The organism is Streptomyces sp. NPDC045678, assembly GCF_056432085.1.
The window spans coordinates 287,346-400,794 of sequence record NZ_JBWKJS010000002.1 but is presented as its reverse complement, the minus strand read 5'-3'; the positions used below and the strand labels follow the sequence as shown (position 1 = coordinate 400,794).

Here is a 113,449-nt window from a genome sequence, read left to right as displayed (position 1 = left end):
GAGCTGCTGGGCGGCGCCGCGCATGACGTACGGACGTCGATGCCGGCGTCAGGTGGCTGACGGCTGCGGCGTCGGCAGCGTCGGCGCTACGCGTCCGATCGGCGCGGCTGTCCGCGATGCGGACACAGCTTTCGCGACGGGCGTGGCAGGCGTGTGCGCGCGTCTGTATCAAAGGTGCTGAACATTTTTCCCCCTTGGGACAGTGGTCCGGGAACTCATGGCCCGAATCCGTCGCCGACAGAAGTATGTGGCGTCCGCACAGGAGATTGTCAAGCGCGACCGGCGGTTTCCCACCCAGTGGAAAAGGGGGAAGTTCGAGGCTTTCCCGCCTGGTGAGAAATTGCTCTTCAGAGGTGGCGGAATGGCTGAATACTGTTTATCCGCTCGGAGTGAGGATGTACGTCGACGAGGTGGTCGGAGCAGGTGGGGGTGCCCGGTGCTCGTCCGTGTGCGAGGTGTCGACCGCACGAAAACGGACACGGCGCAGGAGTGCGCTCATGCTCGGCTCTAGCGGAATTTGATGAACCGGCCCCTGTTCGGCCGCGGTGACTCTGCTGCTTGTTCGAGCATTTGTTTGCGGGCGGCTATTGCTCCATGCGTCATGCGCCGCGCATTATCCGCCCTGCGGAAAAGAGGCCTTAGCCGCGTTCGGGGCCGCCGGGTGCCCCGGCGCGCAGTCCGTCCATGACGAGGTCCATCAGCCGGCCGGCCCGGGACTCCCAGTCGCTGTGCGGGTCGATGTGCCAGAGACCCGCGATGGCGAGCAGGAAGTCGTCGGGGGTCACCCCCGGCCGAATGGTTCCGGCCTCCTCGTTCGCCCGCAGCAGGTGGCCGACGGCCTCGGTCAGCGGGCCGGGGCCGACCCCGGCCAGGCTGCCGAGCGTGCTCGTGGCCTTGCGGATCGCCTCGGCGAGACCCGCCTTGGCCATCGCGTACCGGACGAGGCGGTCCATCCACTCCCGCAGGGCACGGTCGGGTGCCCGGGTCGCCAGCAACTGGCAGGCGGCGTCGGAGACCTGCTGCACCTCGTAGCGGTACACCTCGAGGACGAGGGACTCGCGGTTCGGGAAGTTGCGGTAGAACGTGCCCTGCCCGACGCCCGCCTTCTTGGCGATCACGCTGAGCGGCGCGTCACTCGCCAACGTCAGCTCCGCCAGGGCCACTTCGAGGATCCGCTCGCGGTTGCGCTGCGCGTCCGAGCGCAGGGGCGGGGTCTTGTGCTCACCCATTCGCTCTCCTTCGGCGCGTCATGGCCTGTTCCGTGCGGCACGGCTTGAGGATGCCTTGCTGAGCGGACAACTGTCCGCTAAGTTCGACGGTGAGCGGACAGCTGTCCACTTAGGCTCACCATACCGCAGCCACACCCACGGGCGACCCCTGCCGCCGAAGCGGCGACGTCTTCCTCCTCCTGTACAGCGCCATCTGCCCCCGATCTCCCCGAGCTCATCCCGATCTTCCGGCCGGGACCGCCTCGTTCGACGCGATTCGCGAAAGAAGGCTGCTCATGGCTCCATCGACGTCCAGTGCCGTCACCCTGAACATCAACGGTGAGAAGCACACACTGTCCGTCGACCACCGCACCACCCTGCTCGACGCACTGCGCGAGCGGCTCGATCTCACCGGCACCAAGAAGGGGTGCGACCAAGGCCAGTGCGGGGCCTGCACGGTACTGATCGACGGCCGCAGGGCCGTCTCCTGCCTCACCCTCGCGGTCGCCTCCGAAGGCCGTGAGATCACCACCATCGAGGGGGTCGCGGACGGCGACCGGCTGCACCCCGTCCAGCAGGCCTTCCTCGACCGCGACGGCTTCCAGTGCGGCTACTGCACGCCGGGACAGATCTGTTCCGCCCTCGGCGCGATCGAGGAGCACGCGGCGGGCTGGCCGAGCGCCGCCACCGCCGACGTGCGCCCCGAAGCGGGCGTGCCCGAGCTCACCGCCGAGGAGATCCGCGAGCGGATGAGCGGCAACCTGTGCCGCTGCGGCGCGTACGTGTCGATCGTGCAGGCCGTCGCCGAGGCCGCCCGCGCGGAAGAGGGAGCAGCATGAGGGACTTCGGCTACCAGCGGGTGTACGACGTGTCCGGCGCGGTCGCCGTGCTCGGCACCGACCCCGACGCCCGCTACCTCGGTGGCGGCACCAACCTCGTCGACCTGATGAAGACCGGCGTCGAGCGGCCCGCGCTCCTCGTCGACGTACGCGAACTGCCCCTGGACACGGTCGAGACCACCGAGGACGGCGGGCTGCGCGTCGGCGCGACCGTCACCAACAGCGACCTCGCCGCCCACCCCGACGTACGCCGCCGCTACCCCGCACTGGCACAGGCCGTCCTCGCCGGCGCCTCCGGACAGCTGCGCAACATGGCGACCGTCGGCGGGAACCTGCTCCAGCGCACCCGCTGCGGCTACTTCACGGACCTCTCCAAGCCCTGCAACAAGCGCGAGCCCGGCAGCGGCTGCTCGGCCGTCGGCGGCGAGCACCACAACCACGCGATCCTCGGCGCCACCGAGCACTGCGTGGCCGTCCACCCCTCCGACATGGGCGTGGCCCTCACCGCCTTCGACGCGGTCGTCCACTACGAAACCGCCGAAGGCCCCGGCGCGTTGCCGATCACCGAGTTCTACCTGCCCGTGGGCGACACCCCGCACCTGGAGACCGCGCTGCCGTCCGGCGCGCTGATCACCCACGTGACGCTGCCGCCCGCCCCCGTAGCCGCGCTCTCCCGCTACCGCAAGGTGCGCGAGCGCGCCTCCTACGCGTTCGCCATCGGCTCGATCGCCGCCGCCCTCGACGTGCAGGACGGTGTCGTACGGGACGTACGCATCGGCATCGGCGCGGTCGCGTCCCGACCGTGGCGCGCCCGGGCGGCCGAACAGGCGCTGACCGGCGGCCCGGCGACCGCCGAGGCCTTCGCCGCCGCGGCCGACGCCGAACTGGCCGCCGCCCGCCCGCTGCCCGACAACGGCTACAAGGTGACGCTGACGCGCAACCTCGTCGTGGCCGTGCTGTCCGAACTCACCGAGGAGGCCGCCCGATGACCACGACCACCGCAACCACCGCGGTGACGGGCGCCGTCGGCACCGCACACACCCGCGTCGAAGGCCACGACAAGGTCACCGGAGCGGCCCGCTACGCCGGAGAGATCCCGTTCACCGACCTCGCCCACGGCTGGCTGGTCCTGTCCACCATCGCCCGCGGCCGGATCCGTTCGGTCGACGACGCACCCGTCCTCGCGATGCCCGGCGTCCTCGCCGTGCTCCACCACGGCAACGCGCCGCGGGTCGACGCGGACTACGTCGGCATGCTCGGGAAGCCGGACCCGGTCGTCGGGGCCCTCCAGAACGACCGGGTGCCCTTCGTGGGCTGGCCGGTGGCGCTGGTCGTCGCCGAGACGTCCGAACAGGCGAGGGAGGCCGCCGAAGCCCTCGTGGTCCACTACGACCAGGAGCCGCACGACGTCGCCTTCTCCGCCGGACGCCCGGGGACGTACACACCGGACGGCGACGGGATGCGCACGGCGGTGGGCGACCTGGAGTCCCGGCTCGGCGCGTCCGCGCACGTCGTGGACGCCGAGTACACGACGCCCGAAGAGCACCACAGCGCGATGGAACCGCACGCCGCGACGGCACGCTGGGACGACGGGCGGCTGGAGGTCGTCGACTCCAACCAGGGCAGCACCTGGATCGCGGACGAGCTGGCGAGGCTCTTCTCCCTCGACCCGTCCTCGGTACGGGTGCGTTCGGAGCACGTCGGCGGCGCCTTCGGATCCAAGGGCCCCCGGGCCCACCAGGTGCTCGCCGCGATGGCGGCGACCGTGCTCGACCGGCCCGTCCGCGTCGTCATGACACGCCGTCAGATGTTCTCGCTGATCGGCTACCGCAGCCCCACCACGCAACGCGTACGGCTCGGCGCCGACCCGGACGGGCGGCTCCTCGCCTTCGACCACCAGGGGCAGAGCCTGTCGTCGACCGTCCACGAGTTCGTCGAGGAGAGCGCCGGATTCGGACGGGCCATGTACGCGGCCGACGCGCACCACACCGTCAACCGTCTCGTGCGCCTCGACGTGCCGACGCCGACGTGGGTGCGCGCGCCGGGCGAGGCGCCCGGCTCCTTCGCCGTGGAGTCCGCGCTCGACGAACTCGCCGAGAAGTGCGGTGTGGACCCGATCGCGCTGCGGGCCCGCAACGAACCGGCCGTGGGCCCCGTGTCCGGGCTGCCGTTCAGCAGCCGCAACCTGCTCGCCTGTTTCGAGGAGGGTGCCCGCAGGTTCGGCTGGGCGGACCGCGACCCGCGCCCGGGAGTGCGCCGCGAAGGACGCTGGCTCCTGGGAACCGGCACCGCCGCGTCCACCTTCCCCGTGCTCGTCGCCCCGAGCACGGCCGCGGTGACGGCGGAGGCCGACGGGACCTTCACCGTGCGCATCACCGCCGCGGACGTCGGCACCGGCGCGCGGACCGCCCTCACCCTGATCGCCGCGGACGCCCTCGAAGTGCCGACGGACCGGGTCCGCGTCCGCATTGCCGACAGCGACTTCGGCCCCGCGATGATCGCGGGCGGCTCCATGGGTACGCGGTCCTGGGGCTGGGCGGTCACGCTCGCCGCGCGCGAACTGCGGGAGAAGCTGGTGCCCGGCGGCGACATCCCGCCGGACGGCCTCACCGCGCGGTCGGACACCAGCGACGTCATCGGCGCCCTCGCGCAGCGGGAACGGCACGCGTTCGGCGCGCAGTTCGCCGAGGTCGCCGTGGACGTCACCACCGGCGAGGTGCGCGTACGGCGCATGCTCGGCATCTTCGCCGCGGGCCGCATCGTCAACCCGCTCACCGCACGCAGCCAGCTGATCGGCGGCATGACCTGGGGCCTGTCGATGGCGCTGCACGAAGAGGCCGTCAGGGACCCCGCGACGGGCGGCCTGGTCGGCCCCGACCTCGCCGGCTACCACATCGCCTCGCACGCCGACGTGCCGCCCATCGAGGCGGACTGGGTCGACGACCCGGACGCGGACGACCCCGTCGGCATCAAGGGCGTCGGCGAGATCGGCATCGTGGGCGCCGCGGCGGCCATCGCCAACGCGGTCCGGCACGCGACCGGCGTCCGCCACCGGTCCCTGCCGATCCGCCCCGACCGCGTCCTGCGGGCGGGAACCGTACCCGGGGAAGAGCATCGTGCTTGACATCGCCTCCGACCTGAACCGCTGGATCGAGGAGGGCCGGGACTTCGCGGTCGCCACCGTCGTGAGCGTCGGCGGCAGCGCACCGCGCGGTCCCGGCGCCGCGCTGGCCGTCGACGGCGAGGGAACCGTCATCGGCTCGGTCTCCGGCGGCTGCGTGGAGGGAGCGGTCTACGACCTGTGCCTCCAGGCCCTCGACCAGGGCGAAGCCGTCGTCGAACGGTTCGGGTACAGCGACGACGACGCCTTCGCGGTCGGACTCACCTGCGGTGGTGTCATCGAGGTCCTGGTCGCCCCGGTCGCCGTGGGCTCACCCGACAGGGCGGTGTTCGCCGCCGCCCTGTCGGCCGCCGCGCGCGGCGAGGCCACGGCCCTTGCCCGGGTCTTCCGGGGCCCTGCCGAACTCCTCGGCCGACCGCTCCTGGTGAGCCCGGCCGGGACCGATGCCGGGACGGATGAAGGAACCCTGGGCGGCCACCCGGACCTGGACCGCACCGCCGTGGGGGAGAGCCGCGCCCTCCTCGCGGCGGGCCGCACCGGGGAGTTCGTCGTCTCCGAGAGCGGCGCGCACTGCGGCACCGCCGTGACGGTCCTGGTCGAGTCGAGCCAGCCACCGCCCCGGATGATCGTCTTCGGTGCCGTCGACTTCGCGGCCGCTCTGGTCCGCGTGGGCAAGTTCCTCGGCTATCACGTGACGGTCTGCGACGCCCGCCCCGTCTTCGCCACCCGGGACCGCTTCCCGGACGCCGACGACATCGTGATCGAGTGGCCGCACCGCTACCTCCGCCGCACCGGGACGGACGCCCGCACCGTCCTGTGCGTCCTCACCCACGACGCCAAGTTCGACGTGCCGCTGCTCGCGGCGGCCCTGCGGCTGCCCGTCGCGTTCGTCGGCGCCATGGGCTCGCGCCGCACCCACGAGGACCGCAACCGCAGGCTGCGCGACGAGGGCGTCACCGAGGCCGAACTGGCCCGGCTCCGCTCGCCGATCGGCCTCGACCTCGGCGCCCGCACACCCGAGGAGACGGCCCTGTCCATCGCGGCGGAGATCGTCGCGGTACGCCAGGGCGGCACGGGCCGCCCGCTGACCGGGGCGCGGACACCGATCCACCACGACACGCCCGGTGCTCCGCCGCGGGCCGACGCCCTGGTCTGATTCGGGAGGATCAACCATGGAGATCAAAGCCTTCATCATCGACGCCACCGACCCCGAGCCGGTCGCCGCCTTCTGGTCCGAGCTGCTCGACTGGCCGATCGCGGGCCGCACGGGCCCCTACATCTGGCTGCGGCGCGAGAACGGCACGGTCCTGGGCATCCAGCGGGTCGACGAGCGCAAGACGGTGAAGAACCGCGTGCACCTCGACCTCGCCGCGTCCGACTTCGCCGCCGAGCAGCGGCGCGTCGAGGCGCTCGGCGGGCGCAGGCTGGAGGGGTACGACGACGGCGGCTTCCTCGTCATGGCCGACCCGGAGGGTAACGAGTTCTGCATCATCCCCGACGGGCCCATCGACCTCGACGACGAGGGACGCACGAACTACCGGGGCTAGAGAGGGGCGGTCACGTGACCGACACGATCACGGCCCGTACGGGAGTGCTCCGTACGGGACCGATCCGCTATGCCACCGCGGAACGCTTCGGGCGGCCCCGGCCCGTACCGGACGACGACCCGCGCCCCGCCTCCGGTGAGATCGGTCCGCAGCCGCCCTCCAGGCTCGACTTCGTCATGGGTCCGCCTTCGGACATCCACCCCCAGGGCGAGGACTGCCTGAACCTGTCCATCGCCACCCCGGCACGGGACGCGGGGGCCAGGCCTGTGCTCGTGTGGCTGCACGGCGGCGGCTTCAGCAGCGGCGCGGGCCTCATGGACTGGTACGACGGAGGGGTCCTCGCCGCCGAGGGCGACGTGGTGGTGGTCGGCGTCAACTACCGTCTGGGAGCGCTCGGTTACCTCCTCCTCGACGGAGTGAGTGAGGGCAACCTCGGTCTGTACGACCAGGTGGAGGCGTTGCGCTGGGTCCACGCGCACATCGCCGAGTACGGCGGCGACCCGGCGGACGTCACGGTGCTGGGACAGTCCGCCGGTGGTATCTCCGTACGCCTCCTGATGGAACTGCCCGAGGCGCGCGGCCTGTTCCGCCGGGCGATCCTCCAGAGCGCGCCGCTGGAGATCACCGCCCGGCCCGCGGAGGAGTCCCTCGCTCTGGGCCGGTACTTCGCCGACGCGCTCGGCGCCGACCCGCGCACGGCCGACATCCCCGCGATCCTCGCCGCGCAGGGCGAGACGGCCCGTTTCCACCTGCGCACCGCGGGCCGCCGCATGGAACCCGCCTTCGTTCCGGTCGAGGGCGTCGGCCGCGTCCCCGCTCCCGGCGGCCCGCTCGACGACGGCGTCCGAGGACTCGACGTCCTGTACGGCTGGAACGCCGACGACATGACCGTCTTCGCGGGCGAGGACGACGACCCGGCCGTGCGCACCCGCGAGGTGTACGAGGAGCCGCTCACGCGCTACGGCGAGCGGCTGGCCCGGGTCGGCGCCCGGGTCCACGCGTACCGCATCGACTGGCGTCCCGCCGGGTCCCCCTTAGGGGCGGCCCACTGCCTCGAACTGCCGCTGCTCTTCGGCACCCACGACGCCTGGCGGTCGGCGCCGATGCTGGGCACCGCACCGCTCGAGGAGATCGGGAGGCTCGGCAGGGCCCTGCGCTCCGCATGGCTCGCCTTCGCCAGGACCGGAACCTTCGACACCCTGCCCGCGCCCCTCACGGCCGGTCCTGTGCCCCGCCCCTCATGACTCCGGAAGTTCCCGCGGCTCCAGGGGACGGGTCGCGGGGCCCTGGAGCACCGAGCCGTCGGTGGCGAAACGCGAGCCGTGGCAGGGGCACTCCCACGTCGTCTCCGCCTCGTTGAACGCGACCAGACACCCCAGGTGGGTGCAGCGGGCGGAGACGGCGTGCAGGGTGCCGGACCCGTCACGGTGCACCGCGCAACGGCGCCCCTCGACGCGGACCACGGCCCCGGCGCCCACCGGGATGTCGTCGACGGAGTCGACGTGGGTCGTGCGGAGCCGGTCCCCGACGAAGTGCTTGGCGACCTCGGCCTGCTGGCTCAGCAGGGAGGGCATCTCCCGCACCGTGCTCCACAGCCGCCGCGGGTCGTACAGCTCGGCCCACGAGGACTTCTCCCCGGCGATGAGCCGGGCGAGCAGCTGCCCCGCCATGACGCCGCCGCTCATGCCCCAGCCGCCGAACCCCGTCGCCACGTAGGTGTGCCGGGAACCGGGGTGGAAGGGCCCGACCATCGGCACGCCGTCCGTCACGTCGTTGTCCTGCGCCGCCCACCGGTAGGCCGTCGCGCCGACGTCGAAGCGCTCCCGCATCCACGTGTCCAGGGCCACGAAACCGGCGGAGGGGTCGCCCGTGCCGGGGGTGAAACTGTCACCCGTGACGATGAGGAGACGCCCGCCGTCGCCGCCGTAGGGCGCGGTCCGCACCGACCGCTTGCCCTCCTCCTGCGTGATGTACATGCCGCCCGGGTCCTCCCCGGCGGCCAGCGGCGCCGCGACGACCAGTTCGCGCCGCGGAGAGAGCCGGGCGAACAGCAGGGCGCGGTCGAAGACCGGGTAGTGCGTGGCGATGACGACGGACCGCGCGGTGACGGTGTGCCCGCCCTCGGTCGTCACGGAGCAGGGAGAGCCGTCGCGCAGCTTGGTGACCCGGGTCCGCTCATGGATGACACCGCCCCGCGCCCGCAGATCCTCGGCGAGCGCCAGCAGATACGCCCGGGGATGGAACTGCGCCTGGTCCTCGACGCGCACCGCGCCCGCCACGGGGAACGGCAGCCCGGTCTCGTCCGTGTACGAGGCGGCGAGCCCGGCCTCCCGGGCCGCCGCGGCCTCGGCCCGCAGCTCCTCGGTGCGGTCGGCCCGCGTGGTGTACGTGTAGGCGGGCGCGCGCTCCAGCTCGCAGTCGATGCCGAGCTCGGCGCTGATCGCCGCCACGTGTTCCACCGCCTGCTGCTGCGACTCCGCGTAGAGGCGGGCGCCCTCCGGGCCGCGGGTGCGGCGCAGCCGGTCGTAGACCAGGGAGTGCAGAGCGGTCAGCTTGGCGGTGGTGTTGCCGGTGACGCCGGCGGCGATGCGGTCGGCCTCGAGGACGGCGACCGACCGCCCGTCACGCGCCAGCTCCCAGGCCGTGCTGAGACCCGCGACACCGCCGCCGACCACGGCGACGTCCACCTCGATGTCCTCGGCGAGCGACGGATGGGACGTCGACGCGCTGGTCTCCATCCAGTACGACTCGGGTCGCCCCGGCAGCGGGCCGGGCGTCTTCATGTTCATGCGGGCTCCGTGACGGCGTACACAGCGGCCTCCAGGATGTCGGCGTCCGTGGCCCGAGTCTCCTCCGGACCCGGTGCCAAACCCGGCCGCCGCGCCGCCGTCACGGCACTCCCGCCCGCGCGGATCAGAGCCAGTCGCGCGGCAGCGTCTCGTTCCAGGTGCGGGAGAAGACGCGGCGTTCGCCCTCGTAGCCGTCCAGGGTCGCGTCGACGAAGAAGTGGTCCTCGTCGCACCTGAGTGTCGTCCGGGTCCGCACGCTCACGTCCCACTCGTCCCGCCGGAACCGCATGGTCCAGTCGGACTCGCCGCCCACCGACGTGAAGTCGTCGCCGGTGGCCGTGTACCGCTCGAAGGCACGGCATCCGACGTCGAGCCCGATCTCGTCGTAGCGCACGGTGCCCCGGTCCTTGACGATCTCCAGGGAGGAGTCGTACCCGACCAGGTCACGCTTGACCTCCCAGCGCTGCTCAGGAGGGGACAGCTGGGTGGTGGCGAGCGGTTCGGTGCCCTCGGGCTCGCCGAACGGCCGCTGGGGCGCGTTGTCCGGTTCCGCCGTCGGGCGCACCGGCAGGCGCAGCGCGCTGGACCCCTCGTACACGCTGAGCAGCACGGGACGCGGCGGCGGCCAGGCCAGCGGCCAGTAGGACGTCGACAGCGAGAGCCGGATCCGGTGGCCGGGCGGGAACGACTGGGCGACGCCGTTGAGCTGGAGCGTCGCGCGGTAGCGGCGCCCCGGTTCGAGCGGTTCGGGTTCGCCCGTGCCGTCCCTGTGCGTCAGGTTGAGGACGCCGTACGTCACCCGGGTGGCACGGCCGTCGGGGGCGACGTCGGAGATCCGGGCGGCGACCGTGGCCACCGGCTCACTGACCGACAGATCGAGTTCGACGGCCGGCGAACCGAGGATCTCCACCGTCTCGGTCAGCTCGGGCGAGTCGAAGACGAGCGAGCCGCCGTCCTCCTCGCGCTGGTCGTAGGGCAGGTCCGGCGGCGCGTTGTAGGAGGCCCACTTTCCCGCGAACTGGCCCACGGAGAGCGGCGACTGCACGGTCATGGCCTCGCCCGTCTCCGCCTCGCCCGCCCTCAGGATGCGGTGCCGCGCCAACGGGTGGCTCACGTGCTCGATGTGCGGGGAAGGCCAGTCGGGCTCACCGACCCAGCGCCCGGGCCGCTCCTCGTAGGAGGTGGAGGGCGGCACGCTCTCCTGCATCCAGGCCCGCAGCATCGGGCCCTCCATCACACCGTTGTCCTCACCCTTGAGCCAGTGGTCCCACCACCGCACCACCTCTTGCAGGTAGCCGATGGCGGGGCCGGGCTCGCCCAGGTGCGGGTACTTGTGGGACCACGGTCCGATGAGGCCCTTGCGCGGCACGTCGAGGTGGGCCAGGAGCCGGGTCACGGCGTTGGAGTAGCCGTCCGCCCAGCCGCTGGAGGCGAGGACGGGGCACTGGACGCTCCGGTAGTCCTCGCAGACCGAGGCGTGCCGCCAGTACGCGTCGCGGCGCTGGTGGCGCAGCCACTCCAGGACCCACGGCTTGGCGTGGTCCAGCCGTTCCTGCCACATGTCCCGCCAGCGGTCGCCGACGACCGCCGGGTCCGGCGGGCAGGTCGCGTAGGCGAACATGGTGCCCGCCTCGGCGAGGTTGTCCGACAGCATCGCGCCGCCCATGTAGTGCATGTCGTCGGCGTAGCGGTCGTCGGTGAACGAGGAGAGGACGACGGCGCGCAGGCTCGGCGGCCGCCGGGCCGCGACCTGAAGGGCGGCGAAGGCACCCCAGGAGATGCCCATCATGCCCGTGGAGCCGTCGCACCAGGGCTGCTCCGCCAGCCAGGCGAGCACCTCCTCGGCGTCCGTCTGCTCCTGCTCCAGGTACTCGTCGGTGAGCACGCCCTCGGACTCGCCGGTGCCGCGCAGATCGACGCGCACGCACGCGTACCCGTGCCCCGCGATGTACGGGTGGTGGATCGAGTCGCGCTGCGAGCTCAGGTCGCGTTTGCGGTACGGGATGTACTCCAGGACCGCGGGCACCGGATCGTCGTCCGAGCAGGTGGGACGCCAGATGCGGGCCGACAGCCGGACGCCGTCGGACAGGGGGATGACGACGTGTTCTTCTTCTTTCGTCGCGTACGGGAGATTGCCCACGTAACGCATGGGGGAGGGCCGTCCTCTCGGTCGCTTTCCCGCCGGGGGAGGGCGGGTTCTGTTCTGGTTGCCGGTGCGGGCCGGTCTAGTCGTTCTTGAGGTCGCGGCCGCCGGGCTCGGTGTCGTCGAAGACCAGCCCCAGCGCGGCGACGCACTGGTCGTACTTGCGGCGCAGATCCTGCTCGCTGTCGCCGCCGGTGCTGATGTGGGCCAGCTCGAAGCTGTAGCTGTCCTGGTGGGTGACCTCGGAGAGCTTCCTGCCCTCCTCGGCGAGCACGTCGACGCTCACGCCCGGGATGTCGTGCTCGATCCGCTCGATCTCCTCGGGCGTCGGCACCTGGTGCGACACGCCGTCGGCGAACCACCGGTAGTACCACTTGGCCGCTGCCTTGTAGGGGCCCGCGCGGTGGGGGAGCGCGGGGTCCTCGTCGAAGGCGAGACTGACCATGCAGTGGTGGTTGGGGACCCCGTCGACGTACGCAAAGAGCTCCGCGTGAGCCTGTGAGTGCCTCGGGTTGATCTCCAGGAGGTTGATGGCGTCCGTGCTCGGGTCGTAGAAGTACTCGATGCTGAAGGTCGCCGCGTCCATGCCGATCTGCCGCATCACCCGCTCCGACACGTCGTGCAGGCGCTGTACCACGGGCCCCGGCAGGGCGGAGGGGTACTGATGGCGCAGGAAGCAGGAGGAGTCGGGGTAGTTGATGGAGTCGAGGACCCCGTAGATGGTCACCTCGCCCCGGTGGACGTATCCCTCCACGGCGACCTGGACGCCCGAGAGCGCCTCCTCCGCGAGGCACACCTCGGCACCGACGCCCTCCATCTCGGGGGGCAGGTCCACCTGCCGCAATATGTGTTCGAAGGGGCGGCCGACCCGGCTGATCCCGGCCTTGATCCGGGCGCAGGCCTCACGGAACTCGTCCTCGTCCCGCACGCTGTACGCCAGCTCCGAGGAATAGGACAGCGCGGGCTTCAGCCACATCGGGAACCGCACGCCCTCGGGCGGCCGCGGCTCGTCCGCGTCCAGGTCGACCCGGCCGAAGCGCGGGTGCTCGTCGATGACCTTCTGCTGCTCCAGCCTGCTCCAGTACTTGTGCTCACACTTGACGACCGACTCCAGGCTGGTGCTGCGCGTGCCGTAGCGGTCGCCGAGTATCGCCACGAGCGTGCTGACGGGGAAGTCCCAGTAGCCGACGATCGCGTCGATGCTGCCGTCGAACGAGTCGAGGATGCCCTGCGCCTTTTCGAGCAGTGCCGGTACGGAGACCTCGCCGCCCTGCAGCTCCTCGACGGTGAGCAGCGGGTGGAAGCGGTAGGACTCCGCGTCGGGGACGCTGCTCAGCGTGGGCAGGTTCGCGTCGTCGAGGCCGATCACGAAGACGTTCTTCGGCTGGGCCTGTGAGTGTGCGGTCACGAATTGTCCTCCTGTCGCAGTGGAAGCCGCCGAGTACCCAAGGGCGGTAAAGACACACGTCAGGGAGGTGATCGCCGCGATGGCGCGGTCGGAGCTCAGACCGGCAGCAGCCGCGCGATGAGCGCGCTGAGCTGCTGCGCGGTGCGGCACTCGTGCATCTCGACGAGTCCGGCGTACGCGTACGCCGCCGAGTCGCCGGTCGACCACTGTCGGCGCGCCTCGGGGTTGAGCCAGTACACCCGGCGGGCCCGTTCGGCGATGTGCCGCAGGGCGGGGAGGTTGGGGTCGCTCATGTTCGTGCGGGCGTCGCCGAGGACGAAGACCGTGGAGCGCGGGCCGACCGCGTCGGCGTACCGCTCGGCGAACTCGCCCAGGGACGTGCCGTAGTCGCTGCTGCCGTGCCACCCCGTCACCGTCGCCTCGCCCAGGATGCGGGCGCCGAGGCCCGCCGGGTCGGCGCTGCCGTGCCCGAGCAGTCCCGTCACCTCGTCGACCCGGTTGACGAACGCGAACACCCGCACCTTGCTGAACTGGTCGTGCAGGGCCTGGACCAGCAGCATGGTGAAGTTCGCGAAGCCGGCGACCGACCCGGAGACGTCGCAGAGCAGGATCAGCTCGGGGCGTGCGGGACGGCGGCGCCGCAGCACCGGACGCATCGGCACACCGCCCGTCGACAGCGAACCGCGCAGGGTGCGCCGCAGGTCGATGCTGCCGTGCGCGGCCCTGCGGCGCCGGGCGGCGAGCCGCGTCGCGAGCTTCCGGGCGAGCGGATGCACCGCCCGACGGAGTTCGTCCAGCTGTCCGCGGCCCGCGAGGAGGAAATCGACGCGGTCGGCGGTGGTGGCCACGGCGCGGCGGGCGATCTCCTCGGTGCCGCGCCGCTCGGCGACCCGGCGGCGCGCCTCGGTCCGTACGCGCTCGCGGAAGCCCTCGATGCGGCGCCGGACCTCGTCGGCCAGCAGGCGGTCGGTGAAGGCGGCCTGCGCCGTCTCCTGTCCGGCCGATTCCGCGCGGAGGGCGGCGAGCACGCGCGCGAGCAGCGTCTCCGGCCGCAGTCTGCTCAGCGTCTGGTACGAGGACCAGCCGTCCCCTCCCTGACCGGAGCTCCTACCGGCGGAGCCCCCTCCTGCGGAGTCCCCGCCCCGGGAGGACGAGCCGTACCCGCCGAAGCCGTCGACGGCCTCGCCCGCCAGCTGTGCGAGGAGGGCCTGGTCGTCCGCGGCGAGCGCGGCGACGAGCCGTTCGCGCAGCGCGTCCCGGTCTGCGTCACCGCGTACCGGCGCGCCGACACCCGCCGGAAAGTACAGATCGAAGACGGGGTCGAAGACCGCACGCTGGCTCTCCCGGTGCAGCAGCGCGGCGGCGAGCCCTTCCCTGACCCGCTCCCTGTCGGCGAGACCGAGCGCCTCCAGGGCGGCCGCGGCGTCGACGGTCTCGCCGGGTCCGATGCGCAGGCCGTGCGACCGGAGTGTCTTGACCAGCCCGGTGAGCCGCCCGGTGATCCCGTCGGAGGAGGCGGCGGAGGAAAGGGGCGGACCGTCGAGCGGCGCCGTCACACCGTGTCCAGATCCAGCTTGGCCGCGGCCTTCAGCACGTCGTCCTGATGCTTGAGCACGACACCGAGGCTGTCGCGCACGACGGCCTCTTCCAGAGTGTCCGCGCCGAGCGCGAGCAGCGTCCTCGCCCAGTCGATGGTCTCCGCGACCGACGGCACCTTCCGCAGGTCCATCGCGCGCAGCGCGCCGACCACCCGCACCACCGAGGCGGCGAGCGCCTCGTCGAGACCGGGCACCTTCATCCGGACGATGCGACGCTCCAACTCCTCCTCGGGAAAGCCGATGTGGAGGAAGAGGCAGCGGCGACGCAGCGCCTCGGACAGCTCGCGGCTCGCGTTGGAGGTGAGGACGACGAACGGACGGCACTCCGCACTGATCGTGCCCAGCTCCGGCACCGTGACCTGGAAGTCGCTCAGGACCTCAAGGAGGAGACCCTCGACCTCGACGTCGGCCTTGTCCGTCTCGTCGATCAGCAGGACCTTCGGCTCGGCGCCGCGGATCGCGGTCAGCAACGGCCGCGGGAGCAGGAACTCCTCGCTGAAGATGTCGGTGCGCGTCTCGTCCCACGACTCGTCGCGGCCCGCGGTGATGCGCAGCAACTGCTTGGCGTGGTTCCACTCGTACAGGGCGCGGGACTCGTCGACGCCCTCGTAGCACTGGAGCCGCACGAGCCGCGCGTCGGCGACCGCGGCGACGGCTTTCGCAAGCTCCGTCTTGCCGACCCCCGCGGGCCCCTCCACCAGGAGCGGCTTGCCGAGCCGGTCCGCGAGGAACACGGTGGTGGCGACGGCGGGCGAGGCCAGATAGCCGGTGGTGGCCAGGCGTGCGGCGACGTCGTCGACGGACGTGAAGTACCCGGTCGTCATGCGGAGTTCTCCTGTGCTCTACGGCTCCACCGGTGCCGTCCCCGGGTCCCGGTCCCTCGTAGCCGATCAGGTCGGGACGCCCCTCCACAACGGACGGACACCGTTTGCGTCGAACGTCACTCCCTGCCGTGCGGAGCTCCTCGCCGCCGGAGCTCCGCACGGCAGCCGGTTACCGGTCGGAACGCACTATGGGTTAGAAAGGCGGCAAATGTTTCATCACGGTGGCATCGGTTCACCAGGAAGCCGGGGGCGGACATGGCAGGGCACGGCATACCCGAGGCCTATCTCGACGGCTATGACCGGATCCTGGCCGCCGCGGCGGCGACCGGACGGCGGCTGACCCGGGACGAACTGGACTCGCGGCGCGCGCTGGGGGAGCGGGCCGCGGAAGCGGGGCTCGGGCTGCGGGCGCTGGTGGGCGCGCACCTCTCGGCGACCCGCGCCCACTGGCCCGCCGCCGGGGGCGCCCCCGCCGACCGTGTCCTTGCCGCCGTCGAACAGGCCGTGGACGCCCTCGCCGAAGGGTACGAACGGGCGCAGCGCCTGGCGGTGCGCCAACAGGAGGCCGCCCGGCGGGAGTTCGTCGACGACCTGCTCCACGGACGCAGCGACCTCGGCAGGCTCGCCGAACGTGCCGAACGCTTCGGGCTGCGTCTCTCCTACGAACACGCGGTCGCCGTCGCCCAGGGCCCGCGCGGCTACGAGGAGGGGGACGCCGTGCCGCGCGAGGTGGAGGCCGCCCTCGTCGGCCGGTTCGGTGACCGCAGCGTCCTGCTCACGACGAAGGAGGGCCGGCTGGTGTGCATCGCCCCCGGTGACCAGGGCGAGGTCCTCGCCTTCTTCGCCAAGCACGCGTACGCCGCCATCGACGGCGCCCGCGTCGTCATCGGCCGACCGCAGCCGGGCCCCGGCGGTGTCGTCCAGTCGTACGAGGAAGCGCTCAACGCCCTGGACCTGGCGGAGCGGCTCGAGCTCGACGAACCCGTGCTGCACGCCGCCGACCTGCTGGTCTACCCCGTGCTGACCCGCGACCGGCAGGCCATGGCCGATCTGGTGGTCCATACGCTCGGCCCGCTGCGGCAGGCCCGGGGCGGCGCGCAGCCCCTCATCGACACGCTCACCGCGTTCTTCGACTCGGGCTGTGTCGCGGCGGAGGCGGCCCGTCGTCTCTCGCTGAGCGTGCGCGCCCTGACGTACCGCCTCGAGCGCATTCACCGGCTCACCGGCGTCAATCCGGCCGACCCCGTGCACCGCTACACGCTCCAGACCGCGGTGATCGGTGCCCGCCTGCTCGACTGGCCCGACCAGCCGTTCTAGCCCAGCCGTTCAAGCCCGGCCGGTTTCAGCCCAGGCGCGGGATCTCGATGGCCGGGCAGCGGTCCATGACCATGTCCAGGCCCGCCGCGCGCGTCCTGTCGTACGCCGCCTCGTCGATCACGCCCAGCTGGAACCAGACCGCCCGCGCACCGGCGGCGACCGCGTCGTCGGCGACCGGGCCCGCCAGCGAGCTGTTGACGAACACGTCCACCACGTCGACCGGGAACGGCACGGCGGACAGGGACGTGTACCCCTGCTCGCCGTGGACCGTCTCGGCCTTGGGGTGGACGGGCACCACGCGCTTGCCGAAGTGCTGCAGGACCGACGCGACACGGAACGCCGCCCGGTCCCGGTTGTTCGACAGACCCACGACGGCCCAGGTGTCGCCGAGCTCCGTCAGGATCCTGCGCACCGTCTCGTCGTCGCCGTACATGGCCTGCCTCCTCGTGTGTCGCGGCGGGATGCCGTCAGGGCTGTGCCCGGGTCAGACGTTCACGCCGAAGTCCGACGCGATGCCGCGCAGCCCACTCGCATAACCCTGGCCGACCGCACGGAATTTCCACTCCGCACCGTGCCGGTAGAGCTCGCCGAAGACCATGGCGGTCTCCGTGGAGGCGTCCTCCGACAGGTCGTAGCGCGCGATCTCCACGTTGTCCGCCTGGTTCACCACGCGGATGAACGCGTTGCGGACCTGCCCGAAGCTCTGGCCGCGGTTCTCGGCGTCGTGGATCGACACCGGGAAGACGATCTTCGAGATGTCCGCGGGCACCTGCGCCAGGTTCACCTTCACGGCCTCGTCGTCGCCCTCGCCCTCACCGGTGAGGTTGTCTCCGGTGTGCTCGACCGAACCGTCGGGGCTCGTCAGGTTGTTGTAGAAGACGAAGTGCTGGTCGGAGACGACCTTGCCGGACTCGTCGCAGAGCAGGGCACTGGCGTCGAGGTCGTAGTCCGTGCCGGTCGTGGTGCGGACGTCCCAGCCCAGGCCGACCACGACGGCGGTGAGGCCCGGGGCCTCCTTGCTGAGCGAGACGTTGCCGCCCTTGGCCAGCGAAACTCCCACGATGTCCTCCTACGGTCCGAGTTCTGGATCGGGTTGTCGATCTGGATCTGACTCACTGAAATCTACAGGAGTGTAGAAGTGGGTGGTGCGGTGGCGCCCCGTTACCATAGGGCGCTCCCCGTCCGCCGAGGAGTACAGAGAGGCTGGAGGGATCGCGGGCATGACGCACCACGACGAGCACGATCCGCACGGCGAGCGCGACGCGCACGGCGAGCGGCAGCCGCGGCTGCGCCGACGCGCGCAGGGCGAGCTGGAGTCACAGGTGCTCGCCGCGCTGCACACCGCGCGCGGACCGGTCAGCGCGGCCTGGGTGCAGGAGCGGCTCGGCGGCGACCTCGCGTACACCACCGTCATGACGATCCTCACCCGTCTCCTCGCGAAGGACGTCGTCACCCGCGAGCGCGCGGGCCGCTCCTTCGCGTGGACGCCCGCGTCGGACGAGGCCGGGCTCGCCGCCTTCCGCATGCGCAAGGTGCTCGACGGCGAGAGCGACCGCGAGGCCGTGCTCGCCAGCTTCGTCACGACGCTCACCCCCGACGACGAGCAGCTCCTGCGCGACCTGCTCGGACAAGCCGGCGCCGAGGCCGACGACTGACGCCTGATGGGGGTTATCCGCTGATGGGCGTCTTCGTCTTCCTGCCGCTCGTGCTGCCGCTGACCGCGTGGCCGATCGCCCGCCTCGCCGAGCAGCACCTCCACCCGCGCACCGCGACGCGGCTCCTCACCGCCGTCGCCGGGGTGATGGCGCTGTGCAGCACGCTCTGCCTCGCCCTGCTGATGGTCGTCGGCACCGCCCAGCTGCCCGGCAACCCGCTGCCGGACGGGTGGTCCGACCCCGAGGTGCGCGCGGCCGTTCCCTACGACGAGGTGGCCGGGAAGGTCGCGATCCCCGCGCTGCTCGTCGTGTGCGCGGCCGGCCTGCGCACGCTCTGGCGGCACGTCACGGTGCGCCGCCGCGGGCGCCGTGCTCTCGAAGGGCTGCGCGGCGGCTCCGTCGCGGTCGTCGTCGACGAGGCGTCGTACGCCTACGCCCTGCCCTCGCGCCGCGGCGGCCGTGTCGTCGTGACCACCGGGATGCTGTCCCGGCTCGCCGCCCCGGAGCGCCGCGCGCTGTTCGCCCACGAGCGGGCGCACCTGTCGGCGCGGCACCACCGCCATCTGCTCGTCACACAGCTCGCCGCTCGCGCCAACCCCTTCCTGTGGCCGCTGCGCACCTCCGTCGCCTTCGCCGCGGAGCGCTGGGCCGACGAGGCGGCGGCCCGCGCGGTGCGGGACCGCCGGGTCGTCGCCCGGGCGATCGGCAAGGCCGCACTGGTCTCGCGGAGCGCGCCCGCGCCGACCCTGGCGGGGCTCGCGGCGCCGGGTCCCGTGCCGCGCCGCGTCGCCGCGCTCCTCGCCCCGGCCCCGTCCACCGCCACCCGGCCCTCCGTGTTCACGGGGGTGGGGCTCGCCCTGTGGTCCGCCGCGTTCGGCACCGCCGTGTCCGCGATGTCCTCGGCGAACGCCGCCGTCACGATGGTCCTCATCCTGCGGGCGGCGACACCGCTCTGACGACCGGCCGCGGTGGACCGCCCCGGTGCGGGCGGTCCACCGGCACGACTAGAGGTCGAACTCGTGCGGCGGCAGGTCCAGCGCGAAGCACGCCTCGCGCACGACGGCCTGCTCGTCCTTGTCGAAGTCGCCGTCGGCGCCGCCGATGACGATGCCGATCTGGATGACCGCGCGGGCCTCGGCCGGCTTCTTCTTCGCCTTGGCGACCTCCTGGAGCACGCTCACCTTGCCGAACGCGAAGTCGGCGGTCAGCTTGTCCACGTACTCGTCGAAGCGGCGGCGCAGGTCGTCCGCGGGGAAGTTCTGCAGCACTTCGTTCGTGCCGATCAGCTGCGCCACACGCTGGCGCTCGGACGGGTCGACGGTGCCGTCGGCCGCCGCCACCAGTGCGCACATCGCCATGCTCGCGTCGCGGAAGGCTCCGCTCTTGAGGTCGTTCTTCTTCGCCATCAGCTGGGTCTGCATCGTCGATGCGGATTCCTTGACGCGGTCCCACAGGGCCATGGGGGCACTCCATAAACGTATCGATGTATCAGGGGTGTTGGACAAGTCCCCGGTACGCTGCGCGCAGGTCCGGGTCCCCGCCAGTTTCTACAGCAGAGTAGAAACTAGCAGTCGGGCCGAGAAGTTCCCGCCCAGCGGAAGGTGCGCGTGATGACTCCGACGGCACAAGAACTCCTGCGGACCACGGCAGCCCGCCTCGCCCCCGACCCGGACAGGAACCCGGTCGTGCCGTGCATCGCCGACGGCCGGGCGGAGCTGCGGACGGTCGCGCTCCTCGCGCTGGAGCAGCGGCATCTGATCCCCGCGGACCGGCGTTCCTTCCAGCACCTGGCCCGGCGGGCCACCGAGTCGAAGGACCTGGAATCGGCCGCCTTCTTCGAAACCGTCGCCGACGGGGAGAGCCTCGCGAGGGAACGGCTCGACCCGCTGTTCGAGGCGTGCGGAGTGAGCAAGACCGAGGCGTCGACGTACGAACCGCACCCCGGGTGCCAGGCCTACCCGGCGTACGTCGCCTGGCTCGCCCTGAACGGCGAACCGGCCGACGTCGTCCTCGCCCTCACCGCCAACTTCGCCGCCTGGGGCCAGTCCTGTGCCACGGTCGCGCGTGGACTGCGCGACCATTACAACTTCGACGACGAGGCGTGCGGCTTCTTCGACCTGTTCGCGGAGCCGGCCCCGGACCTCGACCGGCAGGCCCTCGCCGCGGTACGGGCGGGCCTCGACCGGGACCGGGTCACGGCGGCTCATCTGCGATTCGGCCGTCTCCTCGCGCACTACGAGGACATGTTCTGGACGACTCTCGCGGAGCGGTCCGCTCTTCCCAGATGATCCCCCCGCACAGTACGGTCCTGGCAACCCGGGCCAAGGGGTTCAGCTTTGGGAGTACGCGCGTGACCGCACCCACCTCGTCCCAACCCGCCTCCGCCGCGCCCGCCGGTGCTGACGGCCTCAGCGGCGGTGCCATCGGCACCGGCGACCTAGTCTTCTTCGTCGTGGCGGCCGCCGCCCCGCTCACCGTGATGGCGGGTGTGGCCCCACTGGCCATCGGCATGGCGGGCGACGCGGCGCCGCTCGGCTATCTCCTCTCCGGACTGCTCCTCGTCGTCTTCGCCGCGGGGTTCACCGCCATGAGCCGGTTCGTGCGCAACGCCGGAGCGTTCTACGCGTACATCGGACGGGGGCTCGGGCGTCCCGCGGGAGCAGGTTCCGCGTACGTCGCCCTCGTCGCGTACAACTCCATCGAGGTCGGACTGCTCGCCGCCTTCGGGTGGTTCACCGAATCCGGCTTCGAGGACCTCACCGGTGTCCGCGTGGCCTGGTGGATCTGGGCGACCGCGGGCCTCGTCGCCATCGGCGTGCTCGGCTACCTGCGGGTCACGCTCAGCGCCAGGATCCTCGGTGTCGCGCTCGTCCTGGAAGTCCTCGTGCTCTTCGTCTTCGAAGCGGGTGTCCTCGCGGACGGGGGCGGCCCGCAGGGGCTCGACTTCGGCACGCTCTCGCCCGCCGGGCTCGGGGAGCCGGGCGTCGGCGGCATGTTCGTCCTGGCCATAGGAGCGTTCATCGGCTTCGAGGCGACGGCGATCTACGCGGAGGAGGCGCGGCAGCCCGAGCGGACCGTGCCCCGGGCCACCTATGCGGCGGTGACGTTCCTCGCCCTCTTCTACACCTTCACCATCTGGATGATCATCAACGCGTACGGGTCCGACCGCGCTCAAGCCGTCGCCTCCGGGGACGGCGGCGCCGACATGGTGTTCTCCGCCACCGAACGGTTCGCCGGCGCATGGGCCGCCGACTCCATGCACGTGCTGATCATCACCAGCGCCTTCGCCGCCACGCTGGCCTTCCACAACGGCGCCGCCCGCTACTTCTACGCCCTGGGCAGGGAAGGTCTGCTGCCCGCCCGGCTCGGCACGGTGTCGTCGAAGACGCGGGCGCCGGCCGTCGCGGTGCTCACGCAGTCGGCCGTCGCGCTCGCCGTGATCGTCGTGACGATGCTCGGCGGGGCCGATCCGTACACCGTCACCTTCCTGTGGAGCAGCGGCACCGGCATCCTCGGAGTGATGCTGCTGCAGGCACTCGCGGCGCTCGCCGTGTACGGGTTCTTCCGCCGCGACCGGCGAGGCGTGCCGTCCTGGCGCGTGGTCGCCGCACCCCTGCTGGCCTGCGCGGGGCTCATCGTCATGATCGTCCTGGTCTGCGCCGACCTCGACCTGCTCACCGGGGCGTCCAGGGGTGTCAACGTGGCCCTGATCGCTCCGTTGCCGCTGTTGTTCGTGGTGGGGGCGGGGGTGGCGTTGCGGATGAGGCGGCGCGCACCTGCGGCGTACGCGCGGCTGACGACGGTGGACGCCGAACGCGCGTGAACGTTTCCCGGTTCCTGGTTCCCGTTTCCAAGGAGGCAGCGACAGCATGACGGCAGCAGCGACTCTCGTCTTCCTCGGCGCGGTCCGCACCGGGAGCGTCACCACCGCCACGACGACCGGCACGACCACCGCCCTCGCCGTCCGCGGCGGCCGCGTCCTCGCGCTCGGCGACGAGGCCCGCGCCCTCGCCCCCACCGCCGACGAAGTCGTCGACATCGGCGACGGACTGCTGATGGCCGCCTTCGGAGACGGGCATGCCCACCCGCTCTTCGGCGGCCTGGAGAGTTTTGGGCCGCAGATCAAGGAGCTGGACTCCGTCGACGCGATCGTCGCCGAAGTCGGACGGTGGGCGCGGCGGCACCCTGAGGCGAAGTGGATCGTCGGCGCCTCCTACGACCCCGCGCTCGCGCCCGGCGGCGAGTTCGACGCGCGTCGGCTCGACGCCGCGGTGCCCGACCGGCCCGTCGTCCTGCGTGCCCACGATTACCACACCGTGTGGTGCAACACCGAGGCGCTGCGCAGGGCCGGAGTGACGGAGGCGACTCCGGAGCCGCGCCTCGGCCGGATCGTGCGCCGCGCGGACGGCAGCCCGCTCGGCACCCTGCGCGAATGGCACGCCTGCGACCTCGTGCTCGACCAGGTGCCCGCGCGGGACGAGGACGAGCTCGTGGAGGCGATCCGGCGCGCCGGCCACGCGTACGCGCGCGCGGGCATCACCTGGGCCCAGGACGCCTGGGTCGAACCGGAGGCGGCGGACGCCTACCTCGCCGCCGTCCGGCGCGGGGCCCTCGTCCTCCGTGTCGACCTGGCCCAGCGCGCCGATCCCGACCGCTGGCGCGAGCAGCGCGAACCGTTCGCGGCGACCCGCACGCGCGTGGCGGCCGAAGGCGGGGAACTGCTCACCGCGCGGACGGTGAAGTACTTCAGCGACGGCGTCGTCGAGGGCGGTACGGCCGCCATGCTGGCCCCCTACGTGGATGCCCCGCACAGCTGCGGCATGCCGGTGTGGGAGCCCAGCGCCCTCGCCGAAGCCGTGCGGGCCTTCGACGCCGACGGCTTCCAGACGCACATCCACGCCATCGGCGACGCCGGAGTCCGTGCGGCGCTCGACGCCGTCGAGTCCGCGATCGCCGCCAACCCTGCCTGGGACCGGCGGCCGGTGATCACCCACGTCCAGATCGTCGACCCCGCCGACCTGCCGCGCTTCGCCGAACTGGGCGTCATCGCCAACTTCGAGCCCCTGTGGGCGCAGCCGGACCCGCTCCAGACCGAGCTGTCCGTTCCGCGCATCGGCGCGGAGCGAGCCGCGTTGCAGTACCCGATGGGAGAGCTGGCGCGGAGCGGTGTACGGCTGTCCTTCGGCAGCGACTGGCCGGTCAGCTCACACGTACCGCTGGAGGGTATTCAAGTCGCCGTCACCAGGCGTACGTTCACGGGCGAGCCCGCAGAGGGCTGGCTCCCGCACCAGCGGCTCACCGTCGACCAGGCGCTGACGGCCGCCACGGCCGGCGTCGCCCACCAGGCGGGCGCCGACGACCGCCTCGCCCTCGTCCCGGGCGCCCCCGCCGACCTGGTCCTGCTCTCCACCGACCCCCGCACGGCCGACCCGATGGAAATCCGCCACACGCGCGTGCTCGGCACGTGGCTGAGCGGACGCCCCACGTACAGGGACCGGAGCGAGTGACCGGCTGTCCGGATGAGCGAGCGCCCCGGCGGATGGATGAGTAAATGACCCGGCCGCTGGATGAGCGAGTGGCCGGGTCGCCTGGGCGAGCGGGCGCTCCCGCCCGAGTGAGCGGGCGCCCCCGCCTTGGTAGGCGAGTGCCCCGGCCGCTGGGAAGGGCAAGTGACCCGGTCGCTCGGGTGAGCGAGTGGCCCGGTCGCCTGGGTGAGTGAGGGCCCCGCCCTGGTAGGCGAGCGCGCCGACCATCCGGATGAGCCAGTGACCCGGCCGCCCGGATGAGCGAGTGGCTTGGCCGCTCGGGTGAGTGAGGACCCCCGCTCTGGTAGGTGGGCGCTCCGGTCGCCGGGAAGGGCAAGGGACACGGGTCGCCCGGGAAGGGTGAGTGGCCGGGTCGTCTGGGTGAGCGGGCGCTCCCGCTCTGGTAGGCGAGCGCTGCGGCCGCCCGGATGAGCAAGTGACCCGGTCGCTCGGGTGAGCGAGTGGCCCGGTCGTCTGGGTGAGTGAGGGCCCCCGCTCTGGTAGGTGGGCGCTCCGATCGCCGGGAAGGGCAAGTGACCCGGCCGCCGGGAAGGGCAAGTGACCCGGCCGCCCGGATGAGCAAGGGACCCGGCCGCCCGGAAGAGCAAGCGGCCGGGGCGCCCCGAGTCAGCGCAGCACGATGGCCGTGGCGGCGATTCCGTTCCGCACGATCCACCGTCCGGAGAACCCCTTCAGTTCGACGCCCGCCACCACGGGCCCCTCGACCAGCAGCCGAGCGGTGAACGTTCCGTCCGCGGCGAGTTCCACCCGGGCGTCCTCGAAGCCGAGCCAGCGCCCGGTCAGCGGGAACCACGTCTTGTAGACGGACTCCTTCGCGCTGAACAGCAGCCGGTCCCAGGGCGTGGTCGGCTGCCGCGTGCCGAGCGAGGCCAGCACGGCACGCTCCGTCTCGTCGGCGACCAGGTTCAGGACGTCGGGGTCGCGCAGCGGCTCGCCCGGCTCGGCGTCGATGCCGACGGAGGTCACCTCGCCCGCGCGGGCGACGACCGCCGCGCGGTACCCGGCGCAGTGCGTCATGCTGCCGACGACGCCGTCCGGCCAGCCGGGGGCGCCCCGGTGTCCCGGCAGGATCGGCGCGGGCGGTACGCCGATGCGGGCCAGCGCGGTGCGGGCACAGTGCCGCACGGTCCTGAACTCGTTGCGCCGTTTGTCCACCGCGTTGGCGACCACCGCCTCCTCCTCCGGGAAGAGGACGGCGTCGGCCGGGTCGACGTGGGTCTCGACCACGGTGACGGGCACGCCGGCGAGCAGAGTGGCCAAGGGTCCCGCAGGATCCGGGACTTGGCGCGCGGGTATCGAAGGTGACGTCACGGGAGATCACGGTACCGGGTGACCCGCACACGAGTGCGGGCTGTGGCCCACGCCACCCGGCCGCCCTCCCGGGTGCGGACGACCTCCGGCGAGCGCCTACGCTGGCGTGATGCAGGACGAGTACCGCACAGTGGCCCGCGAGGGCGTGCACGAGACCGAGATCAACCGCTCGCGCTTCCTGTGCGCCCTGGCACCCGCGGCCACCGAGCGGGAGGCCCAGGAATTCGTCGCGCGCATCCGCAAGGAGCACCCGACCGCGAGCCACAACTGCTTCGCGTACGTGATCGGGGCCGACGCGGCCGTGCAGAAGGCGAGCGACGACGGCGAGCCCGGCGGCACCGCGGGCGCCCCGATGCTCCAGATGCTGATGCGCCGCGACATGCGCTACGTCGCCGCGGTCGTGACCCGCTACTACGGAGGGGTCAAGCTCGGCGCCGGGGGACTCATCCGCGCCTACGGAGGATCGGTCGGCGAGGCGCTCGACACACTCGGCACGGTCACCCGCCGCCGTTTCCGCCTCGCCACCGTCACGGTCGACCACCAGCGCGCGGGCAAGGTCCAGAACGATCTGCGGGCGGCGGGCCGCGAGGTGCGCGACGTCCGCTACGGCGACGCCGTCACGATCGAGATCGGCCTGCCCGACGCCGATGTGGAGGCCTTCCGCGGCTGGCTCGCGGACGCCACCGCCGGCAGTGCCGTGCTGGAGCTCGGGGGAGAGGCGTACGGGGATGCCTGAGTCGGGTGGAACCGGCGCGGGTGCGCGGGGAGACGGCGGCCCCGTACGAGGGCCGCGAGGGGTCTGGAGCGGCGGCGCCGCACGAGGGCCGCGGGGAGTTACGGGAGTGGCCGCCCGTGATGTCCGACCCGCCCGATAGTCTCGGGAATCATGAGGCTGCTGCACACGTCCGACTGGCACCTGGGCCGCTCGTTCCACCGCGTGAACATGCTCGACGCCCAGGCCGCGTTCATCGGCCACCTGTTGGCGACCGTGCGCGAGCGCGACGTGGACGCCGTCGTGGTGGCCGGGGACGTGTACGACAGAGCGGTGCCCCCGCTCGCGGCCGTCGAGCTCTTCGACGACGCCCTGCACCGGCTCGCCGACCTCGGCGTGCCGACGGTCATGATCTCCGGGAACCACGACTCGGCGCGCCGCCTCGGCGTGGGCGCGGGCCTCATCGACCGCGCGGGCATCCATCTGCGCACCGACCCGGCCGCGTGCGCGGAGCCGGTGATCCTCACCGACGCTCACGGAGACGTGGCGTTCTACGGCCTGCCCTACCTCGAACCGGCGCTGGTGAAGGACGAGTTCGCGGTGGACAGGGCAGGACACGAGGCGGTCATCGGTGCCGCCATGGACCGTGTCCGGGCCGACCTCGCCGGCCGCGCGCCCGGCACCCGCTCCGTCGTCCTCGCCCATGCCTTCGTCAGTGGCGGTCAGGTCAGCGACAGCGAGCGCGACATCACCGTCGGCGGGGTCGCGGCCGTGCCCGCCGGAGTCTTCGACGGCGTGGACTACGCGGCCCTGGGCCACCTGCACGGCAGCCAGACCCTCGGTGAGCGCGTGCGCTACTCGGGGTCGCCCCTGCCGTACTCGTTCTCCGAGGCCGACCACCGCAAGAGCATGTGGCTCGTCGACCTGGGACCCGACGGGCAGCTCGGGGCCGAGCGCGTCGACTGCCCGGTGCCGCGCGCGCTCGCCCGCATCAGGGGCACCCTCGACGAACTGCTCGACGACCCGGACCTCGCCCGCCATGAGGACGCGTGGGTCGAGGCCACCCTCACCGACGCGGTGCGCCCCGACGACCCGATGGCCAGGCTCTGCGAGCGCTTCCCGCACACGCTCAGCCTCGTCTTCGCGCCCGACCGGGCCCCGGACGACCCGGACGTCTCGTACGCCCAGCGGCTCCGGGACCGCAGCGACCAGCAGATCGCCGAGGACTTCGTGGCCCACGTGCGCGGTGCGGGACCCGACGAGCAGGAACAGGAAGTGCTGCGTTCGGCGTTCGACGCGGTCCGCACCGACGCCACGCTGCGCGAGGTCGCCCGATGAGACTCCACCGGCTCCGCATCACCGCCTTCGGGCCGTTCGGCACGACCCAGGACATCGACTTCGACGACCTCAGTGCCGCCGGTCTCTTCCTGCTGCACGGGCCGACCGGCGCGGGCAAGACGTCCGTCCTGGACGCGGTGTGCTACGCGCTCTACGGCTCGGTGCCGGGCGCCCGGCAGCAGGGCGGCGGACAGGGCATGACGCTGCGCAGCGACCACGCGCAGCAGGGCACGCGCACGGAGGTGTGCCTCGAGCTGACCGTCGCGGGACGCCGCCTGGAGGTCACCCGGCAGCCTCCGTGGGAGCGCCCCAAGAAGCGCGGCACGGGCACCACGACGGAGAAGGCGCAGAGCTGGCTGCGCGAGTACGACGCCGGGGAGGGCCCGGACGGCGGATGGAAGGCACTCAGCCGGTCCCACCAGGAGATCGGTGAGGAGATCAGCCAGCTCCTCGGCATGAGCAAGGAACAGTTCTGCCAGGTCGTGCTCCTGCCCCAGGGAGACTTCGCCCGGTTCCTGCGCGCGGACGCCGAGGCGCGCGGCAAACTGCTCGGGCGTCTCTTCGACACGCGCAGGTTCGCCGCCGTGGAACAGCGGCTCGCCGAGCAGCGGCGCACCACCGAGGCCGAGGTCAAGGAGGGCGACGCCGCCCTCCTCGCCGACGCGCACCGCATGCAGCAGGCCGCGAGCGAGGGGGGCCAGGAAGCCGAACTGCCCCTGCCCGACCTCGCGCCCGGCGACCCCGGCCTGGCGGACGCGGTCCTCACCTGGGCGGCCGTCGCCCGCACGGGCGCCAGAGAACGCCTCGCCACCACCCACTGCGCGCTCGCCGCCGCCGAATCCGCCCAGGCAGGCGCGGAACGCCGACTCGGTGACGTACGCGAACTCGACCGTCTGCAGCGCCGGTTCGCCGAAGCACGGACGCGGGCCGAACAGCTCCACGCGCGCGTGGACGAACAGCGCGACCTCGAAGAGCGCCTGGAACGGGCCCGGAAGGCCGAGAAGATCGCGCCCGCGCTCGGGCTGCGCGACACGGCCGACGCGGAGCACCGCCGCGCCGCGGAAGCCGAGGCCCGCGCGCGCGGCCGGCTGCCCGACACGTTCGCGTCGTCCGGAGCGGCGGGCCTCGCCGCCGCCGCGCGCACGGCCGCCGAGGAGCTGGGCGGCCTGGCATCGGCCCGGCGCGCCGAGGGACGTACCGCCGAGATCACCGCCGAACGCACCGCGCTGGACCGTCAGGAACGCGCGGACGACGAGCTGCTCCAGGAGGCCTCGGGCTGGCTCGACGGCTGGGAGACGACCCGGGCCACGCTCCAGGAGCGCATCGAGTCCGCCCAGGAGGCCGCGACCCGCGCCGAACGTCTGGGGGGCCTGCTCGCACCCGCCGAGGCCCGCCTGGACGCGGCCCGCCGCCGCGACCGGCTCGCCCGGGACGTGGCCGAGGCGCAGGAACACGCCCTCGCCGCCCGCGAGTCCGCCACCGAGGCCCACGAACACTGGCTCGCCCTCAAGGAGCAGCGCCTCACCGGCATCGCCGCCGAACTCGCGGCCCACCTGAGCGACGGCGAACCCTGCGCGGTGTGCGGAGCCACGGAACACCCCTCCCCCGCACGGAAGGTGGCCGGACACGTGGACCGGCAGGCCGAGGAGGCGGCGCTCGCCGCCCACCGCCGCGCGGACGAATCCCGGACGGCCGCCGAGCGCGCCCTCGGGGACGTGAGGGAGTCCCTGGCCGCGGCGAAGGCCGCGGCGCGGGGCGGCCCGGCGACGAACCCGCACGAGACCTCGCCTGATGGCCCACCGGACGAGGACCCGACCTCCGACGAACTCGCCGCGTCCGTGGACGCGTTGCGAGGCGAGTACACCGAGGCCAGGGACCGGGCCTCCGGGCTGCACGCCGCTCGCGAGGCCCTGGCGCGGGCCGAGCGCGAGTACGACCGCAGGCTCGCCCAGCAGCAGGAGGCCGCGCGGCGCGCCGCGTCCAGGGCGACGCTGCGTGACGCCCTGGAGCGCGAACAGCAGTCCCTCGACGCCGAGTTGACCCGCGCGCGGGGCGCCACCGGCAGCGTCGCCGACCGCGCCGCCCAGCTGGAGCGGCAGGCCGCGCTGCTCACCGAGGCCGCCGACGCCGTCCGCGCCGCCGACGACACCGCAGAGCGCCTCAAGGACGCCGACGCGCGACTCGCCGACGCGGCCTTCCGTGCCGGGTTCGACACGCCGACGGCCGCCGCGGCCGCCCTTCTCGACGACGTCAGGTACCGCGAGATCCAGCACCGCATCGACGCCTGGCGGAACGACGACGCCGCCGTGCGGTCCGTCCTCGCCGAACCGGACACGGCCGCCGCGGCACAGCAGCCGCCGGCCGACCTCCGGGCCGCCGGGGACGCCGCCGAGGCCGCTGCCCGACGCCTCCGGGACGCGGCCTCCGCGCGGGACGCCGCCGCACGGCGCTGCGCCGAACTCGACCGGCTCTCCGCCCGCACGGCCGCGGCGACACGCAGGCTTGCGCCGCTGCGCGCCGCGTACGACCGGGTGGCCCGCATGGCCGGACTCGCCGCGGGCACCTCGGCCGACAACGAACGCAGGATGCGCCTGGAGTCGTACGTGCTCGCGGCCCGCCTCGAGCAGGTGGCCGCGGCCGCGACCGCCCGGCTGCACCGCATGTCGGCGGGCCGCTACACCCTCGTCCACTCCGACGACCGCACCGGACGCGGCCGTTCGGGCCTCGGGCTCCACGTGGTCGACGCCTGGACGGGCCGCGAGCGCGACACCGCGACCCTCTCCGGCGGCGAGACGTTCTTCGCCTCCCTCGCCCTCGCGCTGGGCCTCGCGGACGTCGTCACCGACGAGGCGGGCGGCGTCCGGCTCGACACGCTCTTCATCGACGAGGGCTTCGGCAGCCTCGACGACCAGACACTCGACGAGGTCCTCGACGTCCTCGACTCCCTCCGCGAGCGGGACCGCAGCGTCGGCATCGTCAGCCACGTCGCGGACCTGCGCCGACGGGTGCACGCACAGCTGGAGGTGGTGAAGGGCAGGGCCGGATCGGCGGTACGCCGACGGACCGGGTCCTGAGGACGGCCGTCGGCCCGGAACCCCGTGCTGCGCAGGCGAGTTGATGTGACAAGCTGACGCAAGCCGTGTGCGGGACAGGGGCCGTGACGGTCGTCGAAAGGGGCGAAGTGTGAGACAGGACGGCAGCTTCCTCGCCGAGGAGATCGACACCAGCAGGCCGCACCCGGCCCGGATCTACGACTACTTGCTGGGCGGCAAGGACAACTACGAGGTGGACCGCCGCGCCGGGGACGATCTCGCCACCGCCGCGCCCGAGGTGCGGATCGGCGTGCGGGCCAACCGTGACTTCATGCGGCGCGCCGTCCGCCACGTCGTCGGCGACGGCGTCCGGCAGATCCTCGACATCGGCACCGGCCTTCCCACCTCTCCGAACGTGCACGAGACGGCCCACGAGCTGGCGCCGGACGTGCGCGTCGCCTACGTGGACAACGACCCGATCGTGAACACGCACGCCGGAGCGCTGCTCAGCGGCTCCGGCGCGACCGGCACCGTCCTCGCCGACCTGCGCGACCCGCGGGCGGTCATCGACCACCCCGACGTCCGCCGGATCATCGACTTCGACCGGCCGGTCGCCCTGCTCCTCGTGGCCATCGTCCACTTCCTCACCGAAGCGGACGAGCCCGAGCGGATCGTCGCCACCCTGCGCGACGCGCTGCCCGCCGGAAGTTATCTCGTCCTCTCGCATGCCACGAGCGACTTCGCCGACCGCCGCGACGCCGAGGCCGTCTACAACCAGGCCACCGCCACCCTGAACCTGCGTTCCAAGCCCGAGGTCATGCGGTTCTTCGACGGGTTCGACCTGGTCGAACCCGGTGTGACCCAGGTGCCGTTCTGGCGTCCGGACGCCCCGTCGCCCGCGGGGTCCGAGGCGATCGGGATCTACGGCGGGGTGGCGCGCAAGTCCGGTTGAGGGGACCGGAGGGTCAGCGTCCCAGTGGCCTTCGCGGCAGGGGGGACGAGTAGACGATGCTCGTCGTCACCGAACCCAGCGCGCCGATCCTGCCCGACACCTCTTCAAGGTGCTGCATCGAGCGCGCGGCGACCTTGATGACGAAGCAGTCGTCGCCCGTGACGTGGTGCGCCTCGAGGATCTCCGGGGTCGCGTCGAGCAGGTCGTGGAACGGTTTGTAGTTGCCGTTCGGATAGCGCAGGCGTACGAACGCGAGGATGGGCAGACCGAGCCGCTCCGGGTCGACCACGGCCGCGTACCCCTGTATGACACCGGCCTCCTCGAGGCGCCGCACCCGCTCCGTGACGGCGCTCGCGGACATCGAGACGGCGCGCGCGAGCTCCGCGTAGCTGGCGCGGCCCTCCCGTTGGAGGACATCGAGGATGCGCCAGTCGGTGGCGTCCGTGGAATAACCGGTCATGGCCGAGAGGTAACAGGGAAATCCCCGGCCGATCAAGAGGCGGCCGGGGATTTGTGTCACTCGTCCGCAATAACGGGTGAGGGCGAGTGGGGATGCGTGAGGACGAGCGGCGGGACTCAGACGCCCGCGACGCTCTGGATCCAGGAGCGGTACGCCGTCACGTTCGTGTACGCGGTCGTGGTCTGGCGGTCACTGGTGGAGGCGACGCCGACCTGTGCGCCGTTCGCCATCATCGGGCCGCCCGAGTCGCCGCCCGCGGTGATGCCGTCGCCGCGCCGGGCGCAGATGGCCTGGCCCTGGTAGGCGTCGCGGCAGCCGCCGGTCACGACGACGTTGGCGACCTTCAGGAGCCGTGACTGACAGTTGATCTCCTGGCCGCACTGGGACGTGGCGCCCCAGCCGTACACCTGGACGGTCTGGCCGACCGACACCGAGCCGGGGGAGCCGAGGCGTGCGTAGGTGCCCGGGACGGAGCGGTCCAGCCTGACCAGGGACAGGTCGGACGACGGGTGGCTGGTGACGCTGATGCCGTTGGCCGTGGTGCCGCCGGACGTCTGGTCGAGGCTGCCGATGCGGAACGAGAGGCCGCCGCCGCTGACGCAGTGCTTCGCGGTGAGGATCCAGGTGGGGGCGATGATCGTGGCGCTACAGGTCTGCCGGCCGTTGGAGAAGAGCCTGGCCGCCCACGGCGCGTTGCTGGCGTAGCCGCCGCCGATGATCGGCTGCGGGCCGTTGGTGGAAGCAACGGCGGGCGTTTCCGCGCGCGTCGCGCTCTGGGCCGCCGCGGTGGGGGCGAGCCCCAGGACGGCGAGGGCGGTGGCCGCGAGCGCGGGGACGAGTCTGGATATTCGCACGTTCGTCTCCATTGTGTGGGGATGAAGCGTCCTTGATGAGGACGAGGCCGCATAGGTATGCAGCCGCAATGCGCGCTGAGGAGGCGGGTATCTCCTGTCGCGTGCATGCCATCTCTGGCGGGAGAGAATCTGGCAGAGGAGTTGTGGGCGGCGCAAGAGGTCGGTGAAGCCTTCTGTGGCGACAGTGCGGCCATGGGTGAGCTTGCGGACCAGTGCATGATCAAACCGATTCCTGGTCCGGACCATTCTCGATGGACGTGACGTGCTCCTGGCAACGCGCTTTCGCGACAACCCTTGTTGGGCTCGGCTCGGCGGCCCACAGGGGAATGAGGTGGTGGAACTTCGAACTACCGGGGATGTGCCGGTGAGTCCCTGTGGACGCCGGGAATCATCGCTTCAGGGTTCCGTTCGCCGGCCGTAGATTTTTCGCCATGACCAACACGAACGCGCAGCTCAGCGCCCCTGCTTCCGCTCCCGCTCCGAACGCGGTCCTGCGGGTTCCGCCCGCGTCACCGGCGGCGGCCGCCGCGTACTTCGGCGCAGCCCTCGCCTTCCACGCCGATGTGTCCGACGTGGCCGCCGCGCTCGCCGGGGACGGCGCCCCGGGCTTCGTGGTGCTCGACACACGGTCCACCGCCTCTTGGGAGCAAGGGCACGTCCCCGGCGCCGTCCACCTGCCGACCGCCCTCATCCCCGAGCAGGCGGAGGCGCTCCTCGACAAGGAGGTGCCGGTCGTCACCTACTGCTGGGGCCCCGGCTGCAACGGCGCGACCCGCGCCGCTCTCGCCCTCGCCCAACTGGGCTTCCGCGTCAAGGAGATGCTCGGCGGATTCGAGTACTGGGCGCGTGAGGGGTTCGAGTTCGAGACCTGGGAGGGCCGTGAGCGGCGTGACGCCGACCCGCTCACGGCCCCGGTGGACGCCGGGGACTGCGGCTGCTGACCGCCCGGCGCCGTCACGGCGTCAGAGCCTGGACAGCTCCTCCACCAGGTCGTCAAGGCCCAGGGATCCCTGCGACAGGGCGGCCATGTGCCACGCCTTGGCGTCGAACGCGGCGCCGTGCCGGCTCCGCGCGTTCTCACGGCCGAGCAGCCAGGCACGCTCACCCAGCTTGTACCCGATGGCCTGACCGGGGATGGTCAGATAGCGGGTCATCTCGCTGGCCACGTACTCCGTGGGACGGCTGCAGTGCGCGTCGTAGAACTCCTGGGCGAGGTCCGGCGTCCAGCGCTCACCGGGACGGAAGGGGGAGTCCGCGGGGATCTCCAGTTCCAGATGCATGCCGATGTCGACGATGACCCGCAGCGCACGCATCATCTGCGCGTCGAGATAGCCGAGCCTGCGCTCGGGATCGGTCAGGAAGCCGAGCTCGTCCATCAGCCGCTCCGCGTACAGCGCCCAGCCCTCCGCGTTGGCGCTGACGATGCCGACGGTCGCCTGGTAGCGGGAGAGGTTCTCCGCCACGTGCGCCCACTGGGCGAGCTGGAGGTGGTGGCCAGGCACCCCCTCGTGGTACCAGGTCGAGACGAGGTCGTAGACGGGGAAGCGGGTCTCGCCCATCGTCGGCAGCCAGGTGCGGCCCGGCCGCGAGAAGTCCTCGGACGGACCCGTGTAGTAGGGGGCCGCGGCGCCGCCGGGCGGCGCGATGTGGGACTCCACCTTCCGTACCCGCTCGGCGAGTTCGAAGTGCGTGCCGTCCAGGGCGTCGATCGCCTCGTCCATCAGCTCCTGCAGCCAGACCCGGACCTCGTCCACGCCCTCGATGTGCGTCCCGTGCTCGTCGAGGTGGGCGAGCGCCACCCACGGCGTGGCCGCGCCGGGCAGGATCTTCTCCGCCTCGGTCCTCATCTCGGCGAGCAGCCGGTGGAACTCCGACCAGCCGTACGCGTACGCCTCGTCGAGGTCCAGGTCGGTGCCGTTGCACTCGCGGGACAGGCGGGCGTAGCGCTCGCGGCCCACGATGTCGGGGGAGCCCTCGATCGCGGGCGCGTAGACGTCGCGCATCCAGTCGCGCAACGCCACGACCGACGCGGTGGCGGCCCGGGCGGCTGCGTCCAGGTCGGCACGCAGGGCGTCCGGGCCCGCCGACGCGAAGTCGTCGAACCAGCCGCGCCCGCTCGGGTGGTCGCCGGTTTCCCCCGCCCACTCGGTGAGCTGCCCGATGAAGGTGGCGGTGGGGCGCGGCGGCCCGAACAGCTTGCGCTCCAGGCCGAGTTCGAGGGACGCCCGGTACCCTTCGAGCGCCGCCGGTACGGCACGCAGCCGCTCGGCGATCGCCGCCCAGTCGGCCTCCGTCTCCATCGGGGAGACGGTGAAGATCTCCCGTACCTGATGCGGCATCGTGTGCAGGTTGCCGACCGCGCGCAGCCCTTCGTCGGCCTCGTGCACGGCCAGCTGCGCGGTCAGCCGCTCCCGCAGGAGCCGCCCGCAGCGGCGCTCGGCCTCGCTGTCCGCACCGGGCCTGCGCTCCGCCTCGTCCAGCCGGGCCAGAGTCGTGCGCGCCAGCCGCGCCACGGCCTCCTGGCCCTCGGGAGAGGTGTCGGGAAGTCTGCTGTTGCTCTCCTCGACACCGAGGTAGGTGCCCGTGATGGGGTCGAGGGCGATCAGCTCGTCGACGTAGGCGTCGGCGACGGCGCGGGGCAGGGGGCCGGTGTTCACATGCGGGTTCTCGATGGCTGACATGCGGACATCGTCGTACAGAGAAGCGGTGCTCGTCACCATGATTCGCCCGGCGGATCCTGCGCGGTGTCGAGCGCGGTGTCGGGCGGCAGCAGCGGACCGCACGCCCACTGCTGGAAGATCAACCGGGTCTCGACGCGCGCCACTTCACGCCGTGCGGTGAACTCGTCGAGAACGAGCCGCTGCAGATCCGCGGGACCGGCCACCGCGACGTGCACGAGAAAGTCCTCGGGGCCCGTGAGGTGGAACAGGGACAACGACTCCGGCAGCGCCCTGACGCGCTCCACGAACGGCCCGACGAGATCCCGCCGGTGCGGCCGGACCTGCACGGAGAGGAGCGCTTCGACCCCGCGGCCGAGCTTCGCCGGGTCCAGGCGCAGCTGATGTCCGAGAATCACCCCCGAACGCCGCAGCCGCGTCACGCGGTCGAGACACGTCGACGGCGCGACACCGACCTGCGCCGCCAGGTCCCGATATGTGGTCCGGGCATCGTTCTGCAGCACGCGCAGTATGTGGAGATCCACCGGGTCCAGTGCGACGGAATCGGCCATCGGCCGAACGTAGCACGGGGTGTGCTCCCCGGACCCCGTGCGATGTTCAGCCTGTGCGGCATGGAAGCGAACACCGGGACAGCACCGCACACACACCCCGCGGACAGCGCCTCACCGTCACGCGCCCTGGCCACCGAAGCCGTGCACGCGGGACGGGACGATCTGGTCGAAATGGGCCTGCACGCCCCGCCGATCGACCTCTCGACGACCTACCCCTCCCGAGACAGCCGCGGCGAGGCCGCCCGCATCGACGCCTTCGCCGCCGAAGGCGTCGTCGATGACGGGCCACCGGTCTACGCACGCCTCGGCAATCCGACCGTCGCCCGCTTCGAGACGGCACTCGCCCGCCTCGAAGGCACCGAGAGCGCCGTCGCCTTCGCGAGCGGCATGGCGGCGCTGACCGCGGTGCTTCTCGTACGAGGGTCCGCACGCCTGCGCCACGTCGTGGCCGTCCGGCCGCTGTACGGCTGCAGCGACCACCTGCTCTCCGCGGGGCTCGTCGGAACCGAGGTGACGTGGGCGGACCCCGAGGGCATCGCCGACGCCATCCGGCCCGACACCGGCCTGGTCATGGTCGAGTCGCCCGCCAACCCCACGCTCGCCGAAATCGACCTGGCCGAGGTCGCCCGCGCCTGCGGCACGGTGCCGCTGCTCGCCGACAACACCTTCGCGACGCCCGTGCTGCAGCGGCCCGCGGAGAGCGGCGCGCGCTTGGTGCTGCACAGCGCCACCAAGTACCTGGGCGGGCACGGCGACGTCCTCGGTGGTGTGGTCGCGTGCGACGAGGAGCTCGCCCGGGGGCTGCGTCAGGTCCGCTTCGCCACGGGCGGGGTACTGCATCCCCTCGCCGGATACCTGCTGCTGCGCGGCCTGTCCACGCTCCCCGTCCGGGTGCGCGCGGCCTCGGCGAACGCGGCGGAACTGGCGCGCCGCCTCGCCGCCGACCCGCGCGTGGAGCGCGTCCACTATCCGCGGATGGGCGGCGCCATGGTCGCCTTCGAGGTACGGGGCGACCCGCACGGGGTGATCGCCGGCGTACGGCTGATCACCCCGGCGGTCAGCCTCGGCAGCGTGGACTCGCTCATCCAGCACCCGGCGTCCATCAGCCACCGCGTGGTGGACGTCGAGGACCGGCGCTCCGCCGGCGTCAGCGACCGGCTGCTGCGCATGTCGTGCGGTCTGGAGGACGTCGACGACCTCTGGCGCGACCTGGACCGGGCGCTCGGCCCCGTGCCGGTCACCATCCCCGCGCCGGTGGCCACCGGGACCGTGGGCGCCGTGGGCGCCGTGGCCTCCGAAGGGCTCAGGGGCGCTGCGCGGAGTCGTACGGCAGCCGCGAACTGACCGGCGTCGCGTCGAGGCGGGCCGTGATCACCAGCGTGCCCTCCTCGATCTGGTAGTCGAGCGGCAGGCCGAGCCCGCGCATCGCGGCCACCATGCCGGTGTTGGACGCCTGCGTCACCGCGTACACGCTCTCGCAGCCCGCCTCGACCGCCATCGTCACCAGACGGCCGAGCAGCTGGCTGCCGATGCCGCGGCGCTGCCACTCGTCCTCGACGAGCAGCGCGACCTCGGTCTCGTCGCCGTCCCACAGCAGATGGCCGATGCCGACGATCCGGCCGGACGCGGTGCGCACCGCGAGGGTGCGCCCGAACCGGGGGCTGAGGAGGTGGTTGAGGTAGCGGTCGGCGTCGTGCACCGGGCCGTGGTAGCGCTTGTCCAGCGTGCCCGGCGAGCACCGCTCGTGCATGGCCTTGGCGGCCTCGATGTCGGCGGTGTCGGCCCGTCGCACGGTGATGGAGTTGCCCTCGGGGAGCGTCAGGACGTCCTGGCTGCGCGGAATGCGCGGGCCGAGCCGCGTGTCGAGCTCCACGAGGGCCCGCGCGCGGGCGAACTCCGTGGGTGTGAACGGCAGGTAGGGGCGTTCGACGGTGATGACCTCGCCGTCGGGACCCCGCAGCCTGAGCACCGTGCCGTCGAGCACGCCGTCGACCGGCCTCGACTCCGCCGGGGCTGTGTCGTCCCGGCGGGTCCCCGTGCGTGCGGCGGCCGGCAGGGAGCGGATGGTGCAGCGGCCCAGGAGGTGCCGCAGGGCCAGCGGGAGTTCGGCCGCGTCGAGCGCGGTGCGGGTGGCGAGGCCGAGGATGCGGGTGGGGGCGTCGACCAGGTCGTGGGCGTCGGCGCGCTCGATCCAGGTGCCCGTGCCCCCCGCCCGCGCGATCGACCGGGTGATCTCGGCCCCGGCGAGATCCGCGGGCGCGCGCAGCAGGAACTCGTCGACGGTGCCTTCGGCCAGCGGGTGCGCCTGGAGGCTGAGGATGTCGACGCGGCGCTCGGCGAGCGTCACGCACAGTGCGGCCAGGGAGCCCGGCTCGTCCCGGACGGTCGTGCGCATCCGCCACAGGGTGGTCGTGCCGGGGAGCGTCGAGGACGGCTCGGCCTCGGGGGTGCTCGCAAGGGCGGCCCCGGGGGTGGCCGCGTGGGTGGTGGTCGTGGCGCGCCCGGCCTGCTCCGCGTCCGCGGGCGGCCGGGCGACGGTATCGTGCGCCGGCGGCGGGGCGTGGTCGTGGCGCCTTGCCCACCAGATGTGGAAGCCGGCCGTGGCGAGCAGCACCACGGCCGAGACGACCAGCAGGGCGGGCCCGTCGGGCCCGTGCCCCACCATGTTCGCGACGGCGTCGGCCACCGCCACGGCGGTGAACAGGGCCGCCAGTTCGACCACGTCGCGCCGCCAGTGATGGACGGGGCGTCCGTGCTTGGTCCGTGTCACGTCGGGCATGTCAGCTCTCATGCGTTCACTGTGCTCGACCGGTGTTTCGTGATCACGAACGCCCTGTGACTGATGGGTAAAGAGGTCATCTGCCCCTTTGGCGGCAATTGGCTCACTGCCCCGCCCGGCCCGGCTGCAGCACCTTGGTGAACAGCACGCCGCCGCCCTCCTGGCGCAGCCGCACCGTCAACTCGCCGCTGCCGCCGTCGATGTCGACCTCGCCGAAGTACTGCGGGGTCTCGGCCGGAGACGTGTTGGCGCGGCTCGGTGCCTTGATGAACTTCTGCTCGGGCCCGAACGTCCCGTCGAGCTTCGTCGCGGGGAAGCCGCCCGCGGCCAACGGTCCGGACACGAACTCCCAGAACGGCGCGAAGTCCTTGAACGCCGCGCGCGACGGATCGTAGTGCTGCGCGGAGGTGTAGTGCACGTCGGCCGTCAGCCACACCGTGCCGGTGATCCTACGGTGCTTGATGTGCCGCAGCAGCTCGGCGATCTGGAGCTCGCGGCCCAGCGGCGCGCCGGGGTCGCCCTGCGCCACGGCCTCGAAGTTCTCCCTGCCGTCCGATACGACGATGCCCAGTGGCATGTCGGAGGCGATGACCTTCCACACGGCCCGCGAACGGGACAGCTCGCGCTTGAGCCAGGCCAGCTGCCGGGCGCCGAGGATGCCGGTGGCGTCGTCGGGCTGTCTGTTGGGGGAGTTGGCGTTGCGGTAGGTGCGCATGTCGAGGACGAACACGTCCAGGAGCGGGCCGTGCCGCAGTACTCGGTAGACCCGGCCGTCCTCGTCGCCGGGCGGCAGCGTCGAGACGGGGAAGTACTCGCTGAACGCGCGCAGCGAGCGGCCCGCGAGGACGTCCACGTTCTTCTCCGTGTACCGCGGGTCGTCCAGGATCTGCCCCGGGTACCAGTTGTTGCGCACCTCGTGGTCGTCCCACTGGACGATCGAGGGAACCTGGGCGTTGAACCGCCGCAGGTTGTCGTCGAGCAGGTTGTACCGGAACGCGCCGCGGAACTCCTTCAGGGACTCGGCGACCTTGGACTTCTCCTCCGTCGTGATGTTCCGCCACACGGTGCCGTCGGGCAGCGTGACGCTCGGCAGGATGGGGCCGTCGGCGTAGATGTTGTCACCGCTGCACAGGAAGAAGTCCGGGTCGCGTCGGCGCATCTCCTCGAAGATGCGGTAGCCGCCCCGGTCGGGGTTGATGCCCCAGCCCTGGCCCGCGATGTCACCCGACCACAGGAAGCGCACGTCGTGCTTGCGGCCCTTCGGCGTCGTGCGGAACGTGCCGGTGACCGGTCTGCCCGTGCGGCGCGGATCGTCGGGGTCGGCGAGCAGCACCCGGTAGTGGATCTGCTCTCCCGCGGGCAGCCCGCGCAGCCGCGTCGTCCCCGTGAAGTCCGTGTCCGGGCCCAGCAGCGGGCCGCGCCACCGCTGCGGATTGCGGAACGACTCGGTGGCGGACGTCTCGACGATCATCCGGGCGGGCCGGTCGGAGCGGACCCAGACGAGCCCCGCGTGCGCCGTCACGTCTCCGGCCTGCACGCCCCACCCGGCCTTCGGACGACCCGACAGGGCGAGCGACGGAGCGGCCCCGGCCAGCGCCGGCACGGCGAGCGCCGCTGGTACGGCGAGCGATCCGCGCAGCACGCTGCGGCGGCGGGGGGACGGGCTCGGCTGACGTTGCGACATGAATGCGCCTCCAGTTGACGGGTGCGACCAGTCTGCGGGCGCCCGGCCGGTACCGCGCCACATCGCCCACACGAAGCCCAAGTGAACAACTCCCCACAGGCCGGGGGGAACCGCCGCGCGGAGACTGCATGGGCTCGGCACCGGAGGTCGACCGGATGGGGCTGAGCGTGCTGTACCGGGCCGAGGGCGGCCGCGCCCCACCGAGGAGGACCTGCTCGTCGTCTACCTCGACGAAGAGGTTCCCGAGGAGCTCGTGGCACGGCTGGAGGCGCACGGCGGCAAGCGGGTCCGGTCGCCGCTGGGCCGCCCGGCGCCCGGCACCGGTCAGCGGCAGGTGTCGAGGATGACGCGGGCGACGAGCGCGGGGTCGTCGTTCATCGGCACATGGCCGCAGCCGGGGAGCCGGACCAGCCGTGCGCCGGGGATGGTGTGCTTCGCGCGTATCCCCTGCCTGCGCAGGAGCAGCCGGTCGCGCGTGCCCCAGGCGACTGTGACAGGGAGGCCCGTCACGTCATCCTGGAAGAGGACGTCGCGCCCGGCCAGGAGCGTCGCTTCGAACCCCGCGGCGTCGCGCAGCGCGAACGTCTCGGCCACGACCGCCTCCGGGGAACGGCGCCAAGGACGGGCGTAGATGGTGCTCGTCAGGGCCGTGCGCCCGGCCGCGCTCGCGGACAGGCGCTCGATCGCGGGACGTGGCAGCAGACGCGCACCCCGCCGCATCGCGAGGAGCGTGCCGAACGCGTACCGGCGCTCCGCGGGCGTCCAGAATCCGGCGGGGGAGAGCGCGGTGACGGAGCGGACCAGTTTCTCGCGGCCCATCTCGAGGGCGAGCAGCCCGCCCAGGGAGTTGCCCGCCACGTGCGGTCGCTCGATCCGCAGCGTCTCGCAGAGCGCGCCCAGCGCGGGGACGACCGCGGGCAGCCCGTACGTCAGCTCCTCGGGCAGGGCGGGGGAACGCCCAAAGCCCGGCAGGTCGACCGCGATCACGTCGTGCTCGGCGGCCAGGATCTCGAACACCGGGTCCCAGGCCTGCCGGTGGTGGCCGATGCCGTGCAGCAGCAGCAACGGCTCGCCCGCGCCCGCCCGTTCGTAGGAGATCGTCACGGTGTGCGGGCCGCCGGGCGACGCGACGCTGAACGAGACCTCTGCGGCCATGACTGCTCCTGTCCCCGCCGCCGGACGGCGGATCCCCGATGTGGTGGACGCGCCGTGATGTGTTAGACGCACTGTCAGCAACAATTACCGTCCAGTAGGCCCCAGTTCAAGAGGGCGGCCCGAGCCGCTTCCGGCGAGTGGCCCCCGGCGACGCCGAGTGTGCCGCGTACCGCAGCCGAAGTGCCTGGACAGGCGCTGCTCCGTGGGCTGGGATAGGAGTGTGGCTACCGACACCATGACCGACGTCTTCGAAGAGCACAGACCCGTCCTGATGGGCGTCGCCTACCGCATGCTCGGCCGGGTGGCCGACGCGGAGGACGTCGTCCAGGAGGCCTGGTTGCGCTGGTCGGAGTCCGACCGCGACCAGGTGCGCGAACCCCGCGCCTTCTTGGTGCGCGTCACTACACGGCTCGCCATCGACCGCCTGCGCCATCTGCAGTCCCGGCGCGAGGCGTACATCGGGCCGTGGCTCCCCGAGCCCTACGTCACCGATCTCGGGTCGTCCGTGCCCGACACCGCGGAGCGGGCCGTGCTCGCCGACTCCGTCTCCCTCGCGGTCCTCGTGGTCCTGGAGTCCCTCTCGCCCCTGGAGCGGGCGGTGTTCGTGCTCCGCGAGGCGTTCGGGTTCCCGTTCGCCGAGATCGCGGTCACCCTCGACCGCAGCGAGGCCGCCGTGCGCCAGCTCGCGGGCAGGGCCCGCAAGCACGTCGACGAGGGCCGGCCCCGCTACAAGGTGGACCCCGCCCAGCGCCGCGACCTGACCGAACGCTTCCTCGCCGCGGCCACCGAGGGCGACCTGGAAGGGCTGATGTCCCTCCTCGCACCGGACGTCCGGCTGGTCGGGGACAGCGGCGGCAAGTCGAGGGCGCCCGTGCGCGTCCTGGAGACCGCCGACAAGGTGGGCCGCTTCCTGCACGGTGCCGTCGGCAAGTCGGTCCGGGAGGCGCAGGGCCGCCTGGAGGTCCGCTTCATCGAGGTGAACGGCGCGGAGTGCCTCTTCGTCCTCTACGAGGGCAAGCCCGACAGTGTTTTTCTGCTGGATGCCGTCGACGGGCTCATCCAGGACGTCTACATCGTCCGCAATCCGGACAAGCTCGTGTCGCTCGTCGCCTAGGTTCTCGTCTCCGCATCGCCATCGGCGATGTATCGCCCCAGCTCAGAGCCCCCGTCCCCGTGGACGGGGGCTCTGTCGTGCGCCTATTGCCGGCCGTTCATGAACGGCTGGCCGATTACGCCTGCTTGGCCCCCCGCGAACTCCGCATGAATGCTCTGTGGCATCGTCCCTGTGCAGGCTGTAACGGATCGAGGATTGGTCTTGACCAAGGGGGGGTGCGGGCCTATGGTCGCAGGGATAGTGCAGGAACCTTTAATAAACAAGGGCGCTAAAACGCCGCCGGTCACGGCGATTGCGGAGGACAGGGTGGGGACCACGCAGCTCGAAACGGTGCCGGAGCCGAAGTACTGGCATCTGAAGACCGTGCTCAGTGAGGCGCTCGACTCCGAATTCTCCGTCGGCGAGATCCTGCCGAACGAGCGCGACCTGGCCGCCCGCTTCGGTGTCGCCCGCGCCACTCTCCGGCAGGCTCTCGAACAGCTCGAACTCGAAGGCAGGCTGCAGCGCCGCCGCGGAGTGGGCACCACGGTCGCTCCGCCGCGGATGGGCGTGGCCGTCGGATCGGCGCAGGGCTCGTGGCCGGGCGCGGTCGGCGACGCCTGGCAGCCCGCGGACTGCGCCCCGGCGGTCCCGCCGGCGGACGTCGCCCGGATGCTTGCGACCTCCGTGGACGAACAGGTGCACGTGGTGCGCCGCACCCGCGTCTCGAACGGCCAGCCCGTGGCCGCCGAGCTGCTGTACGTGCCCACGTCCTCGGTCGCCGAACTGACGGGCATGGACGAGCCGTCCGGTGCGGCACGCGCGCGTGTCGTCCTGCGCGAGCTGTCCCGGCTCGGCCTCGAAGGACAGGACCGCGCCGTCGAGCTCGGCTCGGCCCGTGCGGACGACGCCAAGGCCCTCGACCGCCTGCCCGGCGCGCCGGTGCTCGTCGTGACGACCCGCTTCTTCACCGAGGGACGCACGGCAGCGGTCTCGGTGGCCACCTACCGCGCCGACACCTGCCGCCTCACGTTCGGGGACTCGGGCGGCGTGGAGATCCACCACGACACGGAGCGTCGCGCTTCCTGACGTCGCCCGGCCCGCACCGTCCGCTTCGTCGAGGGGGCCTTCACCGTCGCGCGGTGACGGTCCCCTCGACGGCGAACAGCTGCTCCTCGACATGGTCGAGCGCCAGCCGCAGCGCCCCGGTCGACACCACCGCCTCGCCCAGCATCGACAGTGCCACCCGAGGCGGCCGCAGGCAGTAGCGCTCCAGCTCCCGGTGCAGCGGCTCCAGCACACCGTCGAGCCCCGCCGCCCAGCCGCCCACGACGACCAGCTCCGGATCGAGGGCGAGGACCAGGGCCGCCACGTCGTGCACGAGCCGCTGGATGAACCGCTCCACGGCGGCCCGCGCCCGCTCGTCGCCCTCGCGCGCGTGCGCGAACACGTCGGCGACGGCCTGCTCGTCCAAGGGGTGCAACGGCTCGTCCGTCGTCGAGAGCAGCGTCTCCGGAGTGACCTCCCGGCCCAGCAGGTGCAGCGCGCCGATCTCGCCCGCCGCGCCGCCGTAACCCCGGTGCAGCCGCCCGCCGATCAGCGAACCGGCCCCCGGGCTCAGCCCCGCGAGGACGAACACCACGTCGTCCGTGTCGGTCGCCGCGCCCTTCCAGTGCTCGGCCACGGCCGCGGCGTTGGCGTCGTTCTCCACCAGGACCGGGCACTTGAACGACCGGCGCAGCCGCTCACCCAGCTGAAGCCCCGTCCACTCGGGCAGCGCCGTGCTCAGCCGCACCGTGCCGTCCGCGTCCAGAATGCCGGGGCTGCCCACCCCGACGGCCCGCAGCGAACTGCGGGCGATCCCGGCGCGGCGCAGCAGCTCGGCGACCGCCGTACGCAGACGTTCGAGCCGGTCGTCCGCGGAGGCCTCCGCGGAGACAGCCTTCGACGCCGCCCCGAGCACCTTGCCGTCCAGGTCCGAGAGCACGGCGGCCACCCGGTGCGGACCGATCTCCAGACCGAGCAGATGTCCCGCCTCCGCCCGGAACCGGAACTTCCGTGCGGGCCGGCCCTGGCGCCGCGCGCCGCCGTCCTCCGCCGCCGACTCCACCACGAGCCCGGCCTCGATGAGCCCTTCGACGACCCCCTCGACGGTGGGCCGGGAGAGCCCGGTCGCGCGGGTGATCTCCGTGAGCGTCGCCAAGTCCGCGGCGCGCAGTGCGTGCAGCACCACCGCGGAGTTGATACGCCGCAACAGAGAGGGGTCCCCGCCGCTCAGCTGCCCCAACGTCCGTCCTCCCAGCTCGTGCGCGTGATGGCCGGATCGTACTCGCAGGACGGTACGGCGGCGAGAGCCGGGCCCGCCCGCACCGCACACAGGGCCGTCACCCCGGTGCGACGAAACCGGATTCGTACGCGGCGATGACCGCCTGCGTCCGGTCCCGCGCCCCCAGCTTCGCGAGGACGGCACTCACATGCGACTTGACCGTCTCCGTGCCCACGACGAGGCGGGCGGCGATCTCGGCGTTCGACAGACCGCGCGCCATCAGCCGCAGCACCTCCGCCTCGCGTTCCGTCAGCGCGGCCTTCTCCAAAGTGTCCCTGGCCTGCGGATTGCCCCGCTCCGCGCCGTACTCGCCGGCCAGCTGGCGGACCGCGGCGGGGAACAGCAGCGACTCGCCCTCGGCGACGAGCCGCACCGCGTGCACGATCTCCGCGGGCCTGGCGCGCTTCAGCAGGAATCCGTCGGCGCCCGCGCGCAGCGCCTCGTACACGTACTCGTCGTTCTCGAAGGTCGTCACCACCAGGATCTTCGGCGGATCCGGCACGGTACGCAGCACCGCGCGGGTCGCCTCGATGCCGTCGAGCAGCGGCATGCGGACGTCCATCGCGACCACGTCGGGGCGCAGCTCGCGGACGAGGGGGATCACCGCCGCGCCGTCCGCCGCCTCGCCCACCACGCGGATGTCCGGCTGCGCCTCCAGGACGGCACGCAGGCCCGCGCGTACGAGGGGTTCGTCGTCGACGAGGAGCACGGTGACCGGCATCCGGCCAGCGTAGATCATTTCAGGGGTAGTTCGACGTGTACCTGCCACTCACCGTCGTCCGGTCCCGTGGTGGCCCGGCCGCCGAGCAGGGTGGCCCGCTCCCGGATGCCGCGGAGTCCGCTGCCGCCGCGCCCCGTCGACCCTGTGGCGCTCGGCAGCGCGTTGCGCACGTTCATCACCAGGCGGCCGTCGTCCACGGCGATGCGCAGGCGCACCGGCACGGGTCCGGAGTGGCGCAGGACGTTGGTCAGCGTCTCCTGGAGCATGCGGTAGCCCTCGCGGGAGACGGGACCCGGCAGCCGTTCCACCGGACCCGTCACCTCGACGTCGATCCTCGCGCCCGAGGCACGCGCCGACTGGAGCAGCCGGTCGGCGTCGGTGAGCGTCGGCCGTCCGCTCACCGGCTGCTCGTCCTCGCGCAGCACGCGCAGGACCCGCTCCAGGTCCTCCAGCGCGGCGCGCCCGGTCTCCTCCACCGCCTCCAGGGCGCGGGCGGTGAACTCCGGGTCGGAGGCCGCCCTCGCGGCGCCCGCCTGGACGACGGCGACGGTCAGGGCGTGCCCTATGGAGTCGTGCAGTTCGCGTGCGATGCGGTTGCGTTCGAGGAGCTGCTCGGTGCGTTCCTCCATGACGGCGAGGCGTTCGGCGGGGGAGGGGCCGAGCAGGCGCCGGGCCACCACGGCCGTCAGGTGGCCCGCCGCCAGCAGTACGCCGAGCTCCGCCAGGACGAGCAGGAGGCTCAGCGGCGGCTTGATCCAGGCCGTGTCGGGCGGGGTGAGCAGCAGACCGTCCGTCTCCGGGGACTGGTCGTTCGCACCCGTCAAGGCGAAGACCATCCCGATGAGCTGGCCCGTCACATGAACCAGGGCGATGCCCGTCTCCAGGCGGAACACCAGCCATACGGCGGTCCGTACCCGGTCGCGCCAGGAGGCCGAAGGGGCAACGGAGATGCCGGACTCCTCCACCTCGCCGCCCGCCACGGGCGCGTGGCGACCGGGAAACAGCATCATCCGGGCCTGCAACCCCTCGGCCCTGCGGATGACGGGCACCAGGGCGGCCGTCACCAGCAGGGGTACGGGGGTGACCCCGACGAGCACCCAGTCGACGGAGGAGGGTTCGGAGAGCCCCGGATAGATCGAGGCGATCACCCACGCAAGGGCCGAGCCCAGGAAGATGTGCAGCCAGCGCGTGTACGTGACCGCACGGGTCAGCGGTCTCAAGAAGCCGGGCATGGCGCCATCGTGCCAGGCCACCCGCACCGCACGACTCCCCCGTGAGGGGGAGACGGCCTCCCCGGGCGGGGGAAGACCCGGCGGGGCGGCAACGGCCAGGCTGATGCCCATGACCAGCATCGACGTCAAAGACCTGACCAAGGAGTACGGCACGACCCGCGCCGTGGACGCCCTCACGTTCAGCGTCCGCCCCGGCCGGGTCACCGGATTCCTCGGCCCCAACGGCGCCGGCAAGTCGACCACCATGCGCCTCGTCCTCGGCCTGGACCGCCCCACCTCGGGCACGGCCACGGTGGGCGGCCGCCGCTACACCGAACTCGCCGAACCGCTGCGCCACGTAGGGGCGCTCCTCGACGCCCAGGCGGCCCACGGCTCGCGCACCGCCCGCAACCACCTCCTCGCCCTCGCGGTCAGCAACCGCCTCCCCGCGCGGCGTGTGGACGAGGTCCTCGACGCATCGGGGCTCGGAACCGTCGCGGACAAGCGGATCAAGACGTTCTCGCTGGGCATGCGGCAACGCCTCGGCATCGCCGCCGCGCTCCTCGGCGATCCCGGGGTCGTGATGCTGGACGAGCCCTCGAACGGCCTCGACCCCGAAGGCATCATCTGGATCCGCGAGTTGTTGCGGCGCCTGGCCGAGGAGGGCCGCACGGTCCTCGTCTCCAGCCACCTCATGAACGAGACCGCGACCTTCGCCGACCACCTCGTCATCCTCGGACGCGGCAGGCTGCTCGCGGACGACCCCATGACCGAGTTCATCGCGTCGCACAGCCAGGCGCGGGTCCGCGTGCGCACGACCGACCCGGACCTGCTCCATGAACTGCTGTCCGGCCGGGGGTACGTCCTCGGGGCCTCGGCCGAGGGCCGCTGGACGGTCGAAGGGGCGAAGGCCGAGGAGGTCGGGGCGATCGCCGCGGGCGCCGGGATCCAGGTGCTCGAACTCGCCGACGAACAGACCTCCCTGGAACAGGCCTACCTCGCCCTGACGGCCGACGAGGCCGAGTTCACGGCTGGCGACACCACCGTCCCCGCATCCCGCCAGGAGGCCTGATCATGGCGAACTCCGCCGTACTGCCCGTCACCCACGCCGAGTGGATCAAGATCAAGTCGCTGCGGTCGAGCCTGGTCTCGCTGCTCGTCATCTTCGCCGCCACCCTCGCCATCACCGTGCTGGCCTCCGCGACCATCGGCCAGGCCGAGGCCGACAACCCCGACGCCGAGCCCCTCTTCGACGCCTTCTACGCCTTCAACTTCGGCCAGATCGCGGCGATCAGCTTCGGGACGACCGCGGTGTCCTCGGAGTACACGAGCGGCGCTCTGCGCGTCTCGCTCGCCGCCGTGCCGCGCCGCGGGCTCTTCTACGGCTCCAAGATGATGGTCATCGGCGGTCTCGCGCTGCTCGCGGGACTCGTCACCAGCTTCGCCACCTTCCTGACCAGCCAGGCCTTCATGGGGGAGTACGCGATCGGGCTCGGTCACCCCGGCGCCGTGCGGGCCTGCGTCGGCGGCGGCATCTACCTCGCGCTGATGGCGCTGCTCGCGGCGGGTCTGACAGCCGTTCTGCGCAGCGGTGTCGCCGTCCTCAGCATCCTCATTCCGTTCACGCTCATCGTGTCCTTCGTGGTCGGCGACGTGGCGGACGGTGCCGCCGGATACCTGCCGGACAAGGCGGGCCGGCAGGTGCTGCACGAGACCCCGACCGGGGGCCTCGGCCCGTGGGCCGGGCTCGCGGTGAGCGCGGCCTGGACGGCCGCCGTGCTGCTCGCCGGCTGGTGGGCGGTGCGCCGCCGCGACGCGTGACGCACGACGCATGACGCGTTGTCAGTGGCGCCCGCTTTACTGGACGTCATGAGCAGCGCACACCATCTCGCCGTGATCGACCTGCTGCGCTCCCGGGAGTTCCCCTCGGAGCACGGCAGGTCCGAGCACGGCTCCCAGGGCCCCGGGTTCCACATCGCGGAGTTACTCACGAGTGACACCTTCTGGGAGGACGACGGCACACGGTGGCACCTCGCGGAGGAGCAGTACGACGCCGAGCGCGACGCCCTGACAGTGCTCCTGGCGGACCGCTGGGGGCCGCCCCAGCAGTTCAGCCTCGCGAGTCTCTTCGAACGCACCACGGCGGCGGACTTCGGCGACGCGGACGAGGAGATACCGGAGCCGTGGGCCCACTTGAGCTCCTGCGTGCCCGACCTGCACCTGTGGCAGGTCGACGGCCGCTGGATAGCCCTCGGTGTCGCCCAGTGGGACAAGGAACTGCCGTTCCAGCTGCTGGCCGTGGTCACGGAGACGGACCCACCGTGAGACGGGGGAGGGCGAGACCGTCAGACGAGGGCGAGTGCGTCCGTCGGAGGAGGCCGAGCGCGCCGGTCAGACGAGGCCGAGCGAGCCCGTGCCCGTCGGCGCAAAGAAGCGGGCCACATCCGCCTCCGTCACCCGCGACAGCTCGGCGGGCGACCAGCGCGGCCTGCGGTCCTTGTCGACGACCTGGGCCCGGATGCCCTCGGGCAGGTCGGGTGAGGCCAGTGCGGCGCAGGACACGCGGTATTCCTGTTCGAGGACCGCTTCCAGGGTGGGCAGTTCACGCGCCCTGCGCAGCGCGGCCAGTGTGACCTTGAGGGAGGTCGGGGACTTGGACAGGATCGTCTCGGCCGCCTCCTTCGCGTGCCGATCGCCAGTGGCGTGCAGCCGGTCCACGATCTCCTCGACGGAGTCCGCGGCGTAACAGCGGTCGATCCACTCGCGGTGGGCCGCCAGTTCACCGGCCGGAGCCGTGGCCGCGAACGCGCGCACGACCTCCGACGCATCCGCGTCGGCGAGCGCCGCGGTGAACTCCGGCAGCCGCTCCGAGGCCACGTAGTGGTCCGCGAGCCCGCACAGCAGCGCGTCGGCCGCGCCCACCGGCGTTCCCGTCAGCGCCAGATGTGTGCCGAGCTCACCGGGCGTCCGCGTCAGCAGGTACGTCCCGCCCACGTCGGGCACGAAGCCGATGCCCGTCTCCGGCATCGCCACCCGCGACCGCTCGGTGACCACCCGGACGTCCCCGTGCGCGGAGACGCCGACGCCGCCACCCATCACGATGCCGTCCATCACGGCCACGTACGGCTTCGGGAAGCGGGCGATGCGCGCGTTGAGGAGGTACTCGTCGTGCCAGAACGCCGCCGACGCCGCCGCGCGGCCCGCGCGCACGTCGTCGTGGATCGAGCGGATGTCGCCGCCCGCGCACAGTCCGCGCTCCCCGGCGCCGGTGACCACGACCGTCGCCACCGACTCGTCCCGCTCCCACGTGTCCAGGGCCTCCGCCATGATCCGGACCATGTCGTGGTTCAGGGCGTTGATGGCCCGCGGCCGGTTCAGGACGAGGTGCCCGGCGCGGCCCTCGCGGCGTTGCAGGACAGGCGCATCGACTGGCGGGTCGGGCGTGGCGTTCATGGTGCGGGTGGCTCCGTTCACGTGAGGCGTACGCGGATTGCGGTCAGGGACGGTCGCGGTCGCCGCCCTGGAACGCGTCGAGGATCTGCTCGGCGGCGGACGTGGCCGTCAAGGTGCCCTCGCGGACGCGCTGTTCGAGGTCCGAGGCGAGCCGCTTGACCTCCGTGTGGCCGAGGAGCCTGCCGAGGAGCTCCTCGCGCACCATCGACCAGGTCCAGTCGACCTGCTGGTCGCGGCGCTTGGCGGCGAGGCGGCCCGTCGAGTCGAGCAGGGCGCGGTGCTGTTCGATCCGCTCCCACAGGGTGTCGAGACCGCTGGACTCGCGGGCGCTGCAGGTCAGCACCGGGGGAGTCCACGCCGCGTCGGCCGGGTGCATCAGCCGCAGCGCGCCCGCCAGTTCGCGTGCCGCCGAGCGCGCGTCCCGCTCGTGCGGGCCGTCCGCCTTGTTCACGGCGATGACGTCCGCGAGCTCCAGTACGCCCTTCTTGATGCCCTGCAGCTGGTCGCCGGTGCGGGCGAGGGTCAGCAGCAGGAACGTGTCGACCATGTTCGCGACCGCGGTCTCCGACTGCCCGACGCCCACGGTCTCCACGAGCACCACGTCGTACCCCGCCGCCTCCATCACCACGATGGACTCGCGCGTGGCCTTCGCGACCCCGCCGAGCGTCCCCGCCGAGGGAGACGGCCGTACGAAAGCCGCGGGATCCAGCGCGAGCCGTTCCATCCTGGTCTTGTCGCCCAGGATGGAACCGCCCGTGCGCGTCGAGGACGGGTCGACCGCGAGCACCGCGACCCGGTGCCCCAGCGAGGTCAGCATCGTGCCCAGCGCGTCGATGAACGTGGACTTGCCCACGCCCGGCACCCCGCTGATGCCGACCCGCCGCGCCCGCCCGCTGTGCGGGAGCAGCTCGGTCAGCAGCTGCTGCGCCAGCGCGCGGTGCTGCGGCCGCGTCGATTCGACGAGGGTGATGGCCCGCGCGACGTACGCGCGCTTCCCGTCGAGGACGCCCTTCACATACGTATCGATGTCGATCGTCACAGGCATGGCTTTTCCCGCCGCTCACCGACTCACAGTTCGTGGCCGAGATCGGCCGCCAGACGCCTCACCAGGTCGAACGCCGCGTCGGGGATCACCGTGCCGGGCGGGAACACCGCCGTGGCACCCGCCTCGTGCAGCGCCTCGACGTCCTGCGGCGGGATGACGCCGCCCACGACGATCATGATGTCCTCGCGGCCCTCGGCCGCCAGCTCCTCGCGCAGTGCCGGTACGAGGGTGAGGTGACCTGCGGCGAGGGAGGAGACGCCCACGATGTGCACGTCCGCCTCGACGGCCTGGCGCGCCACCTCCGCCGGGGTCTGGAAGAGAGGGCCGACGTCGACGTCGAAGCCCAGGTCGGCGAAGGCGGTGGCGATGACCTTCTGGCCGCGGTCGTGCCCGTCCTGGCCCATCTTCGCGACCAGGATGCGCGGCCTGCGCCCCTCGGCCTCGTCGAAGGAGTCCACGAGCGTGCGCGTGCGCTCGACGGACGGGGACTGGCCTGCTTCGGTGCGGTACACACCGGAGATCGTACGGATCTGGCCCGCGTGCCGCCCGTACACCTTCTCCAGTGCGTCGGAGATCTCACCGACCGTCGCCTTCGCGCGGGCCGCGTCGACCGCGAGCGCCAGCAGGTTGCCCTCCAGGCCCTGGCCGGGACCGCGCTCGGCCGCCGTGGTCAGGGCGCGCAGCGCGTCCTGGCAGGCCGCCTCGTCGCGCTCCTCGCGCAGCCGCTTCAGCTTGGCGATCTGCTGGGAGCGCACCGAGGAGTTGTCGACCTTCAGGACGTCGATCTGCTCGTCGCTGTCCACCCGGTACTTGTTGACGCCGATGACCGGCTGGCGTCCCGAGTCGATGCGGGCCTGCGTGCGCGCCGCGGCCTCCTCGACGCGGAGCTTCGGGATGCCCGCGTCGATGGCCTGCGCCATGCCGCCCGCCGCCTCGACCTCCTCGATGTGCTGCCAGGCACGCCGGGCCAGGTCGTACGTGAGCTTCTCGACGTAGGCGCTGCCGCCCCACGGGTCGATCGTCCGGGTCGTCCCCGACTCCTGCTGGATGAGCAGCTGCGTGTTGCGGGCGATGCGCGCGGAGAAGTCGGTCGGCAGGGCGAGCGCCTCGTCCAGGGCGTTCGTGTGCAGGGACTGCGTGTGCCCCTGCGTCGCCGCCATCGCCTCGACGCACGTGCGCGTCACGTTGTTGAACACGTCCTGCGCGGTCAGCGACCACCCGGATGTCTGCGAATGGGTGCGCAGGGAAAGGGACTTGGCGTTCTTCGGGTCGAACTGCTTGACCAGCTTCGCCCACAGCAGGCGCGCCGCGCGGAGCTTGGCGACCTCCATGAAGAAGTTCATGCCGATCGCCCAGAAGAAGGAGAGCCGCGGCGCGAACGCGTCCACGTCGAGCCCCGCGTCCCGACCGGCGCGCAGGTACTCCACACCGTCCGCCAGGGTGTACGCGAGCTCCAGGTCGGCCGTCGCGCCCGCTTCCTGGATGTGGTACCCGGAGATGGAGATCGAGTTGTAGCGCGGCATCTTCTGCGAGGTGTACGCGAAGATGTCGGAGATGATCCGCATCGAGGGCTTCGGCGGATAGATGTAGGTGTTGCGGACCATGAACTCCTTGAGGATGTCGTTCTGGATGGTCCCGGCCAGCTTCTCCGGCGGTACGCCCTGTTCCTCGGCCGCCACGATGTACAGCGCGAGAACGGGCAGCACGGCCCCGTTCATCGTCATCGACACCGTCATCCTGTCCAACGGGATGCCGTCGAACAGCTGCCGCATGTCGTAGATCGAGTCGATGGCGACGCCCGCCATGCCGACGTCACCGGTGACGCGCGGGTGGTCGCTGTCGTAGCCGCGGTGGGTCGGCAGGTCGAAGGCGACCGACAGGCCCTTCTGACCCGCAGCGAGGTTGCGGCGGTAGAAGGCGTTGGACTCCTCGGCGGTCGAGAAGCCCGCGTACTGCCGGATCGTCCACGGCTGGTTCACATACATCGTCGGGTAAGGACCGCGCAGGTACGGGGCCACGCCCGGGTAGGTCGCCAGGAAGTCGAGGCCCTCCGCGTCGGCACCCGTGTACAGCGGCTTGACCGCGATGCCCTCGGGCGTCTCCCACAGCAGGTCGGCCTCGGACTTGCCGACGGACTCCTTGACGGCGGCGTGCCACTGCTCGGCCGAGGGGGCCGGACCGCCGCCCGTGCCCAGCTCGATGTCGTCGAACTCGGGGATCCGCATTACGCCACTCCCATGCGGTCGAGGGTGGAGGTGAGCACGGCGACCGCGTCGCAGCCGGCGAAGACGTACTCGTCGATGTCGGTGAACTCCCCGCGCCCGGCGAGGAACACGCGCAGCGCGCCCGCGTCCTTCAGGGCTCGCGCGACCTCCTCGGCCTGCTCGGCGTAGAGCGCGTCGCTGGAGCAGACGCACGCCACCGTGGCACCGCTCGCGACGAACGCCTCGGCAGCCGTCTCCGCGTCCACCGACACGGGGTCGTGCACGGGCTCGATCCCGCCCGCCATGAAGAGGTTCGAGGCGAACGTCGCCCGCGCGGTGTGCGCGGCGGCTGCGCCGAGCGCGGCGAGGAACACCTTGGGCCGGGCGCCGGTCGTCTCCAGGTGGGCGTCCGAGCGGCAGCGCAGCTCCTCGTACGCCTCGTCGCGGCGCACCCGGGGCAGACCGCCGGAGGGCGCGGCGGGGGCGCTCTCGCGCTCCACCCGACGCTCCGTGAGCAGCGGGAACTCGCTGACTCCCGTGATGGGTTCACGGCGTTTTGCCAGCTTCTTCTTGCGCTCCGCCCAGGTCGCGGCGATCCGGTCGCCGACGAGCCCGGAGCGCAGGGCCGCGGCCTGCCCGTCCGCGCGCTCGATCTCCTTGAAGAAGTCCCAGGCGGCGTGGGCGAGTTCGTCGGTGAGCCGCTCCACGTACCAGGAACCGCCCGCCGGGTCGATGACACGGGCCAGGTGCGACTCCTCCAGGAGGATCGTCGACGTGTTGCGGGCGATGCGGCGCGCGAACGCGTCCGGCAGACCGAGCTCGTGGTCGAACGGCAGGACCGTGACGGCGTTCGCGCCGCCCACGCCCGCACCCAGGCAGGCCACGGTCGTCCGCAGCATGTTCACCCACGGGTCGCGGCGGGTCATCATCACGGGCGAGGTCACCGCGTGCTGCCGCTGCGCCCCGGCGGCCGGCACCCCGGACACCTCGGCGACGCGCGCCCAGAGGCGGCGCGCGGCCCGCAACTTGGCGATGGTGAGGAACTGGTCGGCGGTGGCCGCGAACCGGAACTCCAGCTGCGCGAAAGCCTTGTCGACGCTCAGGCCGGCTTCGTAGAGCGCGCGCAGGTACTCGACGCCGGTGGCGAGCGAGGCACCGAGCTCCTGCGCGGCGGAGGCGCCCGCCTCGTGGTACGGCAGGGCGTCCACGGTCAGGGCGCGCAATCCGGGGTAGCGCTCGCCGCAGAGGCGGGCCAGCTCGGCGACGCCCTCGAAGGAGGCCACCTCGTCCCCGGTGCGGGCCTTGTGCCCGAGCGGGTCGGCGCCGAGCGTGCCGCGCACCGCGTCGTCGGCGATGCCCGCGGCCTCGTACAGGCGCAGCAGCTCCCGTGCGGCGGGCTCGGCCAGGTCGCCCGCGTCGAGCGCGAGGGGCACCAGGTCGAGGTAGACGCCGTCGAGGGCGCGCTCCAGGCCGGAGACCGGAAGGCCGGCGGGGCCCACCGTCAGCCAGAGGGAGGTGACGCCGTTCTCCAGGTCGGTGAGGACGGCGTCGTTGGTGCGCGCGGGGTCGGCGCTCGCGTACCGCTGCCGGACGTCCCAGCCACCCGGGGTGTTGCCCTCGGGAACGGAACCCCTGACGAACGGGGCGAAGCCGGGGAGCCCGGCGTCGGGCGCGGCGTCGCGCGCGGTGTACAGGGGGCGGGTGGTGAGCCCGTCCTCGAGGGCGGTGGACAGTGCTTCCTCTGCGGCCGTCCCCGATACGTCCTTACCCGACTTGCGCAGCACGCCTTCCACCAGGCGGTGCCATTGCTCATGGGTCGCATCAGGGAACTCGGCGGCCAGCGAAAGCCCGTCGTCAGGCAGGACCGTCATGCCCCGATGCTAGGGCGCAATGCATGGCACGGGGTGCCATGAATGGCTGTGACCTTGCCCTCTTCCGGTGGCTCTTGATCTCAAACGAGCGGAGGGCTATTGCTTGCCCGAGGCATCGAGCCGGGCACCAAGTCGGGCATGGCGGCAGATATCGCGGCAGTGGGGCGTCAGGCAGGGACGTCGGTGGAGGCCCGGGGCGGTGCGAGCGCCTTTCCCGTGACGTACTGCACGTACTCGCGGTGGAGCCGAAACCCCGCCGTCCAGGCCAGCAGACGGCTGGGACGGTTGTCGCGGCTGCACGACCAGCTCGCCGTGCGGCCGCGTGCGTCGATGTCCGCGCACAGGGCGGTGACGCAGGCGAGGGCGAGGCGTTCGCGGCGGCGCTCGGGGGTGGTCAGCACGGCCACGTCCTCGTACGTCTGTCCGGTGAAGTAGCTGCAGGCCACGGCGGCGACCCGGCCGTCCCGGTCCACCGCGGCCCAGGCGTGCCCGGAACCCGCGAGACCCTCGGGGCCGCCCCAACTGTCGGAAATCCACGCCGAGTCGGGGGAGAGCGCGGCGAGCGCGGGCGCGTCGGAGGTCGTCAGGCGGCGCACGGTCACGCCCCGTGGCGGTCGCGGCGGGGGTGCCGGTTCGCGATGGATGTACACCATGCGCTCGGCCGGTACGAGGCGGTCGAAAGCGGCGCCGAGCGCCGGCAGGAAGCGGGCGGGGGCCTCGACATGGCTGCGGGCGAACGGCGCGAGCAGGTCGGGCGCGACGCTGCCGGGGTCGCCGCTCAGCAGCACATGGCCCGCGCACGAGACCGCGACGGTACGCGGATCGAGGGCGCGGTCGGCCCACCAGTGGCCGACGCCGGTGGTGGTGACGTGCTCGGGGAGGGACGCGGGCCCGGGGGCGCCGGGCGCGAACCAGCGCGGTACGGCGGGCAGGTGGTGCGGGGGAAGCTGCATCATCGGACGCTCCTCCGGAGTGAGGCTTTCGAGTGAGACCTTCGAGTGAACGGGGCGCACCGGTCGGCAGGGCCATGACCGGCGGCCGACTGTCCGGGCGCCGGGTTCCGTTCCGTGCGACATCCAACTGGCCCCGGCCCGCTCGCTCAAGAGTCCCTCCGCGGAATCAACGCCTTCCTGACGGCGGGACGGCAGGACGGCGGGACGGTCTCCGGCGCAGGCAGCGCGTCAGGGGTCGGCGCGGTTGCGTCAACGTCGCGTCATGGAGGGTCGGTTGACACCCGGTGCCGGGCATAACGTCACCGTATGCCGTCGGATTCCGACCGAACCGGCGGTGTCCGTTTCGTTCCCTGCCGTCTTGCCAGACGTCTCTCCTGGAGGAACCCATGGCCGAGCTCCTGTACGCCGAGGACCCCGAGCCCTGCGAACCCGGCCCGGCCGGACCGCTGTTCGTCCCGGTCCGGCCGGGACCCGCGGGCTGCGTGGCCCGCCTGTTCCGCACACCCGTCGGCGGCCGCACCGCCGTCGCCTTCACCACCCCGCGGCTCCTGAGCGCGGCCCTCGGCCCCCGCCAGCCGTGGATCAGGCTCTCCGAACCGGCGCTCCGGTCCCTCGCCGAGCCGCTCGGCGTCAGCGGGGTCACCGTCGACCCCCGGCTCGCCGCCCACCCCGTCGGCCCGCCCCGGACGATCACCGCCCCACGGGACCCGGACCCGCGTCCCGTTGGCGCCCCGAGGCCCACCGGCACGCCCGAGCCCCTGGTGGGCGCCCTGACCACGCGGAACGGCTGAGGACGAGACAAGGCGAAGAGGAAAGCTGCCATGACCACACTGCGCGTACCCCCGCTCCCGGCACCGACGCCCGCCGTGCTCCCCGCCCCCGCCCCCGTCCCCGCGGCACCGGCCGACACCGACCTGTCCGTCTGGCCGGCGACCACCACGCAGCCCGCCCACGGCGACCTCACCGTCGGCGGCGTCCCCCTCACCGACGTCGCGGAGCGCTTCGGCACCCCCGCCTACCTCATCGACGAGGCAGACATACGCGCCCGCTGCCGCACGTACCGCCGCGCCTTCCCGGACACCGACGTCCTCTACGCCGCCAAGGCGTTCCTGTGCCGCGCCATGGCGCACTGGGTGGAGGAGGAGGGCCTCGGCCTCGACGTGTGCTCCGCCGGGGAACTGGAGCTCGCCGTCACCACGGGCTTCCCCGCGGACCGCATCGTGCTGCACGGCAACGCCAAGAGCCCGCACGACCTGGCGGCCGCCCTCCGGCTCGGCGTGGGCCGGATCGTGATCGACAGCGCCTCGGAGATCGCGCGGCTCGCCGCCGCCGTACCGCCGGGCAGCCGCCAGAAGGTGATGGTGCGGGTGGTGCCCGGTATCGGCGCCGGAGGGCACGCCAAGATCCGCACCGGCACCGACGACCAGAAGTTCGGGCTCTCGCTCACGGACGGCTCCGCCCAGCACGCGGTCGCCCGCATCCTCGGTCAGCCGACCCTCGAACTGGTGGGCCTGCACTGCCACCTCGGCTCCCAGATCACCACCGAGAAGCCGTTCCTCGCCGCTGTACGCCGGATGGTCGGCCTGATGGCCCGCATCAAGGACCAGCACGGGCTCACCCTGCCCGAACTGGACCTCGGAGGCGGGCACGGCATCGCGTACCGGCCCGGCGAGGAGGCCCTCGACATCGCCGTGCTCGCCCGCAGGGTCCGGGCCGAACTGGTCGGGAGCTGCGCGGCGGCGGACCTGCCCGTGCCTCGCCTGACCGTGGAGCCGGGGCGCGCCATCGCGGGCCCCGCCGGTGTGGCGCTCTACCGGGTCCTCGCGGTCAAGCGCACCGGCGGGCGGACCTTCGTCGCCGTCGACGGCGGCATGAGCGACAACCCGCGCCCCGCCCTGTACGGCGTGCGCTACCTGCCCCGGCTCGTCGGGCGCCGCTCCACGGCCGAGCCCGCCGCGGTCACCGTCGTCGGCCGGCACTGCGAGGCCGGCGACATCCTGGCCTCGGACGTCGCGCTCCCCGGCGATGTGCGGCCGGGCGACCTGCTCGGCGTCCCCGTCGCCGGGGCCTACCACCTGTCGATGGCATCCGGCTACAACCTCGTCGGGCGCCCGCCCGTGGTCGCCGTGTCCGACGGGCACGCCCGGCTGCTGGTCCGCCGGGAGTCGCTGGAGGACTTCAGGAGCCGGGACATCGGCCTGTAGAGGACCGTCGCACCATGCGGTGAATCCCTTTCGCCCTGATTCGCGGAGCTGGAGCCGGGGAACCCGTGAGCAATGATCGGCAGGCCACGAGGATCCCGTCGTCGTACGTCGACCCCTGTGGCCTGCGTCCTTTCCACCCAGGAGGACCGCATGCTGGACAACACGCTGCAGCTGCTCACCAAGGGCTACGCGTGGCTCCCCGACCTGAGCCGCCGCAACGGGCCGGGGCCCGTCCGCACCCGGCTGCTCGGCAAGCCGGTCGTCGCGCTGCGCGGACCCGCGGCCGTCGGGTTCTTCTACGACGAGGACCACGTCCGCCGCCGCACGGCCCTGCCCGAGCCCGTGCTGAGCACGCTCTTCGGCAAGGGGGCGGTACACACGCTCGACGGGGAGGAGCACCGGCAGCGCAAGGCGCTCTTCGTGAACGTCCTCAAGGACACGGACGGAGTTGCCGGGCTTGCGCGCCATGTCGAGCAGGAGTGGGAGCGGTCGGCCAAGGAGTGGGCCGGCCGTTCGCAGGTCACGCTGTTCGACGAGGTGAGCCTTCTCATCACGCGGGCCGTGTGCGCCTGGGCGGGCGTCCCGCTGCCCGAGCACCCCGACGACGAAGCGCGGCGGACCGCCCAGGACCTGGTGGCGATGGTCGACGGCTTCGCCACCGCGGGGCCCCGGCACTGGAAGGCCCGGCGTGCCCGGCAGCGCCAGGAGGGCCGGCTCGCCCGTCTCGTCGAGGACCTCCGGTCGACGGGGGGAGAGGCGTCCGACGGCGACGGGCGGCCGCCGTCCGTGGTGGCGGCCGTGGCGTTCCACCGGGACGCCGACGGTGCACTGCTCGATCCGCGCACGGCCGCCGTGGAGATCCTGAACATCCTCCGGCCCACCGTCGCCGTCACCTGGTACACGGTGTTCGGCGCGCACGCCCTGCACCGCAACCCGGCGCTGCGGGAGCGCCTCGCCGCACAGGACAAGGGGTACGCGCGTGCGTTCGCCCACGAGGTGCGGCGCTTCTACCCGTTCGCTCCGTTCGTCGCCGGTCTCGCCCCCGCCGACATCGATTGGCACGGCGAGCCCATCCCCGAGGGCGCCATGGTCCTCCTCGACCTCTACGGACAGAACCACGACCCTGAGCTGTGGAACTCGCCGTACGTCTTCGACCCCGACCGTTTCGACGGCCGCGAGCCCGGCCGCGACGAACTCGTCCCGCAGGGCGGCGGAGAGGGCTCCCAGGGGCACCGCTGCCCGGGCGAGGATGTCACCCTCGCCGTCCTGAGCACCCTGCTCCCGCATCTCGCGCGACTCGACTACGACGTCCCCCAGCAGGACCTGCGCATCCCCCTGCACCGCATGCCGACCAGGCCCCGCAGCGGCTTCGTCATCACCGGAGTGCGCTGAGCCGATCGGCTGAATTCGACACACCTACGGAAAGGCGCGAGGCATGGCCCGAGCGGCACTGTTCGACGTGGACGGAACACTCACCGACACCAATCACCTGCATGTCACCACCTGGTGGGAGGCGTTCCGCCAAGCGGGAAACCAGGTCGCCATGCATGACATCCACCGGTCCATCGGCCTCGGCTCGACCGATCTCATCGCCCGGCTCCTCGGCGAGAACCGCGACCACGACCAGGACGAGAAGATCAGCGCCGCGCACAAGACGCTGTACGGCACGTACTTCGACCGGCTGCCCGCGCTGAACGGAGCCCGCGACCTCCTCCACGCGCTGGACGACCGCGGATGGCGCATCGTCCTCGCGACGTCGGCGGGCGGCGAGGAGCTCGGGGCGCTGCGCCGGGCCATCGACGCCGACGACGTCATCGCCGGGGTCGCCAGCGCGGACGACGTGTCCTCCGGCAAACCCGCCCCCGATCCCGTCCACCACGCCCTGGAGATCGCCGAATGCCCTCCGGAGGACGCGCTGTTCGTCGGCGACACGGTGTGGGACATGCGGGCGGCGTCCCGTGCCGGCGTCCGCAGCGTCGCGCTGCTGTGCGGAGGCATCCCCCGGGGCGATCTGGAAGAGGCGGGCGCCTCGGCCGTGTTCGCGGACCCGGCCGACCTGCTGAGCCACCTGGACAGTGAGGTCCTCACCGGCGGGAAGTGAGCCACCCGGCGGAGGACTGAGGAGGAGGGCCGACCGGCCGCACCCCAATGCGGCCGGTCGGCGATGCGTGCGTCCGGTGGCCGTTCCGACGCCGCGCACCCCGCGTCGCGTGTGCCCCGCGCATGCCGGTACATGCAGGGCTTCCGCAAATCGAGTGACGTCACGAACGCACATACGGAATCCCGCAGTCGGGCTTACGGACACCTGTTTGGCGGTGCATCGCAGGGGCAGGCGAACGTCGTGCTTCGGACCGGAGGCGCGTTTGCGAGGAGCGGTGTGTTCACTCCTGGTGGATGCCCTATGCCGGGGTGCTCCGTTACCTCGCGGTCCTTGTTGGCGCACCGCTGAGGAGCGAACCGATGCTTACGAACCTCAATGAATACTCCGCCCGCCGCCGCACCGCGGCCCGGCACACGCACCACGACGCACCCGACACCACCGCTGAGTTCGCCCGGCTCGCCGCCCTCGACGACGGCCCGGAGCGGGAGGTCCTGTGCGCGGAGATCGTCGAGGCATGGCTGCCCATGGCCCACCGTCTCGCCGCCCGTTACCGCAACAAGGGCGAGAGCCTCGAAGACCTGCGACAGGTCGCCGCGATGGGCCTGGTCAAGGCCGTCAACCGGTTCGAGCCGGGGCGCGGGGCCTTCGAGAGCTACGCCGTGCCCACCATCACCGGCGAACTGCGCAGGCACTTCCGTGACCGCATGTGGGACGTACGCGTTCCCCGCCGCGTCCAGGACCTGCGCAACAAGGTGCGTGTCGCCCGGCGTGAACTCCGCGACCTGCCGGGCAGCGGCCCCGAACCCTCCATCGCCGACATCGCCGCGCACGCGGGCCTGACGGAGGACGAGGTGAAGGACGGCATGCAGGCGATGGAGGGCTACAGCGCCCTGTCGTTGGACGCCGAGATCTCGTCCGCCGACCCTGACGGCTTCAGCCTCGCCGACACGCTCGGCGCACCCGACGCCGCGTACGACATCATCACCGACCGGGAGGCCGCCAAGCAGGGGCTGCGGAAGCTGCCGGAGCGCGAGCGGACCATCCTGTATCTGCGCTTCTTCGAGGACATGACGCAGAGCCGCATCGCGGAGAAGCTCGGCATCTCGCAGATGCACGTCTCACGTCTGATCAGCACCAGTTGCGCCCGGGTGCGCGCCGAGGCCGGCGTCGGGCGCGCGGCCTCCCGCGCCGCCTGACCTCGGCCCCTCCGAGACACGGCTCGGCCCGCCCACCGGATCGGTGGACGGGCCGCTGTGCCGGTGCGGAGCGCCGCTACAGGATCGCGCCGGGCGTGTAGGCCGCGGCCTCGGGGTGCTCCTTGAGCAGGGCCTCGATCTGCCCGACGACCGTGGTGACCTGGTCGCTCGCGGCACCGGTGAACGACAGCTTGTCGGCCATGAGTTCGTCGAGCTGCGCGCGGTCCAGCGGGATCCGGGAGTCGGCGGCCAGCTTTTCGAGCAGTTCGTTGCGCTCGGCGCCCTGCTCGCGCATCGCCAGCGCGGAGGCGACCGCGTTCTCCTTGATGGCCTCGTGGGCCTCCTCGCGGCCCACACCCGCGCGCACCGAGGCCATCAGGACCTTGGTGGTGGCGAGGAAGGGGAGGTAGCGGTCGAGCTCACGGGCCACGACCGCCGGGAAGGCGCCGAACTCGTCGAGCACGGTCAGGAAGGTCTCCAGGAGACCGTCGAGCGCGAAGAACGCGTCGGGCAGCGCGACCCGTCGTACGACGGAGCAGGAGACGTCGCCCTCGTTCCACTGGTCGCCCGCCAGCTCGCCGGTCATCGACGCGTAGCCGCGCAGGATGACGGTGAGGCCGTTGACGCGCTCGCACGAGCGGGTGTTCATCTTGTGCGGCATCGCGGACGAGCCGACCTGGCCGGGCTTGAAGCCCTCGGTGACCAGCTCGTGGCCCGCCATCAGGCGGATCGTCTTGGCGATGGAGGAGGGCGCGGCGGCGACCTGCACGAGCGCGGTCACGACGTCGTAGTCGAGGGAGCGCGGGTAGACCTGGCCGACCGAGGTGAAGGCCGACTCGAAGCCCAGGTGCGAGGCGATCCGCTGCTCCAGGTCGGCGAGCTTCGCGGCGTCGCCGCCGAGCAGGTCGAGCATGTCCTGGGCGGTGCCGACCGGGCCCTTGATGCCGCGCAGCGGGTAGCGGTCGATGAGCTCGTCGACGCGGCGGTACGCGACGAGCAGCTCGTCGGCACCGGTGGCGAAGCGCTTGCCCAGCGTCGTCGCCTGCGCGGCGACGTTGTGGGAGCGGCCCGCCATGACCAGCTCGCCGTACTCCCCGGCGAGCTTGCCGAGCCGGGCGAGGACCGCGACGGTGCGGGAGCGGATCAGCTCGAGGGAGAGCCGGATCTGCAGCTGCTCCACGTTCTCGGTCAGGTCGCGCGAGGTCATGCCCTTGTGGACGTGCTCGTGCCCGGCGAGGGCGTTGAACTCCTCGATGCGGGCCTTCACGTCATGGCGCGTGACCTTCTCGCGTTCGGCGATCGAGGCCAGGTCGACCTGGTCGAGCACGCGCTCGTAGTCGGCGATGGCGGCGTCGGGAACCTCGATCCCGAGGTCCTTCTGGGCGTGCAGCACGGCGAGCCAGAGCTGACGCTCCAGCTTCACCTTCTGCTCGGGCGACCAGAGGGTGGCGAGCTCGGCGGAGGCATAACGTCCGGCGAGGACGTTCGGGATACGGGGCTTTGCGGGCGCGGCAGTCACGTGTACGGAGTTTACCGGGCGTCCATACAGGCTCCGAACCATCCGCGTATGTAGGAACCTCCAGGTCAGAGCCCCTGGATCGACGCCTCCGACACCTTCGGCGCCCGGGCCGCCGCCCCGTGGACGGCCCGGCGCACGAGGGTCAGCCCTTCAGCGGGCCGCCGTTGATCGCGACGCGCCGACCGTAGCGGGTCAGCGGATAGTAGTCGTACGTCGCGTGGTGCTGCACGCAGCGGTTGTCCCAGAAGACCAGGGTGTTCGGGGTCCAGCGGACGCGGCAGGTCAGCAGCGGGCGGTTCGTCACGAGGGCGAACAGCATGTCGAGCACCGCGCGGCTCTCGTCCTCCGACAGCTGCGGGATGCGGGAGGTGTACGCCTGGTTGACGTAGAGGATCGGGCGGTCGGTCTCGGGGTGCCGGACCACGAGCGGGTGTTCGTTGACGGGGATCTCGTAGTTCGGCGGCACGGCGTAGCCCCGGAAGCTCTGCTCGCCGTCGTGCACGGCGGTCAGGCCGTCGAGGAGTCCGCGCCAGGTGGGGGAGAGCATCTCGTAGGCCAGGTGCATGTTGGCGAACAGGGTGTCGCCGCCGCTCCCGCCCTCCGTGGTCTCGGTGATGTACAGCATCGAGCCGAGGGACGGCTCGGCGTCCGCGGTGCCGTCCGCGTGCCAGGCGTTCCCCGCGACGTTCGCGGCGGCCGAGCTGGTCTTGATCTCCAGCACGTACGGGTCGCCCTCCGGCGGCGGCGGGTTCACCGGGCGCAGCTCGCCGAAGTGCCCGGCGAGACGCTTGTGCTCCTCCTCGGTGATCTCCTGGTCGCGGAAGACCAGGACGTGGTGGTCGAGAAAGGCCGTCCTGACCTCGGCCAGCTGCGCGTCGGACAGCTGGCCGAGGCCCACGCCGGAGACCTCGGCGCCGATGACGGGGGTCAGGGGAGCGACGGATATCTCCCGGTAGTCCCTCGGCGGCCTGGTCGTGATCGCTTCGAGGGCGTCCAGCTCGTACTGCTCCACAGGGTCCTCCTGGGGTTGCGGGGCGGGTCGGTGCATCAGGGGCGGTGCGGGCGCCCGACGGGGGCGGCGGAAGCGTCGCTCGCGGCGTTGATCGCCTCCGCCACCGCTCCGGCGTGCGGCTGTCGTACGACGCCGTAGTGGTCCGTGGCCAGCACGCCCCACTCCATGGATTCCGGCAGGTGGGAGCGCCACCGGGCGCGCTGCTCCGCGGGGCTGCCGAGCGCGGGAAGCCCGGCCGACGGCCGCTCGGCCTGCCAGAGCCGGGTGGGTGTGCCGCCGATCCGGGGCACCTCGTGGTCGGCCATGCTGCGCAGGTTGGCGCGGCAGCACCGGGCGAGCCGCTCGGCGTACGCGCGGGCCTGCTGCCCGGCCCTGCCATCCCCCGCGACACCGAGTTCGGCGGCGAACACCGCGTTCAACTGCGTGTCGTCGTACGCGTCGAAGACCGGGCCGCTGCCGGGCGGCGGCGGGTCGACCAGGTGCAGCGAGCCGACCGGGTGGCCGGTGGCCTCGGCTTCGGCCGCCATGTCGGCGGCCACCCACGCCCCGAAGGACCAGCCCGCCAGGTGGCGGCGCCACGCGCTCTCGGGGAAGCGGGCCCGCAGGGCCGACGCGTAGCGGCGGGCGCGTTCGCGCAGGGTCCAGCCGGGAGACCCGGCAGGGGCGTCCTGTCGCAGCCCGGGGTCGGCGATCAGGGCGACGGTCAGACTCGGATCGAGGGCGGCGACCAGCGAGCGGTAGGACTGGATGTCTCCGCCGACCGGATGCACGAGGCACACCACGTCGGTGCCGGTGCCCTCCTGCCAGATCTCCAGCGCGACCTCGTGGGCGTCCGTGGACGTGGCTGTGGACGTGGCCGTGGACGTGTCCGCGGTGCCGCTCCGGCTCGACGGTTCGCCCCGCCGCTCGGCCAGCAGCCCCTCGATCTCGGTGAGGCTGGCCCGGTGGCTGAAGGACGCGAGGTCCAGCTCCACGCCGAAGTGCTGGTCGATCTTCTCGATGAGGTCCAGGAGGGTCAGTGAGTCGGCCCCAAGGTCGTACAGCGACGTGTCCGGGGCGAGGTCGTCGACGTCCAGGGCGGCCCGTGCCCAGCGGGCCAGCAGCTCGCCGGGTTCCTCGGCGGGCGCGGTCTCCCGGAGTGGCCGGCGCGGTGTGCCGGGCGCCGGACCCGCGTAGAAGACGCGCGACCGTTCCAGGTCGGTGGTGGACACGAGCACGTGCGGCAGCCGGAGTTCGAGCGCCCGCGCGAACGTGCGCAGCCCCTCCGCCACGGTCAGGCCGACCCCGAGATGGGCCTGGTGCCTGCTGTCCCCGGTCGGCGCGTGCAACGCCATGCCGGCCTCGCTCCACACGTCCCAGCCGATGCCGATCCGCGCGGTCGGGCCCGTCCCGTCACCGCGCCCGTCACCGTGTCCGTCACCGTGTCCGTCACCGTCGTACCGGGCGAAGGCGTCGAGGAGGGCGTTGGCCGCCGCGTAGTCGTACTGGCCGACGCCTCCGAACTGCGCCGACATCGAAGAGCAGTAGACGGCGATGTCCGGGCGGAACTGCTCGACGAGGAGTTCCACCACCAGCGCGCCGCGCGTCTTGGCGGCATGCGCCACATGCGCGGAGCCCGTCGCGCGACGGGACAGCAGGCCGCCCGCCGGCACTCCGGCGGCATGCACCACGGAGGCCAGTGCCGTCGTGCGGCCGGCGATCCGGGCTGCCACGTCCTTCGGCGGTGTGACGGCGAGATCCGCCTCCATCAGGTCGACGCGGTCGGCCCAGCGGGCCAGCTCCGCGGGCAGCCGCGGCCGCCGGGACAGCAACAGCACACGTCCCGCGGTGTGTTCGAGCAGCCACGCGGCGAGGGCCGTGCCGATGCCGCCGGTGCCGCCGAGGATGACGTGGTCGCCCGCCGTGGAACCGGTCGTCGCGCTTTCCGGAGCCCCCACCTGTGGAGCCCCCACCTGTGGAGCCTCCACCCGGACGGGCAGCGTCACCTGTTCCCACCAGAATCCCTCGCGCAGCGCGAGATGACGCGGCGGCGCGGAGCCCGACGCGGCCAGCAGCGCGGACACCTGCGGCGCCCAGCCGTCCGGGTCCTCGACGTCCACCCAGTGCCCGTCGGGGCCGCCCTCCTGCGGCGCGACCTCGGTAACTCCGGCGAGCAGCGCCGCCTCCGGGCGGGTGACCGCGCCGAGCACCGGACGGGACCCGCACGACAGCCACCACGGACGCACGGACAGCTCCTGCGGTGCCGACCGAAGGGCGCGGACCAGGGCGGCGGGGGTGTCCAGGCAGGCCCGCACCGCCCGGTCGAGCGCCTTGTCGCCGACCGGCCCGTCGATGCCGAGCGGCAGCGTGTGCAGCCAGTCGGCCTCCTGGCAGCCCTCCTCGGCCAGCGCGTGCAGGACGCGTCGCAGCTGCTCGGGGTCGGCCGGGTCCGCCTCGAAGCGGTCGTGCGCCGGGCGTGCGAAGTGCTCGGCGGCCCTGATCCACACCACACGGCGGTGGCCCGGGGCGAGGGCGGCCGGGGCCGCGCCGTCCGCGGGGCCGTCCGCCATGACGACGACCGTCCGCGGGCACGGCACCGTGGCGCCCGTCGCGGCCCGCCGCAGCCGGGTCCACTGCGGCTGGTGCAGCCACTCCGTCTCGGGCAGCCGAGGCGGCACCGCCACGGTGTCGGGCGTGACCTCCAAGCCGGTCGACCGCGGTTCCGGAAGGGGGGATTCCGTGCGGCGGTAGGGGCGGTAGGGGTGGTCGCGGCGGTAGCCGTAGGGGGCGAGGTCGAAGGCGGGGGCGGGGAAGTCCCACGGCGGTTGCGCCGGGCCGTCCGGCCAGGCGAGCGTGCGGCCCGCGAGCCAGGCGTCGGCCAGGTCGGCCGCGCGGCGGCCCCGGGTCTCCAGGGCGGGCCCGGGGTCGAGACCGGGGCGTGTCACGGCAGCGGACGCCGTGCGCAGCCAGGCGACGGCGGTGGCCGCGTCCCGGCAGACGGCGGCAGCTCGCAGCGGGCCCTGCGGGCGGCCCGCCTGAAGGTGCCGCAGCGTACGGGCGTAACGGTCGGGATGACGGGTGAGGTGGGCGGCGACGCGCTCGGCGTCCGCGGCGAGTTGGGCCTCGCTCACCCCGGACAGTACGACGAGCGGCACGCCCTCGGAGCCCGCGGCCTCCGGCGAGACCGGGTCCGCCGACGGTCCGGCCGCCTCCACGATCACGTGCGCGTTGGTGCCGCCGATGCCGAAGCTGCTCACCGCGGCGACCCGTTCCCGGCCGTCGGGCCAGGGAAGCGCCTGCGTCGGTACGTAGAACGGTGCGGGGTCGGGGCCGATCTCCGGGTTGAGCGCGCGGAAGTCGCGCGTGGGCGGAATCCGGCCGTGGTGGACCGCGAGCACCGCCCTGATCAGACCCACGACGCCCGCGGCCGCGCCCAGGTGGCCGATCTGGCTCTTCACCGAACCGAGCGAGCAACGGTCCGGCTCGGTCACGCCGAGCGCCTGGCGCAGGGCTCCCGCCTCCACGGGATCGCCGAGCCGCGTACCGGTGCCGTGCGCCTCGACGTACGCCACGTCGGAGCCCGTACGGCCGCTGCGCGCCAGGGCGCTGCGGATCACCTCGCGTTGCCCCGCCAGGGACGGCGCGCTGTAACTGAGCTTGGCCGCGCCGTCGTTGTTCACCGCGGAGCCGCTGATCACCGCGTAGACGGTGTCGCCGTCGCGCCGGGCGCGGGCGAGCGTCTTGAGCACGAGCACTCCGGCGCCGCTGCCCCCGACGGTGCCGCCCGCGTCGTCGCTGAAGGGCCGGCAGTGGCCGTCGGGGGAGAAGATGTGCTGCGGGCGGTAGCGGTAGCCGCCGGCCAGTTCCGGGTCGACGAGTACGCCGCCCGCGAGCATCACGTCGGCGTCGTCCGAACGCAGCAGGGACGCGGCCAGATGCACGGCGACCAGCGAACTGGAGCACGCGGTCTGTGCGGCGAGCGCCGGTCCGGTCAGCCCGAGGTGGAAGGCGGCCTTGGTGGCGAGGAAGTCCTTCTCGTGGTGGAGCGCCAGCTGGAAGTCGTCGGGCAGCGCGGCGGGATCGGTGTCGCGGAGCATCGCCCGGAAGTAGGTGTTCTCGCCCGCTCCCGCGACCAGCCCGGTCCGCGGCGCGCCGGGGTCGGCCATGCCCGCGTGGGCGAGCGCCTCGACGCAGGTCATGAGCAGCTGGCGCTGCTGCGGGTCCATCAGCCGTGCTTCCTGACGGCTGATGCCGAACCGCGCGGGGTCGAAGTCCAGCGGCCCGTCGAGCCGGCTGCGCGCCCCGACCAGGCCGTCCGGCGCGTCGAAGTACTCGATGCCGCTCCGCCCGGAGACCACCAGGTCCCAGAAGGCCGCGAGGTCCGGTGCGACGGGTGCGCGGACGGCCATTCCGACGACGGCGATATGGTCGTCCGCCGCCGGTGGAGCGGCCGCGGGCACTGATGCCGCCTCCGAAGCCGGGTCCGTCTCCGGCTTCGCACGGTCGAGGAACCCCGCCAGCTCCCTGGGCGTGACGTGCTCGAAGAGATCGGCGACGGTGAAGCGGGCCCGAGCCCCGCGGTGCAGCGCAGGTGGAAGCGCATCAGGCCGAGACTGGACGCGCCCGCGGCGAAAAAGGTCTGGTCGGGTGCGATGGGCAGCCCGGTGACCTCCTCGAAGACAGTGGCCAGGTGCGCCTCCCGTGCGGACGGTTCCCGGTGGTCCCGGCCGGTGGCGCCCGCCAGGCCACGGCCCGGCGCGCCGAGCGCGGCCTCCCGGTCGAGTTTGCCGCTCGGCGTGCGCGGCAGCCGCTCCAGGAGACGGAAGCGCTCGACGCGGATGTGCCCGGGAAGCAGCCCGGCGAGATGCTCCCGCAACTCCGCGGGCGTCGGCGCGGTGCCGCGGCACTCCAGGCAGGCGACGAGCGAGGTCCCGTCGATGGCGACGACGGCCCCGACGACGGAGTCGTGCCGCAGCAGCGCCGCCTCGACCTGCCCCGGCTCCAGCCGGTGACCGCTGAGTTTGATCTGGTCGTCCGCGCGCCCGAGGCAGTGCAGCAGCCCGCCGTGTCCAAACTGCGCGCGGTCGCCGCTGCGGTAGAAGAGCCCGTCGCCGGACAGCCGGACGAACCGCTCCTCGTTCAGCGCGGTCTCACCCAGATAGCAGGGTTCGTCCGTCACACCGCCGATGAGCAGTTCGCCGACGCAGCCCGGCGGCACCGGAAGATCCGCGTCGTCGACGACGCGCAGGACCGCGCCGGACACCGCGTGCCCGATCGCGGGACGGTCCGGCCAGTCGGCCGGATCGCCGTCCAGGCAGAGGGCGCTGACGACGTGCGTCTCGGTCGGCCCGTAGTGGTTGAACAGTCGTGAGCCGGGCATGCCGGCGAACCACCCGCGGACGGCGTCGGTGCAGACCAACTGCTCGCCCGCGGTCACCACGTCACGCAGGCGGGACGGGTAGCGGCCCAGGTGCACGGCGTGCTCGGCGAGCAACTGCAGTGCCACGTACGGCAGGAAGAGCCGTTCGACGCCCTCCGACTCCAACAGGTCGAGCAGGGCGGGGACGTCCCGCCGCAGGGCGGGGTCGACGATCCGCAGACAGCCCCCGGTGCACAGGGTGCCGAAGATCTCCTGGAAGGAGACGTCGAAGGAGAGCATGGAGAACTGCTGGGTCAGCGCGGGCGCGCCCAGCTCACCGGGGCCGGCCTGCCAGTGCAGCAGATTGCTCAGCGTACGGTCGAAGACCCGCACGCCCTTGGGCCGGCCCGTCGAGCCGGAGGTGAAGAGGGTGTACAGCGGGCGTCTGGCCCGGTGCGTGGGGAGCGGAGGTCCGTCGCCGTCGGCCGCGGCGTCCGGTGCGTCCGCGTCGGACAGCACGACGTGCATGCGCGGTACGTCCCCGGCCTCCAGCCCGTCGAAGGCCGCACCGTCACCCGGCGGGAGGAGCACGCACAGCGGGTCGGTCTGTTCCAGCACCTGCCGCAGGAGCGCGGGCGGGTAGGACGGGTCGAGCGGCACGGCCGTCAGGTTCAGCCGGGCCAGGGCGAGGAGTGCCACCACGTGCTCGACGGACGGTTCGAGGAACAGCGCGACGTGGCCCTGTTCTTCCGCGTCCGGCAGCCGCAGCGTGGTGGCCAGTTCCTTGGTGAGCGCGGCGGCGTACCGGTCGAGCGTCGCGTAGTCCACGGTGCCCGTCGCGGTGCGCAGGGCCGGTGCGGCCGGGGTCCGGGCCGCCTGACGTGCGAAGCCCTCGGCGATGGTGGTCCACGGCAGTTCGGCGGGCGCGCCCCTGCCGGGCTCGGGCAGCGCGTCGCGGTAGGACGCGACCAGCTCCGCCGGTGTGGTGCCCGGACTTCCGGACAGCGCGGCGAGTCCCTCGCGGAAGAGGCGGGCCAGGGCGGTGGCCTGATCGGCGTCGAGGCGGTCGTCGGCGTACTCCCAGAGGCACTCCAGGCCCTCGGGCCGCTCGACGACCGTCAGGGTCACCGGGCACTTGGCCTGAGCGGGCACCGGCCACAGCGGGCGCGCGGCACAGCCGGGCAGCGTGAGGGAGTCGTAGTCGGTGTTCTCCAGTACGAGGAGGAAGTCGAACGGCGAGTCGCCCGCGGCGGTGTGAGAGCGGACGGACAGAACATCGGTGAGCGCCACGTCCTGATGCGCCATCAACTTCCGCACAGAAGCAGCAGTCCGCGCCACCTCGTCCCGCACGGCCGCCCGTGGGTCCACGGACAGCGGGAGCAGCACGGTGTTGGCGAACATGCCGACGCTGTCCGTGAACTCCCGCACGGGCCGGTGGGCGACCGGCGCGGCGACGCGCAGCCCGGTCAGGCCGGTCACGCCGTACAGCGCCCAGGCGTAGACGCCGGCCAGCAACTCGAAGCGCGTCACCCCGAGTTCGCCGCAGAGCCGGTCCAGAGAAGCCCGGACGGTCGCGTCGAGCGGGTCGCGGAGCAGCCGTCCCTCGGGGCCGCGCCCGGGCCGGGGCAGCGGAAGCGGCTGAGCCGCCGCTCCGAAACCCGTGGAGTCGTCGGCGTACAGAGCAGACAGCTCCGCGCGCTGCGCCGCGTACGCCCCGCTCGTGTGCCAACCGCGCTGCCAGTCGGCGAAGTCGAGCGGCGTCGGCGTCCCGGCGGACCCGGTCCGCACCGGATCGCCCTCGACGGCGGCCGCGTACCCGGTGGACAGGTCGCGCAGCAGCACGTTCACCGACCAGCCGTCCACGGCGATGTGGTGCAGGTGCAGCAGCAGCGTGCCGCCGTCGCCCGACGGCAGCCAGCAGGAGCGCAGCATGCGGGGCACCGCGAGGTCGAACGGTACGGAGAAGAAGGCGTCCTGAGGATCGTGCGCCCCGTCTCCGTGCTCCGGGATCCCGTCCTCGGACCCGGCTGTCCACGGGTCGTACGGCTCGCCCACCCGCTGCCACAGCCCCTCGGCCGTCGCCGCGAATCCCGTCCGCAGCGCCGGATGGCGTGCGACCAAGGCGGCGAGAGCCGTACGCAGGGCGTCCTGGCGCACCGGCCCAGCTATGGCGAAGGCCAGCCGGACGTCGTAGGCCCGGGAGTCCGGGGACTTCTGCTGCAGGAACCAGAGGCGCTCCTGTTCGCCGGTCGCGGGCCCGGCCATGGCTCCGGCCGCGGCCGCTCGCGGAAGGGTGGGCGCGCTGTCGTGCAGGGCTTCGCGCACGGCGTCCGCGATGTCGGCGAGGTCTCCGTGCAGCACGCGGTGCGCGGAGACCTCGCAGTGCAGACGGCGCCGGATCTCGTACCGCAGCCGCAGGGCCTTCAGCGAATCGCCGCCGCACGCGATCCACCGGTCCTCGGGACGCGGCTCCGACACGCCCAGGATCTCGCCCGCGAGGCCGAGGACGACGCGCAGCGGCTCGTCCACGGGCTCCGGGACGGCGGACGCCGGGCGGCTCGCGGCCTCGGGGCGCCACGGTGCGCCGCCGCTCGCGCGGAGCGCCGCCTCGTCGATCTTTCCGTTGGCGGTGAGCGGCAGCGCGGGGACGCGGTGGAGGTGGTGCGGGCGCATGTAACCGGGCAGTCCCGCGGCCAGGTGGTCCTCGAACTCGGCCCACGTCAGGGCGGGTTCGGCGACGAGGTAGGCGAGCAGTTCCGCCGGGCCGCCCTGCCCGTCCCGGTGTGCGCACACATAGACCTGTCGCACGGAAGGGTGCTCGGCGATGTGCCGCTCCACCTCCCCGGGCTCGATGCGGAACCCGCGCACCTTGACCTGCCGGTCGGCACGGCCGACGTACGTCAGGTCGCCGTCGGCCGAGCACCGCACCAGGTCGCCGGTGCGGTAGTACGCGGTGGGCGTGGCGTCGTCGCCGGGCAGCGTCACGAATCGGCGGCCGGTCTCCTCGGGCAGGTTGCGGTACCCGGCTGCCACACCGGCTCCGGACAGGAGCAGCTCGGCGTCCTCGCCGGGCGCGGCCTGCCGGGTCGTGCCCGGCGCGACCAGCGCCACGCCGGTCTCGGGCAGCGCCCGTCCCAGGGGCACGACGGAACCGTCGAAGTCCCGGGGGACCGGGTGGTGCAGCGCGAACGTCGTGCACTCGGTGGGGCCGTAGACGTTGTGCAGCCGGGTGCGGCTGCCGGGGGCGGCGTTGTGGCGGTACCAGCGCCGGACGAGCGGCGCGTTGAGCTGCTCGCCGCCGACCAGCAGCTCCGTCAGACCGGCGAAGCAGCCGGGCTCGGTGGCCACCACGGCGTTGAACAGGGCCGTGGTGACGAAGGCGGTGTGGACGCGTTCCCGTCGCAGCACCGCGGCAAGACGCTCCGGGGACTGCACGTCCTCGTCGGCGAGCACGACGCAGCAGCCGCCCGTGAGCAGCGGCACCCACACCTCGAAGCTCAGCGCGTCGAAGGCCGGGTTCGACAGGCAGGCGAAGCGGGCGCCCCGCGAGTCCGGGAGGAACGCCGGGTCGGCCAGGCGCAGGATGCCCGCGTCGCGCACCTCCACACCCTTGGGGCGCCCCGTGGTGCCCGACGTGTAGAAGGTGAAGGAGGCCGACGCGGGGTCGACGGGCGGCGGACCGTCCGCAGTGTGCACGGGCGCGTCGAGCAGAGCGCCCGCGAGGACGGCGGTGACCCCGTCCGGCAGACCGTGCCGGAACGTGCCGTCGTGCACCAGGAGCCGGGCACCGGAGTCGTCGAGGATGTGTCCGACGCGGTCGGCGGGGCTCAGCCGGTCGGCGGGGACGACCCGGGCACCGAGCCGCAGCGCGCCCAGCATGACGCAGACGAGCTGCCACGAACGGGCGAGTCCCACCGCGACGGCGTCGCCGGGGCCGATCCCGCGGGCCCGCAGGCAGGCCGCGACGGTGGCGGCCGACGCGTCCACCGTGGCGTGGCTCAGGGTGCGGTCGCCGTCGACGACGGCAGGGTCCGTCGGGGTCCGCAGGCTCTGTTCGTGCACCGCGCGGGCCAGGCCGGCGGAACGGGATGAGGTGCGCATCAGTCCTCGGTCGGAGCAGTCGGAGCAGTCGGAGCGGCGGGTGCGCCCGTAGGAGTAGGGGCAGGGGCCGCCGAGGTGTGGCCGGGCGGCGCGGGCCGGGCGAGCCGCTCCGCTACCAGGCCTGCGATCAGCGGGATCCGCTCACCCTCCAGGACGTCCCAGTGGCCGCCGTCGACCACCTCCACGGTGAGTCCCGCACCGGCACGGTCGCGCCAGAACGTCCGCAGCGCCTCGCCCGCAGCCTCGGGGTCGCCGCCCTCGGCCACCTCTGCCTCCGCCGCCTGTACGAGGAGCAGCGGAGCCTTCGAGGGCCCCGGCACGTAGTCGCGGGCGGCCTCGCGGTTGAGGTTGTAGATGCGGAAGTACCGGTCGATCTGCGCGTCGTCGATCCCGGGGTACATACCGTTGAAGCGGACCAGTTTGTCGCGGAACTCGGCGGCGTCCACCGGTGCGAACCGCTCCCGCTCCGCAGGGTCGTCCGTCCCGTGCGTGTCGAGCAGCACCACGGACACCTCGCGGTGTCCGGCGTCCGCGAGACGCCGCCCCATCTCGTGTGCGACGAGGCCGCCGAAGGAGAGGCCGAGGATCACCAGGGGCTCGCCGGGCCCGGGCCGCAGCAGCGTCAGGTAGTGCTCCGCCATCTCCTCCACCGACCGCAGCGGCTCCTCACCGGGGTCGATGCCGCGGGCCTGGACCCCCTGTACGTGGATGCCGTCGGGGAGAGCGCCGGCCAGCGGGAGATAGCAGAAGGCGGTGCCGCCCGCCGGGTGGACGCAGACCACCCGCCGCCCGGCTTCGCCCGCCCTGATCTCGACGAGCCCGTTGTCGGGCGTCACCGGCGTCTGCCCGCGCAGCCGCGCCGCGAGCCGCTCGATGGTCGGGTACTGCAGGACGTCGCGCGTCGGCAACGTCCGGCCGAACTCCTCCCGGATCAGGTGCGCCACCTTGATCGCGGACAGCGAGGTGCCGCCCACCGCGAAGAAGTCGTCGGTGATGCCGATGTCGCGGTGCAGCAGCACCCGGCGCCAGATGCGGTACAGCGCCATTTCGAGCCGGTCGCGCGGCGCGAGGGTGTTGACCTGGTCGGACCGCGACGCGCGGGCACGTTCGAGGACCTCCTCGCGGTCGAGCTTTCCACTGCGGTTCAGCGGCAGCCGCGGGAACTCGGCGAAGAGCGAAGGAATCATGTAGTCGGGCAGGCGTTCGGCGAGCGCGGTGCGCCACTGCGCGGGCGTGGACTCCGGAGCGTCGCCCCGGCCGATGCCCGCGACCAGACACAGCTCCCCGGCCTCGTCCCGGTCGGCGAGCACGGCCGCCTCCTGGACGCCGGGCAGCTCCCGCAGCGCCGCCGCGACCTCACCGGGCTCGATGCGGAACCCGCGCAGCTTGACCTGGTCGTCGGCGCGCCCCACGAACGCGTAGGCGCCGTCCGGCAGTCGGCGTGCCAGGTCGCCCGTGCGGTAGACCCGCTCGCCGGGAACGAACGGGTCGGCGAGGAAGCGTGCCTCGGTCAGATCGGGCCGGTTGAGGTAGCCCCGGGTGACGCCGGCCCCGCCGATGTACACCTCACCGACGACCCCCGGGGGCACCGGCTCGCGGCGCCGGTCGAGGAGGTAGATCCGGGTGTTGTCGACCGGCCGCCCGATGGGGGAGCGCCGGTCCAGGTCCCGCGGGTCGTTGTGGGTGATGCTGTAGACGGTGGTCTCGGTCGGCCCGTAGACGTAGCAGACGCGGAGGCCGGGGAGTGCCTCGCGCAGCCGCCACAGCGCCCGCTCCGGCAACGGCTCGGCGCCCGTGGCCAGTTGACGCAGCGCGAGTCCTTCGAGGCGCGCGCCCGGGTCCTCGTCGATCCAGGTGATGTACGAGGCGGGCAGCCACGCGTGCGCGATCCGGTGCTCCCGCATCCAGTCGAGGAGCGCTTCGGGGTCGCCCCGGCGTTCCTCGGGCACGAGATGCAGCACCCCACCCGTGGTCGGCGGCAGGAACAGTTCGTGCACGGACGCGTCGAAGCCGATGCTTGCCCACGCCGAGGACGGCTCACCGGGCAGGGCGCCGTAGGCGGCGAGCCAGTTCTCCAGCAGGTTGGCGATGTTGCCGTGGGTCGCGGCCACGCCCTTGGGACGGCCCGTCGACCCCGACGTGTAGATGACGTACGCGAGCTGCGACGGCGCGGGCAGGTGCGAGGGCGCGTCGTCGCGGCCGCCCTCGGCCTCCACCTCCGTCAACGCCGGCCAGGGGCCCGGCGGATCCGCCGCATCGCCGAGCACGAGGGCGGGCGCTGCCTCCTCGACGATGGCCCGCAGCCGCCCGTGGGGCTGTCCGGGGTCCAGCGGCAGGTAGGCGGCGCCCGCCTTCAGGACGCCCCACATGCCGACGACGAACTCCGCCGTACGTCCGCAGTGCAGGCCGACGACCTGCCCGGGACGCACGCCCCGGGCGAGCAGGGCGTGCGCGAGACGGTTGGCCCGCCGGTCCAGTTCGGCGTAGCTCAGCCGCGTACCGTCGCAGACCACCGCCGGCTCGTCCGGCCGCAGACGCACCTGCTCGGCGAAGCGCTCGACGGGCCCGGCGACAGGCCCCGAAGTGACCCGCCCCCGCCCCTCCGCGAGCAGCTCGGCACGCTCGTCGGCGTCGAGCAGCGCGTACGCGGTGATCTCGCGCTCGGGATGCAGGGCCAACTGCTCCAGCACGCGTACGAAATAGCGGACGAACCGCTCGACCGTGTCGTGGTCGAACAGCGCGCGGGCGTAGTCGAGGTGCCCGACGACGCCGCCGTCCTGCCGGTGCAGCAGCAGCGTGAGGTCGAACTTCGCGGGGGCGTGCGGGATGTCGAGGGTCTCGACGCGGGTCCCGGGCAGCTGGAGCCAGCCGCGGAAGGTGATGCCCCAGGAGAACATCGTCTGGAACAGCGGGCTGTGGGAGAGGCTGCGGCGCGGGTTCACCGCGTTCACCACCCGCTCGAAGGGGAGCTCCTGGTGGCCGAGCGCCTCGCGCAGCACCGCGCGCACGCGGCCGAGCGCCTCGGTGCCCGTCGGGTCGCCGGACAGATCGGCGCGCACCGCGAGGGAGTTGGCGAAGAACCCGATCAGTCGCTCGTCCTCCGGCCGGTGCCGGCCCGCGACCGGGATGCCGACGACCGTGTCCGCCTCTCCGGAGAGCAGGCCCAGAAGTACGTGCCAGCCCGTGAGGACGGCCGTGAACAACGTGCCGTCCTGCGCGCGTGCGGCGCTTTCCAGCTTCTCCGCGAGCGCGGGGGAGACGCGGACCGGGACCCGGCCGCCCGAGTGATCCTGGTGCAGCGGGCGCGGCCGGTCGGCCGGAAGGGCGAGCAGCGCGGGGGCGTCCGCCAACTGCTTCCGCCAGTACGCGGCCTGCGCTGCCGCCTCCTCGCCCTCGACCCACGCGTGCTGGCGCGCGGCATGGTCGGCGAACTGCGCGGGCAGCGGCGGCACCGGGTCCGGCTCGCCGCGCAGCAGGGCGGCGTAGACGGTGCTCACCTCTGTCAACAGGAGGCCCACCGACAGGCCGTCGAGGATGGAGTGGTGCAGCGTCAGGAGCAGGGTGTGCCGGTCCGGCGCGAGCGTGAGGAGCTGCCCCCGGGCGAGCGGCCCGGCACCGAGATCGAAGGGGGTCTCGCACTCCGCGCGCTGCCGGGCGACGAGGAGCCCGGCACTGTCCGGCCGGTCGGACAGGTCCTCCGAACGCAGCGCGAACCCGGCCCCGGGCGGTGCGATGTCCTGCCGCGCCTCGCCCTCCACCGCGACGAACCGGGTGCGCAGCGTCTCGTGCCGCGCGACAACGCTGTCGAGAGCGCGTGCGAGCAGCGTGCGGTCCAGGTCTCCCTCGATGAGGTAGGCCAACTGCTCGTTGTACGCGGCGTTGCAGCCCTCGGCCTGTTCCAGCGCCCAGAGGCGCTGCTGACCGAAGGAGGACACGGGGTGGGGAGTGCGTATCGCCGTCAAGGAGCGGTCCTTCTGCCGTGAGGTGAACGATCGATGCCGACGAGAGCCCGGGCGTGGCGAGGCCGCTGCGGGGCGAACGGGGTGGGGTGAGGGGAGAGGTGAGGGGAGAGGTGAGGGGTATGGCGCGGGCGCGATCACAGCGCATCGCGAGCCATCGTCAGGCCTGGTCAGAGGGTCAGGGGGTCCGGCCAGCCACCATCATTCGCCCCGCTTCTTCACTGTGTCAACGGGCGCCTGTGCCCCGGTTGGTGCCCGTTTGGGCAGTCCGGGCAGCAACCCGGGCACCGGGGACTGCCCTTCGGGCACGGGCTGCTGCTGGAACAGCGTGCGGTGACCCGCCTGAGCGGCGACCTCTCCACGGGCCGCTGGGCCGAACGCAACCACGCACTCGCCGCCCTGGACGCGGTGGAACTCGGCCCGCGGCTGCTCGTGGCCCGAGTCGCCGGGCCGTGTCGACGCGGTTGCGCACCGGCGCGATGAACGCACCGTGGTACGCGCGCGATGAACGCACGGTGGTACGTGCGCGGGTTGAGGGCGCTTCCCGGCCAGGAGATATCCTGTGGCCGCGGCCGACGACATAGCCCGTATCCAGCGACCTTCCGGTGTGAAACGGTCGTATCGCGCATGTCGTGCCTATCGCCAATGACGTACATGAAGAAAGCTCAGGTTGTGGATTACCAGGCCGTTCTCGAAGAAGTCGCCGCGTTCGCCCGGCCGCTGGTGGGCCGCGGCCAGGTGGCCGGCTACATCCCGGCGCTCGCGGACGTGGACGCCGAGCGTTTCGGGATCGCGGTCGCCGACGTCAACGGCGAGGTGCACGGCGTGGGGGACTGGCAGGAACCGTTCTCCGTCCAGTCCATCTCGAAGGCGTTCAGCCTCGCGCTCGTCCTCGCGGAGGGCGGCGACCGGATCTGGGACCGCGTCGGCACGGAACCGTCCGGCAACCCCTTCAACTCGCTCGTCCAGCTCGAGTACGAGAACGGCATCCCGCGGAACCCGTTCATCAACGCCGGCGCGCTGGTCGTCACGGACCGGCTGCAGAGCCTCACCGGGGACGCGGGCACGACGATGCTGGAGTTCCTGCGCGCGGAGAGCGGCAACCCGGACGTCGCCTTCGACCCGGTCGTCGCGGCATCGGAGGCCGAACACGGCGACCGCAACGCCGCCCTCGCCCACTTCATGGCGAGCTACGGCAACCTCGACAACCCGGTGTCGACGGTCCTTGAGCACTACTTCCGGCAGTGCGCGATCCGCATGAACTGCCGCGACCTCGCCCTCTCGGCGGCCTTCCTGGCCCGGCACGGGCTGCGCAACGACGGCACGCGTCTGCTGCCCCCGCGCGAGGCGAAACAGGTCAACGCGGTCATGCTCACCTGCGGTACGTACGACGCGGCCGGCAGCTTCGCCTACCGCGTCGGCCTGCCGGGCAAGAGCGGCGTCGGCGGCGGCATCGTCGCGGTGATCCCGGGCCGCTGCACGCTGTGCGTGTGGAGCCCGAGCCTGGACTCGTACGGCAACTCCGTGGCCGGCGTGGCCGCGCTCGACCACTTCACCACGGTGACGGGCTGGTCGGTGTTCTGAGCACCGGCTTTCAGCACTCACCACGCGCGGTTGCCGGAAATGCGGCGGCACGTGCGGTCGGACTGCGGTACAACCGGGTGGTGGACGAGCGGCGTTTACCCGGCGGCAGGACGGTGGGGGCGGTACGCCGCGGTGACGCGGTCCACCGCCCCGTGCAGCCGTGGACGCCCGCGGTCCACGCGGTGCTGCGCCATCTGGAGACCGTGGGGATGGACGGTGTGCCCCGGGTCCTTGGAACGGACGAGCAGGGGCGCGAGGTCTTGAGCCATCTCGCCGGCGAGACCGCGGGCGAGGAACTTCCCTGGCCTGCCTGGGTGTACACGCCGACCGCGCTGGAGGCCGTGGGGAGGTGGGCCCGGCGGCTGCACGACGCGACGGAGTCCTTCGTTCCGCCGTCGGACGCGCACTGGCTCGCCGGGCAGCGGTGGCGGCCCGGCCTCGTCATCGGTCACCACGACGCCGCTCCCTGGAACGCGGTATGGCGCGACGGGAGGCTGGTGGGCTTCTTCGACTGGGACACCGCGGGGCCCTCGACACGGGAGTTCGACCTGGCCTTCATGGCGCTCACATGGGTTCCGCTGCACGCGCGCGGTTTCGCCGAGCGGACCGGATTCACCGCGTTCGAGGACCGGTCCCGCCGCCTGCACCGATTCCTCGACGCCTACGGATACGAAGGCGACCGGTCGGCGTTCGCAACCGTGGTCGCCGCGCGGGCCCGGACCAACGCGGACGTCATACGCCGCATGGCCGCCGACGGCGATCCGGTCTACGCGGCACTGGAGCCGGTCGCCGCGGAACTGCACCGGGCCGCCCTCGAGGTCGACGCGCTGCCCGCCTCCTTCTGGCGTCCGGCCTGCTGAGCGGCTTCGGGGAAGTCTCCGCTGCCGGCCCCGGGGCGACCGGCTCGCTCAGAGGAGCGGGGGGCCGTCGAACGGGAGCAGGTCGGGGCGCTTCGGCGCGCGGCCGTCGCCGGACGAGCGGCCGGTGAGGCGGCGGCCGATCCACGGGCCGAGGTACTGCCTGGCGAACCGGACGTCGGCGATGCGCCGGGACGCCCAGCCCGGGGGCACGGCGGCGGGCAGCGGCGTCTGCCAGTCGTCCTCCGGGTCGTAGCCGAGGGCCTGCCACACGGCCTCGGCGATCCTGCGGTGCCCCTCCGCCGTGGGGTGCAGGCGGTCCACGTCCCACATGCGCTGGTCGCCGAGCACGGCCGCGCCGTACAGGTCGACGACGATCGCCCCGTGCCGGGACGCCAGGTCGTCGACGTACGAGTAGAGCTCCTCCATGCGCGGACGGAAGCGTTCCATCACCGGGCCGTTCCGTCCCGGGCTGCGCATCAGGACGAGCTGCTTGCACGAGGGGGCGAGCCGCTCGACGGCCTCTTCCAGGAGCCCGCGGACACGGTTCATGTCGCACTTGGGGCGCAGCGTGTCGTTGAGGCCGCCCACCAGGGTGACCACGTCCGCCTGCATCGCGGCCGCCAGGTCCACCTGCTCGTCGACGATCTGCCCGATGAGCTTGCCGCGCACGGCCAGGTTCGCGTAACGGAAGCCGGGGGTGTGTGCGGCCATCCTGGCGGCGAGGAGGTCTGCCCACCCGCGGTAGGTGCCGTCGGGCAGCAGATCCGACATGCCCTCGGTGAAGGAGTCGCCCACCGCGACGAGACTGGTGTAATTAGCATTCATCTGCATGGCAGAGACGATCGTAACCCGGCGCCCCGCCCAGTGGATCTGGGCAGCGTGGCCCAGCGGCGGTATGTCATAAGCACGCCGTCGTCACGAGAGAGCGAGCCCGCCATGTGGAACGCAGCCTTCTGGAAGGCCACCGCGGAACGCGCGATCCGCACCTTCGCGCAGGCGCTGGCCGCCGTGCTGGTGGCGGGGGCGACCAGTCTCCTGGACGTGGCGTGGGGCGCGGCCTTCGCGACGGCGGGTCTCGCCGCGGTCCTCGCGGTCCTGACGGCGATCGGCGCTTCGGAGGTCGGCGCGGCAGGACCCGGCATCACGGAGGAGCCGACGAAGAGGGTGCGCGCGGGGGAGCCGACGGGCTGAGGTCCCGGGGCCCGGGAGGCCCGGAACCTCCGCGCACCCTCACCCTCACACAGGCTGTCCGAACAGCTTCTGCAGGACGTCCTCCATCGTGACCATGCCGGCCAGGCGCCCGTCCGAGCCGAGAACGGCCGCCACGTGCGTGCGGCTGCCGCGCATGGCCGTCAGGACGTCGTCCAGCGGAGTCGTCTCGCGCACCTGGGCGATCTTGCGCATGTCCGGCACCCGGAACGGCAGATCGCGCGGCGCCCGGTCCAGCGCGTCCTTCACATGCAGATAGCCCACGATCCGGCGGCCGTCGTCGACCACGGGGAAGCGGGAGAACCCGGACTCGGCGGAGAGCTGCTCCAGCCGTTCCGGAGTGACGCCCACGCGCGCGTAGACGACGGCCTCCAGGGGCAGCACCACGTCCCGGACCGGGCGGCGGCCCAGTTCCAGCGCGTCGTGCAGCCGTTCCTGCGCACGGTTGTCGATCAGGCCCGCGTCTCCGGAGTCCTTGACCATGCGCGCGAGGTCGTCGTCGGAGAAGCTCGCCGACACCTCGTCCTTGGCCTCGACGTGCAGCAGCTTCAGCAGACCGTTGGCGAACGCGTTGATCGCGAAGATCACGGGCCGCAGCGCCCGCGCGAGCGCCACCAGCGGCGGCCCGAGCAGCAGCGCGGAACGCACGGGCTCCGCGAGGGCGATGTTCTTCGGGATCATCTCGCCCAGGAGCATGTGCAGATACGTCGCCAGGGTCAGCGCGATGACGAACGAGATCGGGTGGACCAGACCGTGCGGCACACCCACCGCGTCGAACGCGGGCTCCAGCAGATGTGCGATCGCGGGTTCCGCGACGATGCCGAGGACCAGGGTGCACAGCGTGATGCCCAGCTGCGCCGCCGCGAGCAGCGCGGACACGTGCTGCAGGCCCCACATCACGCTCTTGGCGCGCTTGTCGCCCTCCTCCGCGTGCGGCTCGATCTGGCTGCGGCGCACGGAGATGAGGGCGAATTCGGCGCCCACGAAGAAGGCGTTGACGACGAGCGTCGCCAGACCGATCAGCAACTGGACGGCGATCATCGGGCATCCTCCTCGTGGTCGTCGGCGTCGAGCGGGGCGTGCAGCATGACGCGGGCGGCGCGCCGCCCGGACGCGTCCACGACGTCGAGCCGCCAGCCGCCCACCTCGACGCCGTCACCGACGGCGGGGATGCGGCCGAGCTCCGTGGCGACGAGGCCGGCGAGCGTCTCGTAGGGCCCGTCGGGCACCCGCAGGCCGACCCGCGCGAGCTGGTCGGTGCGGGCCGCGCCGTCGGCGGAGTAGAGCGTCCTGCCGTCGTCGTCGGTGCCCTCGTGGGCGATGTCGGGCGTCTCGTGCGGGTCGTGCTCGTCCCGCACCTCGCCGACGACCTCCTCGACGATGTCCTCCAGGGTCGCCACCCCGGCCGTACCGCCGTACTCGTCGATGACCACGGCCATCGTGCGCTTGCCCGAGAGCCGGTCCAGGAGCCGGTCGACGGTGAGCGTCTCCGGCACGAGCAGCGGCTCACGCATCAGCTCGGCGACGGAGACGCGCTGCCTGCGTTCCGCGGGCACGGCGAGCACGTCCTTGATGTGCGCGACGCCGACGACCGTGTCGAGGTTTCCGCGGTACACGGGGAAACGGGAGAGGCCGGTGGCGCGCGTGGCGTTCGCGACGTCCTCGCAGGTGGCGTGCACCTCGAGGGCCATGACCTGCACGCGGGGCGTCATCACGTTCTCCGCGGTGAGGTCGGCGAGGTTCAGCGTGCGCACGAACAGCTCGGCCGTGTCCGCCTCCAGCGCGCCCTCCTTGGCGGAGTGGCGGGCCAGGGCGACCAGTTCCTTGGGGCCGCGCGCGGAGGCCAGCTCCTCGGCGGGCTCGATGCCGAACCGGCGTACGGAACGGTTCGCGGTGTTGTTGAGGTGCGCGATGAAGGGCCGGAACGCGGCGCTGAACAGCCGCTGCGGCGTGGCCACCCGCTTGGCGACGGCGAGCGGCGAGGAGATCGCCCAGTTCTTGGGGACCAGCTCACCGATGACCATCAGGAAGACGGTCGACAGGGCCGTTCCGATCACCAGGGCGATGGAGGACGCCGCGGACCGCGGTATGCCGAGGTCGCGCAGCGGGCCCGCGATCAGGGCGGCGATGGACGGCTCGGAGAGCATGCCGACCACCAGGTTGGTGACGGTGATGCCGAGCTGCGCGCCCGAGAGCTGGAAGGTGAGGTTCTTGACGGCTTTGAGGGCACCGGCGGCGCCGCGCTCGCCGCGCTCGACGGCCCGCTCGAGCTCACTGCGCTCGACCGTCGTGAGGGAGAACTCCGCGGCGACGAACACACCGCACGCCAGGCAGAGCAGCACCGCCACGAGGAGCAGGAGCACTTCGGTCATCGGGTCACCTCCGTCCCATGATCGGGCAGGGGCTGGAGGAATGCGCGATGTCGGGTACTGGGAGGCTCGCCCATGGGCGGACGCTCACACCTTTCAGTTGGATACGAGTAGTGCGTCCATGGTAAAGGATCAGCAAAGGCACTCGAACCTCTGTCGGGATCTGCAGGGGCTACCCCTCTACCCCGCCGGAGGGGCTTCACCCAGCGGCTTCACCCATCGGCTCCACTGCGGCTCGGGGGCGTAGCCCGCCGCGTGCCAGGTGTGGTGCGCGAGTTCGTTGTGGTCAAGGACCATCGCGTCACCGCGGCGCCCGCCGAGTCGCACGAACCGCTCCTCCGCCGCGGCGAGCAGCGCCGAGCCCACACCACGACGACGGTGGTCCGGGTGCACCGCGAGGCGGTAGAGGTGGCACCGCCAGCCGTCGAAGCCCGCGATGACCGTCCCCGCGAGCTCGCCGCCGCGCTCGGCGAGGATCAGCGCCTGCGGGTCGCGGGCGACGAGCCGCTCCACACCGGAGCGGTCGTCGCTGATGCTCGTGCCTTCCGCGGCCACCTTCCAGAAGGCGAGCACCGTGTCCAGGTCCTCGGGCGCCGCGGCCCGTATCCGAAGATCATCCATGCGGCTATCCCATCACGGCCTCGATCCCCGCGAGGACGGTGTCGAGCATCCTGTCGAACTCCGCCAGGGACCCGAAACCGTCCATCAGGGGAGTGAGCGCGGCCATGCCCGGATGCGCGGTGGCGTCGAACGCGGGCACGGCGCCGGGCTCGTCGGTGGTGCGCGCCAGCAGATGGCCGTTGAGGAAGCCGAACAGCACCATCGGCGCGTCCGCGGCCACCTGGTCCGGCACGCCTGCCTCACGCATCGCGGTGACCAGCTCCTCCAGGGCGGCGATGGCGACCGGCGAGGTCTGGGCCCGCGTCACCAGCAGCGGGAACACGCGGGGGTGCCGGTAGGCCATGTCGCGGTAGCGGTGGGCCGTCCGGCGGGCGATGTCCTCCCAGTCGCGGGACGCGTCCTCGTCCGCGCCGACCACCACCTCGCCGAGCACCGCCTCGGACATCGCGTCCAGCAGCGCCGCCTTGCCCTTGATGTGGTGGTAGATCGACATCGGGTCGACCCCGAGCTCCTGCGCGAGCCGCCGTACGCCGAAGCGCTCCAGGCCGTCGCGGTCGACCAGCGCGACGGCGGCGGCGGCGATGCGCTCGCGGTCGAGCCCCGCCGAGGTGCCCTGGGTTCGTCTGGCCACGTCTCCGGTCCTTTCCCCGCCTTGCAAACCTACGCCGTAGAAATTACCGTACGGAACCCAAACCTACGGCGTAGGTTTGGGTTCCACCACAGACCCGAATCGCAAGGAGTGAGCCTCCGATGACGACGACACGCCACCAGCGCTGGACCATGGGCGCGCTGTACACGGGCCTCGGCCTCACCGTCGCCGCGACGGCCCTCCCGTACGTCGACCGTGCCACCGGCCACGTACTGGCCGACCACATCCGCTCCGGCTATCCCGCGTACACCGAGGCGCGGGTCGACTCGGCCGTCACCACCTATCTCGTCCTGCTGTCCGTGATCGGAGCACTCGGCGTCGTCGCGTGGCTCGGGACCGCCTGGGCCGTGCGGGCGGGCAAGCGCTGGGCACGCCCCGCCGCGACCGTGCTGTTCCTGTGCGCCGCCACCGTCGGACTGACCGGCCTGTTCACCACGGACACCAACGGCGAGACGGGACTGCCGCCGACGCTGGGGTGGGCCGGGATGGCGCCGAGCCCGGCAGCGCTCCTGGCGGTCACGCTCCTGTGGAGCCGGCCGCGCGTCCCGGGCCGGAACCCCCGCCACTGAGGGACCGGCCGCGCGGCCGGTCCCTCACTCGTGCGCGATGGCCGCCAGCACGTTCATGCGCGACGCCCGCAGCGCGGGCAGCAGCGCCGCCGCGAGCCCGACGACCACCGAGCCGATCACCACCGCGACGATCGTGGTCCAGGGGAACGCCAGCTCCTTCATGCCCTGCAACGCGAGCACCTGCTGCACGGCGACGCCCCAGACCATCCCGAGCGCCAGACCGAGCAGCGCGCCGAACACGGCGATCACCACCGACTCCAGACGGATCATCCGGCGCAGCTGACGGCGGCCGAGACCGATGGCGCGCAGCAGCCCGATCTCCCGGGTGCGTTCCACGACCGACAGGGCGAGGGTGTTGACCACGCCGAGGATCGCTATGACGATCGCGAGGCCGAGCAGGGCGTACACGAGGTAGAGCATCACGGCGATCTGCCGGCGGATCAGCTCCTTGTAGTCGGCCTGGTCGCGCACCTGCACCTGCGGATACGGGTCGAGGGTCCTGTCCAGGTGCGCGCGCAGGGTGTCCGCGTCCGTGCCCGGCGCCGCGTTGACGTACAGCGCGGAGTCCTGCCCGCCCGGCACGTACTTCTCGACCGTGCCGAACCCGAGGAAGAGCCCGCCCTCGACGCCGAAGCCCTCGGGCGAGTCCTGGTCGGTGAGCGCGCCCACGGTCAGCTTCGTCCCGCGCCCGCCGGGGAACGTCGCGGGCAGGCGGTCACCGACCCGCACCTTGTGCTTCTTCGCGAAGTCCACGTCCATGCCGATCCGGCCGGCGGCGAGCGCCGTCCGTGAACTGCCCTGCGCGTACGTCACCTTGGCGACGTCGTCGAGCCGCGGATCGTAGCCCGCGGCCGTCGACTCGACGTTCTTGCCGTCGGGCAGGGCCAGTTCGATGGGGGTGAAGCGCTGGCGTACGACGAGACCCGCGCCCTCCGTCTCCTCGACCTTCCCGGTGATCTCCGGAGAGAACGGCATGAAGTTGCTGTTCTGCACGACGAAGTCCGCGCCGAGCGTCCGGTCGATCTGCCGGTCGAACGACTTCGTCATCGACGCACTGGCCACCGAGAGGCCGCCGACCAGGGCGAGCCCCACCATCAGCGCGGCAGCCGTGGCGCCCGTGCGGCGCGGATTGCGCAGCGCGTTGCGCTGGCTCATGCGGCCGACGGAGCCGAAGACCGCGGGGAAGGCGCCGCCGAGGACCCGGATCACCGGCCGCACCAGGAGAGGTCCGGCGATGACCGTGGCGATCAGGGTCAGGACGATGCCCAGGCTCAGCAGCGACGCCGCCGTCGACGTCTTCTCCGCGGTGGCGCAGCCCACCAGCGCGGCGGCACCGGTCGCCCCGACGAGCGCACCGGCGACCGCCCGCACCTTCAACGGCCGCCCCACACCGGCGATCTCGGCGTCCGCGAGCGCGGCCATCGGCGAGACGTGCGCGGCCCGCCGCGCGGGGAGGTACGCCGCGACGAACGTGACGCCGACCCCCACGACGTACGAGGCGAGGGGAGTCGCCCACCCGACGACCATCTCCGTGGACTTGAGGTTCATCCCGAGCACGCCCATGAGCTCGATCAGGCCGAGGGCGAGACCTATGCCCGCGGCGAGCCCCAGCGTGGCACCGACGAAGCCGAGCAGCAGCGCCTCGACGAGCACGGAACGGCGCACCTGCCTGCGGTCGGCGCCGAGCGCCCGCAGCAGCCCCAGTTCGCGGGTGCGCTGCGCGATGAGCATCGAGAAGGTGTTCACGATCAGGAAGATGCCGACGAGGACGGCGACTCCCGCGAAGCCGAGCATCACGTACTTGATGACGTCGAGGAAGCCCCCGAGCTCGGACGCCGCGGACTCGGCCCGTTCGTCGGCTGTCTCCAGGTCGTAGCCGGAGCCCAGTTCGGCGCCGACGCGGCGCTTGAGCGCGCTGTCGCTCACCCCGTCGTCGGCGGTCACGGAGATGCTCGTCGCCGCCTTCGTCGAACCGAGGAGCTCGCGCTGGGCGCTCGCGGTGTCCAAGAAGACCAGCGCGGCCCCGGGATTCGTGGTGGTGAAGGTGGCGATGCCGACGACCTCGACCTTGAACGAGCCGGGGCGGGCGAGGACGGTGAGGGTGTCACCGATCTCCACGTCCTTCTTGTCGGCCGTGTCCGCGTCGATCATCGCCTGGCCGTCGCCGCGCGGGGCGTGCCCCGAGGTGAGCTCCACGGGGCTGCGGTCGGTGGGGTTCCAGTCCGTGGCGACCGTGGGAGCACCCGTCGTGGAGCCCACGGACTCGTTGTCACGGTCCACGATGGTGACGTTCTCCACGGACACGTCGACGTGTGCCTCCGCCACCCCGGAGACCCCGGCCACCCGCTCCGTGAGGTTCGCGGGCAGCGTCGGCGTCCGGCCCGACGGCACCGCTTCGTCGAGGTCCTCCTTCGGCTCCACCGTCACATCGGCCGACGTCGAGGCGAAAAGACGGTCGAAGGTACGGGTGACCGTGTCCGAGAAGATCAGGCTGCCCGCGACGAACGCGACCGACAGGATCACGGCGAGCGCGGAGAGCGCCAGCCTGCCCTTGTGCGCGAGGAAGCTTCTGAGCGTGGCTTTCAGCACCGAGGCCCCCGCTCAGCTCTGCTGCTCGGACGGACGGTCCCCGGGTGCACCCGGCGCACCCGGCGCCGCCGCGTGCGACACGTCGAACCGCTTCAGACGCTCCAGGACCGCGTCCGCCGTCGGCCGCGCCATCTCGTCGACGATCCGCCCGTCGCCCAGGAAGAGGACCAGGTCGGAGTGGCCGGCCGCGCTCGGGTCGTGGGTCACCATCACCACGGTCTGGCCGAGCTGGTCCACCGCTTCGCGCAGGAAGCCGAGGACTTCGAGCCCGGCCCGCGAGTCCAGGTTGCCCGTCGGCTCATCGGCGAAGATCAGCTCGGGCTTCGCGGCGAGCGCCCGCGCACAGGCCACCCGCTGCTGCTGACCCCCGGACAGCTGAGCGGGCCGGTGCTTCAGCCGGTCCCGCAAACCCAGCGTGTCGATGACGTGCTCCAGCCAGTCGCGGTCGGGCCGCTGCCCCGCGATGTCCATCGGGAGCGTCATGTTCTCCAGGGCGTTGAGCGTGGGGATGAGGTTGAAGGACTGGAACATGAAGCCGATGCGGTCGCGCCGCAGCCGGGTCAGCTCCCGCTCCTTGAGGCCGGTGATCTCGGTGTCGCCGAGCCACACCTGGCCCGCGGACACGTTGTCGAGCCCGGCCAGGCAGTGCATCAGGGTGGACTTGCCCGACCCGGAAGGACCCATGACGGCCGTGAAGCGTCCGCGCGTGATGTCCACGTCGACCGAGTCGAGGGCGAGCACGGTCGTCTCGCCCGAGCCGTACGCCTTGGTGAGGCCGCGGGCGCGCGCGGCGATCCCGGCGGGCTCCGAACGGTCCGTGGACGGTGCCGAAGCAGGTGTGGACAAGGCGGCCTCCTGGGTTGTGGCCGTACCAACTCCCGTATTTCCGCTGAGAGTAGTGGGGCTCACCGGGTGTCCGGTATCCCTCCGAGGTCGGGCCCCGGGACGCATGTAAGGGACAAGGTCCTGGCGGTCTTGTCGTGCTAGCACCCTGGCGCTAGCTTGACGGTATGGCGAAGACTCAGCTGAACGTACGGGTGGACGAGGACACCGCCAGGGCCGCGCGGGAGCGCGCTCTGGCCCGGGGCATGAGCGTGAACCGCTACATAGAAGAACTGGTCAAACAGGACGCCGGGGAAATCGGACACACCTTCGTCGAGGCCGCCTCCGACTTCATGAAGCAGTACGAATCCGTCTTCGCCGAGGAGTTCGGCATGGACCGCGAGGGCAGCCGCCCGCTGCGTGAAGGTCGTCGCTGAGCCGTTGAACCTCAGAATCGACCTTGCCTGGCTCCTGATGATCGCCGAACACAAGACGCCCGGAGACCCCCAGGTCACCGACTGGGGGGCACTCGTCGCCGCCGTGAGCAGACACGAGGCCGAGATATTCGGCGTCCCCGTCTACGAAACCCCGCACGACCGCGCCGCCGCGCTCCTCCAGGTTCTCCTGCACATCCCGGCACTCGAACGCTCCAACGCCCTCTTCGCCTCCTCCGTCGCCTACGCCTACCTCGTCTCCAGCGGACTGAAGGTCGTCACCTCGCCCGAGCAGGTGCGTGATCTCGCCCGGCTGGTGAAGGAGGGCGGCGCGAGCGTGCACGCCATCGCGGACCAGCTGCGCCTGTGGAGTCTGTGAGTCCGCCTCCGGCCGGGTCCTTCAGGGCGCGTCGGGGCGGTACGCCGTGCCGAGCACGCAGTACGACGTGGGCAGCCGCGGCCCCCTCGCCGGTACCAGGAGCCGCCGGTGCGCACCGAGTTCGAACCCCGCCGCGCGCAGGGCCGCCAGGGTGTCCCGCGCGACGTGACAGCCGCCGAACAGAGGCGGCCACACCGTACGGTCCAGGACGCGCTGCGTGGTCGCCATCATCTTCCCCGGCGCGCTGCCGTGCTCGAGGAACCGCAGCTCACCGCCGGGCCGCAGCACCCTGCGGAGCTCGCCGAGCGCCCGCGGCACGTCCCGCACACTGCACAGCACCAGCGAGACCACGACCGCGTCGAACGCCTCACTCTTGACGGGCAGCGCCTCGGCCGCGCCCGGCACGACATCCACCGGCACGTCCGCACGCAGCGCGGCGGCGACCGCGAGCCGCCGCAGCAGCCGCTCCGGTTCGATCGCCACCACTTCGGAGACCGCGCCCGGGTAGTGCGCGAAGTTGAGCCCGTTGCCCGCACCGACCTCGATGACCCGACCGGAGAGACCGGCGAGCAGCTCACGGCGGTGGACGCCGATCACGGGCTCGGCGGCCACGCTCTGCCGGGCGTAGAAGCGGGCGAAAACGGGGTGGTGCACGGCATCCCGTGACACGGGCTTGGCGGAGCGCGGCGACATGGGCCCTCCTCGAGGGAGACCTCGGCGGATCGAGTGGATACCGCCATGGTGCCCCGGCGGGGGGCGGGCGACCCCGAGGAGCGGACGCGTCTCACCGACCGCGTTCCGACTGTCACCCGCCCGCCGTCCCGCCCACCGCATCAGTGCGCGAGCGGCGCAGGGGCCTCCCGTTCGGCGAAGGACGGCCCGTCCCACGTGCCGCCGAGCTCCGGGCCGAGCCAACCCGCGGCGGCGGCGCGGAAGTCGGCGCCGTCGAGCGCCCCCGCCCCCTCCGGGATGGCGCCGAGCAGCGGTGTGCCCGCGTCCTTCGGCAGGTCCGCGAGGTTGCAGCGGGACGCCAGGTCCGGGACGGCCGGCCAGCTGCCGACCAGCGGACCCAGCTGGCGCACGCCGCGCGCCCGCAGCGCCTCCGCCGTCAGCTGCGTCGTGTTGAGCGAGCCGAGTCCCGCCGACACCACGACCAGCACCGGCGCACCGAGGAGCCGGGCGGCGTCCGCGAGGGTGCCGCCCTCGTCGTCGAGCCGTACGAGCAGACCGCCCGCCCCCTCGACCAGGACCAGGTCGTGCTCGGTCGCGAGCTTCGCTGCCGCGTCGGCCACCTCGCGCGGGTGGACCTGGGCACGACCGGACCGCCGCGCGGCCACATCGGGCGCCAACGGCTCCGGATAGCGGGCGAGTTCGCACGTGGTGATGCCGTCACCCGCGAGACGCAGCACCTCCTGGGCGTCGCCGGGCTCACCGGGAGCGACCCCGGTCTGCGCCGGTTTGAGCACCGCGACACTGCGCCCCGCCGCGCGGGCCACGGCGGCCACCGCGGCCGTCGTCACCGTCTTGCCGATCTCCGTGCCCGTGCCGGACACCACGACCACCGTCACGTCAGCCCTCCTTCGCCGCCGCGCACACCGCGCGCGCGATCCGTGCCACGTCGTCGTCGCCCGTGATGAACGGCGGCATCGTGTAGATGAGGTCGCGGAACGGCCGCACCCACACGCCTTCGCGCACCGCCGCCCGCGTCGCCGCCTCCATGTCCACCGGGTGGTCCAGCTGGACGACGCCGATCGCCCCGAGGACACGGACCTCGCGGACCGAGGGAAGCGCGGCCGCCTCGGCGAGCCCTTCCCGCAGGCCCGTCTCGATCCGCTTGACCTCGGTGTGCCAGTCCTGCCCGAGCAGCAGGTCGATCGAGGCGCCGGCCACCGCGGCCGCCAGGGGGTTGCCCATGAAGGTCGGGCCGTGCGCCAGGACCGGCACCTCGCCCCGCGAGATACCGTCGGCGACCCGGGGCGTGCACAGCGTCGCGGCCATCGACAGGTAGCCGCCGGTCAGCGCCTTGCCGACGCACATCACATCGGGGGCGACCCCCGCGTGGTCGGCGGCGAACAGCGTGCCCGTGCGCCCGAAGCCCGTCGCGATCTCGTCGAAGACCAGCAGGACGTCATGGGCGTCGCACGCCTCCCGCAGCGCGCGGAGGTAGCCGGGGGAGTGGAAGCGCATCCCGCCCGCACCCTGCACCACCGGCTCGACGATCACTCCGGCGAGTTCGCCGGCGTGCCGCCCGATCAGCTCGTGGAGGTGCTCGGCGTACGACTCCTCGTACGCGTCGAACCCGCTCGGCGGCGCGTCCGCGAACACCTGTTGCGGCAGCACGCCCTGCCACAGCTCGTGCATGCCCCCCTTGGGGTCGCACACCGCCATCGGCTGCCAGGTGTCACCGTGGTAGCCGCCCCGCCACGTCAGCATCCGCTGCTTCTCCGGGCGGCCGAGCGAGCGCCAGTGCTGGAGGCACATCTTGACGGCGACCTCGACCGCGACCGACCCCGAGTCGGAGAGGAAGACGTGCTCGAGACCGTCCGGCGTGATGTCGACGAGGCGTTTGGCCAGGGAGACGGCCGGTTCGTGCGTGAGCCCGCCGAACATCACGTGGCTCATGCGGTCCAGCTGGCCGCGCACGGCCTCGTTGAGGACCGGGTGGTTGTAGCCGTGGATCGCCGACCACCAGGACGACATGCCGTCGACGAGCTCGGTGCCGCCGTCCGCGAGGCGCATCCTGACGCCGCTCGCCGACTCGACGACCAGGGGTTCCTGGCGGCCCGGCATCGGCCCGTAGGGGTGCCAGACGTGCTGCCGGTCGAGCGCGAGCAGGTGCTCCGTGTACAGCGTGGACAAGTCAGGCATTGGGCGCCAGATCCGTTCCCGCGCCCCGGCGGCGTACCGCCACCAGGTCCGTGCGCGCCTCGTTGGAATCCGCCACGGGCTCGGCGACCGGCTCGGCCGACCCGCAGGGCCCGCACCCGCCGCCCTCGTGCGAACCGCAGGCGCCGGCCTCGTGCGAGCCGCAGCCCGTCCCCCGGGCGGCCGCGGCCGCCTCGACGCGGTGCCGGGGCAGCGTCACCTGGTCCGTGCCCTCGACCTCGAAGCCGGCGTCCGCGATCATCGCCAGATCGTCCTTGCCCGCCTGGCCCTCACTGGTCAGGTAGTCGCCCAGGAAGATCGAGTTGGCGATGTTCAGGGCGAGGGGCTGCAGGGAGCGCAGATGCACCTCGCGGCCACCGGCGATGCGCACCTCGATGTCCGGGCAGACGAAGCGGGCCATCGCCAGAATGCGCAGGCAGCGCTGCGGCGTGAGGTTCCACTCCTTGGCCAGCGGCGTGCCCTCGAAGGGGATCAGGAAGTTGACCGGCACCGAGTCGGCGTCGAGCTCACGCAGCGAGAAGACGACGTCGACGAGATCCTCGTCCTGCTCGCCCATGCCGGCGATCAGGCCCGAGCAGGCGGACAGGCCCGCCGCGTGCGCCTTCTGGACGGTGTCGACGCGGTCGGCGTAGGTGTGCGTCTTGGTGATGTCCGCGTACGTCGCTTCCGACGTGTTGAGGTTGTGGTTGTACGCGTCCGCACCCGCCCCGCGCAGACGCTCCGCCTGCCCGTCCGAGAGGAGGCCGAGGCAGGCGCACACCTCGACGCCCTCGTTCTGCTCCTTCACCGCGGCGATGGTCTGTGCCACCCGGTCCACGTCCCGGTCGGTCGGGCCGCGGCCGCTCGCGACCAGGCACACCCGCTTCGCGCCGCCCGCGACGCCGGCCGCCGCGGCCTGCGACGCCTCGTCGGGCTTCAGCCAGGTGTACTTGAGGATCCCGGCCTTGGAGCCGAGGCGCTGCGAACAGTACGAGCAGTCCTCCGGGCACAGGCCCGACTTGAGGTTGACCAGATAGTTGAGTTTCACCCGTCGCCCGAACCAGTGCCGCCGCACCTTGCCGGCCGCGGCCACTACGTCCAGGAGATCGTCGTCGGAGGTGGCCAGTACGGCCAGCGCCTCTTCGCGGGTCGGCAGCTCGCGCCGAAGCCCCTTGTCCACCAGCGTGTTCAGCAGGTCCATGGCGCTGATCCTTACGCACGGCAGCCTCCCCGGCCAAGGAGAGTTCGCACAACAGAAACGGTTTGAGGTGTGGGTATTGCCACACCCTGGCCAGGTGGTCCGGCGGCTAAGGTCTGTGCAATGTCTACAAACAGGCCCCCCTTGACGGGCGCGTCCTCCGCGGCGTTCGGCTGGCTCGACGAGCAGGCGCGGCTGCGCGCGGACGCCGGACTCGTCCGCACTCTGCGCCCGCGCTCCGCGGACCCCGACGGTCTCCTCGATCTGGCGGGCAACGACTACCTCGGCCTGACCCGGCACCCCGAGGTCGTCGAGGGTGCGGCCGCCGCGGCCATGCGCTGGGGCGGCGGAGCGACCGGATCGCGGCTGGTCACCGGCTCCACGGAGCTGCACGCCGAACTGGAGCGTGAGCTTGCCGGGTTCTGCGGCTTCGAGGCGGCCCTCGTCTTCTCCTCCGGCTATGCGGCGAACCTCGCCGCCGTCACCGCGCTCGCCCCGCACGGCTCGCTGATCGTCTCCGACGCGGGCAACCACGCGTCCCTGATCGACGGGTGCCGGCTCGCGCGCGGGACGACCCAGGTGGTGCCGCACGCCGACCCCGACGCGGTGCGCAAGACGCTGGACGCCCACGACGGGCCCGCCGTGCTGGTGTCCGACTCGGTGTTCTCGGTGGACGGCGACATGGCGCCCCTCGCCGAACAGGCCGCGGTGTGCCGGGAGTTCGGGGCGGGGCTGATCGTCGATGACGCCCACGGACTCGGGGTGCTCGGTGACGGCGGCCGGGGCGCGCCGCACATGGCGGGGTTCGCGGGAGCGGACGACGTGGTGGCCACCGTGACGCTCTCCAAGTCCCTCGGCAGCCAGGGCGGCGCCGTGCTCGGCCCCGCCGCCGTCATCGAGCACCTGGTGAACGCGGCCAGGACCTTCATCTTCGACACGGGCCTCGCGCCCGCCGCGGCCGGTGCCGCGCTCGCCGCCCTGCGCCTGCTGCGCCGTGAGCCCGAACGCGCCGCGCGCGCCCGCGAGGTCGCGGCCGCCCTGCATCGGCAGCTCACGGCCGAGGGGCTTTCGGCGGTACGTCCCGACGCCGCCGTCGTCTCCGTGCGCGCGCCGTCTCCGGAACGGGCCGTCCAGTGGGCGGCGGAGTGCCGGGCCGCGGGCCTGGCCGTGGGGTGCTTCAGGCCGCCGTCGGTGCCGGACGGCATCTCGAGGCTGCGGCTGACCGCCCGCGCGGATCTCACCGACGCACAGATCGCCGGTGCCGTACGGGTGATCAGCCGCAGTGCGCACCGATAGCGTGCCGGGCCCCGTCAGAGGCCGGAAAGCGACTACCGGAGGCTGTTGAGGAACGACTCCCAGGGGCCGGGGGAGATGAGCAGGGCTGGCCCTGCGGTGTTCTTCGAGTCACGCACGGCGCACAGGCCGGTCAGCGGACCCGAGTCGAGGGTGGTGGTCTCGACGCAGTTGTTCATTCCATTGCTGAAACTGCTGCGCTGCCACCGCGCACCTTGAAGTGTCGTGCTGGAAGGTACGTACCGAGGCAGTGCGGTCATGGTGCCTCCTTACGCGCCGTCGCATAGCCCGGCGATGAATTCCGTTGAGTCCTCGGGTGAGAGCGCTTTTGCTTGAAGGGACAAGTAGGCCTCCGAGTAAGCCTGGAGGTCTTCTTTCCGTTCGAGGTAGAGGCTACTCGTCAAGTGGTCGAGAACAACCACATCCAGATCAGCAATGTCCGGAAATGAAAAAATAACGAAGGAACCGATCAGACCTACATGCTCACCTGCGGCGAACGGCAGTACCTGTAGCGCGACATGGGGCAGGAGGGATGCTTGTCGTAGCCGATTCAACTGTTCGGCGAAAACGTCCGCCCCGCCCACCGGCCGCCGCAGCACCGCCTCGTCCATGACCACGTGCAGACGCAGCGGCGGATCCGCGCGCAGAACGTCCTGACGGGCCAGCCGCACCTCGACCAGCGCGTCGACCTGCCTCTCCGGCACCCCGCCCAGCGCGGCCCGGGTCACCGCACGCGCGTAGGCGGGCGTCTGCAACAGACCCGGCACCACCGCCGTCTCGAGCGTGCGCATCCAGCTCGCCTGCGACTCCAGGCTGATGAAGTCCCGATAGGTCGCGGGAAGCAGATCGCGGTACGCCTTCCACCAGTGATGGCGTCCCGCCCCCTGGTCGTCGGCGCCGGTGAACGCGATGAGCAGGTCACTGAGTTGCGGGTCCTGCACCTGGTACACCTCCAGGAGCAGGCGCACGTCGGCGGCCTTCACGCCGCTGTGTCCCGTCTCGATCCGGCTCACCTTGGACTGGTGCCAGCCGGCCCTGGCAGCGGCCTGGCTGCTCGTGAGTGCCGCCTGCACACGCAGCGCGCGGAGTTCGGCACCGAGCTGACGACGGCGCACCGCGGGGCCGTACTGCATGCCCGTCTCCTTTCGGACGGAGCCGCCGGATTTATCAGGCGACGGGGCGGGGCAGTAGGCGAGATTAGAGGAAGTACCGCTCTCCCGCCCAAATACGGTCTGCCGTAGCAGAGTTCACCGCTTCGAGCGACAGATATATGCACATCTCGGTGGATCGCCACCCGTGACCGGCCAAGGAGTGGCAGGCTGGCGCGAAGCACCAGTCCGGGACTGTCCTCGAGTCATCCGCCGCGGGTCGGAGACCGGTCCCGGTGGGAAAGGGACAGCGCCGCCATGGCAGACCACCAGGAAGCCTCCGTCACCCTGCCGAGCAATCCTGCCTCGGTCCCCGCCGCCCGGAAATACGTCTCGCGCGTGCTCGCGGAATGGGGCCTGCCCGGCGACGCCGAGGTGGCCGAGACGATCAGACTGATCGTCTCCGAACTCGCGACGAACGCAGTGCAGCACACCCTGGGGCAGTCGCCCACCTTCACGGTCGACGTCGAACTCGAGCGTGACGAGCAGCTGCGGATCGGCGTCACCGACAGCCATCCGCGCTACCCCAAGCGCCTGCCCGCAGCCGTCCAGCAGGACAACGGCCGCGGCATGGTGATCATCCGCTGGCTGGCCGCCGAATGCGGCGGCAGGCTCTCGGTGAGCCCCACCGACGAGGGGGGCAAGACCGTGTGGATCGCGCTGCCCTGGCGCGCCCCCGTCCGGCGCACTCCCCGCGACGCCGCCCACTGACCGCGGGCCGAACGCCGCACGGGCCATCGCTCTACCGGCACCGTTCCCTGCGCATCGGGCCCGGGGCGCCCCCGCGGGCCCCCGACGGCCTGACGTCCCCCGGCGTCCTGACATCGGGCTCCTCGGCGAGCGCCGCCTCGACACGGGCCAGGGGGCGCCGCGCGAGCCGTGGCAGTACGCCCCACAGCCCGACGCACACCAGCAGCGTCCCCGCGCACGCGAGGACGCCCTCGGCCCGACCCGACGTCACATCGACGACGAGCAGCACCGAACCGGCGAGTGTCAGGACCAGGACACCCAGGCCGACGGCGGCGAGCCGGGACGACACCCGCACGATGAGCGGCTTGGCCCGCTGCTGGAACAGTGAGCGGTGCAGCGCGGCGGGCGCCGTGAACAGCGCCGCCGCGAGCACCGCGAGCAGCAGCGTCGTGACGTAGGTGCCGCGCTGCACCGCGTCCAGCGACGGAAAGCGCGGGCTGAAGGCGAGGGTGAGCAGAAAGGCGAAGAGGATCTGGACGCCCGTCTGCGTCACCCTCAGCTCCTGGAGCAGCTCCGCGAAGTTGCGGTCGGCGCGCTCCAGCGGCGTCTCATTGCGGGCGGTACAGGCATAGTCGTCGGACATCCCGTACGGGTATCCCCGCCGGGGGGGGGGGGGGGGCACCCCCCACCCCCCAGTGTTGGGGGGGTGTCAGGCCCCCCCCGGTTGTTTTGTGGCCCCCCTCCCCCCCCCCCCCCCCCCCCCCCCCCCCCCCCCCCCCCCCCCCCCCCCCCCCCCCCCCCCCCCCCGCCCCCCCCCCCCCCCCCCCGGACCGTCCGCGGTGGGTCAGCGGACCCTGCCGTACCAGACGCTCTTGGACCAGATCTTCTCCAGGCGCACCACAGTGCCCCTCTTGGGGGCGTGCCAGATGCGGTTGTTACCCGCGTAGATCCCGACGTGGTAGACGTTCCGACCGGAGTGGAAGAACACCAGGTCGCCGCGGGTCCGGTGGGACCGGGAGATGTGCTTGGTCTTGTTGTACTGCGCGGCGGCGGTGCGCGGGAGCTTCTTGCCCGTCTTCTTGAACGAGTAGAGCGTCAGCCCCGAGCAGTCGAACCGGTTGGGTCCCGCCGAGCCGTAGCCGTACGGGGAGCCCTTCTTGGACGCCGCGATCTTGAGCGCCTTCGTCCCGTGGGTGGCCGCCTCGGCCTCCGACGCGAGCCCGGGGGCCACGACGGTGCCGCCTACGACGGCGAGCGTGAGGACCGATGCGGCACCGGTCCTGGTGAGCAGCGACGGAACATGATTCAGCGCGGTCATGCGCAACCCTTCGTCAGCCGCCTGTGAAAGATGACCTGTCGGGTTCGGGCAGGCGAAGATGCCCGGCCGCGTGGTGCTCTGCGGCTTCACCCCAAGGGCGTCGTCCGGACTTCCCGGACGGGCCCGTCGTACCTGGGTCCTCCACTCCTGCCGTTGCACAGATGTCGACCGGTCATCCGGGTGGCGGCAGGACTCGGCGTCCGCCCGGACCGCCCCGCCGCTGTGGCGGGGGCTTGTCGTCGGAAGGGATCTTGACCCGAGATGGGTCGAAAAACCGAGCCGAAACGGCGTTTTGTGAGGCTCCTCACGACTGACCTGTTCAGGTGGACACTGCCGAAATCGGCTCCTGACGGTGGGGTCCGACGACCGCTCGACCAGCAGCGGAATACGTAATTCCGCCAGTGCTGTACTCGCGGAACGCAACTTTCGCCCCTGCGAAGAACGACGTATTCGTACGCCGTCCGGGGTAGCCCGACTGGTCCGTTTCGAAGTGACCCCGGACGTCGAGGCGTCGGGGGCGCGGTCGGCCGACGGCCTCTCAGCCGCCGCGCGGGGGCGGCACGGTGACTCTTCCGGCCCGTCGCTCGCCGTCGAGGACGCGCAGAGCCTGAGCGAGCGTCGGCGCGTGGACTTCGCTCTCGCCCCGCTGGTGCATGAGAGCGAGCGCGTCGCGCAGGGCGCTCGCCCGGCCGACGAGGGCCTGGGCGGCGCGGAGCCCGCCGTAGGTGTGCTCGGCGCGGGCCGGATTGATGCGGCCGAGCAGGTCGACGACTTCGAGGTAGCGGTCGACGAGCTCTGCCTCGGCGCGGGTCAGCGCGGGCAGCGGCGGCAGTTCGGGCGGCAGCATCGGTGGCGTCACCTCGGGTCGCGGGCGGCGAGCGACGCCTTGCGGCTCGGAATGATCCGGTCCACGAGGCCGTGGGCCAGGGCGGCGGGGGCGTCGAGGATCTTGTCCCGCTCGATGTCCGCGGCGATCTGCTCCCTGCTCCGTCCCGTGTGACGCGCGAGCATCTCCTCCAGCAGGCGCCGTGTGCGCAGGAGTTCGTCGGCCTGGATCGCGAGGTCCGTGGCCTGTCCCCTGAGCGGTTCGGTGACGGCGGGCTGGTCGATGAGGACGCGTGCGCCGGGCAGTGCGCATCGCTTGCCGGGCGTGCCGGCGGCGAGCAGGACGGCGGCGGCGGAGGCGGCCTGCCCGAGACAGATCGTCTCCACGTCGCAGCTGACGAACCGCATCGTGTCGTAGATCGCGGTCATCGCGCTGAACGAGCCGCCGGGGGAGTTGATGTACAGCGCGATGTCCCGGTCCGGCGCCTGGTACTCGAGGTGCATGAACTGCGCCATCACGTCGTTGGCCGAGGTGTCGTCGATGGGGGTGCCGAGGAAGACGATGCGCTCTTCGAGGAGCTTGGAGTACGGATCCATGGTCCGCACCCCCGAACTGGTGCGTTCGGTGAACTCGGGCAGGACGTGACGGGCAGACGGGGAACGGTTCATGGGGCGCCTCTCAATCCGGTCTCTGTAAAAAATGTACAGGACGTACGTTGCGCGGGGAGGTGAAGGCGCGTCATGCTGCGTCCGGCGCGCGGCGTACCGTCTCCGAGGCATGGAACGGAGCGAGGGCGAACGGGACTTGCTGACTCTGGAGCTGGACGTCGTCCACGGTGTGGTGGCGCGCGGGGACAGCGGGGTGCTTGAGACGGTCGATCCGTCGGTGCGGGCGGTGATGGGCTGGTCGCCGACGGCGCGGGTGCTGGCGCTGGAGGCCGGAGGTTCGGGCGCGCTCCGGGGTGCCGGCGGCGCTGAACAGTCGTACGTGCCGGGTGAGCCTCCGGACGTGGTCGTACGGATCGCCGCCGCGTGCACGGCCGACGGTGACCCGGTCACGGTCCGGGGAGGCCCGAGCTTCACCTTCCCGAACCGACTCCGCGCGGACTTCCCCTCGCCGCTTCCCCTGTTGCTCTCGGACGCCGAAGGCCGTTGTGCGACAACGGAGTTGACTCGCCCGCACAACTGGCGGCCGGGTGAGTGGGCGGAGCTGATCTCCGGTGCGGCGGGGGAGTGGGCGATGGCCGTCCACGACGGTTCACCCGTGTCGATCTGCCACACCCCGGCCGCCAACGCGCGCGCGGCGGAGGCCGGTATCTGGACCCGCGCGGACTTCCGCGGCCGCGGCCTCGCCCCGGCCGCGGTCGCCGCGTGGTCCCTCCGCGCGCGCCGCGACAAGCAGGTCCTCTTCTACAGCACCACGGCCGACAACCACGCCTCGCGCTCGGTGGCCCGCACCCTGGGCCTGGCCCCGCTCGGCTGGATCTGGGCGGTGGTGCGTCGGGCGCCGGCCGCCGAACCGTGCTGAGCGCTCACCCCCGGGGGGCCGGGAAGCGGATCGCTCCAGCGCTTGGGCCGGAAGTTCCGCCGTTCGCCCGGAGGGCGGGCCCCGCGGCGTCCGGTGCGTGCGGGCGCGGCTCGTCGAACTCGTCAGGGTGGACTTCCTGGGTGCGCTGAAGGCCCAGCCCTGCCACCCGCTCTTGCGGAGCTCGCCGCCCAGTACGTCCCCGCGCGTCCGGGTCGCCCGTGTGCCACCGGAGCAGGGGCGACGTCCGCGGCGGGCAGGTCGTCGGGGAGATCGAGGGCGAGCCGCAGCTCGTGGAGGCCGCTCATGCCGGCAGCCCGTGACGGGCGGCGTTTAAGCTGGACGCATGGCCTACGAGATTCCGGTGACGCAAGCCCGCGCAGAGCTCGCCGAGCTCATCAACCGCGTCGTCTACGGAGGCGAGCGGGTCGTCGTCACCCGGCACGGCAAGCCGCTCGTGGCGCTCGTGTCCGCCGCCGATCTGGAGCGTCTCGAAGCACTCGCGGAGGCCGCGGAGGAGCGGACGGTCAGCACGGTCACGTCGGTCGGGTCCGTGACACCCGCGCCGTCGGAGCGGCAGCGCTTCGGCATCGCGGCCGAACACCGCGGCCCCCGGGCGACGTAGAGCCGCTCGTGCACCGCGGGCCCGTGTGACGCAGAGTCCGTCGCGCTCCACCGACCCACGCGACGCAGAGTCCCGCGCGCTCCACCGACCCACGTGACGCAGAGTCCGTCGCGCTCCACCGACCCACGTGACGCCAAGCTGGCCGGGTATCGCCGACCCACGCGACGTAACAGTTCCGCGTATTCCTTGGGCTGCGCCGGGACGCCGAAAAGTTGCCCAGGGCATCGACAGGTATGGCGCAGCCCAGCGGACAGTCATGCGATGGTCAACGACTGGTTAACCTCGTTGAAACTCCTTCCAACTACCCTCCCGTGCCACGCCACCAGCGGTTTTTCTATCCGGGGTGCGCAAGATCGCGCGCGTTCGATGTGTGTTACATCTATAGCTGTCGTGGTGGCCGCGGCAACCGGACCCCGCATGGTTCGGAGCGAGGACTGTGAGGTGGGAACCGTGCGACTGACCCCGCACGAGCAGGAGAGACTGCTCATTCATGTGGCCGCGGACGTGGCCGAGAAGCGAAGGGCGCGGGGACTGCTCCTGAACCACCCCGAGTCGATCGCCCTCATCACCTCCCACATCCTGGAGGGCGCCCGCGACGGCCGCACCGTCGCCGAGCTGATGTCCTCGGGGCGACGGATCCTCACCCGTGACGACGTCATGGAGGGCATCGCCGAGATGATCCACGACGTCCAGGTCGAGGCCACCTTCCCGGACGGCACCAAGCTCGTCACCGTCCACGAGCCGATCGTCTGACGGGGGTTCGCGCCGCATGCATGCCGCTCCGCACGGCACGGGACGAGGGCTGATCCCCGGAGAGATCCTCTTCGCGGACGAGCCCGTCCCCTACAACGAGGGCCGCGAGGTCACCCGCCTCACCGTCCTCAACGCAGCCGACCGGCCCGTCCAGGTCGGCTCCCACTACCACTTCGCCGAGGCCAACCCGGGTCTGGACTTCGACCGCGGCGCGGCGCACGGAAAGCGGCTCAACATCGCCGCGGGAACCGCCGTGCGCTTCGAGCCCGGAATCCCTGTCGACGTCGAACTCGTCCCGCTGGCCGGCAAGCGCGTCGTGCCCGGTCTGCGCGGCGAGACCGGAGGTGCCCTCGATGCCTGAGCTGTCCCGTGCCGCGTACGCAGATCTGTTCGGCCCCACGACCGGCGACCGGATCCGGCTCGCCGACACCGACCTCCTGATCGAGATCGAGGAGGACCGCTCGGGCGGACCCGGCCGCTCCGGCGACGAGTCCGTGTTCGGCGGCGGCAAGGTCATCCGCGAGTCGATGGGCCAGTCCCGCACCACCCGCGCCGAGGGCGCGCCCGACACCGTCATCACCGGCGCGGTGGTCATCGACCACTGGGGCATCGTCAAGGCCGACATAGGCATCCGCGACGGCCGCATCACCGGCATCGGAAAGTCCGGCAACCCGGACACCATGGACGGTGTCCACCCCGACCTCGTCATCGGCCCCGAGACCGAGGTCATCGCGGGCAACGGCAAGATCCTCACCGCGGGCGGCATCGACACCCACATCCACTTCATCTCGCCGACCATCGTCGACGAGGCGCTCGGCTCCGGTGTCACCACGCTCTTCGGCGGCGGCACAGGGCCGGCCGAGGGCAGCAAGGCGACGACCATCACGCCCGGTGCCTGGCACCTGGCCCGGATGTTCGCGGCCCTGGAGTCCAGCCCGGTCAACATCGGCTTCCTGGGCAAGGGCAACACGGTCAACGCCGAGTCGATGCACGCCCAGCTGCGCGCCGGCGCCGTCAGCTTCAAGATCCACGAGGACTGGGGTGCGACGCCCGCCACGATCGACGCGTGCCTGAACGTCTGCGAGGAGACCGGCGCCCAGCTCGCCATCCACACCGACACGCTGAACGAGGCCGGTTTCATCGACGCCACGTTCGACGCCGTCGCGGGCCGCACCCTGCACGCCTTCCACGTCGAAGGCGCGGGCGGCGGGCACGCCCCCGACATGATCACGGCGGTCTCGCTGCCCAACATGCTGCCGAGCTCCACCAACCCCACCCGGCCGCACACCGTCAACACCGTCGAGGAGCACCTCGACATGCTGATGGTCTGCCACCACCTCAACCCGGCCGTCCCCGAGGACCTCGCCTTCGCCGAGTCCCGCATCCGGCCCAGCACGATCGGGGCGGAGGACATCCTCCACGACCTCGGCGCCATCTCGATCATGTCGTCGGACTCCCAGGCCATGGGACGCATCGGCGAAGTGATCATGCGTACGTGGCAGACCGCGCACGTGATGAAGCGACGCCGCGGATTCCTGCCGGGGGACACCCGGGCCGACAACCGCCGCGCACGTCGCTATGTCGCCAAATACACGATCAACGCGGCCGTCGCCCAGGGCATCGACCACGAGCTCGGCTCGGTCGAGTCCGGCAAGCTCGCCGACCTCGTCCTGTGGGAGCCGGCGTTCTTCGGCGTCAAGCCGCAGCTCGTCCTCAAAGGCGGCCAGATCGCCTACGCGCAGATGGGCGACGCGAACGCCTCCATCCCGACCCCGCAGCCGGTCCTGCCCCGGCGCATGTACGGGGCACACGGCAAGGCCCCGGCCCTCAACTCGGTCAACTTCGTGACGCAGTCGGCCCTCGACGACGGCCTGCCGGAACGCCTGGGCCTCGACAAGCCGTTCGCCGCGATCCGCTCCACGCGGGGGCGCAGCAAGGCCGACATGCGCGAGAACGACGCGCTGCCCCGGGTCGAGGTCGCGGCCGACAGCTTCGCCGTGACCATCGACGGAGAACTGGTCGAACCGTCACCGGCCGCGGAACTCCCGCTGGCACAGCGATACTTCCTCTTCTGACGGTCCGGCACCAGACCCCCGCCCCCCGACCCCCGACAGCCTGGCGACGATCACATGTCACGAGCAGCACTCCTCGTCCTGGCCGACGGCCGCTTCCCCGCCGGTGGGCACGCCCACTCCGGCGGAGCCGAAGCGGCCGTCAAGGCGGGGCGCATCACCGGAGCGGCGAGCCTGGAGGCGTTCTGCCGGGGACGGCTGCACACCTCCGGACTCGTGGCGGCCGCACTCGCGGCGGCCGCCACCCTCGGCATCGACCCGGGTGCCCTGGACGCGGCGGCGGACGCCCGCACGCCGTCACCGGCCCTGCGCACCGCGGCGCGGCGCCTCGGCCGGCAGATGATGCGGGCCGCCCGCGCGACCTGGCCGCACCCCGAACTGGACGCGCTGGCCCGGCAGTTCCCCAAGGGAGCCCACCAGCCGGTGGTCCTCGGGCTCGCCGCCCGCGCCGCCGGACTCGGCCCCGAGGACGCCGCGTACTGCTCGGCGTACGAGGGGATCAGCGGTCCCGCGACCGCCACCGTCCGGCTGCTCAGCCTCGACCCCTTCGACGCCACCGCAGTCCTCGCCCGGCTCGCCCCGGACGTCGACGAGGTGGCGCACCGGGCCGCGGAGACCGCGAGGCGCGCCGTCGACGAGGGCATCGACGCGCTGCCCGCGGCGTCCGCGCCGCTCCTGGAGATCAGCGCGGAGGCGCACGCGGCCTGGCCCGTGCGGCTCTTCGCGTCCTAGCCGACGACGGCGACCCGTACGGGTCGCCGTACGACCGCCTCTTTCCGCACGACCCGCACCACACGAAGGAGCAGCATGCACCTCGACCACTCCCACGACGGCCCCGCCGCCGTGTCCGCCGACGCCCACCGCCCCGACGGCAGCCGCCGCGCGCTGCGCATCGGGCTCGGCGGCCCGGTCGGTTCCGGCAAGACCGCGACCGTCGCCGCACTCTGCCGTGACCTGCGCGACGAACTGTCCCTCGCCGTGGTCACCAACGACATCTACACCCGCGAGGACGCCGAGTTCCTGCTGCGCGAGGCCGTCCTGCCGCCCGAGCGCATCACCGCGGTGGAGACAGGCGCCTGCCCGCACACCGCGATCCGCGACGACATCTCCGCCAACCTGGAGGCCGTGGAGGACCTGGAGGACGAGGTGGGCCCGCTCGACCTGATCCTCGTCGAGTCCGGCGGAGACAACCTCACGGCGACCTTCTCCAAGGGCCTCGTCGACGCGCAGATCTTCGTCATCGACGTAGCGGGCGGCGACGACATCCCGCGCAAGGGCGGCCCGGGCGTCTCCACGGCGGACCTGCTCGTCGTGAACAAGACCGACCTCGCCCCGCACGTCGGCTCCGACCTCGCCAGGATGGCAGCCGACGCGAAGGCCCAGCGCGCCGAACTCCCGGTGATCTTCCAGTCGTTGCGGTCCGGCGACGGCGTCGGCCCGGTGGCCGCGTGGGTGCGCGAGCAGTACGCGGCGTGGACCGCGTCGGCGTGAGCGTCGATCTGGCCGAGCGGACCGGCGCGGCACCGGGTGGCTCCCGGCGGACCGGTGGCGCGGGCATCCGCGCCACCTCCCGGATCGAGGCGCGGGCCGATGGCAACGGTCGCACGGCCCTGCCCGTCCTCGACGGCGAGGGGCCGCTGGCCCTGCGCCGCACCCGCTCCGGCGGCCCCGCGGCGCGCGTGACGCTCGTCGGCGCGATGAGCGGGCCCCTCGGCGGTGACCACCTCACCGTCGAGGCCACGGCCCACGAGGGCGCGGCGCTCCACATCGACTCCGCGGCGGCCACCATCGCGCTGCCGGGCCAGACCGAGCCGACGGCCCACTACGACGTGCGCCTCACCGTCGCGGACGGCGCCGAACTGCGCTGGCTGCCCGAGCAGTTGATCTCCGTGCGCGAGAGCGATCTGCGCGTGACCACACGCGTCGACCTGGCCGAGGGCGCCCGGCTCGTCCTGCGCGAGGAACAGGTCCTTGGCCGCACGGGCGAAGCCCCGGGCCGCCTCACCAGCCGCCTCACCGTGCGCCGCGCGGGCCGACTCCTCCTCGACCAGGAGCTGTCCTGCGGCCCCGGCGCTCCCGGCGGCTGGGACGGCCCCGCCGTCCTCGCCGGACGTCGCGCGGTCGGCCAACTCGTCGTCGTGCGGCCGGAGTTCACGCACGTGAAGCCGCAGCCCGCACTTCTGGGGGGGTGGGCGGCGCTCACGCCCCTGGCAGGTCCAGGGGTCCTTGTCACCGCGGTCGCGCCGGACGCGCTCCTGGTGCGCCGCGCCATGGACGAGGCGCTGCGGCGGCTCGGCTGAAGCGGCCGTCGGGCCGACCGCCCCGGGACGCCGCGGGCTCCTGCGGTGCCGTCCGGCGGACGTACGATGCGGCGTCATGAAGATCTTGAGCGTCAACGTCGGCCGGGCCAGGGCGGTCGACTACACCGATGCCCCGTCCGGTACCACGGGCATCGACAAGCGGCCGGTCGACGGTCCCGTACGGGTCGAGCGCCCCGGCCCCGCGGGTGTCGGCGCGAGCGGAGTGTCCGGCGACACGGTGTGCGACCTGCGCTTCCACGGCGGCGACGACCGCGCCGTCTACGCCTTCGCGCGCGAGGACCTGGACGGCTGGGGGCGCGAGCTGGGCCGCGGGCTCACGCACGGGGCGTTCGGCGAGAACCTCACCACCCTCGGCATCGAGCTGCGCGACGCCCTGGTCGGTGAGCGCTGGCGCGTCGGCCGCGAGGCCGTGCTCGAAGTGACCGGAGGGCGCCTCCCGTGCCGGACCTTCGGGGCCTGGCTCGGCGAGCGACGGTGGCTGCCGCGCTTCACCCGTGCCGCGTCCCCGGGGGTGATGCTGCGAGTGATCGAGCCCGGCGAGGTCCGCGCGGGGGACCCCGTCGGCGTCGTGCACCGCCCCTCCCACGACGTCACCGTCTCCCGGCTGTTCCGCGCCCTGACCGTGGAGCGGACCGAGCTTCCCGGTGTGCTGGTGGCCGCCGAGTGGATGGAGCGGGAGCAGTTGGAACTCGCCCGGGCCTACACGGAGAAGTACGGATCCTGACCCGCGGTCGTGAACGCGGCCCCGCGCCCCCCCCCGTCGACCGCTGCTTTCTTGCCCTTCTCGGACCGTTTTCCGGCCATGCGGGCCCGGCGCACCCATGTGCCGACCGGTCGGATATCCAATGCAACGGTAAAAGGCTCCGGTAATTGATAATCGTCTTCATTGCAGCCTTTGAAATTGAGTGAATGATGCGCTTCACTTTGCTTGTCCACGACACGCGAAGTGATGGGAATTCGATGAATCACCGGCATGACCACGGGCATTCCCACGCGTCGAATCACCACGGCGGCAAAGGGCACGCGCACGGCCATGCCGGGCACAGTCATGCCGGGCACAGTCACGCGGTCGCCGATGACGCGGACCGCAGGTGGTTATCGCTTTCACTCGCCCTGATCGTCGGCTATATGGCGGTGGAGGTCGTCGTCGCGTTCGCCGCGCAGTCGATGGCTCTCCTCGCGGACGCGGCGCACATGCTCTCGGACGCGGCGGCCATCGCGCTCGCGCTGTGGGCGATGAAGCTCGCGAGCCGGCCGGTGCGCGGCCGTTTCACCTACGGCTTCAAGCGGGCGGAGATCCTCTCGGCGCAGGCCAACGGCCTCACCCTGCTGCTGCTCTCGGCCTGGCTGACGTACGAGAACGTCGAAAGGCTGCTCGATCCGCCGGAGGTCGGCGGGACCCTGGTCCTGGTGACCGCCCTCGCGGGCGTGGCGGTGAACATCGCCGCCGCCTGGTGCATGTCGAAGGCCAACCGCTCGTCGCTCAACGTCGAGGGCGCCTTCCAGCACATCCTCACCGACCTCTACGGCTTCATCGCGACGGCCGTGTCCGGTGCCGTCGTGATGACGACCGGCTTCGCCAGGGCCGACTCCATCGCCTCCATGATCGTGGTCGTGCTCATGCTCCGCTCGGGGATCTCACTGGTCCGGGCCTCGGGACGGATCTTCCTCGAGGCCGCGCCCGACGAACTGGACCCCGACGACGTGGGCAGCGACATGGTCGCCCTCGACGGCGTCGTGGAGATCCACGACCTGCACATCTGGGAGATCACCTCCGGTCAGCCGGTCCTCTCGGCCCATGTGCTGGTCGAGCCCGGCGGTGACTGTCACGCGGTGCGCAAGAGCATCCAGGCCCGGCTGCGCGAGGACCACGGCATCACGCACGCCACGCTGGAGGTCGACCACGCCCCCGAGCGGCTCGCCGGTGCGGACGCGGACGGCCGGCAGCACTGCGAGGAGCCGCACGGCACCGTGCTGCGCAAGGAATCGCCGGTCCACTGATTCCTCCCCGATCCGGACCGCCCCGGCCTTCCCCCGACGGGGCGGTCCACCCGTCGCCCCCTGGCCCGTGTCCGCACGGCTCAGGGGGCCACGGGCTTCTCGTCGCGCGGCGCCCCGGCGGCCGGCCGTACGGTCCTGCCCGATCCCCAGCGCCGCGTCGCGGGCCGTTCCACCAGGACGTTCACCCCCCACGAGGCGAGCAGGGAGAGCCCGAAGACGAGCACGACGGAACCGGCGCGTACGGCGCCGGAGGCGGTGTGCTCCTCGTCGATCAGGCGGTAGACGTGCGTCAGTACGAGCATGTGGACCATGTAGAACGCGAACGAGACGTCCCCGAGCCACACCATGGGCCGCGACCGGACCGGCGAGCGCGAACCGCGGATGTCGGCCCCCGCCCCCGCGAGCACCAGCAGTGCCATCGGGACGACGAGGACCGCGGATATCGCGTACAGGAACGGCACCTGGAGTGCGAGGGGATAGCCGATCGCGAGCGCCGGCAGAGCGTGCCGGAAGCGGACGGCCACCCGCGTGCCCTCCAGGACGGCACGCGCAAGCAGGATGCCGAGGACGAATTCCAGCAGCCGGGTGAGCGGGAACGTGTAGACGAACCAGTACTGGTGCAGCGTCACCGGGAACGTGAAGAACTCGGGCTCGGAGGAGAACGCGACCGTGGCCACCAGCGGCACGGCGATCACCGCGAGGGCCGCGGCGGCCGCGCAGGCCCACAGCATGCGGGCGGGGATGCGGCGGATCAGGTGGATGAGCAGCGGGAAGGCCAGGTAGAAGAACGCCTCGCAGGACAGCGACCAGGAGACTCCGTTGACGCTGTCGTAGACGTCGAACGTGGAGGTCCAGGACTGCACGAGGAGCAGATTGGGAACGGCCTGGCGGGCCGCGACCTGACCGCCCGTCCAGTTGATCAGGACGAGCGCGACGAACCAGGTCACCGCGTGCACCGGGTAGATCTTCGCCGCGCGCCGGCGCCAGAAGGACACCGCCTTGTCGCCGGGCCGCGCGGACCAGGCGAGGACGAATCCGCTGAGCAGGAAGAAGAATCCGACCCCGGAGCGCGCCGTGATCAGCGCGATCATGGCCGGAGTGTTGCCCTCCCACACTCCGTCGAACCAGATCGCCAGATAGGCGTGCGAGGCGAAGACGGCGAACGCGGCGACGAAGCGAAGGCCGGTCAGCGAGGGAAGTCTCGCGGCGGATGGGAGGAACGGCACGGCCGTTGCCACGGCGTCTCCTGACATGTTCGAAGCGTCAAAATCGCGCCGAACGTATCAACGGACATGGCCGGATGTATGCCACCCCGGGATGGCATCGTGCCATCCAACCCCGGTTGCACAAGGGGCTCTTGGGGTGTTCTCGGAACGCGTCGCCGCTCCCGCCGGGGGAGGCCTCAGACGCCCGCGAGGCGGAGCAGCGAGGCCTCTTCGACGGGCGTCAGGCCCGCCACCGGAGGCGTGTTCGCGCCGCGTCCGAGGCGGTCGCGCAGCACCGCCCGCGCGGTCTCGGAGACCGGCCTGACGCGCAGGCCCGCGTCGAAGGACGACGAGACGTCACGGGTGAGCGCGCCGTACAGCTCGCGGGGCGGCCACAGGGGCATCGAGGGGTGCCCGGTCCAGGGCCGCACCCCGGCCTCCCGCAACACCTCCTCGGGCACCGGTACGAGTTCCAGGCTGCTGTGGCCCACGGCGTCGGCCACCTCGTGGAGCAGCGACTCCAGGGGCACCGGCGGGCCTGCCGCGTCGTACACCCCGGACGCGCGCGCCGCCGCCCGGTCGACGATCCAGGCGGCGAGGTCCCGCACGTCGACGCACTGCGCGGGCAGGGCGAGGCCGTCGGCGCCGTGCGCCGCGGGCACGGCGGCGGTGCGGCCGCGGGCCATGCGCAGCGGCCAGTAGCCGAAGGGCCCGACGTCGTCGCCGGGGCCCACGACCAGGCCGGGGCGGACCACGAAGGCCGTGTCGTCGGTGGCCTCGCGAACGGCCTGTTCGCAGGCGGACTTCACACCGCCGTACGTCGCCTGGGAGGGCTCGGGGTCGACGGCGGGGTCGTACGGGGCGACGTCGTGCAGGGCGGGGCGCAGCCGTGCGGTGCGGGCGGTCTGGCCCGGGGTGTAGGTGTCGGCGTACACACTGATCGAGGAGACGAACGTCCAGTGCTCCGCGGTCACGTCGCGCAGGGCCCGGCGGACCCAGGGCAGGGAGAGCGTCGCGGTCTCGACGGCCGCGTCGAAACGGATGCCGCGCAGCGGGGCGAGGCCCTCCGGCGCGTTGCGGTCGGCCCGCAGGAGCCGCGCCCCGTCGGGCGGTTGCGCACCGCCGGTGCCCCGGGCGACACAGGTGACGTCGTGGCCACGGGCGAGGGCCTCCGCCGCCACGGCGCCGGAGACGAAGCCGGTACCGCCGAGCACCAGCAGACGCAGCGGGCCGACGGAGGGACTGGGGGACATCGCGGGGCTCCTGGCAGGCGTTGATGCGTGAGGGTGCGTGAGGGAGGGAAACGGGTGCGGGACGGCCCCGGGCCGGGGCCGCCCCGCCGCGTCAGGCCGGTTCCGCCGCCGCGTTGTCGTCCTCCTTGACGGGTTCGGGGGCGCCGGTGAGCAGGTCCTTCTTGCGGACCAGGGTGAGCGCGACGGCCGCCGTGCCGACGCAGACCACCGCGGCCCACAGCATCACGAACGAGGCGCCGTCGGCGATGGCGGATTCCAGGGTGCTGCGCGCCTGGCCGGCGAGGCCGTCCGGGACGTGCTTGAGGGCCCGCGAGATGTCGCCCTGGGCCGCGGCGGAGATCACGTCGTCCCGGTCGGCCGAGCCCGTGTGCAGACCGCCGCCCGCCCGGTCCTCGATCCGGCTGCGGAACAGGACGCCGAAGATCGCGGCGCCGATGCCGGCCCCGAACATGAACAGGCTGTTGATCGCGCCGGACGCCATGCCGGCCCGCTGCTTGGGCACCACGTTGACCGCGAGCGACATGGACGGACTGCCCGCGAGGCCGCCGCCCACACCCCACAGGAGGAGGCCGGGCAGGGCCACCCAGATCGCCTGGTCGAGGTCGAAGGACCAGGACATGGCGAGCCCGCCGAGAGCCAGGATGCCGAAGCCGGCACCGATGATGTGCGAGGGCGAGTACCTGGCCTGGAGCTTGCCCGCGACCAGGCCCATGCCGAGCTGCGGCGCGAAGATGGCCATCATCATGAGGCCGGTCTGCAGCGGGCTCAGCCCGCGGGCGCTCTGGAAGTACAGGATGTAGTAGACCGAGCCGCCGATGGTGGCGAAGCGGGAGAAGAAGGCGATCAGGGTGGCCGCCACAAAGGTCGGCACCTTGAACAGGGAGAGGTCCAGGGTCGGCGCGGCGACCCGTCGCTCCAGGAGCAGGAAGCCGACGAGGAGCACGGCGGAGACGCCGAGCTGGACGAGGGTGGCCGGCGACCCCCAGCCCTGGTCCTCGCCTCGGGTGAGGGCGAAGTTGACCAGGCCGAGCGTGAGGACGAGCAGGCCGGCGCCGGTCCAGTCGATGCCGGCGAGGGAGCTGCGGGGCGGGTCCAGGGGCAGGCGGGTGCGGCACAGGAAGAGGGCGACCACACCGACCGGCACGTTGATGAGGAAGAGGTAGCGCCACTCGGTGAGGTCCACGAGGAGACCGCCGACGACCGGGGCGACGGCACCGCAGGCGCCGAGCGTGGTGCCCCAGACGGCGATGGCCATGTTCCGGGCCTGCCCGTCGTAGACCTGGGCGATCAGGGGCATCGCGTTGGCGAGCACGAAGGCGGCGCCCATGCCCTGCACACCGCGGGCGATGTCGAGCGCGATGGCGTTCGGCGCGAGGCCGCAGGCCAGCGAGGACAGGGTGAACAGGGCGATGCCGCCCATGAACATGGCCCGTCGGCCGAGCCGGTCCGACAGCGAGCCCGCGGCCTGCTGGAAGGCGCCGAAGGTGACCGTGTAGCCGATGATGATCCACTGCAGGGCGGCCAGCGACCCCCCGAGGTCCGACTGGATCTCGGGTAACGCTACGGAAACGATGGTGATATCGATAACCAATAGCGCCGACGCTACGACGGTAATAATCAGGACGATACGAGCCTGGGAGCTCGTCGTGGTATCCGTGGCGCTCACGAATTCCTCTTCCGAAGGCGTGGTGCGGCGGCCCCGTCCGACCGTGCGCGGCGCATTGAAAACCGTTTCCAATGCAATTCCGGAACAGTGCCGCCATTCAGGGTAAGGCTTACCTTACCGCGCATGGTTGCGTGAGTGTAGCACTCGTTTTCCGACGCTTTGAAGGGCGCATCGAAATGAAATGTTTTCCCCGCGTGCGGTGAAATTGTGCGGGCCCCGCGGTCATGACGCGGCGGCGGGCAGCGCCCCGACGTCGACCTTCCCCGTCACCGTGAGCGGGATCGACACCACCGGTACGAACAGCTCCGGCACCATGTACGACGGCAGCCGGTCCCGCAGGAACCGCCGCACCGAGGAGAAATCGGCCTTCTCCCGGCTCTGCCCGCTCTCCATGCTCACCACGTAGGCCACCAGGCCGGTCTCGTCCGCGCTCCCGGACCGCGCGAGCACCGCCGCGCGCCGGATGTCGGGGTGCTCCATCAGTACCTGCTCGATCTCACCCGGTTCGATGCGCAGACCCCGGACCTTCACCTGCTGATCGGCGCGCCCCAGATAGTCGAGCTCGCCGTCCGGAAGCCGCCGGGCGAGATCGCCGGTCCGGTACAGCCGCGCACCCGGGCGGTCCGAGAACGGGTCGGGGACGAACCGCTCCGCCGTCAGACCGGGCCGTCCCAGATATCCCCGCGCGAGGCCTGCGCCGCCCAGATGCAGTTCCCCGGCCTCGCCGTCCACGACCGGGCGCCCCTCGGCGTCCAGGACATGGGCGGTGGTGCCCGTGACGGGACGGCCGATCAACGG

Annotated in this window: 97 protein-coding genes, 2 pseudogenes and 1 riboswitch (1 of these 100 running past the window's edge); of the genes and pseudogenes, 47 read left to right on the top strand and 52 right to left on the bottom strand. The window is 72.4% G+C overall.

Features of this window, described 5'->3' with window-relative positions; all coding sequences use genetic code 11:
* Positions 1–638: 638 nt before the first annotated feature.
* A complete protein-coding gene (locus AC07DO_RS08320) occupies positions 639–1,229 on the bottom strand; it encodes a TetR/AcrR family transcriptional regulator (protein WP_479057851.1) in 591 nt (196 codons plus the stop codon).
* A gap of 275 nt (positions 1,230–1,504) precedes the next feature.
* Between AC07DO_RS08320 and AC07DO_RS08315 the strand changes: the two genes are divergently transcribed.
* Genes AC07DO_RS08315 through AC07DO_RS08290 form a run of 6 tightly spaced genes read left to right on the top strand, consistent with a single transcriptional unit; the run spans position 1,505 to position 7,959 of the window.
* Positions 1,505–2,047, top strand: a complete 543-nt coding sequence (locus AC07DO_RS08315; RefSeq protein WP_479057850.1) for a 2Fe-2S iron-sulfur cluster-binding protein — start codon at positions 1,505–1,507, stop codon at positions 2,045–2,047.
* A complete protein-coding gene (locus AC07DO_RS08310) occupies positions 2,044–3,036 on the top strand; it encodes an FAD binding domain-containing protein (protein ID WP_479057849.1) in 993 nt (330 codons plus the stop codon). Before AC07DO_RS08315 ends, AC07DO_RS08310 begins: the two co-directional genes overlap by 4 nt.
* Positions 3,033–5,171 carry a xanthine dehydrogenase family protein molybdopterin-binding subunit gene (locus AC07DO_RS08305; RefSeq protein WP_479057848.1) on the top strand — a complete coding sequence of 713 codons (2,139 nt, stop codon included), beginning with the start codon at positions 3,033–3,035 and terminating at the stop codon, positions 5,169–5,171. The genes AC07DO_RS08310 and AC07DO_RS08305 overlap by 4 nt, the downstream gene beginning before the upstream one ends.
* Positions 5,164–6,324 carry an XdhC family protein gene (locus AC07DO_RS08300; RefSeq protein WP_479057847.1) on the top strand — a complete coding sequence of 387 codons (1,161 nt, stop codon included), beginning with the start codon at positions 5,164–5,166 and terminating at the stop codon, positions 6,322–6,324. The genes AC07DO_RS08305 and AC07DO_RS08300 overlap by 8 nt, the downstream gene beginning before the upstream one ends.
* Positions 6,325–6,340: 16 nt before the next feature.
* Positions 6,341–6,715 (top strand): VOC family protein, encoded by a 375-nt coding sequence (locus AC07DO_RS08295; RefSeq protein WP_479057846.1) that lies wholly within the window; start codon positions 6,341–6,343, stop codon positions 6,713–6,715.
* Between the two features lie 14 nt (positions 6,716–6,729).
* Positions 6,730–7,959, top strand: coding sequence for a carboxylesterase family protein (locus AC07DO_RS08290; RefSeq protein WP_479057845.1), 1,230 nt, complete (start codon positions 6,730–6,732; stop codon positions 7,957–7,959).
* Here the strand turns inward: AC07DO_RS08290 and AC07DO_RS08285 are convergent.
* The 5 genes from AC07DO_RS08285 to AC07DO_RS08265 all read right to left on the bottom strand — a co-directional run bounded on the left by AC07DO_RS08285 (position 7,954) and on the right by AC07DO_RS08265 (position 15,477).
* A complete protein-coding gene (locus AC07DO_RS08285) occupies positions 7,954–9,498 on the bottom strand; it encodes an FAD-dependent oxidoreductase (protein WP_479058567.1) in 1,545 nt (514 codons plus the stop codon). The two genes, AC07DO_RS08290 and AC07DO_RS08285, sit on opposite strands and share 6 nt — an antisense overlap.
* Positions 9,499–9,628: 130 nt before the next feature.
* A complete protein-coding gene (locus AC07DO_RS08280) occupies positions 9,629–11,653 on the bottom strand; it encodes a CocE/NonD family hydrolase (RefSeq protein ID WP_479057844.1) in 2,025 nt (674 codons plus the stop codon).
* A gap of 76 nt (positions 11,654–11,729) precedes the next feature.
* A complete protein-coding gene (locus AC07DO_RS08275; RefSeq protein ID WP_479057843.1) occupies positions 11,730–13,055 on the bottom strand; it encodes an ATP-grasp domain-containing protein in 1,326 nt (441 codons plus the stop codon).
* Positions 13,056–13,150: 95 nt separating this feature from the next.
* Positions 13,151–14,557: a VWA domain-containing protein gene (locus AC07DO_RS08270; RefSeq protein ID WP_479058565.1), complete on the bottom strand. Its 1,407-nt coding sequence runs from the start codon at positions 14,555–14,557 to the stop codon at positions 13,151–13,153.
* A gap of 50 nt (positions 14,558–14,607) precedes the next feature.
* A complete protein-coding gene (locus AC07DO_RS08265) occupies positions 14,608–15,477 on the bottom strand; it encodes an AAA family ATPase (protein ID WP_479057842.1) in 870 nt (289 codons plus the stop codon).
* Between the two features lie 255 nt (positions 15,478–15,732).
* Here AC07DO_RS08265 and AC07DO_RS08260 point away from each other — a divergent pair, with 255 nt between their 5' ends.
* Entirely contained in the window at positions 15,733–16,794 is a 1,062-nt protein-coding gene (locus tag AC07DO_RS08260; protein ID WP_479057841.1) for a PucR family transcriptional regulator, read from the top strand.
* 25 nt (positions 16,795–16,819) lie between these two features.
* On the opposite strand, the gene AC07DO_RS08255 is transcribed toward AC07DO_RS08260, so the two are convergent.
* Both AC07DO_RS08255 and AC07DO_RS08250 read right to left on the bottom strand, forming a co-directional pair.
* Positions 16,820–17,227, bottom strand: coding sequence for a CoA-binding protein (locus tag AC07DO_RS08255; RefSeq protein WP_479057840.1), 408 nt, complete (start codon positions 17,225–17,227; stop codon positions 16,820–16,822).
* A 51-nt stretch (positions 17,228–17,278) separates the two neighbouring features.
* On the bottom strand, positions 17,279–17,854 hold the full coding sequence (locus tag AC07DO_RS08250) for a TerD family protein (protein ID WP_150182060.1): 576 nt from the start codon (positions 17,852–17,854) through the stop codon (positions 17,279–17,281).
* Positions 17,855–18,014: 160 nt separating this feature from the next.
* Between AC07DO_RS08250 and AC07DO_RS08245 the strand changes: the two genes are divergently transcribed.
* Positions 18,015–18,449, top strand: a complete 435-nt coding sequence (locus AC07DO_RS08245) for a BlaI/MecI/CopY family transcriptional regulator (RefSeq protein WP_479057839.1) — start codon at positions 18,015–18,017, stop codon at positions 18,447–18,449.
* Positions 18,450–18,472: 23 nt separating this feature from the next.
* Positions 18,473–19,405, top strand: coding sequence for a M56 family metallopeptidase (locus AC07DO_RS08240; protein WP_479057838.1), 933 nt, complete (start codon positions 18,473–18,475; stop codon positions 19,403–19,405).
* Positions 19,406–19,453: 48 nt separating this feature from the next.
* Here the strand turns inward: AC07DO_RS08240 and AC07DO_RS08235 are convergent, their stop codons facing one another.
* Positions 19,454–19,909, bottom strand: coding sequence for a tellurite resistance TerB family protein (locus AC07DO_RS08235; RefSeq protein ID WP_150164242.1), 456 nt, complete (start codon positions 19,907–19,909; stop codon positions 19,454–19,456).
* Positions 19,910–20,059: 150 nt separating this feature from the next.
* On the opposite strand from AC07DO_RS08235, the gene AC07DO_RS08230 reads away from it, so the two are divergent.
* The 3 genes from AC07DO_RS08230 (at position 20,060) to AC07DO_RS08220 (ending at position 23,956) form a co-directional block, all read left to right on the top strand.
* Positions 20,060–20,737, top strand: coding sequence for a thiaminase II/PqqC family protein (locus AC07DO_RS08230; protein WP_479057837.1), 678 nt, complete (start codon positions 20,060–20,062; stop codon positions 20,735–20,737).
* 62 nt (positions 20,738–20,799) lie between these two features.
* Entirely contained in the window at positions 20,800–22,272 is a 1,473-nt protein-coding gene (locus AC07DO_RS08225) for an APC family permease (RefSeq protein ID WP_479057836.1), read from the top strand.
* A 46-nt stretch (positions 22,273–22,318) separates the two neighbouring features.
* Entirely contained in the window at positions 22,319–23,956 is a 1,638-nt protein-coding gene (locus tag AC07DO_RS08220) for an amidohydrolase (RefSeq protein WP_479057835.1), read from the top strand.
* Positions 23,957–24,601: 645 nt separating this feature from the next.
* Here AC07DO_RS08220 and AC07DO_RS08215 read toward each other — a convergent pair.
* A complete protein-coding gene (locus AC07DO_RS08215) occupies positions 24,602–25,255 on the bottom strand; it encodes a 4'-phosphopantetheinyl transferase family protein (protein ID WP_479057834.1) in 654 nt (217 codons plus the stop codon).
* Positions 25,256–25,415: 160 nt separating this feature from the next.
* Here AC07DO_RS08215 and AC07DO_RS08210 point away from each other — a divergent pair, with 160 nt between their 5' ends.
* The 4 genes from AC07DO_RS08210 to AC07DO_RS08195 all read left to right on the top strand — a co-directional run bounded on the left by AC07DO_RS08210 (position 25,416) and on the right by AC07DO_RS08195 (position 31,340).
* Positions 25,416–26,042, top strand: a complete 627-nt coding sequence (locus AC07DO_RS08210; protein WP_479057833.1) for a YigZ family protein — start codon at positions 25,416–25,418, stop codon at positions 26,040–26,042.
* A gap of 150 nt (positions 26,043–26,192) precedes the next feature.
* Positions 26,193–27,356 (top strand): exonuclease SbcCD subunit D, encoded by a 1,164-nt coding sequence (locus AC07DO_RS08205; RefSeq protein WP_479057832.1) that lies wholly within the window; start codon positions 26,193–26,195, stop codon positions 27,354–27,356.
* On the top strand, positions 27,353–30,430 hold the full coding sequence (locus AC07DO_RS08200) for an AAA family ATPase (protein ID WP_479057831.1): 3,078 nt from the start codon (positions 27,353–27,355) through the stop codon (positions 30,428–30,430). Before AC07DO_RS08205 ends, AC07DO_RS08200 begins: the two co-directional genes overlap by 4 nt.
* A 109-nt stretch (positions 30,431–30,539) precedes the next feature.
* Positions 30,540–31,340, top strand: coding sequence for an SAM-dependent methyltransferase (locus AC07DO_RS08195; RefSeq protein WP_479057830.1), 801 nt, complete (start codon positions 30,540–30,542; stop codon positions 31,338–31,340).
* Positions 31,341–31,353: 13 nt separating this feature from the next.
* Here AC07DO_RS08195 and AC07DO_RS08190 read toward each other — a convergent pair whose 3' ends face one another.
* Both AC07DO_RS08190 and AC07DO_RS08185 read right to left on the bottom strand, forming a co-directional pair.
* Positions 31,354–31,800, bottom strand: a complete 447-nt coding sequence (locus AC07DO_RS08190) for an Lrp/AsnC family transcriptional regulator (RefSeq protein ID WP_055566733.1) — start codon at positions 31,798–31,800, stop codon at positions 31,354–31,356.
* Between the two features lie 116 nt (positions 31,801–31,916).
* Positions 31,917–32,654 carry a S1 family peptidase gene (locus AC07DO_RS08185; RefSeq protein ID WP_150182050.1) on the bottom strand — a complete coding sequence of 246 codons (738 nt, stop codon included), beginning with the start codon at positions 32,652–32,654 and terminating at the stop codon, positions 31,917–31,919.
* A 431-nt stretch (positions 32,655–33,085) separates the two neighbouring features.
* Here AC07DO_RS08185 and AC07DO_RS08180 point away from each other — a divergent pair, with 431 nt between their 5' ends.
* Positions 33,086–33,595: a rhodanese-like domain-containing protein gene (locus tag AC07DO_RS08180; protein ID WP_479057829.1), complete on the top strand. Its 510-nt coding sequence runs from the start codon at positions 33,086–33,088 to the stop codon at positions 33,593–33,595.
* A 21-nt stretch (positions 33,596–33,616) separates the two neighbouring features.
* On the opposite strand, the gene AC07DO_RS08175 is transcribed toward AC07DO_RS08180, so the two are convergent.
* Complete coding sequence (locus tag AC07DO_RS08175; RefSeq protein ID WP_479057828.1) at positions 33,617–35,335, bottom strand: DUF885 domain-containing protein; 1,719 nt, start codon at positions 35,333–35,335, stop codon at positions 33,617–33,619.
* Between the two features lie 32 nt (positions 35,336–35,367).
* Positions 35,368–35,883 carry an Lrp/AsnC family transcriptional regulator gene (locus AC07DO_RS08170; protein ID WP_479057827.1) on the bottom strand — a complete coding sequence of 172 codons (516 nt, stop codon included), beginning with the start codon at positions 35,881–35,883 and terminating at the stop codon, positions 35,368–35,370.
* A gap of 60 nt (positions 35,884–35,943) precedes the next feature.
* Here AC07DO_RS08170 and AC07DO_RS08165 point away from each other — a divergent pair, with 60 nt between their 5' ends.
* A complete protein-coding gene (locus tag AC07DO_RS08165; protein ID WP_479057826.1) occupies positions 35,944–37,227 on the top strand; it encodes a trans-sulfuration enzyme family protein in 1,284 nt (427 codons plus the stop codon).
* On the opposite strand, the gene AC07DO_RS08160 is transcribed toward AC07DO_RS08165, so the two are convergent.
* The gene (locus tag AC07DO_RS08160; protein ID WP_479057825.1) at positions 37,187–38,674 is read right to left on the bottom strand and encodes an N-acetyltransferase family protein; all 1,488 of its coding nucleotides are present in this window, start codon (positions 38,672–38,674) and stop codon (positions 37,187–37,189) included. The two genes, AC07DO_RS08165 and AC07DO_RS08160, sit on opposite strands and share 41 nt — an antisense overlap.
* 91 nt (positions 38,675–38,765) lie before the next feature.
* On the bottom strand, positions 38,766–40,346 hold the full coding sequence (locus AC07DO_RS08155; RefSeq protein WP_479057824.1) for an alkaline phosphatase D family protein: 1,581 nt from the start codon (positions 40,344–40,346) through the stop codon (positions 38,766–38,768).
* 190 nt (positions 40,347–40,536) lie between these two features.
* Here AC07DO_RS08155 and AC07DO_RS08150 point away from each other — a divergent pair.
* A pseudogene (locus AC07DO_RS08150) lies at positions 40,537–40,644 on the top strand (VOC family protein); the annotation flags it as partial.
* A 26-nt stretch (positions 40,645–40,670) separates the two neighbouring features.
* Here AC07DO_RS08150 and AC07DO_RS08145 read toward each other — a convergent pair.
* Positions 40,671–41,501: an alpha/beta fold hydrolase gene (locus tag AC07DO_RS08145; RefSeq protein WP_479057823.1), complete on the bottom strand. Its 831-nt coding sequence runs from the start codon at positions 41,499–41,501 to the stop codon at positions 40,671–40,673.
* 220 nt (positions 41,502–41,721) lie between these two features.
* On the opposite strand from AC07DO_RS08145, the gene AC07DO_RS08140 reads away from it, so the two are divergent.
* Positions 41,722–42,615, top strand: coding sequence for an RNA polymerase sigma-70 factor (locus tag AC07DO_RS08140; protein WP_479057822.1), 894 nt, complete (start codon positions 41,722–41,724; stop codon positions 42,613–42,615).
* A gap of 306 nt (positions 42,616–42,921) precedes the next feature.
* The gene (locus AC07DO_RS08135) at positions 42,922–43,683 is read left to right on the top strand and encodes a GntR family transcriptional regulator (protein WP_479057821.1); all 762 of its coding nucleotides are present in this window, start codon (positions 42,922–42,924) and stop codon (positions 43,681–43,683) included.
* A gap of 40 nt (positions 43,684–43,723) precedes the next feature.
* Here AC07DO_RS08135 and AC07DO_RS08130 read toward each other — a convergent pair whose 3' ends face one another.
* From AC07DO_RS08130 to AC07DO_RS08120, 3 genes are all read right to left on the bottom strand, one after another.
* Positions 43,724–44,881 carry an ROK family transcriptional regulator gene (locus tag AC07DO_RS08130; RefSeq protein ID WP_479057820.1) on the bottom strand — a complete coding sequence of 386 codons (1,158 nt, stop codon included), beginning with the start codon at positions 44,879–44,881 and terminating at the stop codon, positions 43,724–43,726.
* 97 nt (positions 44,882–44,978) lie between these two features.
* Positions 44,979–45,641, bottom strand: coding sequence for a response regulator transcription factor (locus tag AC07DO_RS08125; RefSeq protein ID WP_479057819.1), 663 nt, complete (start codon positions 45,639–45,641; stop codon positions 44,979–44,981).
* A gap of 14 nt (positions 45,642–45,655) precedes the next feature.
* On the bottom strand, positions 45,656–46,873 hold the full coding sequence (locus AC07DO_RS08120; RefSeq protein ID WP_479057818.1) for a sensor histidine kinase: 1,218 nt from the start codon (positions 46,871–46,873) through the stop codon (positions 45,656–45,658).
* A 109-nt stretch (positions 46,874–46,982) separates the two neighbouring features.
* Here AC07DO_RS08120 and AC07DO_RS08115 point away from each other — a divergent pair, with 109 nt between their 5' ends.
* From AC07DO_RS08115 to AC07DO_RS08105, 3 genes are read left to right on the top strand one after another with little or no spacing between them, the layout of a single operon-like run.
* Entirely contained in the window at positions 46,983–47,924 is a 942-nt protein-coding gene (locus tag AC07DO_RS08115) for an ABC transporter ATP-binding protein (protein WP_479057817.1), read from the top strand.
* Positions 47,925–47,926: 2 nt separating this feature from the next.
* On the top strand, positions 47,927–48,673 hold the full coding sequence (locus AC07DO_RS08110; RefSeq protein ID WP_479057816.1) for an ABC transporter permease: 747 nt from the start codon (positions 47,927–47,929) through the stop codon (positions 48,671–48,673).
* Positions 48,674–48,721: 48 nt separating this feature from the next.
* Complete coding sequence (locus AC07DO_RS08105; protein ID WP_479057815.1) at positions 48,722–49,177, top strand: hypothetical protein; 456 nt, start codon at positions 48,722–48,724, stop codon at positions 49,175–49,177.
* 66 nt (positions 49,178–49,243) lie between these two features.
* On the opposite strand, the gene AC07DO_RS08100 is transcribed toward AC07DO_RS08105, so the two are convergent.
* From AC07DO_RS08100 to AC07DO_RS08080, 5 genes are all read right to left on the bottom strand, one after another.
* Positions 49,244–50,305, bottom strand: coding sequence for an enoyl-CoA hydratase/isomerase family protein (locus AC07DO_RS08100; protein ID WP_479057814.1), 1,062 nt, complete (start codon positions 50,303–50,305; stop codon positions 49,244–49,246).
* A 43-nt stretch (positions 50,306–50,348) separates the two neighbouring features.
* Positions 50,349–51,350, bottom strand: coding sequence for a methylmalonyl Co-A mutase-associated GTPase MeaB (gene meaB, locus AC07DO_RS08095; RefSeq protein WP_479057813.1), 1,002 nt, complete (start codon positions 51,348–51,350; stop codon positions 50,349–50,351).
* 23 nt (positions 51,351–51,373) lie between these two features.
* Complete coding sequence (scpA, locus tag AC07DO_RS08090) at positions 51,374–53,575, bottom strand: methylmalonyl-CoA mutase (RefSeq protein WP_479057812.1); 2,202 nt, start codon at positions 53,573–53,575, stop codon at positions 51,374–51,376.
* Positions 53,575–55,425, bottom strand: a complete 1,851-nt coding sequence (gene mutA, locus AC07DO_RS08085; protein ID WP_479057811.1) for a methylmalonyl-CoA mutase small subunit — start codon at positions 55,423–55,425, stop codon at positions 53,575–53,577. The genes scpA and mutA overlap by 1 nt, the downstream gene beginning before the upstream one ends.
* A gap of 167 nt (positions 55,426–55,592) precedes the next feature.
* Positions 55,593–56,381, bottom strand: coding sequence for a GNAT family N-acetyltransferase (locus AC07DO_RS08080; protein ID WP_479057810.1), 789 nt, complete (start codon positions 56,379–56,381; stop codon positions 55,593–55,595).
* 383 nt (positions 56,382–56,764) lie between these two features.
* On the opposite strand from AC07DO_RS08080, the gene AC07DO_RS08075 reads away from it, so the two are divergent.
* The 5 genes from AC07DO_RS08075 to AC07DO_RS08055 all read left to right on the top strand — a co-directional run bounded on the left by AC07DO_RS08075 (position 56,765) and on the right by AC07DO_RS08055 (position 61,879).
* Positions 56,765–57,169 (top strand): SAV_915 family protein, encoded by a 405-nt coding sequence (locus AC07DO_RS08075; RefSeq protein ID WP_479057809.1) that lies wholly within the window; start codon positions 56,765–56,767, stop codon positions 57,167–57,169.
* A 30-nt stretch (positions 57,170–57,199) separates the two neighbouring features.
* Complete coding sequence (gene lysA, locus AC07DO_RS08070) at positions 57,200–58,582, top strand: diaminopimelate decarboxylase (RefSeq protein ID WP_479057808.1); 1,383 nt, start codon at positions 57,200–57,202, stop codon at positions 58,580–58,582.
* A gap of 150 nt (positions 58,583–58,732) precedes the next feature.
* A complete protein-coding gene (locus AC07DO_RS08065; protein WP_479057807.1) occupies positions 58,733–59,974 on the top strand; it encodes a cytochrome P450 in 1,242 nt (413 codons plus the stop codon).
* 43 nt (positions 59,975–60,017) lie between these two features.
* The gene (locus tag AC07DO_RS08060) at positions 60,018–60,683 is read left to right on the top strand and encodes an HAD family hydrolase (RefSeq protein ID WP_479057806.1); all 666 of its coding nucleotides are present in this window, start codon (positions 60,018–60,020) and stop codon (positions 60,681–60,683) included.
* Positions 60,684–61,042: 359 nt separating this feature from the next.
* Positions 61,043–61,879 (top strand): SigB/SigF/SigG family RNA polymerase sigma factor, encoded by an 837-nt coding sequence (locus AC07DO_RS08055; protein WP_479057805.1) that lies wholly within the window; start codon positions 61,043–61,045, stop codon positions 61,877–61,879.
* 76 nt (positions 61,880–61,955) lie between these two features.
* Here the strand turns inward: AC07DO_RS08055 and purB are convergent, their stop codons facing one another.
* From purB to AC07DO_RS08030, 5 genes and pseudogenes are all read right to left on the bottom strand, one after another.
* Positions 61,956–63,398, bottom strand: coding sequence for an adenylosuccinate lyase (gene purB, locus AC07DO_RS08050; protein WP_479057804.1), 1,443 nt, complete (start codon positions 63,396–63,398; stop codon positions 61,956–61,958).
* A gap of 142 nt (positions 63,399–63,540) precedes the next feature.
* Positions 63,541–64,410 (bottom strand): TauD/TfdA dioxygenase family protein, encoded by an 870-nt coding sequence (locus AC07DO_RS08045; protein ID WP_479057803.1) that lies wholly within the window; start codon positions 64,408–64,410, stop codon positions 63,541–63,543.
* Between the two features lie 35 nt (positions 64,411–64,445).
* On the bottom strand, positions 64,446–68,798 hold the full coding sequence (locus AC07DO_RS08040; RefSeq protein ID WP_479057802.1) for a beta-ketoacyl synthase N-terminal-like domain-containing protein: 4,353 nt from the start codon (positions 68,796–68,798) through the stop codon (positions 64,446–64,448).
* Positions 68,799–69,232: 434 nt separating this feature from the next.
* Positions 69,233–73,849 (bottom strand): annotated as a pseudogene (locus AC07DO_RS08035) (amino acid adenylation domain-containing protein); the annotation flags it as partial.
* Positions 73,849–77,811, bottom strand: coding sequence for a non-ribosomal peptide synthetase (locus AC07DO_RS08030; RefSeq protein ID WP_479057801.1), 3,963 nt, complete (start codon positions 77,809–77,811; stop codon positions 73,849–73,851). The pseudogene AC07DO_RS08035 and the gene AC07DO_RS08030, both read right to left, overlap by 1 nt.
* 669 nt (positions 77,812–78,480) lie before the next feature.
* Here AC07DO_RS08030 and AC07DO_RS08025 point away from each other — a divergent pair.
* Together AC07DO_RS08025 and AC07DO_RS08020 are read left to right on the top strand one after the other, a co-directional pair.
* Entirely contained in the window at positions 78,481–79,392 is a 912-nt protein-coding gene (locus AC07DO_RS08025) for a glutaminase (RefSeq protein ID WP_479058564.1), read from the top strand.
* Positions 79,393–79,472: 80 nt separating this feature from the next.
* Entirely contained in the window at positions 79,473–80,252 is a 780-nt protein-coding gene (locus AC07DO_RS08020; RefSeq protein WP_479057800.1) for a phosphotransferase, read from the top strand.
* Between the two features lie 48 nt (positions 80,253–80,300).
* Here the strand turns inward: AC07DO_RS08020 and AC07DO_RS08015 are convergent, their stop codons facing one another.
* Positions 80,301–81,083 (bottom strand): SGNH/GDSL hydrolase family protein, encoded by a 783-nt coding sequence (locus AC07DO_RS08015; RefSeq protein WP_479057799.1) that lies wholly within the window; start codon positions 81,081–81,083, stop codon positions 80,301–80,303.
* A 105-nt stretch (positions 81,084–81,188) separates the two neighbouring features.
* Between AC07DO_RS08015 and AC07DO_RS08010 the strand changes: the two genes are divergently transcribed.
* Entirely contained in the window at positions 81,189–81,443 is a 255-nt protein-coding gene (locus AC07DO_RS08010) for a holin (RefSeq protein ID WP_479057798.1), read from the top strand.
* A gap of 45 nt (positions 81,444–81,488) precedes the next feature.
* Here AC07DO_RS08010 and AC07DO_RS08005 read toward each other — a convergent pair whose 3' ends face one another.
* From AC07DO_RS08005 to AC07DO_RS07990, 4 genes are all read right to left on the bottom strand, one after another.
* A complete protein-coding gene (locus AC07DO_RS08005; RefSeq protein WP_479057797.1) occupies positions 81,489–82,502 on the bottom strand; it encodes a hemolysin family protein in 1,014 nt (337 codons plus the stop codon).
* Entirely contained in the window at positions 82,499–83,833 is a 1,335-nt protein-coding gene (locus AC07DO_RS08000; RefSeq protein WP_479057796.1) for a hemolysin family protein, read from the bottom strand. The genes AC07DO_RS08005 and AC07DO_RS08000 overlap by 4 nt, the downstream gene beginning before the upstream one ends.
* Before the next feature lie 177 nt (positions 83,834–84,010).
* Positions 84,011–84,451: a GNAT family N-acetyltransferase gene (locus AC07DO_RS07995; protein ID WP_479057795.1), complete on the bottom strand. Its 441-nt coding sequence runs from the start codon at positions 84,449–84,451 to the stop codon at positions 84,011–84,013.
* A 4-nt stretch (positions 84,452–84,455) separates the two neighbouring features.
* Positions 84,456–85,082 carry a TetR/AcrR family transcriptional regulator gene (locus tag AC07DO_RS07990; protein ID WP_479057794.1) on the bottom strand — a complete coding sequence of 209 codons (627 nt, stop codon included), beginning with the start codon at positions 85,080–85,082 and terminating at the stop codon, positions 84,456–84,458.
* A gap of 119 nt (positions 85,083–85,201) precedes the next feature.
* Between AC07DO_RS07990 and AC07DO_RS07985 the strand changes: the two genes are divergently transcribed.
* The gene (locus AC07DO_RS07985; protein WP_479057793.1) at positions 85,202–85,669 is read left to right on the top strand and encodes a hypothetical protein; all 468 of its coding nucleotides are present in this window, start codon (positions 85,202–85,204) and stop codon (positions 85,667–85,669) included.
* 24 nt (positions 85,670–85,693) lie between these two features.
* On the opposite strand, the gene AC07DO_RS07980 is transcribed toward AC07DO_RS07985, so the two are convergent.
* Together AC07DO_RS07980 and AC07DO_RS07975 are read right to left on the bottom strand one after the other, a co-directional pair.
* Positions 85,694–88,258, bottom strand: a complete 2,565-nt coding sequence (locus tag AC07DO_RS07980) for an ABC transporter permease (protein WP_479057792.1) — start codon at positions 88,256–88,258, stop codon at positions 85,694–85,696.
* A 12-nt stretch (positions 88,259–88,270) separates the two neighbouring features.
* Positions 88,271–89,104: an ABC transporter ATP-binding protein gene (locus AC07DO_RS07975; RefSeq protein WP_479057791.1), complete on the bottom strand. Its 834-nt coding sequence runs from the start codon at positions 89,102–89,104 to the stop codon at positions 88,271–88,273.
* Between the two features lie 164 nt (positions 89,105–89,268).
* On the opposite strand from AC07DO_RS07975, the gene AC07DO_RS07970 reads away from it, so the two are divergent.
* Together AC07DO_RS07970 and AC07DO_RS07965 are read left to right on the top strand one after the other, a co-directional pair.
* Entirely contained in the window at positions 89,269–89,517 is a 249-nt protein-coding gene (locus AC07DO_RS07970; protein WP_479057790.1) for an antitoxin, read from the top strand.
* Positions 89,518–89,521: 4 nt separating this feature from the next.
* Positions 89,522–89,893 (top strand): fic family toxin-antitoxin system, toxin component, encoded by a 372-nt coding sequence (locus AC07DO_RS07965; RefSeq protein ID WP_479057789.1) that lies wholly within the window; start codon positions 89,522–89,524, stop codon positions 89,891–89,893.
* 21 nt (positions 89,894–89,914) lie between these two features.
* On the opposite strand, the gene AC07DO_RS07960 is transcribed toward AC07DO_RS07965, so the two are convergent.
* The 4 genes from AC07DO_RS07960 to bioB all read right to left on the bottom strand — a co-directional run bounded on the left by AC07DO_RS07960 (position 89,915) and on the right by bioB (position 93,959).
* Positions 89,915–90,586: a class I SAM-dependent methyltransferase gene (locus AC07DO_RS07960; RefSeq protein ID WP_479057788.1), complete on the bottom strand. Its 672-nt coding sequence runs from the start codon at positions 90,584–90,586 to the stop codon at positions 89,915–89,917.
* A 140-nt stretch (positions 90,587–90,726) separates the two neighbouring features.
* Positions 90,727–91,461, bottom strand: a complete 735-nt coding sequence (gene bioD, locus AC07DO_RS07955; protein ID WP_479057787.1) for a dethiobiotin synthase — start codon at positions 91,459–91,461, stop codon at positions 90,727–90,729.
* A 1-nt stretch (position 91,462) separates the two neighbouring features.
* Positions 91,463–92,761, bottom strand: coding sequence for an adenosylmethionine--8-amino-7-oxononanoate transaminase (locus tag AC07DO_RS07950; RefSeq protein WP_479057786.1), 1,299 nt, complete (start codon positions 92,759–92,761; stop codon positions 91,463–91,465).
* The gene (bioB, locus tag AC07DO_RS07945; protein ID WP_479057785.1) at positions 92,754–93,959 is read right to left on the bottom strand and encodes a biotin synthase BioB; all 1,206 of its coding nucleotides are present in this window, start codon (positions 93,957–93,959) and stop codon (positions 92,754–92,756) included. The genes AC07DO_RS07950 and bioB overlap by 8 nt, the downstream gene beginning before the upstream one ends.
* Positions 93,960–94,079: 120 nt before the next feature.
* Between bioB and AC07DO_RS07940 the strand changes: the two genes are divergently transcribed.
* Positions 94,080–95,252, top strand: coding sequence for an 8-amino-7-oxononanoate synthase (locus AC07DO_RS07940; protein ID WP_479057784.1), 1,173 nt, complete (start codon positions 94,080–94,082; stop codon positions 95,250–95,252).
* Positions 95,253–95,284: 32 nt separating this feature from the next.
* Here the strand turns inward: AC07DO_RS07940 and AC07DO_RS07935 are convergent, their stop codons facing one another.
* Positions 95,285–95,509 (bottom strand): DUF397 domain-containing protein, encoded by a 225-nt coding sequence (locus AC07DO_RS07935; protein ID WP_479057783.1) that lies wholly within the window; start codon positions 95,507–95,509, stop codon positions 95,285–95,287.
* A 9-nt stretch (positions 95,510–95,518) separates the two neighbouring features.
* On the bottom strand, positions 95,519–96,382 hold the full coding sequence (locus tag AC07DO_RS07930) for a helix-turn-helix domain-containing protein (protein ID WP_479057782.1): 864 nt from the start codon (positions 96,380–96,382) through the stop codon (positions 95,519–95,521).
* A gap of 273 nt (positions 96,383–96,655) precedes the next feature.
* On the opposite strand from AC07DO_RS07930, the gene AC07DO_RS07925 reads away from it, so the two are divergent.
* Positions 96,656–97,108, top strand: coding sequence for an ATP-binding protein (locus AC07DO_RS07925; protein ID WP_479057781.1), 453 nt, complete (start codon positions 96,656–96,658; stop codon positions 97,106–97,108).
* A gap of 31 nt (positions 97,109–97,139) precedes the next feature.
* Here AC07DO_RS07925 and AC07DO_RS07920 read toward each other — a convergent pair whose 3' ends face one another.
* From AC07DO_RS07920 to AC07DO_RS07905, 4 genes are all read right to left on the bottom strand, one after another.
* Positions 97,140–97,730 carry a DUF6328 family protein gene (locus tag AC07DO_RS07920; protein ID WP_479057780.1) on the bottom strand — a complete coding sequence of 197 codons (591 nt, stop codon included), beginning with the start codon at positions 97,728–97,730 and terminating at the stop codon, positions 97,140–97,142.
* A 201-nt stretch (positions 97,731–97,931) separates the two neighbouring features.
* Positions 97,932–98,405: a C40 family peptidase gene (locus AC07DO_RS07915; RefSeq protein WP_479057779.1), complete on the bottom strand. Its 474-nt coding sequence runs from the start codon at positions 98,403–98,405 to the stop codon at positions 97,932–97,934.
* Positions 98,406–98,408: 3 nt separating this feature from the next.
* Positions 98,409–98,585, bottom strand: a riboswitch (cyclic di-AMP (ydaO/yuaA leader).
* A gap of 358 nt (positions 98,586–98,943) precedes the next feature.
* Positions 98,944–99,252 carry a hypothetical protein gene (locus tag AC07DO_RS07910; protein ID WP_479057778.1) on the bottom strand — a complete coding sequence of 103 codons (309 nt, stop codon included), beginning with the start codon at positions 99,250–99,252 and terminating at the stop codon, positions 98,944–98,946.
* 8 nt (positions 99,253–99,260) lie between these two features.
* Positions 99,261–99,899: an ATP-dependent Clp protease proteolytic subunit gene (locus AC07DO_RS07905; protein ID WP_479057777.1), complete on the bottom strand. Its 639-nt coding sequence runs from the start codon at positions 99,897–99,899 to the stop codon at positions 99,261–99,263.
* 109 nt (positions 99,900–100,008) lie between these two features.
* Between AC07DO_RS07905 and AC07DO_RS07900 the strand changes: the two genes are divergently transcribed.
* From AC07DO_RS07900 to AC07DO_RS07860, 9 genes are all read left to right on the top strand, one after another.
* Positions 100,009–100,758 carry a GNAT family N-acetyltransferase gene (locus tag AC07DO_RS07900; RefSeq protein ID WP_479057776.1) on the top strand — a complete coding sequence of 250 codons (750 nt, stop codon included), beginning with the start codon at positions 100,009–100,011 and terminating at the stop codon, positions 100,756–100,758.
* Between the two features lie 343 nt (positions 100,759–101,101).
* A complete protein-coding gene (locus AC07DO_RS07895) occupies positions 101,102–101,380 on the top strand; it encodes a type II toxin-antitoxin system Phd/YefM family antitoxin (protein ID WP_479057775.1) in 279 nt (92 codons plus the stop codon).
* Between the two features lie 450 nt (positions 101,381–101,830).
* Entirely contained in the window at positions 101,831–102,133 is a 303-nt protein-coding gene (locus tag AC07DO_RS07890) for an urease subunit gamma (RefSeq protein WP_479057774.1), read from the top strand.
* Positions 102,134–102,182: 49 nt separating this feature from the next.
* On the top strand, positions 102,183–102,494 hold the full coding sequence (locus AC07DO_RS07885; RefSeq protein WP_150187984.1) for an urease subunit beta: 312 nt from the start codon (positions 102,183–102,185) through the stop codon (positions 102,492–102,494).
* A complete protein-coding gene (locus AC07DO_RS07880; protein ID WP_479057773.1) occupies positions 102,487–104,208 on the top strand; it encodes an urease subunit alpha in 1,722 nt (573 codons plus the stop codon). Before AC07DO_RS07885 ends, AC07DO_RS07880 begins: the two co-directional genes overlap by 8 nt.
* Positions 104,209–104,262: 54 nt before the next feature.
* Positions 104,263–104,937 (top strand): urease accessory protein UreF, encoded by a 675-nt coding sequence (locus AC07DO_RS07875; RefSeq protein ID WP_479057772.1) that lies wholly within the window; start codon positions 104,263–104,265, stop codon positions 104,935–104,937.
* Positions 104,938–105,012: 75 nt separating this feature from the next.
* The gene (gene ureG / locus AC07DO_RS07870; RefSeq protein WP_479057771.1) at positions 105,013–105,696 is read left to right on the top strand and encodes an urease accessory protein UreG; all 684 of its coding nucleotides are present in this window, start codon (positions 105,013–105,015) and stop codon (positions 105,694–105,696) included.
* Positions 105,697–105,704: 8 nt separating this feature from the next.
* Positions 105,705–106,505, top strand: a complete 801-nt coding sequence (locus AC07DO_RS07865; protein WP_479058562.1) for an urease accessory protein UreD — start codon at positions 105,705–105,707, stop codon at positions 106,503–106,505.
* Between the two features lie 76 nt (positions 106,506–106,581).
* Entirely contained in the window at positions 106,582–107,250 is a 669-nt protein-coding gene (locus tag AC07DO_RS07860; protein ID WP_479057770.1) for an MOSC domain-containing protein, read from the top strand.
* On the opposite strand, the gene AC07DO_RS07855 is transcribed toward AC07DO_RS07860, so the two are convergent.
* Positions 107,226–107,576, bottom strand: coding sequence for a hypothetical protein (locus AC07DO_RS07855; protein ID WP_479058603.1), 351 nt, complete (start codon positions 107,574–107,576; stop codon positions 107,226–107,228). The two genes, AC07DO_RS07860 and AC07DO_RS07855, sit on opposite strands and share 25 nt — an antisense overlap.
* Here AC07DO_RS07855 and AC07DO_RS07850 point away from each other — a divergent pair.
* Positions 107,487–108,527 (top strand): cation diffusion facilitator family transporter, encoded by a 1,041-nt coding sequence (locus AC07DO_RS07850; protein ID WP_479058560.1) that lies wholly within the window; start codon positions 107,487–107,489, stop codon positions 108,525–108,527. The two genes, AC07DO_RS07855 and AC07DO_RS07850, sit on opposite strands and share 90 nt — an antisense overlap.
* A gap of 80 nt (positions 108,528–108,607) precedes the next feature.
* On the opposite strand, the gene AC07DO_RS07845 is transcribed toward AC07DO_RS07850, so the two are convergent.
* The 4 genes from AC07DO_RS07845 to AC07DO_RS07830 all read right to left on the bottom strand — a co-directional run.
* A complete protein-coding gene (locus AC07DO_RS07845) occupies positions 108,608–109,780 on the bottom strand; it encodes an acyltransferase family protein (protein ID WP_479057769.1) in 1,173 nt (390 codons plus the stop codon).
* A gap of 149 nt (positions 109,781–109,929) precedes the next feature.
* Positions 109,930–110,985 (bottom strand): NAD-dependent epimerase/dehydratase family protein, encoded by a 1,056-nt coding sequence (locus tag AC07DO_RS07840; protein ID WP_479057768.1) that lies wholly within the window; start codon positions 110,983–110,985, stop codon positions 109,930–109,932.
* Positions 110,986–111,076: 91 nt separating this feature from the next.
* The gene (locus AC07DO_RS07835) at positions 111,077–112,651 is read right to left on the bottom strand and encodes an MFS transporter (RefSeq protein WP_479057767.1); all 1,575 of its coding nucleotides are present in this window, start codon (positions 112,649–112,651) and stop codon (positions 111,077–111,079) included.
* A 222-nt stretch (positions 112,652–112,873) separates the two neighbouring features.
* On the bottom strand, positions 112,874–113,449 hold the final stretch of the coding sequence (locus AC07DO_RS07830; RefSeq protein WP_479057766.1) for an amino acid adenylation domain-containing protein. It continues 942 nt past the right edge of the window; only the last 576 of its 1,518 coding nucleotides appear in the window; its start codon lies beyond the right edge, outside the window; it ends in the stop codon at positions 112,874–112,876.

What these genes read in the sequence shown, in the direction of transcription:
- AC07DO_RS08320 (WP_479057851.1), bottom strand. Translation starts at nt 1,229, where the DNA reads ATGGGTGAGCACAAGACCCCGCCCCTGCGCTCGGACGCGCAGCGCAAC.
- AC07DO_RS08315 (WP_479057850.1), top strand. Translation starts at nt 1,505, where the DNA reads ATGGCTCCATCGACGTCCAGTGCCGTCACCCTGAACATCAACGGTGAG.
- AC07DO_RS08310 (WP_479057849.1), top strand. Translation starts at nt 2,044, where the DNA reads ATGAGGGACTTCGGCTACCAGCGGGTGTACGACGTGTCCGGCGCGGTC.
- AC07DO_RS08305 (WP_479057848.1), top strand. Translation starts at nt 3,033, where the DNA reads ATGACCACGACCACCGCAACCACCGCGGTGACGGGCGCCGTCGGCACC.
- AC07DO_RS08295 (WP_479057846.1), top strand. Translation starts at nt 6,341, where the DNA reads ATGGAGATCAAAGCCTTCATCATCGACGCCACCGACCCCGAGCCGGTC.
- AC07DO_RS08285 (WP_479058567.1), bottom strand. Translation starts at nt 9,498, where the DNA reads ATGAAGACGCCCGGCCCGCTGCCGGGGCGACCCGAGTCGTACTGGATG.
- AC07DO_RS08280 (WP_479057844.1), bottom strand. Translation starts at nt 11,653, where the DNA reads ATGCGTTACGTGGGCAATCTCCCGTACGCGACGAAAGAAGAAGAACAC.
- AC07DO_RS08265 (WP_479057842.1), bottom strand. Translation starts at nt 15,477, where the DNA reads ATGACGACCGGGTACTTCACGTCCGTCGACGACGTCGCCGCACGCCTG.
- AC07DO_RS08260 (WP_479057841.1), top strand. Translation starts at nt 15,733, where the DNA reads ATGGCAGGGCACGGCATACCCGAGGCCTATCTCGACGGCTATGACCGG.
- AC07DO_RS08255 (WP_479057840.1), bottom strand. Translation starts at nt 17,227, where the DNA reads ATGTACGGCGACGACGAGACGGTGCGCAGGATCCTGACGGAGCTCGGC.
- AC07DO_RS08245 (WP_479057839.1), top strand. Translation starts at nt 18,015, where the DNA reads ATGACGCACCACGACGAGCACGATCCGCACGGCGAGCGCGACGCGCAC.
- AC07DO_RS08240 (WP_479057838.1), top strand. Translation starts at nt 18,473, where the DNA reads ATGGGCGTCTTCGTCTTCCTGCCGCTCGTGCTGCCGCTGACCGCGTGG.
- AC07DO_RS08235 (WP_150164242.1), bottom strand. Translation starts at nt 19,909, where the DNA reads ATGGCCCTGTGGGACCGCGTCAAGGAATCCGCATCGACGATGCAGACC.
- AC07DO_RS08230 (WP_479057837.1), top strand. Translation starts at nt 20,060, where the DNA reads ATGACTCCGACGGCACAAGAACTCCTGCGGACCACGGCAGCCCGCCTC.
- AC07DO_RS08220 (WP_479057835.1), top strand. Translation starts at nt 22,319, where the DNA reads ATGACGGCAGCAGCGACTCTCGTCTTCCTCGGCGCGGTCCGCACCGGG.
- AC07DO_RS08210 (WP_479057833.1), top strand. Translation starts at nt 25,416, where the DNA reads ATGCAGGACGAGTACCGCACAGTGGCCCGCGAGGGCGTGCACGAGACC.
- AC07DO_RS08205 (WP_479057832.1), top strand. Translation starts at nt 26,193, where the DNA reads ATGAGGCTGCTGCACACGTCCGACTGGCACCTGGGCCGCTCGTTCCAC.
- AC07DO_RS08200 (WP_479057831.1), top strand. Translation starts at nt 27,353, where the DNA reads ATGAGACTCCACCGGCTCCGCATCACCGCCTTCGGGCCGTTCGGCACG.
- AC07DO_RS08190 (WP_055566733.1), bottom strand. Translation starts at nt 31,800, where the DNA reads ATGACCGGTTATTCCACGGACGCCACCGACTGGCGCATCCTCGATGTC.
- AC07DO_RS08180 (WP_479057829.1), top strand. Translation starts at nt 33,086, where the DNA reads ATGACCAACACGAACGCGCAGCTCAGCGCCCCTGCTTCCGCTCCCGCT.
- AC07DO_RS08175 (WP_479057828.1), bottom strand. Translation starts at nt 35,335, where the DNA reads ATGTCAGCCATCGAGAACCCGCATGTGAACACCGGCCCCCTGCCCCGC.
- AC07DO_RS08170 (WP_479057827.1), bottom strand. Translation starts at nt 35,883, where the DNA reads ATGGCCGATTCCGTCGCACTGGACCCGGTGGATCTCCACATACTGCGC.
- AC07DO_RS08165 (WP_479057826.1), top strand. Translation starts at nt 35,944, where the DNA reads ATGGAAGCGAACACCGGGACAGCACCGCACACACACCCCGCGGACAGC.
- AC07DO_RS08160 (WP_479057825.1), bottom strand. Translation starts at nt 38,674, where the DNA reads ATGAGAGCTGACATGCCCGACGTGACACGGACCAAGCACGGACGCCCC.
- AC07DO_RS08155 (WP_479057824.1), bottom strand. Translation starts at nt 40,346, where the DNA reads ATGTCGCAACGTCAGCCGAGCCCGTCCCCCCGCCGCCGCAGCGTGCTG.
- AC07DO_RS08145 (WP_479057823.1), bottom strand. Translation starts at nt 41,501, where the DNA reads ATGGCCGCAGAGGTCTCGTTCAGCGTCGCGTCGCCCGGCGGCCCGCAC.
- AC07DO_RS08125 (WP_479057819.1), bottom strand. Translation starts at nt 45,641, where the DNA reads ATGCCGGTCACCGTGCTCCTCGTCGACGACGAACCCCTCGTACGCGCG.
- AC07DO_RS08120 (WP_479057818.1), bottom strand. Translation starts at nt 46,873, where the DNA reads ATGCCCGGCTTCTTGAGACCGCTGACCCGTGCGGTCACGTACACGCGC.
- AC07DO_RS08115 (WP_479057817.1), top strand. Translation starts at nt 46,983, where the DNA reads ATGACCAGCATCGACGTCAAAGACCTGACCAAGGAGTACGGCACGACC.
- AC07DO_RS08110 (WP_479057816.1), top strand. Translation starts at nt 47,927, where the DNA reads ATGGCGAACTCCGCCGTACTGCCCGTCACCCACGCCGAGTGGATCAAG.
- AC07DO_RS08105 (WP_479057815.1), top strand. Translation starts at nt 48,722, where the DNA reads ATGAGCAGCGCACACCATCTCGCCGTGATCGACCTGCTGCGCTCCCGG.
- AC07DO_RS08100 (WP_479057814.1), bottom strand. Translation starts at nt 50,305, where the DNA reads ATGAACGCCACGCCCGACCCGCCAGTCGATGCGCCTGTCCTGCAACGC.
- meaB (WP_479057813.1), bottom strand. Translation starts at nt 51,350, where the DNA reads ATGCCTGTGACGATCGACATCGATACGTATGTGAAGGGCGTCCTCGAC.
- scpA (WP_479057812.1), bottom strand. Translation starts at nt 53,575, where the DNA reads ATGCGGATCCCCGAGTTCGACGACATCGAGCTGGGCACGGGCGGCGGT.
- mutA (WP_479057811.1), bottom strand. Translation starts at nt 55,425, where the DNA reads ATGACGGTCCTGCCTGACGACGGGCTTTCGCTGGCCGCCGAGTTCCCT.
- AC07DO_RS08080 (WP_479057810.1), bottom strand. Translation starts at nt 56,381, where the DNA reads ATGATGCAGCTTCCCCCGCACCACCTGCCCGCCGTACCGCGCTGGTTC.
- AC07DO_RS08075 (WP_479057809.1), top strand. Translation starts at nt 56,765, where the DNA reads ATGGCCGAGCTCCTGTACGCCGAGGACCCCGAGCCCTGCGAACCCGGC.
- lysA (WP_479057808.1), top strand. Translation starts at nt 57,200, where the DNA reads ATGACCACACTGCGCGTACCCCCGCTCCCGGCACCGACGCCCGCCGTG.
- AC07DO_RS08065 (WP_479057807.1), top strand. Translation starts at nt 58,733, where the DNA reads ATGCTGGACAACACGCTGCAGCTGCTCACCAAGGGCTACGCGTGGCTC.
- AC07DO_RS08060 (WP_479057806.1), top strand. Translation starts at nt 60,018, where the DNA reads ATGGCCCGAGCGGCACTGTTCGACGTGGACGGAACACTCACCGACACC.
- AC07DO_RS08055 (WP_479057805.1), top strand. Translation starts at nt 61,043, where the DNA reads ATGCTTACGAACCTCAATGAATACTCCGCCCGCCGCCGCACCGCGGCC.
- AC07DO_RS08040 (WP_479057802.1), bottom strand. Translation starts at nt 68,798, where the DNA reads ATGGCCGTCCGCGCACCCGTCGCACCGGACCTCGCGGCCTTCTGGGAC.
- AC07DO_RS08015 (WP_479057799.1), bottom strand. Translation starts at nt 81,083, where the DNA reads ATGCAGATGAATGCTAATTACACCAGTCTCGTCGCGGTGGGCGACTCC.
- AC07DO_RS08010 (WP_479057798.1), top strand. Translation starts at nt 81,189, where the DNA reads ATGTGGAACGCAGCCTTCTGGAAGGCCACCGCGGAACGCGCGATCCGC.
- AC07DO_RS08005 (WP_479057797.1), bottom strand. Translation starts at nt 82,502, where the DNA reads ATGATCGCCGTCCAGTTGCTGATCGGTCTGGCGACGCTCGTCGTCAAC.
- AC07DO_RS08000 (WP_479057796.1), bottom strand. Translation starts at nt 83,833, where the DNA reads ATGACCGAAGTGCTCCTGCTCCTCGTGGCGGTGCTGCTCTGCCTGGCG.
- AC07DO_RS07995 (WP_479057795.1), bottom strand. Translation starts at nt 84,451, where the DNA reads ATGGATGATCTTCGGATACGGGCCGCGGCGCCCGAGGACCTGGACACG.
- AC07DO_RS07985 (WP_479057793.1), top strand. Translation starts at nt 85,202, where the DNA reads ATGACGACGACACGCCACCAGCGCTGGACCATGGGCGCGCTGTACACG.
- AC07DO_RS07970 (WP_479057790.1), top strand. Translation starts at nt 89,269, where the DNA reads ATGGCGAAGACTCAGCTGAACGTACGGGTGGACGAGGACACCGCCAGG.
- AC07DO_RS07960 (WP_479057788.1), bottom strand. Translation starts at nt 90,586, where the DNA reads ATGTCGCCGCGCTCCGCCAAGCCCGTGTCACGGGATGCCGTGCACCAC.
- AC07DO_RS07950 (WP_479057786.1), bottom strand. Translation starts at nt 92,761, where the DNA reads ATGCCTGACTTGTCCACGCTGTACACGGAGCACCTGCTCGCGCTCGAC.
- bioB (WP_479057785.1), bottom strand. Translation starts at nt 93,959, where the DNA reads ATGGACCTGCTGAACACGCTGGTGGACAAGGGGCTTCGGCGCGAGCTG.
- AC07DO_RS07940 (WP_479057784.1), top strand. Translation starts at nt 94,080, where the DNA reads ATGTCTACAAACAGGCCCCCCTTGACGGGCGCGTCCTCCGCGGCGTTC.
- AC07DO_RS07935 (WP_479057783.1), bottom strand. Translation starts at nt 95,509, where the DNA reads ATGACCGCACTGCCTCGGTACGTACCTTCCAGCACGACACTTCAAGGT.
- AC07DO_RS07930 (WP_479057782.1), bottom strand. Translation starts at nt 96,382, where the DNA reads ATGCAGTACGGCCCCGCGGTGCGCCGTCGTCAGCTCGGTGCCGAACTC.
- AC07DO_RS07925 (WP_479057781.1), top strand. Translation starts at nt 96,656, where the DNA reads ATGGCAGACCACCAGGAAGCCTCCGTCACCCTGCCGAGCAATCCTGCC.
- AC07DO_RS07920 (WP_479057780.1), bottom strand. Translation starts at nt 97,730, where the DNA reads ATGTCCGACGACTATGCCTGTACCGCCCGCAATGAGACGCCGCTGGAG.
- AC07DO_RS07915 (WP_479057779.1), bottom strand. Translation starts at nt 98,405, where the DNA reads ATGACCGCGCTGAATCATGTTCCGTCGCTGCTCACCAGGACCGGTGCC.
- AC07DO_RS07910 (WP_479057778.1), bottom strand. Translation starts at nt 99,252, where the DNA reads ATGCTGCCGCCCGAACTGCCGCCGCTGCCCGCGCTGACCCGCGCCGAG.
- AC07DO_RS07905 (WP_479057777.1), bottom strand. Translation starts at nt 99,899, where the DNA reads ATGAACCGTTCCCCGTCTGCCCGTCACGTCCTGCCCGAGTTCACCGAA.
- AC07DO_RS07900 (WP_479057776.1), top strand. Translation starts at nt 100,009, where the DNA reads ATGGAACGGAGCGAGGGCGAACGGGACTTGCTGACTCTGGAGCTGGAC.
- AC07DO_RS07895 (WP_479057775.1), top strand. Translation starts at nt 101,102, where the DNA reads ATGGCCTACGAGATTCCGGTGACGCAAGCCCGCGCAGAGCTCGCCGAG.
- AC07DO_RS07880 (WP_479057773.1), top strand. Translation starts at nt 102,487, where the DNA reads ATGCCTGAGCTGTCCCGTGCCGCGTACGCAGATCTGTTCGGCCCCACG.
- AC07DO_RS07875 (WP_479057772.1), top strand. Translation starts at nt 104,263, where the DNA reads ATGTCACGAGCAGCACTCCTCGTCCTGGCCGACGGCCGCTTCCCCGCC.
- ureG (WP_479057771.1), top strand. Translation starts at nt 105,013, where the DNA reads ATGCACCTCGACCACTCCCACGACGGCCCCGCCGCCGTGTCCGCCGAC.
- AC07DO_RS07860 (WP_479057770.1), top strand. Translation starts at nt 106,582, where the DNA reads ATGAAGATCTTGAGCGTCAACGTCGGCCGGGCCAGGGCGGTCGACTAC.
- AC07DO_RS07850 (WP_479058560.1), top strand. Translation starts at nt 107,487, where the DNA reads ATGAATCACCGGCATGACCACGGGCATTCCCACGCGTCGAATCACCAC.
- AC07DO_RS07855 (WP_479058603.1), bottom strand. Translation starts at nt 107,576, where the DNA reads ATGACTGTGCCCGGCATGGCCGTGCGCGTGCCCTTTGCCGCCGTGGTG.
- AC07DO_RS07845 (WP_479057769.1), bottom strand. Translation starts at nt 109,780, where the DNA reads ATGTCAGGAGACGCCGTGGCAACGGCCGTGCCGTTCCTCCCATCCGCC.
- AC07DO_RS07840 (WP_479057768.1), bottom strand. Translation starts at nt 110,985, where the DNA reads ATGTCCCCCAGTCCCTCCGTCGGCCCGCTGCGTCTGCTGGTGCTCGGC.